Here is a 109662-nt window from a genome sequence, read left to right as displayed (position 1 = left end):
CGCGGCCTTATCGATCGCGGTGTCCTGGTGCGCGAGGGCCAGCAATGGCGCACTGTGGCAGGCGAAGCCGCAACCGGCATTCCCGCCACGATCCAGGCAATGTTGCTTGCCCGTGTCGACCGGCTGCCCCAGGAGGTGCGCCGGTTGGCCCAGGAAGCCGCGGTGATCGGCCCGCGCTTCGATGCCATACTTCTGAAAGCCGTGACAGCCGACCCCGGCCGGCTGGAATCCGGCTGCGAACTGCTTTGCGATGCGGAAATCATCGAGGAAGTTGCCGGATCAGGCTCGGTCTCGTCGCAAAGCTACCGTTTTACGCAAACTTTGCTGCAGGACGTGATCTACCAGAATCTGCTTCTGCAGCGCCGGACCGACATCCACGGGCGGGTCGGTGCTGCCTTGGAGCGACAGTGCGGCGACAGACCGGAACGGCTCGAGGATTTGACCGTGCTCGGTCATCATTTCGCACAGAGCGCCGAGCGGGAGAAGGGCGCGCAGTACCTGCAGGCCGCGGGCGATCGCGCTCGCATGATCTACGCCAACGACGACGCCCTTCGTTTCTACGAGCGGGCACTGACTGCGTTGGGTGCGGCCGGGCAAACACCGCTCAAACTGGCGATTGCAGAGCGCATTGCCGATCTGAGCGGCCCGGCAGGCCGCCGCGAGATCGCGCACCACCATTACGAGACGGTGTTGCAGGCATACCGCGAGTCAGCCGATCGTGTCGCTTCGGCGCGCGTTTTGCGTAAGATCGGTCGGCTGCTCTGGGACGTCGGCAAGCGCGACAACGCAGAATCGCGCTATGCCGAAGCGGCAGCGCTCCTCGATGGAGCGGATGCCCCGATCGAGCAGGCGCATCTGTGGCAAGAACGTGGCCGGCAGGCGTTCCGTAGCGGGGATCACGCTCTCGCGGCAAAATGGGCGGATGCGGCGCTGGATTGCGTGCGCACACTGACAAAGGAGCATGTCTCCGAGGCCGGGCGTGATGCCACTCTTGTGACCGCCGAGGCCCTCAATACCAAGGCAGTCGCGCTGGCTCGCCTTGGGCGAAACCGGGAAGCCGTGGGTCAGGTCGAGCGTAGCATTGAACTGGCCGAAGCCGCCGGTCTGCTGGGCGCGGCCTGCCGCGGCTACACCAATCTCGGCGTGCTTTACACGACCATCGATCCGACACAGGCGATGGCGGTCTGTCGGCGCGGTCTCGAAGTGGCGCGCCATATTGGTGACCTGGGTTTCCAGGCACGCCTCCTCGCCAATCTGGCGGTCGCTTGTTGTACTTTCACGGATCGCTGTCCAACGGAGGGCGTCCCTGCTGCCGAGAAGGCCATCGAGATTGACCGGGCGCTCGACCAGCGCGAGCACCTGCCGGTGCCGTTGATCGTGCTTGGGCAGATCCACCAGTGCAACGGCCGTCCGGAACTGGCGGTCGGCTTGTTCCACGAAGCCCTGGACGTAGCCCGCGAAACGGGCGAACCCCAACTGCTGTTTCCGTGCTATGATGGTCTCGCAACGCTTAATCTCGACATCGACAATCTGGCCGAGGCCGAACGCTACTTTTCCCTGGCGCAGGGTATATGCGCCCAGCACGGGCTCGACCCGGAAGCGCTTGTGGTGCTGCCTTTTCTCGACTAGCCGGGTGGGAGGTTGAAATGTCCGCGCCTCGTGACTTGGTACCGCTTCAACCGGGCGACCGCGCGCCGAACGTGGTACTCGACGCCATTACCCAGGAAGGCAAGATCGCGCTAGACGACTTCCGCGGACAAAAACCGGTGCTGGTCGGCTTGTTTCGAGGTCTGCATTGTGCGTTTTGCCGGCGCCATATCGCCGCCCAGGCGCGGCTTGATCCGGAGCTGCGCGAGAAGGGCGTGGAGAGCCTGACGGTGGTCAACACGCCGATCGAACGGGCGCGCCTCTACTTCCGCTACCACCCGATGCCGAATCTGCTTGCGGCCTCCGACCCTGAACGCGCTTCACATCGTGCTTTTGGACTGCCCAATCTCGAATTCACCCAAAACGAGACGAACTGGCCGTACAAGGTCTCGATGGCAGCGGTAAAGGATATGCGGATTGAGATGCCAGGCGAGTTGCCTGGTCCTTTGGATCCTTTGGCGGCCGGCGAAATCCTCGACAAGAGGGACCATTACGAACTGACCGAAGCCGACGAGCAGATGTTGGCAACCGGGCACGGACAACTGGTCGGTCAGTTCCTTTTGGACCGGCAGGGGATCGTGCGCTGGAGCTTCACCGAGGTTCCGGAGGGTGGGCGATACATGTTTGGGGCGCCAAGCCCGCAGGAGCTCATGTCAGCCGTGTCCCAAGTCGCCCAATAGGCTTGCACCGCTACATCACTGGTTGGCAAGGCCATGTAAGCAAAAGGCGCCCCGAAGGGCGCCTTTTAGTCGCTTGATTTCCAGAAGGAAACTGGAGCGGGTGAAGCGATTCGAACGCTCGACCCCAACCTTGGCAAGGTTGTGCTCTACCCCTGAGCTACACCCGCTCACACGGCGTCTTGGCCGCAAGCCGGGCCTATATGGCTGAAGAGCGCGGCGATTGCAACAGGGAAATGTCACGCATTTTGTTATGCGGCGGGCGCGCTCGCCGCGATGTCGTATGACGGTCTTGTGTCGGCTGCCCCATTGGCCGTAAACGGCTTGGCAGGAAACGGGACGAAGACAAAACCGATGCCGAAGACCGAAGCTGAGCTGATGGAATTTCTTGCCGAACTCGGGATCGCCGCCTCGACGCGGCGCCATCCGCCGCTGTTCACGGTTGCCGATTCGCAGGCGCTGCGCGGCGAAATCGCCGGTGGCCACACCAAGAACCTGTTCCTGAAGGACAAGAAGGACAATTTCTTCCTGGTCAGCGTCGGCGAGGACGCGGTCGTCGACCTGAAGCAGATCCACCAGGTCATCGGCGCCGCCGGCCGCGTGTCCTTCGGCAAGCCGGAGATGCTGATGGAGCTGCTCGGCGTGACGCCGGGGGCGGTCACGGTCTTCGGCCTGATCAACGACATTGCGGGCCGGGTCAAGGTGGTTCTCGACAAGGCGTTGATGGACCATGCGGTGATCAACGCTCATCCGCTGACCAATGAGGCAACGACGTCGGTCGCAGCGGCGGACCTGATCAGATTCGTCGAGGCAACCGGCCACGATGCTGCTATCTTGAAAGTCTCCGCGTGATCGCCACATGGATGGCCTAAGTCAGATTGTCTGAAAGCGCCTGGCCGCCGGCGGCCGCGCCACGGAAGGGTAAAGAGATGAGCGACAACAATCCGTTTGGAAGCCATGGCGGCCAATATTCCACCACCGTGCAATATGGTGGAACCGAGGCTCCGCGCGCGAAAGCCGCGCTTGGCGAGGCGCCGCCGGCCGCCGCCCCAGGGGCCGCCGATGTGATCAAGGACACGACGACCGCCGCCTTTGCCGCCGACGTCATCCAGGAATCGCGCCGCCAGCCGGTGCTGGTTGATTTCTGGGCACCCTGGTGCGGGCCGTGCAAGCAGCTGACACCGCTGCTGGAGAAGGCCGTCAAGGCCGCGGGCGGCAGGGTCAAGCTGGTCAAGATGAACATCGACGACCATCCCTCGATCGCCGGCCAGCTCGGCATCCAGTCGATCCCGGCGGTCATCGCCTTCAAAGACGGCCAGCCGGTCGACGGCTTCATGGGCGCGATCCCGGAGAGCCAGATCGCCGAATTCATCACCAAGGTCGGTGGCAAGGGCAATGGTGCGCCGCCGGTGGCCGAGGCCCTGGCCGCGGCAGCCGAGGCGCGCGAGGCCGGCGACATGCAGACCGCGGCCGATATCTACGACGCCATCCTGGCGCAGGCGCCGGAGACGGTCGAGGCGATTGGCGGGCTGGGCGACCTGTTGTTCGAGGCCGGTGACATCGTGGGCGCCGAAGCGTTGCTGGCAACGGCGCCCGAGGCCAAGAAGGATGCGCCGCCGCTGGCCGCCCTGCGCGCCAAGATGGCGCTGGCGGCGCAAGCGGCAGCACTTGGCAACCCGGCCGAGTTCGAACGGCGCTTGGCCGAGAACCCCGGCGATCATCAGGCGCGTTTCGATCTGGCCATGATCCAGAACGCCAATGGCGATCGCACGGCGGCGGCCGACAATCTGCTGGCCATCATCAAAGCCGACCGCGCCTGGAACGAGGACGGCGCCAAGACGCAATTGCTGCAGTTGTTCGAGGCCTGGGGCATGACCGACGAGGCGACGCTTGCGGCGCGCCGCAAATTGTCGTCGCTGCTGTTTTCCTGAGCCGGTTAGCGATTGTTTTGGTCGCGCAGGCTTGCGGCCGGCGGCCATAGCGCCACATTACCAGTGACCCATGCATGTCGCGCAAAAGTGGCCCCGGCTCTGCGAAAGGGATATGCATAGAAGCAACACCCGCTTCCCTATGGAAGCGATCGGAGGATTGAGGTGCAAGCGGGAAACGCGCATTACCGGCTCGCCAAGAATTTGCCGTCGACGATCCCGATCTTTCCGCTCGAGGGTGCGCTTTTGCTGCCGGGAGGCCGCATGCCGCTCAACGTCTTCGAGCCGCGCTACCTGCAGATGGTGGACGAGGCGATCGCCGGCTCGCGGCTCATCGGCATCATCCAGCCCAGCCTCGACGGCGCCTTGCGCGACGACGGCGAGCCGGAGCTCTGCAATGTCGGCTGCGCCGGGCGCATCATCGCCTTTTCCGAAACCGGCGACGGCCGCTATCTGATTTCGCTGCAGGGCGTTTGCCGGTTCCGCATCGCCCACGAGCTGACGGTCAAGACGCCGTTTCGCCAGTGCAAGCTGGCGCCCTTCCTGGCCGATCTCGACGAGGACCAGGCGGCGAACGAGATCGACCGGCCATCGCTGCTCAAGGCGTTTCGCGCCTATCTGCAGGCCAATGACCTCGAAGCCGATTGGGAAAGCGTCAGCCGGGCCGAAAACGCCATGTTGGTCAACGCGCTGTCGATGATGGCGCCCTATGGGCCGGCCGAGAAACAGGCGCTGCTCGAGGCGGCGGATCTGAAGACACGGGCCGAAACGCTTATCGCCATCACCGAAATGGCGCTGGCGCGCGAGAATGAGGATTTTGGTTCGAGCCTGCAATGAGATGCGTCGATACCTAGCCGACCTGCAAACAGCGAATTTCCTGCGCTGGCGGGTTGACCTTGCTCTCGACGCATCTTGGACCCGACACTTAAGAAGAGGACACGATGGCGGCGGATGGGCGTGACGGGAAGAAGGTCAGTGTCGACCCCAAGCTGCTGGAGCTGCTGGCTTGCCCGCTGACCAAGGGGCCGCTGACCTGGGATCCAGAGCGTGGCGAACTGATCTCCCGGGTCGCCAAGCTCGCCTATCCGGTTCGCGACGGCATCCCGATCATGCTGCCTTCGGAAGCGCGGACGCTCTCCGTGGAGGATGTGTTGTCGCCGCCGCGTTTGAGTGGGCCGTCTTGAGGGGTGGCGAGATTGGCAGCGGCTGGCGGGACAGCGCCCTCCTCTGCTACTGAAAATTGCGTCCCTTGGGCATGACACTTTCCGCCTCTTCCGACAGCGTTGCGAGGTCCGGTCGGATCGCCGCGTTGCGTGGCGCGGGGTCGCGATCCGTACCGCTGACGGGGTGTTCAGCAGGGCCGGCGACTGTCAGGTTGGCCTGGCTGACCTTTTCCAGGAGCACAGTCAGCCAGGGGGTCAAATCCTCGATCTTCTCGGCGACGATATGGATGACATCCGATTCCGACTGCAATTTGCCGGTGACGCGGACGAACCTGGCGCCCATGATGACGGGCCGGTAGCGGTCGAAGGTTCTCTGCCAGATGATGATGTTGGCGACGGCCTTGTCGTCCTCCAGCGTCAGGAAGATCGCGTTACCCTTGCCGGGGCGCTGCCGCACCAGCACGAGGCCGGCGACCGAGACACGCCTGCCATCGCGCACGGATGGCAATCCGGCATTGGGCGTGACGCCGGCCCGGTCGAGTCGCTCGCGGAGGAAGGCGACCGGATGCGCCTTCAGCGACAGGCCGAGCGAACGGTAGTCATGGATGACATGCTCGCCGAGCGGCATTTTGGGCAGCTTCGTCTCCGGCTCCAGCTCGCGCAGGCGGATCGCCGGCTGGTCGAACAGCGGCAGCTTTTCGGCAGCACTCCTGCCGTCGAGCGCGCGCACCGCCCACAGTGCTTCACGACGATCAAGGCCAAGCGAACGGAAGGCGTCGGCCTGCGCCAGCTTTTCGATCTCGTCGACATCGAGGCCGGAGCGCAGCCAGACATCCCTGACCGACTCGTAGCCTGAACCGCGCCGCTTGACGAAAGCGTCCATGCGCTCCTCCGACAGGCCCTTGATCTGGCGGAAGCCGAGCCGCAGCGCATGATTTGTCTTGATGACACCACGCATTTCGGCATGGCGTGGGAGGATGCGGTCCGGATCGAAAGATGCTTTCTCCAGAGTGGAGTCCCAGACCGAGAAATTGACGTCGACGTCGCGGATGTCGACGCCATGGTCGCGCGCGTCGCGGACGAGCTGGGCCGGCTGGTAAAATCCCATCGGCTGCGAATTCAGGATCGCGGCGCAGAACACGTCGGGGTAGAAGGTCTTGAACCAGCAGGAGGCATAGACGAGCAGGGCGAAGGACGCGGCGTGGCTTTCGGGAAAGCCGTATTCGCCAAAACCCTCGATCTGCTTGAAACAGCGCTCGGCGAAGTCCTTCGTGTAGCCCTTACCAATCATGCCGTCGATCATCCGCTGGCGGTAATTGCCGATGGTGCCGGTGCGCTTGAAGGTTGCCATGGCGCGGCGCAGTTCGTCGGCCTCCCCCGGCTTGAAACCGCCCGCGACGATGGCGATCTTCATCGCCTGTTCCTGAAACAGGGGCACACCAAGTGTCTTGCTGAGGATCGCCTCCAGCTCCGGCTTTTGATACTCGGCCTTTTCCTTGCCTTGCCGTCGGCGCAGGTAAGGATGAACCATGTCGCCCTGGATCGGACCCGGCCGCACGATCGCCACCTCGATGACAAGGTCATAGAAATCCCTTGGCTTGAGACGCGGCAGCATCGACATCTGGGCGCGGGATTCGATCTGGAAAACGCCGAGCGTGTCGGCGCGGCAGATCATGTCGTAGACCTGCTTATCCTCCGGCGGCAGGGTGGCCAGCACATAGGGTTGGCCATATTTATCCCGCGCGTTTGGATAGTGATCCTTAAGCAGGGCGAAAGCACGCTGCAGGCAGGTCAGCATGCCGAGCGCCAGCACATCCACTTTCAGGATCTTCACCGCGTCGAGATCGTCCTTGTCCCATTCGACCATCTTGCGCTCGTCCATCGCCGTCTTGACGATGGGCACGATCTCGTCCAGCCGGTCCCTGGTGATGACGAAGCCGCCGACATGCTGCGACAAATGACGGGGAAAGCCCATGATCTCGTTGGAGCGCTCAATCACCAGTCTTGCCAGCGGGTCGGCGCGGTTGATGCCGCCAGCGTGCGCTTCCTTCTCGCCAAGTTCCGAGGTCGACCAGCCCCAGATCGTGCTCGACAATGCGCTTCTGACATCCTCGGAGAGGCCCATGGCCTTCGCCACTTCGCGCAAGGCCGAGCGGCCGCGATAGCTGATGACGGCGGCGGCGAGTGCGGTGCGCTTGGCGCTGTATTTCGTATAGATGTACTGGATGATGGTCTCGCGTTTCTCATGCTCGAAGTCGACGTCGATGTCGGGCGGCTCGTTCCTCTCCTCGGAAATGAAGCGCTCGAACAGCGTGTCGATCCTGTCCGGCCCGACTTCGGTGATGCCGATGCAGAAACAGACGATCGAATTGGCGGCCGAACCGCGCCCCTGGCAGAGGATGTCCTGGTTGCGGGCGAACTTGACGATGTCGTAGACCGTCAGGAAATAGCGGGCGTAGTTCAGCCGCTCGATCAGAGCGAGCTCTTCCTCTATGCGCTTGGTCACGGACGCAGGCACCCCCGCCGGATAACGATTGGCTGCCCCCTCCCGCGCCAGCCGCTCCAGCTCGGCCTGCGGTCCGAGACCGGACTCCGTCGGCTCGTCGGGGTAGTTGTACTGGAGGTCGCTGAGCGAGAAGGTCAGCTCCTGCGCAAAGCGCAAGGTCTCGGCCAGCGCCTGCGAATGCCTGCGGAACAGGCGCGCCATCTCCATCGGCGGCTTCAGATGGCGCTCGGCATTGGCGGCCAGCTGCAGCCCCACCTCGGCGACGGGCGTGTTGAGGCGGATCGCGGTCAGCACATCCTGCAGCGGGCGCCGCTCAGTCGTGTGATAGAGAACGTCGTTGGTCGCCATCAGCGGAATGCCGGCATTTTCGGCAAACGCCGCTGCCTGCTCGATCCGGAAACGGTCATTGCCCGCATAGTCCGGCGAAACGGCCAGACGGAGATTTCTTCCGAAACGATCCTTGAGCTGGCGAAGCAAGGCGAGACTGTCTTCCGCCCCTGCCGTCAGATCGGGCAGGACCGCCAGCGACATCAGATCCCCCCATTCAAGCAAGTCGCTGCGCTGGAGAAGGGTGGCGCCCTTTTCGTTCTCGTCGCGCAGATTGGCTTGCGTCAGCATACGGCAGAGATGCCCCCAGCCCTTGCGGTCCTGCGGATAGGCGAGAATGTCAGGGGTGCCGTCACCGAAAACCAGCCGGCAGCCGGGATGGTAGGAGAGCGTCTCGACCTTGGCCTGTTGCCAGGCGCGCACCACGCCGGCCACCGTGTTGCGGTCGGCAAGTCCGATCGCGGAAAAGCCGAAAAGCTTGGCGGCGACCACCAGTTCCTCCGGCTTGGAGGCGCCGCGCAGGAAGGAGAAATTCGACTGGATGCCGAATTCTGCATAGGGAATGACGGTCAGCGCATTCATGCGAAGACCCCATGCAGGAACCAGCGTGGCGGCACCTGGGAGCCGCCATAGAGGCCTTGCCGGTAGAGCCAGTAGCGGCGGCCGTCGGCATCCTCGATGCGAAAATAGTCGCGTGTCGATGCCGCCTCGTCGCTCGCGGCCTCGCGCCACCATTCCGCCGCGATGCGTTCCGGTCCCTCGGCACGCGTCACCCTGTAGAGCGCACGCCGCCAGCGGAAGTTCAGCGGCGGGCCCTCCGGCATTTCGGTGGCCGGCACCTCGATGGGCTCGGGCGAGCGGAACAGCCGGATCGGCCGTTCCGGCGGGAAGATGGTCATCGGCGCCTGCATCCGGTCCGGCTTCTTCGGCGGCGTGGTCCGGCGCGGGGCCTCGGTGAAGGGGATCGTGGCGACGGCGCGCTCCGGCAGATGGCTTTCCACGGTGACCGGTTGCATGACCGCGCCCTCGCCGAGCCGGGCGCGGATGCGGTCGGCGAACAGCGCGATATCGGCGCCGTCATCGGTCACTTCGCCGGCAAGGTCGGCCTGCTGCATGTCGAAGCTGGCGGCCGACAGCACCGAGAGCCGGACGAGATCGAAGCCATAGCCGGCATCGATATCCTGTTCGAGCGCGGCCAGCCTTTCATGGAACAATTTCTGGATCAGCGGGGGTTCGCGCATCGGTCGCGAGGTGCCGATGGCGATACGGCTGACGGCGCCGTCGACGCGAAACAAAAGCAGCGCCAGCATCCTGGCGCCCTCGCCACGGCGCTCGAGGTCGGTCTTCAATGCCGCCGCCAGCATGCCCACCAGCTGCTCGATGTCCTCGGTCAGGGTGACGGGCTCGCTGAGGTGACGTTCGACCGAAAGCGGCGCGACGGGAAGGCGCGGCGACACCGCTTCGTCGAGACGGCCAAGCGCCTGGTCGAGGCGCAAAAGCAACGAGGCGCCGAAGCGGCGGGCAAGCGGCGCGCGTGGTGCCGCCATGACGGCGCCCGCCGTGCGCAGGCCGACGCTTTCCAGGCTGGTGCGGGTCGCCGGCTCGATGCGCAGGGCTGCCAGCGGCAAGGGTGCGAGCAAGGCTTCCTCCTCGCCGCCTGCGACGATGCGGTCACTGGCAAAGCGTGCCGCCGCCCAGGCCGCCCCTGGTGTCGCGGCAAGCCCGGCGCGGACATCGAAACCCTGATGGAAGAAGCGCGACAGGATGTCGTCCAGCATGGCGCGTTCGCCGCCGAAAAGATGGGTGCAGCCGGTGACGTCGAGAAACAGGCCGTCCGTTGCGTCCAGCGCCACCAGCGGGGTGTAGCGGTCGCACCAGTCGGCAAGGCCTTCGAGCAGGCGGCGGTCGCCCTGCGGATCGGCCTCGACGATGTCGATCGACGGATGCATGGCGCGCGCATCGGCGATGCCCATGTCGCGCTTCAGGTGCAGCGCCTCAGCCCGCTCGTCGAGGGCCGAGATACGCTGCGCGTTGCCCTTGCGGTGGCTGATCACCAGCGGCAGGTGATCCGACGGCCGGGAACGCCAGGACCGCCCCAGACGCTGCCGGAGGATCCTTTCGACCGCGAGATAGGGAAACCACAGCGACAGGATTCTTTGCTCTTTCCTCGCCCCTTCTTTCGTCGCCCCATCTTTCATCGAATGCGCGTTCATCGGGGTTCCACTCCAGTGTGAATTGTCCAGGCAGAGCCGTGCGGCTCTTGCCGATGGTGAGGGTGAAGGCCGGGCGGCCGATCGAGCCGGCGAGCGGCCCGACGATGGTGTCGCGCGGCACCGCCGATGCCGACGCGACGATGAGACGAACGGGTGCGGCCGTCGGTTCGGGCTCGGCAGCCTGCCGCAGCAGGAACACCGGCCGGCCGGCACTCTGTGCCCGGGCATGCAGCCGGCGCGTCGCGGTCAGGTCGAGCCGCTGCGGATTGCCGCGGATCTCGAGGATGACGGCGGCGAGCGCCGTCATCCGGGCGGCCTCCTCGGCGACCCACAGCGCATCGACAAGTTTTGGCGCCTCGGAAAACAGCAATTGCTCGGGTTCGATGCCGAACGAGGCATGAAGCCCCCTGGCATAGGGAAAGCCGGCCTCGCGAAAAATCTCCGATGTGCCGATCCAGAGCACCGGCAACCCTTGCGTCTGCTTGAGGATCAGGCTTGCGAGCGACAGAGCGAAGCCGGCGACGGCTCCGGCATCGCGGGTTTCAATGCCATGGATTTCGCTCAAGGCGGCTTTCGGCAGGCCGCCGCTCAGGGCGGCATCGAGCCGCTCGACGCCGGTGGACAGGAACGCATCCGGCAGCGCCGTGGCAACGCCTCGGCGGACAATCGTCACATCGATGCTGGGGCCGGCGTCGACGCGAACATCGGGAGCCGCGGCGGCCGGCGCCTGCAGGCGCTCGGGCAGCGTTCCCTCGATCTTCGCGATCTGGCGGCGCAGGGCAAAAACAGTCTCCCGCGCCACGGCGGTCATCGCCATGACGGTCAGCTTTCACTCACAATTGTTCCTGTTATGTTCCTATAGATTCCAGAGGGTGCTGGAAGAGTCAAGCGGAGTCATGGGGAATTTATTCCTGCCCGGGGCTTGTCGGAGGCGTGGGCCACCCCCGCCATTTGCCGATTGCGGCGCGAAAGCCTATATGCCGGGATCAAAGGACACAGCATGGCCCGCATCTACAAGACCCGCAGCTGGCACGACGAACTTTCGCCGTCGATGGAGGAAATGGAGTTCCTGGCACTGGAGGCTTACGCCCATCTGCCGGAGGATTTTCGCAAGCTGACCGGCGAGATCGTCATCCAGATCGCCGAGTTCCCGACCGACGAGATCATGGACGATCTGTCGCTGGAAACGCCCTTCGACCTGCTCGGCCTGTTCGAGGGACGCGGCATCGCCGAGCGCTGGAATCCGCAGACCGGCGAAGGCCCGAACCGTATCACGCTCTACCGCCGCGCCATCCTCGACTACTGGGCCGAAAACGAGGAAACGCTGGGCGACATCGTCACCCACGTGCTGATCCACGAGATCGGCCACCATTTCGGCCTGTCGGACGATGATATGGAGAAGATCGAAGAGGCGGCTGAGTAGAACGTCAGAGGCTTGCGCACAGCGGTAAGGAACTGGCGTCTCATTCCTTCGCGCCCCCTTCTGGCCTGCCGGCCATCTCCCCCTCAAGTGGGGAGATTGGCAGTTTCAACCTCCGCTCCTTTTCTTCCACGCTGAAAATTAGCGAAAGCCGTCCACGACATCCGATCTCCCCCCTTGAGGGGGAGATGTCCGACAGGACAGAGGGGGGCGCTGTCCCGCCAGCGTGGGGGCTAGCCGTATACCAATCGCCAAGCCTACCAATCACTCAGCTTGGTATCCGGCCCATATTCCTGACCGTCGATATCCTTGACCACGGCCTGGCCGCAGCGCATCGTCTTGGCCTCCTTGTCGAAGGCATAGGTCGGCGAGCCGAACAGGTGCCAGCCCTTGTTCAGCGCCCCAGTCACCTTGTGGCAGAAGCTGGCATCGTCAGGGCCAGTGAGAAAGCGGTAGAGTTTCATCCGTCAATTCCTGTCGTGAGTGCCCAAAGCCCGCGAGCATCAGGCTGGTATCATGCGCCGATGGCCGCCGCCTTCGCCAGCAATTTTTCAGCTTGCGCCAGGTGCAGCCTCTCGACCATTTTTCCATTCAGCGCAATCACGCCCTTGCCGGCATTTTCCGGAAGCGCAAAGGCATCCTTCACCAGGCGTGCCTCGGCCACGGCTTTTGTGGACGGCGCGAAGGCCAGGTTCGCCGCTTCGATCTGGGCCGGATGGATGAGGCTCTTGCCGTCGAACCCCATGGCCGCCGCTTCCGTGCATTCATGGGCGAAGGCGTCGAGGTCGCGGAAATCGTTGGAGACGCCGTCGAGAATGTCGAGGCGGCCGGCGCGCGCGGCCAGCACCATCTGCATCAGCCACGGCACGAGGTAGCGCCGGTCAGGCGTCGCCGACACGCCGGTGCCGTTGAGCAGGTCGTTCGTTCCGGCAACGAAACAAGCCAAACGCGAAGCCGGATCGCGGCCAAGTTCGGCAATGGCGCCGATGTTGAGCAGCGCCTTGGGCGTCTCGATCATCGCCCACAGTTTCACGCTGTCGGGAGCAAAATTGTCGTCGAGCACATCGCCGGCCTCAAGCAGGTCGCGCGGCGTGTCGACCTTGGGCAACAGGATGCCGTCGGGCTCGCAGCTAGCGACAGCCAGCAGGTCGTCGGCGCCCCATTCGCTGGCCAGCGCATTGACGCGCACCACCATCTCGCAGCGGCGGCCAAGGTGGTTGGCAACTGGGCGGTTGGCGAAGATGTCGGCCAGCTTTTCACGCACGGCGATCTTGTCGGCCGGGGCGACGCCATCTTCGAGGTCGATGATGACGGCATCGCAGGCAAGCTGCGCGATCTTGGCCAGCGCCCTGTCGTTGGAGGCCGGGATGTAGAGCACCGAACGGCGCGGACGATAGGTTTCCATGGCTGATCTATGCCGTCTGTGGATGGTCGAGGCAAGTCGTCTCCAGCCATGCACGAAAACTGCACACGCCTGCGGAAAACCTCCTCGGATCCGCCCCGCAGTCTCCCTGCCGGCCTGCGAAACAGGCGGCATGCAAAACCGAGCAAAACCCCGTTGGTCCCTTCCTTACCGGCTGCGTAGCGAGGGCTGGTGGCTGGTCGATCCGCCACGCGCGAATCCCGTGGCGATCCTCATCCCTTTTGCCCGCAAGTGCCCGCCGACCGTCTGGCTGGAAGCCGTCAGGAGGGCCAGGTCATGACAGCATTCTTCTCCGCGGCACCGAGCTATTGCGCCCGCTTCGGTGTTGCAGTGCTGCTGGTCGCGCAGGCGGATTTTCTCTTTTACGGCCAGCCAGCCGGCATCACGGTTTTCCTGTTCGCGATCCTGATTGCCGCCGCCGTGGTGGCCCTGCATCCCGCCGCCTTCAGCGACGGCAGGCTGTGGATCAAGCCCACCGCGCTGCTTGTCGCGCTGCTGCCGCTCGCTGAAAATGTCAGCACGCTGTCGGTATCGATCGCGCTTGCGGCCCTGGTCGTCTTTGCGCTTTCGCTGAGCGGTCGGTTGCGCCATCGCATCGCCCGCATTGCCGGCCAGATCGCACTGTTCGGGCTGGCGGCGCCGTTCCGGTTCGCCAACGACTTCATCCGCTGGCGCAGGACGGCGCGTCGCTTAGGACGGCGCCGCGTCCGGATGGCAGCGATCGCCGTCTGGATCATGCCGCTGACGCTGGGCGCCGTCTTCCTGGCGCTGTTCGGCGCCGCCAATCCGGTCATCGACTACTGGCTGTCGCTGGTCGACCTTCTTAAGCTGCTCGATCTCATCCAGCTCACGAGGATTGCCTTCTGGCTGTTCGTGCTGGTCTGTGTCTGGGCCTTTCTGCGGCCACGCCTGCCGCGTCTGGTTCGTCGCATCCCTCGCGCGACGCCGGCGGTGGTCAGCACTCAAGCTGAGAAAATCACTACCATCGAGGATATCCTGTTCGGCAAACCCGCCATCCTGCGCGCGCTTGTTGTCTTCAACATCCTGTTTGCGCTGCAGACCGGGCTCGACGCCACCTATCTGTGGGGCGGGGTGGCGCTGCCCGATGGGCTGAGCTATGCGGCTTACGCGCATCGCGGCGCCTATCCCTTGATCGTCACCGCGCTGCTTGCCGCCGGCTTCGTGCTGGCGGCGCTCAGGCCGGGAAGCGAAACATCGGGGGATCCGCTCATCTGCCGGCTGGTCTATGCCTGGGTGGCGCAGAATATCATGCTGGTCATCTCGTCGATCCTGCGGCTCGATCTCTATGTCGGCATCTACGCGCTGACCTACTGGCGCATCGCGGCTTTCGTCTGGATGGGGCTGGTGGCATCAGGTCTTGCGCTGATCATAGCCCGCATCGCGCTCGGAAAATCCAATGAATGGCTGTTGTCCGCCAATCTTCTGACGTTATCTCTGACGCTTTATGCCGGCTGTTTCATCAATTTCGCCGCGCTGATCGCCAATTACAATGTCGACCACTCCCTCGAAATGACCGGCCAGGGCATCTCCCTCGACGCCTGGTATCTGCGCTCGCTCGGCCCGGGTGCGTTTCCGGCAATGGATCGCTTCCTCGATCATCAGAGTCGAGCCGCCAACAATTCGGTCTTCCGCGAACTGGCAGGGCGGCGCGGCAACGACGAAGACTGGTATCGAACCGTTCAGGAAAACTGGCGGGCCTGGAGCTTTCGCGACTGGCGCCTGCTTCGCTATCTCGACAGCAAGGGGTCGCTCGTGCTTCCTCAGCCTTCGCAACCTTCCTTGCCGGGCCGCTGACCGATGCCGCATCACATCCTCGTCGCCGACGATGACCCGCATATCCGCGAGGTGATCTGCTTCGCGCTGGAAAAGGCCGGCATGAAAACGCTTGGGGTGGCCGACGGCGCCGCCGCCTTGCAGGAGATCGGACGCCGGGCGCCGGATCTCGTCGTGCTCGACATCGGCATGCCGGAGATGGACGGGCTGGAGGTCTGCCGGCGGCTGCGGCACACATCCGACGTGCCGGTGCTGTTCCTGTCCGCGCGCGACGAGGAGATCGACCGCATCCTCGGGCTCGAAATGGGCGGCGACGACTATGTGACAAAACCGTTCAGCCCGCGCGAGCTGGTCGCCCGCGTCAACGTCATCCTGCGGCGCGCCCGCCCGGTGCTGCCCGAACTGGCCGACGACAGGCAGTTCGCGCATGGCAAGCTCGCTTTGGCGCCGGCCAGCCATGCCGCCAGTTTCGACGGCAAGCCGCTTGCCCTGACCGGGATCGAGTTCTCCATCCTGAAAGGATTTTTGGCGCGGCCGACGCATGTACTCGACCGCGACGCGGTGATGGCAAACGCCTATGCCGCCAACATCCATGTCGCCGGCCGCACCGTCGACAGCCATATCCGCAACATCCGCGCCAAGCTGGCGGCGGCGGGTTGCCTGGATGCCATCGAGACCGTGCATGGCGTCGGCTTCCGGCTCGGCCGATGCGGCTGACGGCCTCCCGCAAATGGATCGGTCGCAAATGGCGGCCGCGCCTTGCCACGGTCGTCGTTGCCATCCTGATCCTGGTGATGGCACTGCCGCTGGTCGGCCTGTTCTTCTTCCGGCTCTACGAGAACCAGTTGATCCGCCAGACCGAAGCGGAGTTGATCGCGCAAGGTGCCGCCATCGCCGCCATCTATGCGCAGGACGTGCGCGATGCCGGCATCCCGCCGGAAAAACTCGGCGCGCCAATGCCGCGGGCAAACGCGGATGCGAGCCGCAGCGTCGATCCCGACCCTCTGTACAGGCCGATCGAGCCGCAGCTCGATCTCGCTTCCGACACCGTGCTGCCGACGCGGCCGGCGGCGATGCCTGCCACCATCGATCCCGCCTTCGCCGCCATCGGCGCGCGCCTGTCCGGTGTTCTCGATGCCACGCAGAAAACCACGCTGGCCGGCTTCCGGCTGCTCGACCCCACCGGCGTCGTCATTGCCGGACGTGGCGAGGTCGGGCAATCGCTTGACGGGGTTGAAGAGGTGCGCGAGGCCCTTGCCGGCCGCTATGCCAGTGCGCTGCGGCTGCGCATTCCCAACCAGCCGGCGCCACCGCTCTATTCGGTCAGCCGAGGCACCAAGGTGCGTGTCTTTGTCGCCCTGCCTGTGGCCATAGACGGTAAGGTCGCCGGCGTGGTCTATGTGTCGCGGACGCCCAACAACATCGTCAAGCATCTCTATGGCGAGCGCGGCAAGGTGACCCTGGCGGCAATCACCATCCTCGGCGGCACGCTGCTCATCGGCCTGGTCTTCCTGCGTACCGTCAGTCGGCCGATCTATGCGCTGATCGACCGCACCCAGCGCATCGCCGCCGGCGACCGCCAGGCCATCAAGCCGCTCGACCACCACGGCACCTATGAAATGGCGGAGCTCTCCGCCGCCTTCCTCGACATGGCGGAAAAGCTGCAGGCGCGATCGGACTCGATCCAGACCTTTGCCACCCATGTCTCGCATGAGCTCAAATCGCCGCTGACGGCGATCCAGGGTGCGGCCGAGCTGCTGCGCGATTCCGGTTCGGCGATGGACCAGGCCGAGCGGCAGCGCTTCTCCAACAACATCGTCACCGATGCGGGGCGGCTCAATCTGCTGGTGCGCCGGCTGCTCGACCTGGCGCGGGCCGAGAATCTGGCGCCGAGCGGTGAAAGTACCTCGATCGGCGCAGCGCTGGCACTGCTTCCTGTAGACAACAGGCTGGCGGTTCGTGTCGAGGCCGGCGGCGAGATCGGTTTGCGCATATCGGCTGAGAACGCGGCAATCGTGCTTGCCAATCTCATCGACAATTCGGCCAGGCACGGCGCGACGCAGGTGTCGGTCACGGCGGGGAGTGCCGGCGGCAAGGCGACCATCCTGGTCAGCGACGACGGCGCCGGCATTTCGCCGAGCAACCGGGCGCGCATCTTCGAACCATTCTTCACCACGCGCCGCGATTCCGGTGGCACCGGCATGGGCCTCGGCATCGTGCTGGCCCTCCTGAAAGCGCATGATGGTATGATCCGGCTGGTTGACTCCGAACGCGGCACGCGCTTCGAGATTATTTTGCCTGCCGCGTGACTCCCCAATCAGCGGCTCGAACCGGAAAGGGCATAAAAGCGTGCGCTACGACATCGTCATCATCGGCGGGGCCATCGTCGGCTCCTCGATCGCTTATTATCTGCGCGAAGAAGGATTTTCCGGTTCGATCGCGCTGATCGAGCGCGATCCGCAATTCGCGCACGCGGCAACGACATTGTCCTGCGCGTCCATTCGCCAGCAGTTCTCCATCCCGGAAAACATTCGCCTGTCGCAGTTCACCCTAAAACTGTTCCGGCGGCTGAAGGAAGAGTTCGGCACTGACGCCGATATCGGCTTTCGCGAGGGCGGCTATCTCATCCTGGCCGGCGAGAACGGCTTGCCGATCCTGAAAGCCAATCACGAGGCGCAGATGGCCGAAGGCGCCGATATCGTGCTTGAGGACGCAGATGCGCTGGTGCGCCGGTTTGCCTGGCTGTCGGCCGAAGGTATCACCGCAGGCGCCTATGGTCGAACTGGCGAAGGCTGGTTCGATGCGCATGCGATGCTGATGCTGTTTCGTAAGGCCCTGCGCAGCAAGAAGATCGATTTCATCACCGCCGATGTCACCGGCATCGAGCGGCAGGGCGATCGCGTCACCGGGGTCAGCCTCGACAATGGCGAGACGGTCGAAGCCGGCATCGTCATCAACGCCGCCGGGCCGAATGCGGGCAAGGTGGCCGATATGGCGGGGCTGGCGCTGCCGGTCGAGCCGCGCAAGCGCAATGTCTTTGTCTTCGAGGCGCGCGAGAAATATGCCGACATGCCGCTGCTGGTCGATCCCTCGGGCATCTATGTGCGGCCGGAAGGCTCGGTCTACATCACCGGCGGCGCCGAGCCGGAAGAGGGCGACGGGCCGGCCGATCCCGCCGATTTCGAGCCCGACTGGCCGCTGTTCGAAGAGGTCATCTGGCCGGTGCTGGCGACCCGTATTCCGGCCTTCGAGGCGATCAAGCCGACGCGCGCCTGGGCCGGCCACTACGACTACAACACGCTCGACCAGAACGCGGTGATCGGCCCGCATCCGCAGGTGACGAATTTCCTGTTCGCCAACGGCTTTTCCGGCCACGGCCTGCAGCAGGCGCCGGCCGTCGGCAAGGCGCTGGCCGAGCTGATCGTGCATGGCGGCTACCGCACGGTGGATTGCTCGGCGTTTGGCTATGGCCGGGTTGCGGAAGGGCGGGCGTTCAGGGAATTGAATGTGATTTGAGGTGTTAGGCGTTGGGAACATGCCGTTCCCGCCGAGTTCCCGCCCACCCCCCTCTGGCCTGCCGGCCATCTCCCCCGCAAGTGGGGAGATCGACAGCTTCGACGCCGCGTCACCCCTGTCACGTTTCGAGATTGGTGACAGCGATTGAGCGTGTAATCCCCCTCCTTGCGGGGGAGATGGCCGGCAGGCCCGAGGGGGTGCTGTCCCGCCGACATCAAATGCACCGCCACCAGTCGGCTAAGCCGCGGCCAATCTCCCAGCGTCAAAATACGCCTGCAGCCAGCTCAGCACCCTGCCCCAACCCTCGGCATGCTCGGCCGCCGCGTCGCTCAAGCCGGCAAAACCGCCATGACAGATGGTGACGCGCGTGCCGGTGGCGATCGGCTGCAGCAGCCAGGCGACCGTGGTTTGCCGCCGGCCAAGCGTGGGATGGTCCCACTCATAGGCCCGCGTCTGCACGATCCGGCGCGGCGCCTCGATGTCGAGAAAGTCGCCGCTCGCTGGCAGGTCCCGGCCGTCAGCCGTTCGAACTGTGACCTTCCAACGGCCGCCGATGCGAAGATCGGCCGACCAATCGACCATCCGGTAGGTGTCGGCGGACCCCCACCAGCGCTCGACCTCGTCCGTGACCAGGGCGCGGAAGATCCGCTCGGCGGGTGCGCCGATGTCGGCGCTTGCCATGACGGTCTCGCCATTGGTCATGCTGTGGACGACAGGGACATGCAGCATAGGTGCCTCCAAAAGTTTGTTTCGCTGCCGAAACCAAGCTTCACCCCTTTGATGGCGGGCGCTCGAAACCCTTGCCGGTCTCGAGCAGGCTCTTGAGGCTCGCCAGCACCAGCGGCCAGCCCTTGGAGACATTCGGGATCAGCCGGTGCGGGCCGTCGGCCTCGTGGGTGACGGCAAGCTTCATCAACTCGCCGTCCTGTTCGATGGCGAAGGTGCAGCGCGTGTAGCCGTCTTCCTTGACCTCCGGCATCCATTCATTGCGCCATTTGATGACCAGGCGTCGCGGCGGGTCGATTTCGAGGATCTCGCCGCTGTCGGCGACGCTCCCGTCGGGGAAGATCAGTTTCCAGCTGGAGCCGACCTTCCACTCGCTCTCCTGATAGGAGCAGAGGAAGAACTGCCGGTTGAACTCCGGATCGGTCAGCGCCTCCCAGAGTTTTTCGGGCGTGGTGCGGATGTAGGTCACGTAAACGAAGCTGTTGCTCATCAGTCTTCCCTTTCGAGGCGTTTCTTCAGGTCACTCAATGCATCCAGCCGATGGCGCTCGAACTTGCCGATCCAGCGTTCGGCGATCTCGTTGATCGGAACCGGGTTGAGGTAGTGCTGCTTCTCGCGTCCCTTGCGGAGCGTGGTGACGAGATTGGCTTCCTCCAGGATCGCCAGGTGCTTGGTCACCGCCTGGCGTGTCATGTCCATCTCCGCGCACAGCGCGTTCAGCGTCTGCCCGTTCCGGGCATGGAGGTTGTCCAGCAATTGCCGGCGTGTCGGGTCGGCCAGGGCGCGAAAGACGGCATCCATGCTCATGATCTTAATATGCAACCATTTGGTTGCATGTCAAGAGGCAAGATTTCGCGCCGTTGGCCGCTGGATGCGATCACAGGGGAAAAAATGTCAGCGCTTGCGGGAGAACCAGAAGGCGTCAGGCATGCGCGTCATGCCGATGCGCTCATAGAAGCCGACGGCGTCGGGCATGGAGATCAGGCTGATGGCGACGGACGGTCCGAGCTGCCGGCGCGCCTCGTCCATCAGGCCTTTGCCGATGCCGAGCCCTTGCGCCGATTGGGAAACGGCGAGCTCGGAGATGTAGCAGACCCAGGAGAAGTCGGTGAGGGCGCGGGCAACGCCGATCAGCGGCTTGCCCTCCACATTGAGACGCGCCGTCAGCACCAGGTTGGCGCCCGACAGCATCGCCTGCAGGCGGGTGTCGTCATCGACAGGCCGTGTCTCGCCGAGGCCTGAGTCGACCAGCACACGGCGGAATTCGGCGATGTCGAGCGCGGGCTCGCAGGCATAGAGGACATGGGAGTTTTCTGCCATGACAACCAGACTGCACCATCGGGCGGTGAATTCGAAGCCGTTTTGCGCAGCCGGCCATCCTGCACAAACAGTTGCCTTTTATTTGCCCGCGGCTTTGTGTAAACCGTGCCTCAGCAATCCCCCCGAAACAAGAACACGGGCAAAAGCCATGGAAAAATTCACCAAGCTCACCGGCGTCGCCGCTCCCATGCCGATCGTCAATGTCGACACCGACATGATCATCCCCAAGGATTATCTCAAGACGATCAAGCGCACCGGGCTTGGCACCGGCCTGTTCGCCGAAATGCGCTACAATGACGACGGTTCGGAAAATCCGGATTTCGTGCTCAACAAGCCGGCCTACCGCAAGGCGCAGATCCTGGTCGCCGGCGACAATTTCGGCTGCGGTTCGAGCCGCGAGCACGCGCCGTGGGCGCTGCTCGATTTCGGCATTCGCTGCGTCATCTCGACCTCGTTCGCCGACATCTTTTACAACAACTGTTTCAAGAACGGCGTGCTGCCGATCACGGTCAGCCCCGAGGATCTCGAAAAGCTGATGGATGACGCCTCGCGCGGCTCCAACGCCACCTTGTCGATCGACCTCGAGGCTAAGGAAATCCGCGGTCCCGATGGCGGCGTGGTCGCGTTCGACCTCGACGATTTCAAGCGGCACTGCATGCTCAACGGGCTCGACGATATCGGCCTGACCATGGAAAAGGCCGGCGCCATCGCTTCGTTCGAGAAGAAAAACGCCGAACAGCGCCCCTGGGCCTGAAATACGCGGCCTGACCGCAAGGCCGCGCCGACGGCGAGTCTTCGGATAAGACGAGGACTTGTCATGACACGTTCGCTTGTTGCCGGCGCCTGCGGGCTGATGATGTCGATCCTGCTTCCGGCAACGAGCCTGTTCGCCCAGGCGCCTGTCATCGACCAGCAGGCGCCGATCCCGTTCGAGGGCGGTCAATTTACCATCACCCAGCAGGAGCCGGACGGCGAAAAGGTGCTCGCTTACGACGGCCAGAAGCTGGCGAGCAATTATGACGTCTTCTTCGACAGGATCGTCAACATCGCCGGCGCTGAAGTGGCGCTGGTCGATGTCGGCGACGGCAATATCGACCATCTCTGCGGTCCCCCGGTGATGATTGTGTGGAAGCCGAAAGGCGGAACGATCCAGGGCATCACGGTCGAGCAGGATGAGTGCGGCGCGCCGGCGTCGGTGACCGACAATGTCATCTATTTCGTCCCTTATCTGCTGCCGGGCGCCTCCAAGCGGGCGATGCAATGGTCGCCCACCGACGGGCTGACGATTGCGGGCAATCTCACCTACATGCCGGATCCCGGCACGGGCTGGAAAGATGTCGACGTGTCGAAATACGAGGACATGATCGACGCCTTCCACAACGAGGCGGTCTACAGGGACGCCGCGGCCCTGCTTGGCAACGACATGACCGTTCTGGCCGCCAGTTTTCTGGCCGCCGGCGGTACGAAAAGAACTGCGTCTGGCATCGTCTATTTCGACGGCTGCGCGCCGCACAATTGCGGCGGCAATCACGGTTTCATGGCGGTCGACGCGGCCAACCAAAAGCTCTATTTCGCCCGCAGCAGTGGCAAGCCCGTGATGGATGCATGGCCTCCGGTGCAGAGCTGGCCGGCCGAGGTCAAGGCGGCGCTGGACGAGGCGTTTGGCACGCTGCATTAGGTATATTGATATTCAGGTGATGCCGGCCTGCAAATGGCTGATACCTGCGCTTCCGGTGCTCACGTACCCAAACGTACGCTTATGGGAAGCCACCTTGTTTGGTCGCTTCGCGCCCGTCTTCGACTCCGGCTCGGCCTGACCTGAATCTCAACACACCTGACTCGTTCGAGAACACGGTTGGCCATCCACCTGGTGTGACTCAAAGCAACTGGTGTTTTGTTTCCGGAGCGATTGGCTATGATCCGACGAAATGGAGGATGTCATGACTCGTTCGCTTCTTGCCGGCGCTTGCGGGCTGGCGCTTCTTCTGCTGACCGGCGCTCATGCCCAGGCCCAGACGCAGACGCCCGCAGCGCAGCTGGCGCCCTCCGCCGAGAAACCGGCCACCGACCAAGGTACAGGCGCCGCCGATGCTTCCGACGACGACAAGCAGGCGCCTGTGCCATTCGAAGGCGGCCAGCTGACCATCACCCAGCCGGAACAGGACGGCGAGAAAGTGCTTGCCTATGACGGCCAACAGCTGGCGAGCAATTATGACGTCTTCTTCGACAAAATCGTCGAGGTCGGCGGTGTCAAGGTGGCGCTGTTCGATGTCGGCGATGGCGGCAATCAATGCGGCCCGGCCACGGTGATCGTCTGGAAGCCGGAAGGCGGCACCATCCAGAGCACGACGGTCGAGCAGGACGAGTGCGGCGCGCCGCCGTCGGCGGTGTCCGACAACGCCATCTATTTCGTGCCCTATCTGTTGCCGGGCGATGAGAAGCCGGCTTTGCAATGGTCGCCGACCGAGGGGCTGACGACTTCAGGCAACCTGACCTACATGCCGGAACCGGGCACCGACTGGAAGGACATCAATCCGGAGAAGTACCAGAACATCATCGACGTCTTCCACAACGAGGCTGTCTACAAGGAAGCGCAAAAGCTGCTCGGCAAGGACATGCCCGACATGGCGACCAGCCTGCTGGTCGGCGGCGGCACGGAAAAGACCGCATCAGGCGCCTTCTACGCCAGCGGCTGCGTGCCGCATGACTGCGGCGGCAATGACGGCTTCATGGCGGTCGACCCGGCCCAGCACAAGCTCTATTTCGCCCGCCGCGGCGACAATGGCCAGCCAAACGCCTGGCCGGCGGTAACGACATGGCCGGCCGATGTGAAGGAGGCGCTCGACAAGGCGCTGGGGTCGGCGAATTAGGATATATTGATATTCAGGTGATGCCGGCCTGCAAACGGCTGATACCTGCGCTTCCGGTGCTCACGTACCCAAAAGTACGCTCCGCTCCGGTTCTCGGAGCCCACCATTTTCGGCGCGGCCTGACCTGAATCTCAACATATCCTCCATCGTCGCGACAACAGCCAATCCCGTCTGGCCTATGGCAGGCCCGACCTGTTCCCGGCAAAATGATCGCCACAATGCTGCGAGGCACCCCATGCGAAAACTGATTTCCACCGGCTCGCCGTTCGAAAAGACCGCCGGCTATTCGCGCGCGGTGGTGCAGGGCGACTGGTGTTTCGTGTCCGGAACGACCGGCTATGACTATGCGACAATGACGATGCCGGACAGGGTCGAGGCGCAGACGCGCAACTGCCTGGCGACCATCGGCAGGGCCTTGCAGGACGGCGGCTTCGAGATGGCCGACGTGGTGCGGGCGCATTACTACATCACCGATGCCGCCTTCGTGGACATCGTCTTCCCGATCCTGGGTGAGATATTCGGCGACGTCAGGCCGGCGGCGACGATGATCGTTTGCCAACTCAACAAGCCGGAAATGAAGATCGAGATCGAAGTGACGGCGCTGCGGCGCACGGCATGAAGGGCGGGCAGGCGATGAAAGTCCTGCGTATCGTTGCCAACATCGAGACATCCGACATCGCGGCGGCGAAGCGCTTCTACCAGGACGTGCTCGGCCTCGACGTGGTCATGGACCATGGCTGGAGGACCTTGGGCTCGCAAGACAAAATGAACGTTCAGATCAGCTTCGCCGCCGAAGGCGGCTCCGGTTCCCCGGTGCCGGATCTCTCGATCGAGGTCGACGATGTCGATGCGGCGCTCGACGCCATGAAGGCGGCCGGCCTTGCCATCGAATACGGCCCGGCCGACGAGCCCTGGGGTGTGCGGCGCTTTTATGTGCGCGATCCGTTCGGCCGGCTGGTCAACATTCTCTCGCATCGGTGATCGCCGTTGTAACGCGCAGGCTTGCGCACCGGGCGCTTGGCGTTTAGCAAGGCCGCGGTTCAATTCTTTCCAGGACGGTTCTCCATGGCAACGAAGCATCTTTTCCTGCTCGCCGGCGACGGCATCGGTCCGGAGGCGATGGCCGAGGTCAAGAAGCTGATCGCCGTCATGAACGACAAGCTCGGCAGCGGCTTTGCCACCGAGGACGGTCTGGTCGGCGGCTGCGCCTACGATGCGCATGGCGCGGCGATTTCCGATGCCGACATGGCAAAAGCAATGGCGGCCGACGCAGTGCTGTTCGGCGCGGTCGGCGGGCCGAAATGGGATGCGGTGCCTTACGAGGTGCGCCCCGAAGCCGGCCTGCTGCGGCTGCGCAAGGACATGGAGCTGTTCGCCAATCTGCGCCCCGCCATCTGCTATCCGGCGCTCGCCGCATCCTCGTCGCTCAAGCAGGAGGTGGTCGAAGGCCTCGACATATTGATCGTGCGCGAGCTGACCGGCGGCGTCTATTTCGGCGAACCCAAGCAGATCATCGATCTCGGCAATGGCCAGAAGCGCGGCATCGACACGCAGGTCTACGATACGTTCGAGATCGAGCGCATTTCGGGCGTCGCGTTCGAGCTGGCGCGCACGCGCAAGAACCATGTCACCTCGATGGAAAAGCGCAACGTCATGAAGTCGGGCGTGTTGTGGAACGAGGTCGTCACCCAGACCCACAAGGCGCGTTACTCCGACGTCAAGCTCGACCACATGCTGGCCGATGCCGGCGGCATGCAACTGGTGCGCTGGCCCAAGCAATTCGACGTCATCGTCACCGACAATCTGTTCGGCGACATGCTGTCCGACATCGCCGCCATGCTGACCGGCTCGATCGGCATGCTGCCGTCGGCCTCGCTCGGCGCACCGGACGTGAAGACCAAGAAGCGCAAGGCGCTGTACGAGCCGGTGCACGGTTCGGCGCCGGACATTGCCGGCAAGGGCATCGCCAACCCGATCGCCATGATCGCCTCTTTTGCCATGTGCCTGCGCTATTCCTTCGGCATGGTCGACGAAGCCGACCGTGTCGAAGCCGCGATCGCCGCCGTGCTCGACCAGGGCTTGCGCACCAAGGACATTCTGTCGGCGGGCATGACCGAGGTCGGCACCGTAGAGATGGGCGACGCGATCATCGCCAAATTCCTCGGCTGATCGCGTGACGGTCGACGTCCGCTGGGCGACGATCGAGGACGCGACCGCGCTCGCCACCATGCTGTGCGAGATGGCCGTGCACTACCGGCAGCCACCGCTCGACCATGAGCGGGCCTTGTTAGCGGCGCGGAAATGGCTCGGCGAGGAAAGTCCGGCCTATCCGCATTTCGCGCTAGCCTTCGTCGAGGGCGAGGTCAGCGGCCTGGCGTCGGTGGCGATCGCGCATCCCGGCATTGATCTCGAGCGGTTGCTGTTCCTCAAGGACCTGTTCGTGCGCGACAAGGCTCGCAACGCCGGCGTCGGCCGGGCGCTGATCGGCTTTCTCGCCGGCCATTGCCGGCGCCATGGCATCGGCCGTATCGACTTGACCACCGAGGACTGGAACGAGGGCGCGCTGCGGTTCTACGACAGGCTCGGCGCCGAGCGCCACGGCCAAAAGGTCTTTCTCAGGCTTTCGGGCGAGGCACTTAAGGCGGCTAAACCCTGATCCCTGCCGGCACCGGTCCCCACTGGTTTTCCCGGGCTTGTGTCGGAATCAGCGCGAAGACCAGGATGATCAGGCTGCCGATGGTGGGGATGAGGATCACCAGACTGAGCCAGCCCGACAGGCCGATGTCGTGCAGCCGGCGGACGATCATGCCGAGGCTGGGCAGAAATGTCGCAAGCAGGAAGGTGCCGCACAGGCCAACGGTCACCGCCGCCGATACGTCGCTGTCGAAATGGCCCATATCCGTATCGGTGAACAGACCGATGCCGCCGATGACCAGCAGGCAAACCGTCCAGAACAGGCAGTAGCCCCAATATTCCTTACGGCGGGCGCGGCCGGCGAAATTGAAGTAGTTCCGCGTCACGCCGCGCCAGAAATAGCCCCACAAATCGGTGGGTTCGGCAGGCCCGGAGGAGCGACCGAAATGCTGGGCCTGGGGTGCACCGGCCGCAGCTTTATTGCCGGCCTGAGGCTGCGCGGCGCTCATGTTGGCGTCGACGGCAGGGGGTGCGGTCTGGGCTGCGATCGAAAAGACGTCGCGCGCCTGCCCACCACCCGGCTGGAACTCGACGGACGTGCCCTTGGACATGGCGGTTTGCCGGCGCAGGTTCTCGCGGGTGAAGGTGTAGCGGTTGCCGTCCGCTCCAGTGATGAAGCCGAAGCCCTGCTCCTCGTCATAATGAAGCACTTCGCCGCGCATATCCTGCCCCCTCTCGCCACGTCCCGGCCAAGATGTGACACAGGGCCGCGCCTATGGGCAAGGCCGCGTTGGGATGCGGCCCGCGTCTTGCGGTCAGGTGAAGCCGCCCCCAGGCCCTACGAGGGCCGCTTCTTCGCCTTCTTGTTCTTCGACGCGCCGGTGTTTTCGAACTTCGGCTTGCCCGGCTTTTTGGCCCACGGCTTTGCCTCGAATGCGGCGGGGCGCTGATCAGCCGATGCTGGTGCCGGTGCACGCTTCTCGAATTTGCGCTTCGGCGCGTTCGGGTCGAAAGGCGCCTTGCCGCGATGCGGTTTCTTGTCGGGTCCCGGCTGCTGATAGCCGGCTCGTGACAGGTCGGGCGTGCCGTCCAGCCGCTTCACAGCGATGTTGTTCTGCAATTTGCGGTCGGGACCGATCGCCGCCAGGAAGCGGTCGGCCCAGTCGGCCGCGATCTGCACGAAGGTCTCTTCCGGCTGCATCTTGATGGCGCCGATCTCGCGCTTGCTGATGCTGCCGGCGCGGCACAGCATCGGGATCAGCCAGCGCGGCTCGGCATTCTGCCGGCGTCCGATCGACAGCGAGAACCAGACGCTGGCGCCGAAATCGTCGCGGCGGCTGGGCGCTTCATCGCGGCGTGCGAAGTTTTCGCCCGCCGGTCTTTCACGAGACGGCGTGAACGGCGCGATTTCCAGGAGATCTTCCGGCGCCGAGCGGCTTGAACGGCACAGGCGCACGAAGGCCGCCGCCACCTGTTCGGCGCCATGCTTTTCGAGAAGCTCACCGATGAAGCCGCGTTCCTCATCCTTCACAGGCTCGCTGAAGGCGGGGTCGGCAAGGATGCGCTCATCGTCACGGCGCAGCACGTCGTCAGCCGAGGGCGGGCTGGCCCATGTCGCCTTGAGGCCGGCGTTCTGCAACAGCCGTTCGGTGCGCTTGCGGGCGCTGTTGGGGACGATCAGCGCGCTGACGCCCTTGCGGCCGGCGCGTCCGGTCCGGCCGCTGCGGTGCAGCAGCGTCTCCGGGTTGGTCGGCAGGTCGGCGTGGATCACCAGCTCGAGATTGGGCAGGTCGATGCCGCGCGCCGCGACGTCGGTGGCGATGCAGACCTTGGCGCGGCCGTCGCGCATTGCCTGCAGCGCATGGCTGCGCTCGTTCTGGCTGAGTTCGCCCGACAGCGCGACGACGGAAAAGTTGCGGTTGTTGAAGCGCGCGGTGAGATGGTTGACGGCGGCACGCGTGTTGCAGAACACCAGCGCGTTCTTGGCCTCATAAAAGCGCAGCACGTTGATGATGGCGTTCTCGCGGTCGGCCTGGGCAACGCTCAGCGCCCGGTATTCGATGTCGAGATGCTGCTTTTCCTCGCCGGCGGCCGAGATGCGCACGGCATCGCGCTGATAGCCCTGGGCGAGCGTGGCGATGGAGCGCGGCACGGTGGCCGAGAACATCAGCGTCCGGCGCTCGGCTGGTGCGGCGTCGAGGATGAATTCGAGGTCCTCGCGAAAGCCGAGATCGAGCATTTCGTCGGCTTCGTCCAGCACCACGGCCTTGAGCGCCGACATGTCGAGCGAGTGCCGCGTGATGTGGTCGCGCAGGCGGCCGGGCGTGCCGACGACGATGTGGGCGCCGCGCTCCAGCGCGCGCCGCTCGGTGCGCATGTCCATACCGCCGACGCAGGACGCCACCGTGGCGCCGGTCAGCTCGTAGAGCCATTCCAGCTCGCGCGTCACCTGCAGCGCCAGCTCGCGTGTCGGCGCCACCGCCAGCGCCAGCGGCGCCGCGGCCTGGGCAAAGCGCTCCGCGTCGCCCAGCAGGGTCGGCGCCAGGGCGAGGCCGAAGGCCACCGTCTTGCCGGAGCCGGTCTGCGCCGACACCAGCGCATCGGCCTGCTCCAGTTCGGGCGCCAGGACCGCCTTTTGCACCGGCGTCAGTTCGGAATAGCCGCGCTTTTCCAGCGCCCTGGCAAGCGCTGGGACAATAGCTTCGAAGTTGGACATCTCACTCTTTCGGAATTCGGGGTCTGCGCTCGTCATCGAGCACGTGCCGGGGCTGACGCAGCGCCAGCCAAACAATCTTGGCTGTTCGTACTTCTTGCCGCCACCATTGTACAGGGCACGTGGCCGGACGGCAGGGCAATTGACTCTTGACGCAAACCGCGTAAAAGCCGGCACCGAACAGGACGGTTTCGATGCGCGGCCTTTTGATGGCTCCTCTTGCATTCGATTTCCTTGGCCACAATGCAAATCATTGGGCCGGGCGCGTTGTCGCGTCTTCTCGTTCCAGCAAAACCACGTTCTTGGCCAAAACCGGCAAAACCACCACCAAAACGGTGTGATTCCCTTGGCCTAACCACCCTCTCCCGGGTCCGGCCCGGGGGACGGAACCCGCTTCGGCCGGCGGGTTTTCTCCAAAAACCGAGCGGAGAGGGACAGGAGATCTTTATGAGTTTCAAGGTTGCGATCGTCGGCGCCACGGGCAATGTGGGCCGGGAAATGCTCAACATACTGGAAGAGCGCGGCTTTCCAGTAAGCGAAGTTGTGGCGCTGGCCTCGCGGCGCAGCCAGGGCACGGAAGTGTCGTTCGGCGACCGCACGCTGAAGGTCAGGGCGCTCGACCAGTATGATTTTTCCGACACCGACATCTGCATCATGTCGGCCGGCGGCAACGTCTCCAAGGAATGGTCGCCGAAGATCGGCAAGCAGGGCTGCGTCGTCATCGATAATTCGTCGGCCTTCCGCTATGACCAGGATGTGCCGCTGATCGTGCCGGAAGTGAACCCGGACGCGATCTCGCTGTTCACGCGCAAGAACATCATCGCCAACCCGAACTGCTCGACGGCGCAGCTGGTGGTGGCGCTGAAGCCGCTGCACGATGTCGCCACCATCAAGCGCGTCGTCGTCGCCACCTACCAGTCGGTGTCGGGCGCCGGCAAGGAAGGCATGGACGAGCTGTTCACGCAGACCCGCGCCGTGTTCGTCGCCGACCAGGTCGACGTCAAGAAGTTCACCAAGCGCATCGCCTTCAACGTCATCCCGCATATCGACGTCTTCCTCGACGACGGCTTCACCAAGGAAGAATGGAAGATGGTGGCCGAGACCAAGAAGATGCTCGACCCCAAGATCAAGCTGACGGCGACCTGCGTGCGCGTGCCGGTGTTCATCGGCCACTCGGAAGCGGTCAACATCGAGTTCGAAAAGCCGATCACGGCCGACGAGGCGCGCGATATCCTGCGCGAGGCGCCTGGCTGCCAGGTCTTGGACAAGCGCGAGGACGGCGGCTACATCACGCCGCTGGAATCGGCCGGCGAGGACGCCACCTTCATCTCGCGCATCCGCGAGGATTCGACCATCGACAACGGCCTGTCGATGTGGATCGTCGCGGACAATCTGCGCAAGGGCGCGGCGCTCAACGCGGTGCAGATCGCCGAGCTGCTGGTCGAGCGCGGCCTGATCCAGCCGAAGAAGAAGGCGGCATAGTTTTCGCCTACGGGCCGTATCGCCGCAGCTGCGGCGGGCCCTCCGCGAGGGCGCCGGAAAGCCGGCGGCCCGCGGTCAAGGCCTCGGCCTTGGGCCGGGGCGTTTCTTCCTTCTCCCCTTGTGGGAGAAGGTGGATCGGCGCGTAGCGCCGAGACGGATGAGGGGTGTTCCAGCGGAGTGAGACGTTGGCGTTCCCTTCATGACTAACACTCAGCCCTTAGATATCATCCTGCGTCCGGCCATCGGTTCGGACGCAGCCATCGCGAAGATTATGCGGGCGGCGCTTGGGTCGTTCGACTGGATGCCGGTCATCCATACGCCGGACGAGGACCTTGGCTTCATCCGCGATATCGTGCTGCCACGGCAGCAGTTGACGGTCGCCGAGGCCGGCAAAGCCATTGTCGGCTTCATTGCCGTCAGCGGCGAATGGGTGGAGCAGCTCTATCTCGATCCGGCTTGGACGGGACAAGGCATCGGCAGCCGGTTGCTGATCGACACGACTGCTGCTTTGCCGGTCGTCAGGCTGCATTGCTTCCAAGCCAATACCGGCGCCCGGCGCTTCTATGAGCGCCATGGCTTCATTGCCGAGGGTTTTGGCGACGGCACCAACAACGAGGAATGCCTGCCTGACATCCTCTTTGTCCGCAGGCGTTGATTCAGCCGGCGCTGTCCTTGGCCAGCTGGCGCAGCAGCCCCAGGGCCTCCTCCGCCCGGTCGGCGGGGACGAACAGATGGTCGTGGTAGAAAGCCGAGACCGGGTTGACGCCAATGCCGGCGGCGGCCAGCCGCGTGGTGATGGCGGCGAGGAAGCCGACGGCTTCCAGCGACGAATGGATGTTCAGCGTCACCATCCGGCAGCGGAATGAAGCGGTCAGCCCCGTAGTGCTGGCCGCATCCTCGGTCACGATCAGCGTCACGCCCTCGCGCTCGCGAAAGATCATCATCGGTGCGAGGCCTTCCGGCTGGGCAATGCCGGGCGCCAGCGTGGCGAAGACATAGGTGCCGGCCAGCAGTTCCGGCGTCATCGATGCCAGCAGTGTCTTCAGATCGGTCTCGCCGGCCATTTTTTCCTCTCGACTGATGCAGGGCGCAGGCTCTTCAATATCTGCCGCCGAAGCATACCGATAGTCCGCACACTGCACGCACGACATGGCGATGTCGCTGACGGCTGAGCTTGCCCGCCTGTTGCCTCGCACAATAGCGAAGCTCAGGGCCGATGCCGGTCCGTGAAAAGGTCTTTCGATGATCGTTCGCCCGCGCCCCACCTTCCTGCAGTTGTTCTTCGTCATGCGCGGCTCGGTGGTGCCACGCATCCTGCCGCAGATCCTGGGTTTCGCGCTTTATTCCGCGGTCATCCTCGCCGTGGCGCGCCAGTTCCATCTCGATTTCAGCGTCTTCAACATCACGCCTTTCGGGTTGGTTGGCGTGACGTTGTCGATCTATCTGTCGTTTCGCAACAACGCCGCCTACGACCGCTGGTGGGAGGCGCGCAAATTGTGGGGCACGCTGGTCTTCGAAATCCGCAATCTGGCGCGCGCCACCACCAGTCTCATCGCCGATCCGGCCGAACAGCGCGCGCTGCTGATGGAGGCGCTCGCCTTCTGTCATTTCCTGCGCGGCCAGTTGCGCAAGATCGACAGCATGAAGGACGCCCGCGCCTTCATTGCTACCGAGGCCGACACGGCCGCGAACTTCGCCAACCCGGCGGACGAGATGGTCAGGCGCATGGGCCGGCGCGCCAACGCGCAGCGTCGGGCTGTTCAGCTCGATCCGATCGGGTTCCGCATCCTCGATGAAAGGCTGGCATCGATCACCGCCATCCAGGCGGGCTGCGAGCGCATCGCCGGCACGCCCTTGCCCTTCGCCTATACGCTTTTGGTGCATCGCACGGCCTACATCGTCTGTATGCTTCTGCCCATCGGGCTGATCGCGACCACCGGCTGGGCAACGCCGCTGTTCACGGCGCTGATCGCCTACACCTTCTTCGGCCTCGACGCGCTTTCCGAAGAACTCGAGGATCCGTTCGGCACCGAGGCCAACGACCTCGCCCTCGACGGTCTCTGCCGCGTCTGCGAAATCTCGGTATTCGAAGCGCTGGGCGAAACGCCGCCGAAGATGCTGCCGGCCGAGAAGTTCTATTTTTCTTAGGTGCTCGACACAGGGTTCTGTCGGCCGCCGCGATGTGGAAGCGCGAACGCTGGCGAAGGATCGCAGCAGAACGGCTTTGCTGCCACCGGCGCCAAAAAGAATCCTACCCGTGTCGGATCGCCGACGCATACCGCGTCCTTGGCTTGACCCCAGTGTATAGGGCTCGAAACTTGGAGGAAACACTATGAGCATTTCCGAAACCGCGCCCGTCTCGGCGGGCGCCCTGTGGACCGGCCGCGCACTCAGCGGCGTCATCGTGCTGTTCATGGTCTTCGACGGCGTCATCAAACTGCCGCCGCTCGACATCGTCACGCAGACGATGGTGCCGCTCGGCTGGCCGGCCGACGTCAATGTCGCGCGCATGCTCGGCATCGTCGGTTTGATCTCGACCGCGCTCTACGCCCTGCCGCGCACCTCGGTGCTCGGCGCCATCCTGCTCACCGCCTATATGGGCGGCGCCATCGCCACCAATGTGCGTGTCGACAACCCGCTGTTCTCGCACACGCTGTTCGGCGTCTATCTCGGCGTCATCCTGTGGGGCGGCCTGTACCTGCGCGACCCCCGGGTGCGCGCACTGATCCCGTTCAGCCGATAGATACGAAGGAGAGAGAAATGTTCGGCACCATCCTCATCATCCTGGTCGTCATCATCGCCGCCGTGCTTATCTATGCGGCAACACGGCCAAACGATTTCGTCACCACCCGCACGGCCAGCATCAAGGCCCCGCCGGAAGCGATCTTTCCGCTGATCAATGATTTCAGCCGCTGGCCGACATGGTCGCCTTACGAAAAGCTCGACCCTCAGATGAAGCGCACGCTCCCCGGCCCGACAAGCGGCAAGGGCGCGGCCTATGCCTGGGAAGGCAATGCCAAGGCCGGCAAGGGACGTATGGAGATCACGAATTCGGTGCCGTCCTCGCTGGTGTCGCTCAAGCTCGACTTCGAGAAGCCGTTCAGGGCCAACAACAGTGTCGACTTCACTCTGAAGCCTTCGGGCGACAACACCGCCGTCACCTGGGCGATGCGCGGCAGTCGGCCCTTCATCGCAAAGCTGATGGGCCTGTTCATGAACTTCGACACTTTGATAGGCAAGGATTTCGAGGCCGGCCTCGCCAATCTGAAGCGCCTCGGCGAAAAATAGACTTGGGCGGGCGGCGTTCAAACAAAAACGGCGGGCACAGGCCCGCCGTTTTCGTGAATGCGATACGGCAATACTTATTCGGCGGTGGCGGCTTCCGCCTCGGCCGGCGCAGCTGCAGCGGCCGCGACAGCGGCGGCAGCGTCTTCCTGCGCCTTCTTCAGCAGAGCAGCCCGTTCCTGCGCCTTCTTGCCCGGCTCGGCCTTCTTCGGGTTGGAGCGGGCGTCGCGCTTGGCAAGGCCGGCCTCGTCGAGGAAGCGCAGCACGCGGTCGGTCGGCTGGGCGCCATGCGACAGCCAATGCTTGACGCGGTCGGCGTCGACCTTGACGCGCTCGCCGTCCTTGGGCAGCAGCGGGTTCCACGAGCCGAGCGACTCGATGAAACGGCCATCGCGTGGGGAACGGGCGTCGGCAACGACAACGTGGTAGTAAGGACGCTTCTTCGAGCCCGCACGGGCCAGTCGGATCTTCAAGGGCATTTCTTTTCTCCTAAAAACTCTGATTTCGTTAGTTGGTTTGTGGTTTTCGTTATCCCAAAGCCGCTGCGCAGTTTTGGGCGATATGCACTGGTTTCTCAGCCGGCTTTCGTCACACCGTTGGAAGCGGCGATCTGTTCGTGGTGGCGGATCACTTCGCGGACGACGAAGTTGAGGAATTTCTCCGCGAAATCCGGGTCGAGATGCGCATCCTTAGCTAGCTGGCGAAGGCGGGCGATCTGCTGCTGCTCGCGCGCCGGGTCGGCCGGCGGCAAGCCATGCGTCGCCTTCAGCACGCCTACCGCCTTGGTGCAGCGGAAGCGCTCGGCCAGCATGTGGATGAGGGCGGCATCGATGTTGTCGATCGAGGCGCGATAGTCGGCCAGGATGATGCGTGCGTCAGCCATGTCCTTTTCTTCGTTCATCGCGTCCTCACTTCTTCTTGCCAAGGCCGGGCAGGCCGCCACCGCCCATGCCGGGAAGCCCCGGAAGCTTCATGCCGCCGGGCAGACCAGGCAGGCCACCGCCGCCGGGAAGACCGCCGGGCAGGCCCTTCATGCCGCCGAGGCCGGCCGCCTGTGCCTGCTTCTGCAAGGCTTCGAGCTGCTTGGGATCCATCTTCGACAGGTCGGGCATGCCGCCGCCCATGCCGCCCATGCCCGGCATCATGCCGCCGAGGCCCATCTTGGAGGCAAGGCCGCCCATCATGCCGCGCATCAGGCCGCCGCCTTTGCCCTTGCCGCCCATAGCCTTCATCATGTCGGCCATGCCGCGATGCATTTTTAGGAGCTTGTTGATCTCGGCGGCGTCGGTGCCGGAACCGGCGGCGATGCGCTTCTTGCGCGAGTGCTTGAGGATATCGGGGTTGGCGCGCTCGGCCTTGGTCATCGACGAGATGATGGCGAGCTGGCGGCCGAACATCTTGTCGTCGAGACCGGCAGCGGCCATCTGGTCCTTCATCTTGCCCATGCCGGGCATCATGCCCATGATGCCACCCATGCCGCCCATCTTCGACATCTGCTGAAGCTGGCCGGCGAGGTCGTTCAGGTCGAACTTGCCCGACTGCATCTTCTTGGCCATCGCCGCCGCCTGCTCAGCGTCGATGTTCTCGGCTGCTTTTTCGACAAGCGAAACAATGTCGCCCATGCCGAGAATGCGGTCGGCGATGCGCTTGGGGTGGAATTCCTCCAGCCCGTCCATCTTTTCGCCGGTGCCGATCAGCTTGATCGGCTTGCCGGTGACGGCGCGCATGGAAAGGGCAGCACCGCCACGGCCGTCGCCGTCCATGCGGGTCAGCACCAGGCCGGTGATGCCGACGCGTTCGTCGAAGCTCTTGGCCAGATTGACGGCGTCCTGGCCGGTCAGCGAGTCGGCGACCAGCAGGATTTCGTGCGGGCTCGACACCTTCTTGATGTCGGCCATCTCGACCATCAGCGGCTCGTCAATATGGGTGCGGCCGGCGGTGTCGAGAATGACGATGTCGTGGCCGCCGAGCTTGGCCGCCTGGACGGCACGCCGCGCGATGTCGACCGGCGACTGGCCATCGATGATCGGAAGCGTCGCCACCTTCACCTGCTCGCCGAGCTGGCGCAGCTGCTCCTGCGCGGCCGGGCGGCGCGTGTCGAGCGAGGCCATCAGAACCTTCTTGTTCTGACGCTCGGAAAGGCGCTTGGCGATCTTGGCCGAAGTGGTCGTCTTGCCGGAGCCCTGCAGGCCGACCATCATGATGACGACCGGGGCCGGCGCGTTGAGGTCGATGGCGACGCCCTCGGCGCCGAGCATCTCGACCAGCTCGTCATGGACGATCTTGACGACCATCTGGCCAGGCTTGATCGACTTGACCACGGCGGCGCCGACGGCCTTCTCGCGCACCTTGTCGGTGAAGGAGCGCACCACTTCCAGCGCCACGTCGGCTTCGAGCAACGCACGGCGCACTTCACGCAGCGCGGCCGAGACATCAGCCTCCGACAGCGCGCCGCGGCCGGTCAGGCCGTTCAGGATGGAGCCAAGGCGCTCCTGAAGCGATTCAAACATCTTGCGTCCTTTGATCCCGGTTCATTCGACCCGAGAGGTAATGCGTTCGCGCCAGGTCGCCAAGCAAAAGCCAAAACCAAAAAGCACCCGGGGGCGCTCAGCGCTGCCGGGTGTTGGCCTCCAGGATCGATTTACAGCGCTTCACCTCAAAGAGGCTTCGGCGTCCTGGTCGGCTTGCTCGGAGGGATACTCGTCGCGGAATTCGTGGGGTGTAGACAGGAAATCGGTGGCAGAGTCAAGACAAGGGCCGTGCCGGTAGGGGTCTCAGTGCAAAATGTGACGCGATTGGACATGGCTCAGCAGCGAATTGACATAGGGCTCCATCTCCAGCCTTCGCGCAGTGGACAAGACGCTTGCCCAGATATCTTTCGGGTCGTGGCCGGATGCAATCATGCCCGGCGCATTATGAAACGCGTCCGCAAGCATACAGGCCTTTTCCAGCTTATCGGTCGCGCGAATTTCGATGAGAACAAGGTGCAAAATCCTCAGGATAGTTTCGCTGGTGACGGGCCGAGGATCAATCAATTGAAGTAGCTTCCTTTTTTGCAAGGGCTCGCGCGTTCCGGGCTTTGGTGCAACGGCGTCTATCAGCTCGCCTTCGGGAGCTCGGCGGCTACCCTCAGCGGCGAGCGTGGATGCAGCAGCAACGCAACCGTCAGCATGCTGCAGGCGATGCCGATCAGGGCAATGAGAATTGCATCCGACACCATCCAGCCCGGCCCTTCGAGCGGCTTGGCGCTGAACAAGGCGAAGGAATTGTAACTCTGCTGGTGTGAGATCAGCAGGAATCCGCTCAGATTGTTGCCGAGATGGGCGCCGAACGCAGCCCCGAGATTGCCGGTCGCATAGACCACAAGCGTCAAAAGCAGCGCGAAAGCGGCGACCGAAGCCAGCACGCAGGCGTTGATGGCGGCCGACGAGTTATTGCTCCAATGCAGCGAGGTGAACAGCAGGGCCGGCAGCAACCCCCAGATGAACGGGCTCTTGAACCGGCTTGCGAGACCGCGCAGCAGATAGCCGCGAAACAGCACCTCTTCCGAAGATGTCTGCAGCAAGGTGAGCGCGACGATCGGGATCATGAACAGCAGCCAGGACGACAGGCTGATCGGGCCGCGCGCAATCTCGGGCTGCAGCAGATAAAGCAGGATTTCGGACAGAAACGAGGTGATCAGCACCGCGATCAGCCCCTTGAGGAAGCCCGAACGCGAAACACGACGGCTGACGCTGAAGAGCGCCGACAGCTTCTCGCCATGAACCCAGCGCATGGCGATCCACAGGCCGATCCAGATGCCGGCAAAAGAGGTGAGCGCGGTGAGAATGCCGATCGGCGAGGCGAGGAAGTCCTGCATCGCTCCATCGGCTGACGGAGCCGCAGATGCCTGCCAGGTGAAGAACAGATAGGCGCCGCCGAACAGCACGGCCACGGTCGTTGCGGCCCAGAACAGGATGACGATCGCCGTTCCCACGAACAGGCGCGGCAAGGTCGTCCTGGCATTCGGCGAATGCCGGTAGCGTTCGAAGGCGGCAGGGTCGATCACGCGAATTCCTTGGGCAAGTGCTTCGGGGGCAAGTGCTTCAGGTCGCATGATCTAGGAGATCGCCGTCTCGCGCGCAATCATATCTGCCTCGCGGACTTCGACGGTTCGCACGCACCGATCCGACGTGGCGACACGCCATAAGGCGACCGCCGCTGCACTTCGCAGCGGTCACCCCGTTAACGTCAACGCACCACGTACATGATGCGCCGTGTCGACGGATCGACCAGTGCCGGCTGGCCGTTCACATAGACATAGCGATAGCTGTAGTCCGGAATTTCGCGCAGCTCGACCGTGTCGGGCAAGGTCGCGCCGGTCACCACCTCGCCATCTAGATAGACGGGGTCGAGGCGATGCGCGCCGACATAGGTTCTGACCTCGGTCGGAGGCGGGGGAAAGGCATCGTTGAGCGGATCGCTGGCGATGATCGCTCCGGTGTAGTCGGTCGAGTAGCCCTCCGGCGGCGAGACGATCGCGACTCTGGAGCCGTGCGGCCGCTGCGTCAGCACCACCCGGCTGCCGCCGAAATCAGCCGTCACATAGTCGGAATAGACCCAGCCCTGACCGCCGGCTTCGGCGATGGTGCACCACTTGCTGTTTTCGATGCAGCCATTGAGTGTCGCCGACTGGCCGGCGGCGAGCACGCCAATCACCGGATATTGCGGACCGGGGCCGGCGCGCACGTTAAGATCGGTGACGGCGGATACAGCGGTGTCGGCAAACGCGGCGCCCGACATGATCGTCAGCATTCCAGCGACTGCGGGAAACAATACGGATCTCATGGTTTTCTCTCCGTTTTCATGGTCCCTCGCCAGCGAAAACGGGGCAGTGGCGCATGCGTTCCAGCTAAAACGCCTGCGCCAACTCACGATTTGTTCCGGCTTCCCTTGGCAAATCAGTCAGAAGTTCGTGAACGAAGGCCAATTTCCGCGCCGTGACATCTGAAATGACGAAGGGGTAGAGGTCGGGCAGGCCCATGCAGCGGTTGATCGAATTGGAGGCTTCCGACAGCACCAGCCAGCGGGCGAGGATCTTTTCAAAAGGGTCAGGTGCTGCGGCAGGCTCCGAGGGCGCCGCCTGCAATCCACCGCCGGTGTCGCCTTGCGGCAAGTCGTTGGCCTCCACGGTCTCAAGCCGGCCGAGCGGGAAGTTCAGCGCATGGACCATTTCCAGCGTGTCGGTGATGTGCAGGTGGTGGGCCCAGGTTTCCGCCCAGTCCTCCCACGGATGCGAAGTGGCATAGGCCGAGATGTGGCTCTGCTGCCAGTCGGGTGGCGCGCCGCTCGCATAATAGGTCTTCAGCGCCTGTTCGTAATCGGCGCGTTCGTCGCCGAACAGCGCGCGAAAAGCCTCCAGCCTCTGGGGATCGTCGCGGATCAGGCGATCCCAGTAGTAATGGCCGAGTTCGTGGCGGAAATGGCCAAGCAAGGTGCGATAGATCTCGCCCATCTCGATGCGCCGCCTTTCGCGCTCGGCCGAGTCGGCTTCGGCGACGTTGAGCGTGATCAGGCCATTGTCGTGGCCGGTCAGGATGCGCTCGCCGCCGGGACCGCCGCCGATCGGATCGGCTAGCAAGTCGAAGGCAAGGCCGACCTCGTCGGCAGGGTTCTGCTTGGGCGCGACCGGCAGTCCGACCGCGAGCAGCGAATAGATGGCACGCTTCTTCGCCGCCTCGACGCGGATCCAGCGGCGGCGATTGCCGTCGACCGACAGATCCGGGATCAGCTGGTTCAGCACGCAGGCGCGGCAAAAAGCCTGTCCCGGCTCGGCCATCCAGTTGCAGGCGCATTCATCCGCATTGGTGCACTGGAAGATGCCGTCGACACCCGACAGCGCAAAACGCGCATGCTCGGGATCGTAGAGCACGAAGCTCGAGCAGTTCAGGCACTGGGCGTTCTCGAAATAGAGGCGGTGGCCGCAATGCGGGCAGTCGAAGAGTTTCATGTTGGTGTCAAACCTTCAGAGCCAGCATATAGGTGCACGGCGGCCCGTGCCCAACGCGAACCGCCGGTCGGTGTTCCGATCGAGGCTATTTTGCCGCAAGCTGGGCGGCGACCTGTCTTGCCACCGCTTCGCCCGACAGCCTTGCCCCACCGCAGGTCTGGATGAGCGGACCGGCGAGGTGCTCGCCGGCGAAGAAGATTTTTTCTGCCACCGGCTGCATCAGCGTCGCACGGGCCAGCGACCGGCCGGGTCGGGCGGCAGCGTATGCGCCGCGAACGAAGCGCTCGCCGCCCCAATTGGTCATCATGGCGCGCGCCACGTGCTTGCGGGTGTCGCTGCCGAAAATGCCGCACAGCCGGTCGACGACGAAGTCGATGCCCGCAGCCTCGCCCGCTGCCGACATCTCCCATGCGAAGTCGCCGCCGACGAAACCGACCATCAGGTCGAGGTCGAAGGGGAAACACAGGAAATAGATGTCGTGCCGGGCCATGCGCTCGATCAAAAGGTCGTCGAAGGGCTGCAGGCCAAGCCTCGTGCCCCGGATCTCGACCGGCAATTTGGTCAGCATGCCCATCGGTAGGTCGAAGAAGGCGCCAAAATGCGTGTCGGGAAGTGCCGGCGTGAATTCGATCTCCTCAAAGGCGAGCACCGAAGGCGAGGCCGTGACGATGACCGCTTTGGCGCGGATGGTGCCTCGATCGGTGACGCAGGCGACATCAGGTCCGTCCCAGAGAATCCTGCGTACCGGCGTCGACAATTCGACCGGCAGGTCGGCGCCGAAACGGGCGACCAGCGCACCAAAACCTTCCTTGCTGAAATAGTTGGGGTCGAGATCGGCGGCTGCCTGAAAGTCGAGGATCGAAATCTCGTCCTCGTCGGCGCCGAAATCCATCGGTCCGGCGAAGGTTGCGGCGGCGCGCGGCGCGTGGCCCTTGGCGAGCAGCGCCGAAAGCCTATCGTCGGCGCCCTGCTTCACCTCATGCTTGGCCAGCAATTCGAATAGCCGCGCGTCGGCCGCCTTCATCTCGGCTTCCTCGGCCTCGCTTGCCTTGCGCTTGCGATAATAGAGATGGTCGACATTCATGTCGTGGTGATGCAGCGTCCAGCCGGCCGCCTGGGCTTCTGGAAAATAGGGGTTGCGGTCAGCGGCGTGCAGCCAGGCGCAGCCGATGTCGAAGGGGATGCCGAAATGCTGGTCGCTGGTCCATGCGCGGCCGCCGATGCGGCCCATCGCTTCGAGCAGCTTGAAGGAGAGGCCGGCTGCCTGCAAGGTCCTGGCCGCGGCCAGACCCGCCGAGCCGGCGCCGATGATCACGACATCAACGTCTTCCATGGCTATTTCGCCCCCGCCACAATATTCACTTGATCGTAGGCAAATTCCCCGGCATTCGCCAGCACTGCAGCAGAGACAGTGACAAGTGCGGGTTTCGCTGGCAAATTCGCAAGCGGGACGTGATTCAGGCAATCAGGAGAGAAAAGCATGGCATTACTTGCCAAGGGTAGGATTTTTGTGACCGCGGTGGTGGCGGTGCTTGCGCTGGCGACGGGCGCGCAGGCGGCGGCCAGCTGTGGCAAGACTGGCGCCGGCTTCGAAGCCTGGAAGCCGGAGTTCGCCGCGGAGGCCAGGGCCGAAGGTGTGGGTCCCAAGGGTCTGGCCGCTCTGGCCGGCGCGACCTACGCAACAAAGACCATCTCCGTCGACCGCGGCATTCACAAGGCTTTCAGCGGCTCAGTGGAAGATTTCATGAAGCGCCGTGGCGGCGCTGCGATCATTTCCAAAGGCCGTGCGCTGAAGAAGTCGAACGCGGCGCTGTTCGACAAAATCGAAAGCAACTATGGCGTGTCGCCAGGCGTGCTGCTCGCCATCTGGGGAATGGAGACTGGCTTCGGTTCGGCGATGGGCAACCAGAATACGGTCTCTGCAATTTTGACGCTGGCCTATGATTGCCGCCGCCCGGAATTCTTTTACCCACATGCCATTGCGGCCTTGAAGCTGGTTGATCGCGGTGCGTTGACCTCCTCGTCGGTCGGCGCTGCGCATGGCGAGATCGGCCACACGCAGTTCCTGCCCGGAAATGTCTTGAAGTACGGCGTCGGCAGCGGAAACCTGCGCGACAAGGCCACTGCATTGGCTTCCACCGCCAACTTCCTCAAGGGCCATGGCTGGCGGGCCGGTGCGAGCGCGGAGTCGAATATCGGCGCCATTGCCGGCTGGAATTCCGCCAGCGTCTATCAACAGGCCATCGCCCGCATCGCCACGGCGATCGATGGCGATTGAAGAGACGTCTCTGTAAAAGATCTCCGTATTGCAGAAGGCCCGGCCATGCGCCGGGCTTTTCTATTGATGCTGACGTGTTGGCGTCGACCGCAACTTTCCTGCGCGGCCACGGCTGGAGCGCCGATGCCGGTGCCGGTTACGGTCTGGGTGAGACCGAGCTATGACTGAATGAGCAGGCTTTCGCATCAAAGCCAGGGAATGGGAAGAATCGGGGGCGCAAGATGTCGAGGGTCGTTCAGAAGGTCGGCCAGCGCGGCAGCTTGAAATGGATCCAGCGCGCGGTGAATAGAACTCCACGCGCGCTCAGCGAGCCCCTTGGTGAATTTGTTGCTACTGCAGCGTCGACGGTTTGGCTGTCACCGATAGCGAATGATGACTACGCAGAATATCGTGATCGCGATTTTCTTGATCTGGTCGGTGTTGGTGAGTTGTCCGGTCGTCTCTCGGAGTATTGGCCCCAACGCGGACCCCAGTGGGACGCGCTTGGCAGGACGAGTGCGGGAGATATTCTGCTGGTCGAGGCGAAGGCGCATATTGCCGAGTTGTGTTCGCCAGCCTCATCGGCCGGTCCGAGATCGCGCATGGTCATCGAGAAAGCGCTGGCTCAGACTATCGAATATCTCGGAGCAAGACCGCGCGCGCCATGGGTCGATGTATTTTATCAATTGGCAAACCGGCTTTCCCATTTGCACTTCCTTCGTCGCGAGGGGTGCAAAGCTTGGCTCGTGCTGGCGAATTTCGTCGGAGACCGGGATATCGGAGGACCCGAAACAAAAGCGGAGTGGGAGGCCGCGTACAAGGTCGTCCACCATATCATGGGACTTTCCGAACGACACGCTCTCAGTCGCTATGTGGTCCACATCTATCCGCATGTGTCGGACTTGGATATTTAGCCGGCAGATTATGACTCGCGTCGAGGTAGCAGTCCAAAACCGGCCAAAGCCGGGTTTGGACATGCCATATGATGGTCAACTCTTGCGGCTGCGTGCTGCCAGCGTGCGCAGCCTCAGTGCATTCAGGCGGATGAAGCCGGCGGCGTCCTTCTGGTCGTAGGCGCCGCGGTCGTCCTCGAAGGTGACCAGTGCATCGGAATAAAGCGTCTTCTTCGACTTGCGGCCGGTGACCATGACGTTGCCCTTGTAGAGCTTGAGGCGCACCGTGCCCTCGACGTCTTCCTGGCTCTTGTCGATCATCGCCTGCAACATCAGCCGTTCGGGCGCGAACCAGAAGCCGTTGTAGATCAGCTCGGCGTAGCGCGACATGAACTCGTCCTTCAGGTGCGCGGCACCACGGTCGAGCGTGATCGATTCGATGGCGCGGTGGGCCGATATCAGGATGGTGCCGCCGGGCGTCTCGTAGACGCCGCGCGACTTCATGCCGACGAAGCGGTTCTCGACCAGGTCGAGCCGGCCGATGCCGTTGTCGCGGCCGAGATCGTTGAGCGCTGCCAGCATGGTGGCCGGCGACAGCTTCTTGCCGTTGAGCGAGATCGGGTCGCCCTTGAGGAATTCGATCTCGATCTCGGTGACCTTGTCCGGCGCATCCATTGGCGAAACGGTACGCTGGTGGACGAATTCCGGCGGCTCGCTCCACGGGTCTTCCAGCACCTTGCCCTCAGAGGACGAATGCAGAAGGTTGGCGTCGACCGAGAACGGCGCGTCGCCCTTCTTGTCCTTCGGCACCGGTATCTGGTGCTGCTCGGCGAAATTGATCAGGTCGGTGCGCGACTTGAACGACCAGTCGCGCCATGGCGCGATGACCTTGATGTCGGGGTTCAGCGCGTAAGCCGAAAGCTCGAAGCGAACCTGGTCGTTGCCCTTGCCGGTGGCGCCATGCGCAATCGCGTCGGCGCCGGTCTCCCTGGCGATCTCGACCAGATGCTTGGAGATCAGCGGCCGGGCGATCGAGGTGCCGAGCAGGTAGGTGCCTTCATAGACGGCGTTGGCGCGGAACATCGGGAAGACGAAATCGGAGACGAACTCCTCGCGCACGTCGACGACGCGGATGTCCTTGATGCCCATCATCTCGGCCTTGCGGCGAGCCGGCTCGAGTTCGCCGCCCTGGCCGAGATCGGCGGTGAAGGTGACGACTTCGGCACCGAGTTCGGTCTGCAGCCATTTCAGGATGATCGATGTGTCGAGGCCGCCGGAATAGGCGAGCACGACTTTCTTGACGTCTTTTGCTTTTGACATTTGGCGGTTCCGCGATCACGAGTTCTCGGCGGGCGAGGTATCACGCCGTTTCCGGGCTGCGCAAGAGATGAACGCCGCGGACCGTTGGGTCAAACGGGATACGACCCGGGGCGCTGGATCAGCCTTTCAGCAGTCCAGTTGCTGGCAGCGATGGTTCGTATCCATTATAGGCTTGCCTGTTCCCGAGCCAAAGGGCCGTCCATGTCGTTCATTCCAGACACCGCCACGCTGATCCAGTTCGCCATCGCCACCGTGATCCTGGCGATCACGCCCGGACCGGACATGACCTTGTTCGTCTCGCGCACGCTGAGCCAGGGCCGCGCTACCGGCTTTGCCTCGATGGCGGGCGCGCTGTGCGGCACGCTGATCCACACCACGCTGGTTGTGGTCGGTGTCTCGGCGCTGATCGTCGCCTCGCCGATGGCCTTCTTCGTGCTGAAGATCTTTGGCGCCGGCTATCTGGTCTTCCTCGCCTGGCAGGCGATCACCCGGGGCTCGGCATTTTCGCCGGAAAAGAAGACGGGGCCTCAGATTTCGCTGTTGCGCAGCTGGGCCGCGGGGCTCGGCGTCAATCTGCTCAACCCGAAGATCATCCTGTTCTTCATGACCTTCCTGCCGCAGTTCGTCTCCGCGCATGATCCGAATGCGCCGGGAAAGCTGTTTTTCCTCGGCGCGATGTTCATCGTGCTGTCGATACCGGTGACCGCGCCGATGGTGCTGGCGGCGGAAAAATTCTCGGCGGCGATGAAGGCCAGCCCGCGCGTCACCCGGGTGGTCGACTATCTCTTTGCCGGCGTGTTTTCCGCCTTCGCTCTCAAGATCCTGACGGCCCAGGCGAAGTAGGCGCCTTCTCATCCTTCAACCACCAGCTTCCGGCCCAGCGCCCGGCGCTGAGCCAGTAGAAGATGCCGCCGACCATGCCGCCGCCGACCACTGCCATGATGGCGCTGGTCTCCCTGACCGCGAAAGCCGAGTCACGGGCATTGTCGACCAGGCCGAGGAAAACGGCCGCGACCACCGCGCCCGCCAGCGCATAGAACAACCAGTCGCGCCGACCAAGGATCTCGGCAAGCAGGATGACGATCGCCGCCGGCATGAAGGCGAAATAGGCGACGAACAGGGCGACGAACGGAATTGAGAAATACAGCGAGGCGGTTGCCGTCGGGTGCGCGTGCTCCGGCATGTAGCCGAGCGAAGCCAGGAACAGGATGTTGAGGAAGGCGCTCGCCGCCAGCGACGCTACCGCATAGCCGAACAGGATGACGGCGAAACGGACGAGGTAAGCAATGAGGCGGCTCATCCCGGATCCCGGCGTGTGAGGTGACCGGACTTACGCCCGGCCAGAAGCCAGTAGACCGAACCGGCAGCAATGCCGGCAGTGGCCAGAAAACCGAGATAGCCCGGATTGAAAACAAAGCTTCCGGCCGAGCGCGGGATGGAAACACCAAAGGCGGTGGAGGTCACCGCACCCGTGGCTGCAAAATAGAACCATCCTCGAAGCGACAGCCGTTCGGCGACGAGGATCGCCGGGCCGACAATCAGCAGCGCGCCGACCATCACGGTCAACACGGCGAGCGGGAAGGAGCCCAGCCAGTCGAATGCGAAAATGATCGACCAGTTGCCGTCTTCTATCCCTTCCAGAAGAGCGATCAGCAGCACCGGCACCAGGATCGAGGTCAGCACTCCGGCAAAATAGCCGACTGCTATCGTGGCGAAGCGTTTCAGCCAGGCTAAGCGGCGGCTCACGCCTCGCCGTGCCCCGCAATCATCATTGCTTCCAGGGCCAGCCGGTCGACCTTGCGCATGCGCTCGGAGTCGGACTTCAGCTGGCCGCAGGCGGCCAGAATGTCGCGGCCGCGCGGCGTGCGGATCGGCGAGGCATAGCCGGCATTGTTGATGTAGTCGGCGAATTTCTCGATCGTCTCCCAGTCCGAGCACTGGTAGTTGGTGCCCGGCCACGGGTTGAACGGGATCAAATTGATCTTGGCCGGAATGCCCTTGAGCAGCTTGATCAGGCCCTTGGCGTCCTCGATGGAATCGTTGACGTCCTTCAGCATCACATATTCGAAGGTGATGCGCTTGGCGTTGGATAGGCCGGGATAGGCGCGGCAGGCGGCGATCAGCTCCTTCAGCGGGTACTTCTTGTTGATCGGCACCAACAGGTCGCGCAAATCGTCGTTGGTGGCGTGCAGCGAAATCGCCAGCATGACGCCGATCTCCTCGCCGGTGCGCAAGATTTCCGGCACGACGCCCGAGGTCGAGAGCGTGATGCGGCGCTTCGACAAGGACAGGCCGTCGCCATCGGAGGCGATCAGCAGCGCCTTCTTCACAGCCTCGAAATTATAGAGCGGCTCGCCCATGCCCATCATGACGATGTTGGACACTTTGCGGCCCTCGGCCGGCACGATGGCGCCGTCCGGTGTATCACGATCGGGAAAGTCGCCGAGCCGGTCGCGGGCAGTGAGCAACTGTGCGAGGATCTCCTCCGCCGTCAGATTGCGCACCAGCTTCTGCGTGCCGGTATGGCAGAACGAGCAGGTCAGCGTGCAACCGACCTGCGAGGAGATGCAGAGCGTGCCGCGGCCTTCCTCTGGGATATAGACGGTTTCGATCTCGACTGGCCGGCCGGCGCCGCGCGGCGGAAAGCGGAACAGCCATTTGCGGGTGCCGTCGGAGGAAATCTGCTCCTCGACGATCTCCGGCCTGGCAACCGTAAAATGCTTGTCGAGTTCGGCGCGCAAATCCTTGGAGATGTTGAACATGCCGGCAAAGTCGGAAACGCCCCGCACATACATCCAATGCCAGAGCTGCTGGGCGCGCATCTTCGCCTGGCGCTCCGGCACGGCGCCGGACGCCACCAGGGCCTCGCCGAGCTCGGCCCGCGTCAGGCCGATCAGCGATTGCTTTTCCGGCTGTGCGGCGCGGGTGCGCAATGCGTCACGGGCGCCATCGGCGGTGAGATCGAATGAAAGGGTCATGGTTGCACTGATATAAGCGGTTTGCGGCCGATTTCACTTATCGGACCGGACATGAAGCGCGGCGCATAGCACAGGTTGGGGGCGGAGTCATGCGGGGAGAATGGAACCCGATGCGCGCTGGCTGACAGCCCGTTGCGATCATCCAGCGACCTTGCCCCATCTTCCAGCTGCAAAAGAACCGATCACATGGTCGTGTTTGCGTAACGTTTCCCATCGCGCCTTCGAATTCCGAAAGGGGCAACCATGCCCCTACAAAATGGGAGTATGCAGAATGAACTCTATCAAGCTTGCCGTTATTGCCGGCCTCGTCGGCCTAACCGCCTCGCAGGCACTTGCCGAAGACGCGATGGGCACGATGACCATGATGAAGGGTGGAGAAGTAATGGCGATCATGCCGGACGGGCATATGGGCACCATGATGCCGGATGCAAAGATGGGCGCCGAGATGATGAAGATGGCAAAGCCAATCAAGCACTGCATGATGATGATGACCGACGCCAAGGGCAAAGCCTTCATGATCGATACGTCGACCAAGAAGGCTCAGGCCGAATGTGAAAAAATGGCCATGTAAGACTGAACCGTCGGCACACAGGCCGGCCCGAAAATGCAAAAGGCCGGGCTCTGCGGCCCGGCCTTTCATGCAAAACAACGCTTTGGCAAATCGAAGCTTCGCCTATTTGCCTATTTGCATTTGGCGATCGAGGACAGCGCCGCCGAAATACCCTTCAGCGAGAAGACATAGGAGGTTGGATTGCCGCGGCCGGACTTCGCCGTCACCTTCATGTCGGTGCCTGTCTTCATGGCGGCGATCAGCACCGGTTCCTCGGCGGCGTTCTCGACCCAGGCCGACTTGCCCCGCGTGAACATCGAGAACGACTTCTTGTCGATGGTGACGGTGGCCTTGGAGCCTTCCTGGAAGGTGTAGCCGGCGATGAATTGCGGCTCGTAGGACACTTGCTGGCCGGGCCGCTGGCTGACGAAGAAGAACATGTCGCCATGGTCGAGCGTCGGCGGTTGCTTGTCGGTCGGCACGGTCAGGACATAGCAGACCTTGCCGCCCGATGCCTGGTAGCTGTAGGTGCCCCACGCATTGTGCTGACCGATCTTGGTCGCCGACTGCGCCAGTGCCGGCGCTGCCACGGCCACCAGGACCAGGCTCGAAACTGTAGCAATCAATCCGCGCATCGTTTTTCCCGTATTCCAAAGGTGCGGCGGCAGGCCGGCTTGGCGTCCTGCCCGTCGCTTCATTTTGATTTAATCTGGGTTACCAAACGGTGAATTTCCTTTGAGAAAAGGACCCGCACCCGAGGAAACCGCCGCCATTCCCGCGCCGCCGCCTTGCGAGCGGGTGGCGCGACGTCCCTTTCGCGACTTGGAGGCCACGAAAGCGGCAAGAGTTTGACTTTTTGCTTTGCCGTCAAACGCAGGCTCCAAAGGCGTTTGCGCGGGCGCCGGCCTGCTCAGCCCTTGTCGGCGATGGCGTCCTTGGCAGCCTGCCGGTGCGCCGGCGTGATGTGGGCGCTGACAGCAGTGATCGCGGCGGTGAGCACGGCGATGTCGTCGGTGAAGCCAAGCCCGAGGACGAAGTCGGGGATGACGTCCACCGGCAGCACGAAATAGCCGAGCGCGGCGAGCAGAATGCCCTTGGCGCGCAGCGGCGTGTTCTTGTCCATGGCGCAGTAATAGGCGGCCACGACCTCTTCCATGAAGGGGATCTGCCGCGCGGCCTTTTTCGCCGTGCGCCAGAATTTCTCGCGCACCTCGTTCTCGTCGCCGAGCTTGCCGCTGAAGCCGAAGAAGTCAAAACCGGATTGTTGCGCCATCAATTTCTCCTTGCGAGCGTCCATGCGCATTCCAGCGCATGCCCCGCGAGCGAAAATGTGGTGAAACCCGACCCGGGCTGCAAGATGCCGGCGCCGATTTGGCAAACCGCTGCGCGTTCAGCCACCGAAAAAGCGGTTCATCTTCTTCGCCAGATCGATATCGAGCGCCGTCACGCCACCGGCATCGTGGGTGTTCAGCGTCACGTCGACGGTCTTGTAGACATTCGACCAGTCGGGATGATGGTCCATCTTCTCGGCGGCCAGTGCTACGCGGGTCATGAAGGCGAAAGCTTCGGAGAAATTCGCGAAGGTGAACGTGCGCTTGATCGAGGCGCCATCGGCGGCCAGCGCCCAGCCGTCGAGACCGGTCAACGCCGCTTCAGCGGCTTCCCGGCCCAGTTTCTCTCTCGTCATGTCAGCTTCCCATGCTATTTCGACTGAAGTCGTCACCATAGCGTTGGATCGATGAGCGCGAAGCCCATAAATTCCATTCTTTTCGTCTGTCTCGGCAACATCTGCCGATCGCCGCTGGCTGAGGGCGTTGTTCGCGCCATGCTGGCGGAGCGCGGATGGGGCGGACAAATGCTGCTCGATTCAGCCGCAACCAGCGGCTGGGAGGTCGGCTCGCCTCCCGATCCACGCTCGATCGCGGTTGCTGTGCGTCACGGCATCGACATTTCCCGGCAGAGGGCGCGCAAGGTCACGCCGGAGGATTTTCATCGCTTCGACCTGATCCTCGGCATGGACCGGTCGAATGTTCGCGACCTGAAAGCCTTGGCGCCGGCAGCCATGCACGACCGGGTGCACCTGTTCCTGGAGTTCGCCAAGGGCAATGCGCGCGACGTGCCGGACCCCTATAATGACGGGGCGGAAGCCTTCGCCTTGGTCTACCGCATGATCCGCGAGGCGTCGGAGGCGCTGGCGACAAGGCTGGAAGCACGGGCGTCCTTGCCCGACAGCGGCCAGGCTTCCTCGACGATGTAGGGGCCGCCGCCGACCGAATCGCGCGATGACATAAGCACGAAACGGCCGATGCGAAACGGCAGTGTCGAGAAATTGCCGCGTGCTGAGAGATACTGGGCAACGTCGAGCGGGGTCGAATTGCGCAAGCGCGCCAGCGTCACGTGCGGCATGAACTTGCGCGGATCGGCGGGAATACCGAGCCGCTGGCAGATGCGGTCGATCTCGCCCTGAAGGGCGGCAAGATCGGGCGAGGCGGAGGCACCCGCCCACACCGCGTGCGGCTTCTTCTGGCCGAAAGCGCCGACGCCGGACAGGGTCAGCGGGAAGGAGGGGCGGTGGACGCGGTCGAGTGCGTTGGCGATCTCGTCGGCGACATGACCCGGTACATCGCCGATGAAGCGCAGCGTCAGATGATAGTTTTCGACGTCGATCCAACGGGCCCCGGGCAGGCCGCCCCGCAGCAGGGACAGCGAAAGGGCGGCGTCACGCGGTATTTCGAGGGCGGTGAAAAGACGCGGCATGAAGAGCCTCCCTTCCTCGAATCGAATATTAGCCCTAGCGAATCATCGAAAATCAAACGGAGCAAGAGGTTTGTTGGTCACAGGCTTTGTTAAAAGTTTCCCCAACGGAAGCAATTAGTCCGATTTCACGAACCTCCCATCGCCGCCGCGATCGCCTTTTCGACCGTCGGCAAGATGCGTTCGACCATCTGGTCAACGCCCTGAGGGCTCGGATGCAGGCCGTCCTCGAGTTGCATGCCGGGCTGACCGGCGACGCCGTCGAGAAAGAACGGGTAGAGCGCAACGTCGTATTTCCTGGCAAGGTCGGGAAAGATGGCGTCGAAGGCGTTCTGGTAGTCGGCGCCGAGATTGGGCGCGGCGCGCATGCCGGCCAGCAGCACGGCAATCCTGCGGTCCTTGAGCTTGCCCATCATCTCATCCAGGTTCTTTCTGGCGATGTCGGGCGAGACGCCGCGCAGCATGTCGTTGGCGCCGAGTTCGAGAATGACCAGCTGCGTGCCGTCGGGCACGGACCAGTCAAGCCGAGCCAGGCCGCCGCTCGTCGTGTCGCCGGAGACGCCAGCATTGGCGACCGTCACGTCGTGACCCTCGGCGCGAAGGGCGGCCTGCAGTTTTTCGGTAAAACCCTGGTCCGGCCCAAGGCCAAAGCCTGCCATCAGGCTGTCACCGAAGCCGACGATCTTGAACGGCTCCGCACGCGCCGACGAACTGGCGCCGCAAAAGGCGGAGAAAACGATGAAGCCTGCGGCAATCAGGCGTTTGAAAGACATGCGGCAGGCCCCATATGACCAAGGAATTCTTCCGACGGCATCCGGCAAGCAGAGCCTTCATCCCTTGATATAGGACGCTTTCATTTTGACAGAAGCCGTCATCGCGCTGAAAGACGTATCGCTGACACTTGGCGAAGGGGCGTCGTCCGTGCATGTGCTGAAGGGTGTCAGCCTGGATGTGGCGGCTGGCGAGGCGACCGGCATCGTCGGCCCTTCGGGCTCGGGCAAGTCGACATTGCTGATGGTTCTGGCAGGCCTGGAAAGGGTCGATTCGGGTACGGTCCGAATCGCTGGCGAACTGCTCAATGGCAAAACCGAGGATCAGATAGCTTCGTTTCGTGGCCGTAACATTGGCATCGTATTCCAGTCCTTTCATCTCATTCCCAACATGACGGCGCTCGAAAATGTCGCGGTGCCGCTGGAACTCGCCGGCCATGCCGATCCGTTTTCTGTCGCGGCGCGCGAACTTGCGGCCGTGGGCCTAAGCGATCGCGTCACCCACTATCCCGGCGAATTGTCGGGCGGCGAGCAGCAACGCGTGGCGATCGCCCGGGCGCTGGCGCCGTCGCCGCGCATTCTCATTGCCGACGAGCCGACTGGCAACCTCGACCAGGCGACGGGGCGGCAGGTCGCCGACCTCTTGTTTGCCAAGGCGGCCGAGCGCGGCATGACGCTGGTGCTGGTCACCCACGATCCGGCATTGGCGGCACGCTGCTCGCGCCAGGTTTCGATGCGGTCGGGCCGGATCGAGGCGCCGGCGCCCGTCAAGGTGACGGCTTGATGCCGTTGTCGCGGACGCTGAAGCTTGCGGTCCGCTTCTCGCTGCGCGAAATGCGCGGCGGTTTGTCCGGCTTCCTGATCTTCCTTGCCTGCATCGCGCTCGGCGTCGCGGCCATCGGCGGCGTCAACTCGGTGGCGCGTTCGATCACCGCCGGTGTCGCCAATCAGGGCCAGACGCTGCTCGGCGGCGATCTCCGCTTCCAGATCAACCAGCGCGACGCCAGCCAGGCCGAGCGTGGCTTCCTTGACGGGCTGGGGGTCGTTTCGCGCACCGCCAGCATGCGTTCGATGGCGCGTCTTGCCGACGGAACCGACCAGGCGCTGGTCGAGGCCAAGGCGGTCGACCACGCCTATCCGCTCTATGGCGCGCTGGAGACCGAGCCGGCGCTGTCGAAGCAGGAACTGTTCGGCGAAGAGTTCGGCGTTTTCGGCGCTGCCGCACCCGATCTGCTGTTCGAACGGCTGCATCTGCAGATCGGCGACCGGCTGAAGCTCGGCACCGCGACCTTCGAACTGCGCGCCAGGCTGGTCACCGAACCGGATGCGGTGTCCGACGGTTTCGGCTTTGCGCCGCGACTGATGATCTCGACCGACGGGCTGGCGGCCACTGGGCTGATCCAGCCAGGCAGCCTGGTCGAGAACGCCTACAAGATCCGGCTGCCCGCCGATGCCGATGAGGCGCGGCTCAAGGCCATCCAGGATCAGGCGGCTAAGGATTTTCCGCAGGCCGGCTGGTCGATCCGCACGCGCAGCAATGCGGCGCCGGCGCTGTCGTCCAACATCGAACGCTTCTCGCAATTCCTGACGCTGGTCGGGCTGACGGCGCTGGTGGTCGGCGGTGTCGGCGTCGCCAATGCGGTGCGCGCCTATCTTGACGGCAAGCGCGGTGTCATCGCCACCTTCAAGAGCCTGGGCGCTTCGGGCGGCTTCGTCTTTGCCGTCTATCTGGTGCAGATTCTGATCATCGCCGCCCTGGGCATCGTGCTTGGCCTCGTGCTCGGGGCGCTGATGCCGTTCGCGGCCGGTGCCGCCCTCCATCAGGTCATTCCGGTGCCGGCGGAAGGCGGCTTTTATCCCGGCGCGCTCGGCATGGCGGCGCTGTTCGGCCTTTTGGTGACGCTGGCCTTCGCGCTGCTGCCGCTCGGCCGCGCCCGCGATGTGCCGGCGACCGCGCTGTTTCGCGAGATGGGGCTCGAAGGCCGCGGCTTTCCGCGCCCTGCCTATGTTGCGGCGGCCGTCGGTATCGCGCTGCTGCTGGCGGCGCTGGCCATCCTATTTTCAGGCGACCGCCGCATCGCCTCGATCTTCGTCGGCGCCACCATCTTCGCTTTCCTGGTGCTGCGCCTGGTCGGCGCACTGGTGCAGTGGGCGGCCAGGAAGAGCCCACGTGTGCGCTTCGTGGCGCTGCGGCTCGCCGTCGGCAACATCCACCGACCCGGCGCCTTGACGCCATCGGTGGTGCTGTCGCTGGGGCTCGGCCTGACGCTGCTGGTGACGCTGGCGCTGATCGACGGCAATCTCAGGCAACAAATATCGAGCAGCCTGCCGGAGCGGGCGCCGAACTTCTTCTTCGTCGACATCCAGAGCAGCGATGTCGATGCGTTTTCCACGCTGATCGGCAAGCAGGCGCCACAGGGGACGCTGGCCAAAGTGCCGATGCTGCGCGGCCGGGTGATGGCGCTCAACGGCGTCGATGTCGACAAGGTCACGGTGCCGGCGGAAGGCGCCTGGGTGCTGAAAGGCGATCGCGGCCTGACCTATGACGCCAGCCAGCCGGACAACACGACGCTGACCGAGGGCAGCTGGTGGCCGGACAATTATGCCGGCGAGCCGCTGGTCTCGTTCTCTGCCGTGGAGGGCAAGGAGATCGGGCTGAAGCTTGGGGATACGATCACCGTCAATGTGCTCGGCCGCAACGTGACGGCGAAGATCGCCAATTTTCGTCAGGTCGAATGGGAGACGATGGGCATCAATTTCGTCATGGTGTTCTCGCCCAACACATTCGCAGGGGCGCCGCATGGCTGGATGGCGACGCTGACCGAAAAGACCGCCTCGACGGCCGACGACGCGCGGATCCTCAATGCCGTCACCCGCGCCTTCCCGGCGGTGACGACAGTCCGGGTCAAGGATGCGCTCGACGTCGTCAACCGGCTGGTCGGGCAGCTCGGCACGGCGATCCGGGCTGCCGCCGGCGTGGCGCTGATCGCCTCGGTGCTGGTGCTTGCCGGTGCGCTTGCCGCCGGCAACCGGGCGCGCATCCATGACGCGGTGGTGCTGAAGACACTGGGCGCCACACGCACGACCCTGATTGCCGCCTTCTCGCTCGAATACATGCTGATCGGGCTTGCCACCGCGATCTTCGCCCTGGCGGCAGGTGGTGCGGCCGCCTGGTTCGTCGTCGCACGCATCATGACCTTGCCTTCGCATTTCATGCCCGAGGTGGCGGTGGCGACCATTGTGTTTTCGCTTGTCATCACGGTCGGCATCGGTCTTGCCGGCACCTGGCGGGTGCTCGGCCACAAGGCCGCGCCGGTGCTGCGCAACCTCTGACTATTCACCTACCGCAAGTCCGACGCAAAACCGCTGCACGCTTTGGAATTGCTCTGAATTCCGCCCGCCGGGACCGAGATTTGGTTAAATCGGAGTAATGTTGGGCCGCCAAAGGCCGGAAAACCGCATCGTGGATGCCTCACGAAGCATTACACCCGGTTACGGTCTTGTTCTTGACGCGAATTACCATCATATTTCGCCACAGGCATGCTGGAGCCCCGCCAGCGGCGCCTGGGTCCGGTGGACCTGACACCCGACGGGGCAGAAGCAATAGAGGACTCCCATGGCTGAACCCATTCGCAACTATCAGACGCGCGCCGTGCCCGGCGCCGGCGTTGATGCAGGCATCGATCAGGGCCTGCGCGCCTATATGATCAAGGTCTACAATCTGATGGGGCTTGGCCTCCTCATCACCGGTCTTGCCGCCGTCGGCACGATCATGCTGGCCACCACCACCGATCCGGCTTCGGCTGTCGCAACGCTGCCAAGCGGCGAGATGCTGACCTCGTTCGGCTACGCGATCTTCGGTTCGCCGCTGCGCTGGGTGGTGATGCTGGCGCCGCTGGCCGCCGTGCTGTTCCTGTCGTTCCGCGTCCAGTCGATGAGCGTTTCGGCGGCGCAGACGACGTTCTGGGTCTATGCCGGCCTCGTCGGCCTGTCGCTGTCGTCGATCTTCCTGGTCTACACCACGGCCAGCATTTCGCAGACCTTCTTCGCCACCGCCGCGGCCTTCGGTGCGCTGTCGCTCTACGGCTACACCACCAAGCGCGACCTGACCGCCTTCGGCTCGTTCCTGATCATGGGCGTGTTCGGCATCATCATAGCGTCGGTGATCAACATCTTCCTGCACTCGTCGGCACTTTCCTTCGCCGTCTCGGCGCTTGGCGTGCTGATCTTCTCGGGCCTGACCGCCTATGACACGCAGAAGATCAAGGAGATGTATTTCGAGGGCGACGCTTCGGATGTCGCCGGCCGCAAGGCCATCATGGGCGCGCTGACGCTCTACCTCGACTTCATCAACCTGTTCATGTTCCTGCTGCAGTTCATGGGCGACCGCCGCTAGTAGCAGCGACGCTTGGACCATTGAGTTCCAAAGGGCGGCCTAATGGGCCGCCCTTTTCTTTTGTGTCGGGTTTTGCTGTTATTGCGGCAGAATAACGGCGTGCATAAATAATGAGCAGTATCATCATGCGGCCCGCAACGGCGGCTGACCTCGACCGGATCACGGAAATCTATGCCGACGCGGTCAGCCAGGGCACGGCGAGTTATGAGCTGGAGCCGCCCAGCCGCGCCGAGATGGGCGAGCGATTCGACACTTTGATGGCTGGCGGCTTTCCCTATCTGGTGGCGGAAAAGGACGGCGCCGTGCTCGGCTATGCCTATGCCGGCGCTTTCCGGCCGCGCCCGGCCTACCGCTTCATCGTCGAGGATTCGGTCTATGTGGCGCCCGAGGCCAAGGGCCAGGGAGTCGGGCTGTTGCTCATGCAAAGCCTGATCGGGTCCTGCCGGGCGGCGGGCTTCCGTCAGGTCATCGCGGTGATCGGCGACGGGCGGCCGGAGAGCGCCTCGGTGCGGCTCCACGAAAAGCTCGGCTTTCGCCATTCGGGATGCCTCGAAGGCTCCGGCTACAAGCACGGGCGCTGGCTGGACACGGTGTTCATGCAGCTCCCGCTGAACGGCGGGGCGCTCGCTCCACCCGATCCCGATTCGCTGCCGGAGCGAAAATTCCGCCAGCAAAAATAAGTGGTTAGGCCTCGACGAGCTTCAGCTTGCTGTCGAAGATGCCAAGCACGCGGCCGAGCTCCTGGCCGCGCTTGAGGATGCGGCCGCCGGCGGCAATGACGGCAAAGGCGCCCTGCTTGCGTGCCAGTTTCGGGTCCTTGACGATCTGGAACAGCGGCACTTCGCTGGTGCGGCGGAACACGGAAAACACCGCCCTGTCGGTGAGATGATCGATGGCGTAGTCGCGCCATTCGTTGGCGGCGACCATGCGGCCGTAGAGCCTCAGGATCTGGTCCAGTTCACGCCGGTCGAACCGCACCGGCTGATCGAGGCGCTCAGGTCGCGCCTCGTGCAGCGGGATCAATATTGCGGATGCGTCAACATCCCCCGTCCCGCCGCTGTCGTCAGTCATGCCTCGATCCTTCAAAATGAATCTTTGCCAACCAAAGTTGGCGCGTTCGCAGCTGAATTGCAAGACCCGGCGAAGCAGGGCGGAGGCGCGCTGTTTCTGCAACGTCCAGTCACTTTTATGAAACGCCTTGTTGGAATTGGTGATGCTTCGCCATATTCTCGCCATTTTTTATCCGCGCTCCTGCCCCAATGTCCGACGAGTTTACCCGCGTTGCCTGAGACGGTTCGGTCCGGCACCGGCTCGTAAACCCCAAGCCCCCCGCCCACGGGTCTGCGTCGGATCGAACCAACCTCGGTCTTTCTTCGGAAGGATCGGGTGCGACGATCCCAAAACCTAAATGACCGACGTCAGAAGCAAGCTGACGTCGGTTTTTTGTTTTTGGGGCGGAGCGCGGGGCAATGCGGCGAGGCAGAGCATGATCGTTGTTCCGTAGCGAGCCTTCCCACCCCCTCTGTCCTGCCGGACATCTCCCCCGCAAGGGGAGATCGGATTTCACTTCTGCTTTCGCCAATCTCCAATGTCGAACAAGATGGCGAACACGACAAAGCTGCCAATCTCCCTCCTTGCGGGGGAGATGGCCGGCAGGCCAGAGGGGGGCTGTCCCGCCGACATCAAGGTCCTGTAAAGCTGTGGCGTCAGCGCATCGTTGCCTTGCCCCTGCCCTGCCTCAGGATGACGAAATGACGATCGTCTCGCTATCGGCGAAACGGAACGCGCCAATCGAGATGTGAAAGCTTCAAGGCTTGTGAATGAAGGCGGCGCCGAGAATGGGGCCGGGCAAGCCATCCCTGCCGACCGACTGCAGCAGCACGGCGCAGCCGCCCTTCTTGGAGATCTCGCTCATCGGCAATTCATAGCGCTGCGCCTTGCCGTGCCACATGCCGGCGGTCTGAATGCCCGAGACCGCGTTCCAGTAGGTCAGCTTGCGGCCGGTGTTCTCACCCTGGCCGATCTTGACCGTCTGCGGCGGGTCGAAATAGACGATGACGACATGGGCATCGCTGGGACCGTTTCCGGCATCGCCGGCGTCGATCATCACGCGGTCGCTGGTCCGGCTGACCTTGACGGCGACCCGCATGCCCTGGCCGCTCTTGGCCATCCGCGCCAGCGCGCCATCGACATCGACGCGACTGGCGCCGTTGACATGGACGCGGCCGTTGATGACGGCCTGCGGCGTGTAGACCGAGCGGCTGCCGAAGGCGCGCATATAGTCATTTTGCCGCTCGGTGTTCTCCTTGCGGCTCAGCGTGTCCTGCCAGCCGAGATAATCCCAGTAGTCGACATGGTAGGCGAGCGCGACGATGTCTTCCTTGGCGGCCAGTTCGGCGAACAACGCATCGGCCGGCGGACAGGAGTTGCAGCCCTGGCTGGTGAACAGCTCGACCACGCCCAGGGGCCCGTCAATCTGAGGTTTGTCGGCCTGCGTCTTGGCGGGCTCGGCGGTTTGGCCGATGCCGGCAGCCGCTGAGAAGGCCAGCGCAAGGGCCGCCAGCCATAATGTTTTTCGCGAGGCCATGGTCATTCCGATTCCCGCCGGTGGCGCCGGCTTTATTGTCGTTGCTGGAATATGTGGCAGAAGCGGAAGTCAACGGGAAGTCACGTTGCGGTGAAATTTTTGCCGTTGCAACCGACCGCAGCGGCGCAATAGGAGAAGGGCTCGCAGTTCAGGGTAGAAACCGATTCGGGCGGCAATCACGATGTGGCAAACTCTTTCGGCACCGATCGATCTCTATTGCGAGCGAACCGGGCCGGAACTCTGGTCCGAGCCGGTCAATGCCCTGACAAACCTTGCCTTCATCGCGGCCGGCCTGTGGGGTGTGCGCGAGGTGCGAAGGCTGCGCACCGGCACCTTCGCCGAGGTGCTGGCCTGGTGGGTGGTGGCAATCGGCATCGGCTCGACGATCTTCCACACCTTCGCCACCAGGGGCACGGTCTGGGCCGATGTGCTGCCGATCGCCGGCTTTACGCTGGCCTATACGCTGTTCAACCTGCGCCGCTTCCTCGGTATGCAATGGGGCAAGGCGATCGCCATCTTCGTCGCCTTTTACGTGGTTGCCGGGCTGCTGACGCTGGCGGTGCCGGACTGGCTTCGCCAGGCCTCGAATGGCACGACGGGCTACCTGCCGCCGTTCCTGGCGCTCGCCTTCTTCGGCATACTGGTGGCGGCCAGCGGCAATCGCGCCGGCTGGTACAATCTGGTGGGATCGGCGATCTTCGTCGTGTCCGTCATCTGCCGGATGGTCGACCCGCTGGTCTGCGCCGGCTTCCCGCTCGGCACGCATTTCCTCTGGCACATCCTCAACGGACTGATGCTCGGCGTGCTGCTGGCCGCAGCGGCGCGCTTCGGAGCGCCGAAAAATATGGGAGTAAGGGAATATGGGAGTAAGGCAGTAGGGGAATAGGTTAGCCTGTTCTTGCTTGCCCTACTCCCCTACTCCCCTACTCCCCTACTCCCTTACTGCCCTATTCCCTTATTACTATGCTGCCAGATCGCGCAGCACGTATTGCAGGATGCCGCCGTTCTTGAAGTAGTCGAGCTCGTCCAGCGTATCGATGCGGCAGATGATCGGCACGTTCTTCACCGTGCCGTCGCCATAGGTGACCTTGGCGGTCATCGTCTGGCGCGGCTTTATGGTGCTCAGCCCGTCGATCTCGACCAGCTCGTCACCCTTCAGGTTGAGCGACGCCCAGGATGTGCCGTCCTCGAAGACAAAGGGGATGACACCCATACCGACCAGGTTCGAGCGATGGATGCGCTCGAAGGACTGGGCGATGACGGCGCGCACGCCGAGCAGATTGGTGCCCTTGGCCGCCCAGTCGCGCGACGAGCCGTTGCCGTATTCGACACCGGCAAAGATCACCAGCGGCACGCCTTCCTTCTTGTATCCCATCGCCGCGTCGTAGATCGATTCCTCTTCCTTCGACGGGTAGTGGATGGTGTAGCCGCCTTCCCGGCCATTCTCGCCCAGCATGTGGTTGCGGATGCGGATGTTGGCGAAGGTGCCGCGCATCATCACCTCATGGTTGCCGCGACGCGTGCCGTACTGGTTGAAGTCGGCGACGCCGACGCCATGGTCGGTGAGATATTTGCCCGCCGGCGAGGCCGCCTTGATCGAACCGGCCGGGGAGATGTGGTCGGTGGTGATCTTGTCGCCGAACAGGCCGAGCACGCGGGCGCCCTTGATGTCGCCGATCTTGCCGAAACCAGCGGTCATGCCGGCGAAATAGGGCGGGTTCTGCACATAGGTCGAGTTGTCGTCCCAGGTGTAGGTCTGGCCTACCGGCGCCTCGACGTTCTGCCAGTATTCGTCGCCCTTGAAGACGTCGGCATATTTGCGGGCGAACAGCTCGCGGGTGACGTTCTTCTCGATGAACTCCTGGATCTCTGCCGAGCTCGGCCAGATATCCTTGAGGTAGACCGGATTGCCGTTCTTGTCGTCGCCGAGCGGCTCGGTGGTGAGGTCCTTGGTGACGGTTCCAGCCAACGCGTGCGCGACGACCAGCGGCGGCGAGGCGAGATAGTTCGCCTGCACGTCGGGCGAGACGCGGCCTTCGAAGTTGCGGTTGCCGGACAGGACCGCGGCGGCGATCAAGCCTTTTTCATTGATGGTTTTCGAGATCGGCGCCGGCAGCGGGCCGGAATTGCCGATGCAGGTGGTGCAGCCGAAGCCGACCAGGTTGAAGCCGATCTGGTCGAGCTCCTTCTGCAGTCCTGACTTTTCCAGATATTCTGCGACCACCTGGCTGCCCGGCGCCAGCGAGGTCTTGACCCATGGCTTCTGCTTCAAACCGAGGCGGTTGGCGTTGCGGGCCAGCAAGCCGGCGCCGATCAGCACGCTCGGGTTCGAGGTGTTGGTGCAGGAGGTGATGGCGGCGATGACGACATCGCCATGGCCGAGATCGTGGTCGGTGCCGTCGACGGCGTAGCGTTTGTGGATCTCGGCGGCCTTCTTGTACTCGGTCTCCATCGCCTTGGTGAAGCCTTCCGGAATGCCTTCCAGCGCGACGCGGCCTTCGGGCCGCTTGGGGCCGGCCATCGACGGCACGACGGAACCAAGTTCCAACTCGAGCAGGTCGGTGAACACCGGGTCGGCCGAGCCGGTGTCGCGCCACAGGCCTTGCGCCTTTGAATAGGCCTCGACCAGCGCGATGCGATCCTCGCTGCGGCCGGACATTGTGAGGTAGCGGATGGTTTCGCTGTCGACCGGAAAGAAGCCGCAGGTGGCGCCGTATTCGGGCGCCATGTTGCCGATGGTGGCGCGGTCGGCCAGCGTCATGTTTGAGAGGCCCGGGCCGAAGAACTCGACGAACTTGCCGACGACGCCCTTCTTGCGCAGCATCTGGGTGACGGTGAGCACGAGGTCGGTGGCGGTGACGCCTTCTTTCAGCTTGCCGGTGAGGCGGAAGCCGATGACCTCGGGCAGCAGCATGGAGACAGGCTGGCCAAGCATGGCCGCCTCGGCCTCGATGCCGCCGACGCCCCAGCCGAGCACGCCAAGGCCGTTGATCATCGTGGTGTGCGAATCGGTGCCGACGCAGGTATCGGGATAGGCGGTGGTTTCGCCGTCCTCAGTGTTGGTCCACACCACCTGGCCGAGATATTCGAGGTTGACCTGATGGCAGATGCCGGTGCCGGGCGGCACGACACGGAAGTTGCGGAACGCCTGCTGGCCCCATTTCAGGAACTTGTAGCGCTCTTCGTTGCGCTCGTATTCGAGCTCGACATTGCGGGCGAAGGCCAGCGGCGTGCCGAATTCATCGACGATGACGGAATGGTCGATGACGAGGTCGACGGGAACCAGCGGGTTGATCTTCTGCGGATCACCGCCGAGCGAGGCCATGGCGTCGCGCATGGCGGCAAGGTCGACCACGGCCGGAACGCCGGTGAAATCCTGCATCAGCACACGAGCTGGGCGATAGGCGATCTCGACGCCGGCGGTGCCCTTGTCGGTCAGCCAGCCGGCGACCGCCTGGATCGATTCCTTGGTGACGGAGCGACCGTCCTCGTTGCGCAGCAGGTTCTCCAGCAGCACCTTCATCGAATAGGGCAGCTGGGCAATGCCCGTGAGGCCGTTCTTCTCGGCCTCGATGAGATCGAAATAGACATACTCCGTACCGCTTGCGGTCAGCGTGCGGCGGCAATTGAAACTGTCTAGGGATTTTGACACGTGCGATCCTTGTCTGTTCAGCCTGAAAGGGAACGGACGCCGATGGCATGCAATCACGCGCAAAGGTGCGGGTACGGCCATTTCCGCTGTCCGTTCCCAAGCAACCCGAGCCGTTCAAGGCGGCGCGTGCGCTGGTTCGGCGCTAATTCTGTTCCCGCGCCGACCGCTGGCACGGATGCACCGCATATAGAGAATTTTCTGGAATAGTTCTAGACAGTTGCAAAGCAAATTTGTGCGATGCGGCAGCTGCCGCGACACATGGTTTTCAGGGCAGGCGAGGGATGCGGCTGATCGCCGAAAATCTGGGCGGCGAACGCGGCGGCGACACGGTGTTTTCCGGCATCGGCTTTGCCCTGGAGGACGGGCAGGCGCTGGTTGTCACCGGGCCCAATGGTGCCGGCAAATCGACCTTGCTGCGGGTCATCGCCGGGTTGCTGCCGGTGGCCGAAGGCAGTGTGCGGATCGAAGGCGTTGTGAAGATCGAAGACGTTGTGGAGATTGAAGACGGGGGCGAGGCATTTCCGTCGATCGCTGCGGCCTGTCATTACCTTGGTCACCAGAACGCCATGAAGCCTGCGCTCAGCGTGGCGGAAAATCTGCGCTTCTGGCGCGACTTCAACGGCGATGGACATGCCGGCGTCGAAGAGGCGCTGGAAACGGTCGGGCTGGGCGGCATCGGCCACCTGCCCTTCGGCTATCTCTCGACCGGGCAACGGCGGCGCGCGGCGATCGCCAAGCTTCTGGTCAGCCACCGTCCGCTGTGGCTGCTTGATGAGCCGACGGCGGGGCTGGACAAGGCTTCGGAGCGGCGATTTGCGCAGTTGATGGGGAAGCATTGTGGGGAGGGTGGGATCATCGTTGCGGCGACGCATTTGCCGCTGGGATTGGATGAGGCGAAGGAATTGAGGATGGGGCAGTGATGTCGGCGTTCCTCCCTGGGCAAAGGCACCTCAAAGCATGCTAGCCCTCTTCCTGCGCGACATCCGTCTCAACATCCGTGCCGGCGGCGGGGCCTTGACTGGGGTCATCTTCTTCCTCGCCGTCATCGCCACCATCCCTTTCGGCGTCGGGCCGGACCTCAAGCTGCTTGCCCGCATCGGGCCGGCGATCCTGTGGATTGGCGCGCTGCTCTCCTGCCTGCTTGGCCTTGACCGGCTGTTCCAGGCCGACCGCGAGGACGGCTCGCTCGATCTGCTGGTGCTCGGCAACGATCGGCACATGCTGGCCTTGACGGTGTTGACCAAATGTCTGGCGCATTGGGCGGGCAGCGTGCTGCCGTTGGTGGTCGCCGCTCCCTTGCTCGGCCTGTTCATGAACATGGAGCCGATCAGCATCGGTGCCACGGCGCTGACGCTGCTCGTCGGCACGCCGGCGATCACCTTTATCGGGGCGGCCGGTGCGGCGGTGGCGGTGGCGCTGCCGCGTGGCGGGCTGCTGATCTCGGTGCTGGTGCTGCCGCTGACCATCCCAGTGCTGATCTTCGGCGTTTCGGCGAGCTACGGCGCGACGGCCAATCCCGATCCGTTTCTGCAGCCCTTCCTCATTCTTGCCGCGCTGACCTTGTTTCTTGCGGTGCTGGGCCCGGTCTCGGCGGCGCTGGCGCTTCGTCATGGAACGGATTGAGGTGACATCAAAGGCTGCGGCGCGGCGCCCGATTGCGAAGCCGATGGTGCGGGGATAAGGGAAGGCATGTTCGAATTGGGCGACATGACCGGTTTGGAAAGCGGCACCTTGGCGGGGCCTGGCGTATGAGCGCGCACGCCCTCTACGTGACCGCCGCCTATACGATCACCGCCGTGGTGCTGGCCGGGCTGGTCGGCTGGATCCTGCTCGACCAGCGGGCGCGCAAGCGCGAACTCGCTGAACTCGAAGCGTCAGGCGTGCGGCGGCGTTCCGACAAGGGCGCCAAGCCATGAGCATGGAAACGGAAACGCCACCACCCAGTCGCCGCCTATTCGTGCTTTTGCCGCTGTTGATCTTCCTCGGCCTGGCCGGACTGTTCCTGTCGCAGCTGTTGTCGGGGCGCGATGTTTCGGAAGTGCCGTCGGCCCTGATCGGCCTGCCGGCGCCGCAGACGAACCTGCCGGCGCTGGAGGGCATCAACCTGCCCGGGCTCGATACGAAATCCTTCGCTGGCAAGGTGACGCTGGTCAACGTGTTTGCGTCGTGGTGCGCGCCGTGCCGCGAAGAGCACCCGGTGCTGCTGGCGCTGGCGCAGGACAAGCGTTTCGTGATGGCGGCGCTGAACTATAAGGACCAACCGGAAAACGCCCGCCGGTTCCTCGGCGATCTCGGCAATCCGTTCCAGGCGATAGGGGTCGACGAAGCCGGGCGCACGGCGATCGACTGGGGCGTCTACGGCGTGCCGGAAACCTTCGTCATCGGCAAGGACGGCAGGATCGCCTACAAGTATGTCGGGCCGCTGACGGCCGAGGCGGCGCGGATGGTGTTGTTGCCGCAGATCGACAGGGCACTGGCGGCGCATTGATATTCAGGTGTTGCCGGCCTGCAAACGGCGGCTTCCTTTGCTTCCGGTGCTCACGTACTCAAAAGTACGCTCTGCTCCGGTTCTCGGAATCCACCGTTTTCGGCTCAGCCTGACCTCAATCTCAACGCGCCTGGGCGGCGCCGAGCAATAGTCCGAGATCAGCCGTAGATCTGCTTGTGGACCTGGTAGAGCATTTCTGAACGGTCAGCGCGCATGTCGGCCAGATCGCGGCTGGAAAAGCTGTCGATTTCGGCGACGAGGCGGTTGTAGTGCTTGCGCTTGGCAATGCTGGTGCGAGCGCGGGTCATGAGATCGTTGAAGATCATAGCAAGGTTCCTTCTGTGCCGCGTTTCTGGCGGCCGGTTGTTCCTCCCTTGATCGATACGAAGCATGACATAGTAGTGATGCATTGCAAAAAGAAGATGTTGCAATGCACCATTGCACGCAGCGCATAGCCGGTTAATCGGTCCTTACTGGCAGTTCTGATGAGTTGGCGTTGCTTCCCATCTGCCTTGAGAGGTCAAGATGCGGTGAAGCGCTCATCATCGATCTTGCCAGATCGATTTCCGGCTGGCTTGATCGCGCCTGTAGCGTTGCGTCCTTCCGGACGTGCAAAGAACGCTGTAGCACTTTCATTTTGCGCATGATCCTTTCCGAAGATCGGAATCGATTTTTCGGGATCATGCGCCCGACCTAAATGCCGGGAGAAAAAGCATGGCCGCCGCAGATTATTACGAAATTCTTGATCCGCGTTTCGCGCGGCTGTTCAGTTCCAACGCGCAAGTGGAAAAGCTGTTCACTGGATGCCAATGGGCGGAAGGGCCAGCCTGGTTCGCCGCCGGCCGTTACGTCGTCTGGTCGGATATCCCCAACAACCGCATGCTGCGCTACGACGAGACGGACGGCAATGTCAGCGTCTTCCGTCAGCCCTCCGGCAATTCCAACGGCAACACCGTCGACCGGCAGGGCCGGCTGGTGACCTGCGAGCATTCGGGCCGCCGCGTCAGCCGCACCGAGTTCGATGGCTCGGTCACCACCATTGCCACCAAATGGCGCGGCAAGCGGCTGAACTCGCCCAATGATGCGGTGGTCAAGTCGGATGGCTCGATCTGGTTCACCGATCCGAGCTACGGCATCGACACCGACTATGAGGGCGACAAGGCCGAAAGCGAGATCGGCGCCTGCTACGTCTACCGGGTCGACCCCGGCACCGGCGAGGTCGAGGCCGTCATCACGGACATGGTCAGGCCCAACGGCCTTGCCTTCTCGCTCGACGAGAGCAAGCTCTATGTCGCCGACACCGGCCGCACGCATGGCGCGCAGGATCCTGCCCATATACGGGTGTTCAATGTCGGCAAGGGCGGCAAGAAGGTGTCGGGCGAAAAGGTCTTCGCCGATTGCACGGCCGGCCTGTTCGACGGCTTCAGGCTCGATGAGGACGGCCGCATCTGGACCAGTGCCGCCGACGGCATCCACTGCTACGATCCGGATGGGACGCTGATCGGCAAGGTCAAGGTGCCGGAAGTGACGGCCAATTGCGTGTTCGGCGGCAACAAGCGGAATTGCCTCTATATAGCCGGCACCACCTCACTCTACATGGTGCGGCTGATGGTCAACGGCGCCAAAACGTACTGAGCTGCCGTTAACAAAATCGAAGGGGAGGAAATCATGCCATTCGTCAACATCCGCATCGTCAAGGAAGTGATCGCCGCCGATCCGGCGGGCAAGAAGGCGGACATAGCCAAGAAAGTCACGGCCGCCATCGTGGACGCCACCGGCCTCAGCAATGACGATGTCTGGGTGGTCTTCGAGGAGGTCAACGCCCGCGACTGGTACGTCGGCAAGACCGATGTGGAGACACTGAGAAGCAAGAAGTAGCCTCAGCGGCTGGCGATGAAGTCCGCGAAAGCGGACAGCGCATTGTGCATCGCCAGCCGGTTTTCCGGCTTAGACAGGATGGTCTCCACCTCCGGCGGCTCCTTGCCGAGCAGGGCGATCTCCAGCACATCTTCGCAAAGCGCAAACGACATCGTGCGCATGATCTCGGTCAGCGCGGCGCGGGCAAACAGCGAACGCGGCGAGGCGTGCACCAGCATCGCAGGTTTCTCGACAGCGGCGTCGCGTGACACCAGCCAGTCGAGGGCGTTCTTCAGCCCCCCCGGCACTCCATGGGCATATTCCGGACAGGAGACGATGACGTCGTCGGCTTGAGTGACTGCGTCGATCAGTTCGGATGCCGCGAGCGGCGTCCGCTCGCCCTCATCGTCGGGATTGAAGATCGGCAGACGACCAAGCCGGTCATAGACTGTGACCCGACAGCCGGGCGAAGCATTCCGCGCCAGGGCCGCGACCAGCGCGGAATTGGTGGAGGCCGCCCGCAGGCTGCCGGAAATGGCAAGGAAGTTCAGCAAGGATTGGAACCAGTCAGGACGAATCGTCGTCCCGAAAGCCTACCACATGGTCTGCTTGTAGGCGTCGTCCAGCCAGCGGTCGGTCGCCTCGGCCGAATCGGCCACCGCCAGCTGGTCGTGTAGAATCTGTCCGAGCGTTGGCAGTGTCGCGCGATCGTACCAGGTTTCCGGCTTCCACAGATCCGAGCGCATGAAGGCCTTGGCGCAATGCATGTAGGCGGCCTTGACGGAGACCACGACGACGCTTTGCGGTTGCTTGCCGTCAACGGCGAGCTGTTCGCGCAAGGTCGCGTCGACGGTGATGCGCGCGTCGCCGTTGACGCGCAGCGTCTCGTTCATGCCGGGAATGAGGAACAGCAGCCCGACCGACGGGTTGAGGAGGATGTTTTCCAGCGTGTCCAGCCGGTTGTTGCCGGGCCGGTCGGGGATGGCGATGGTCCTGTCGTCGAGAACGGCAGCGAAGCCGGGCCTGTCGCCCTTCGGCGTCACATCGGCATTGCCGGCGCCATCGGACGAGCCAATCAGCACGAAGGGGCTCTTGCCGATGAAGGAGCGGCAATGGCCGTCGAGCGTCTTCAATTCCTTGCGGATCGAGCCATCGGTCGGTCGCGGCGTCTTGTAGATCGTCCTCAGTTCATCGCGCGTGGTGACGAATTCCATGGCCCTCTCCCCAGAGCTTTGTTTGACGCAATTGCCTGAGGGAAAGCGCTATGCGCTTTTCCTGGAATTGCGCTATTTGCCCGCCTTCTCTTCCTTCCCGGCCTTGTCCTCGAGCGAATGGCGCAGGATCAGCGGCATCTGGCTGAAGGTAAACAGAAGCGTGATCGGCATGATGCCCCAGACCTTGAAGGTAACCCAGGCGTCGGTGGAGAAATTCCGCCACACCACTTCATTGGCAAGGGCCAGGAACAGGAAGAACAGACCCCAGCGGAAGGTCAATTTCCTCCAGCCCTCGGCGTCGAGGCTGAAGGCCGAATCGAAGACATAGCCGAGCAGCGACTTGCCGAAGTAGAGGCCGCCGAGCAGCACGCCGCCGAACAGCGTGTTGACGATGGTCGGCTTCATCTTGATGAAGATGTCGTCCTGCAGATAGAGCGTCAGCGCGCCGAAGATGAAGACGACGACGCCGGACACCATCGGCATGATCGGCAAGGTGTGCATCAGCAGCCATGAGGCGATCAGCGCGATTGCCGTGGCGGCCATGAACAGGCCGGTGGCGACGAAGATCGGGCCGCCGAATTCGGCCAGGACAGGGAATTTCCCCACCAGCCACTCGCCGCGCGCATTGGCGAAGAAGAACACCATCAACGGCCCCAGCTCCAGCACCAGCTTGAGCAGCGGATTGACGCCTTCCTTCTTCTGCTTTTGCGGATCGGACGGATCGCGTTCGAGAATGGGTGGGTTCATAGGTTTTCTTTCTTACGCACAATCTGATCCAAAAAGCCTGCAACTTTTTGGGACATGCTTGTCAGGCAACTCCAGCGATCGCCCTGGCGAATTCGCTTGCCGAAAAAGGTTCGAGGTCGTCGACTTGTTCGCCGACGCCGATGAAATAGACCGGCAATTTGTGCTTTGCCGCGATCGCCACCAGAATACCGCCACGCGCCGTGCCGTCCAGCTTGGTCATCACCAGGCCGTTGACGCCGGCGATATTGCGGAAGATCTCGACCTGGTTGAGCGCGTTCTGGCCGGTGGTGGCGTCGACCGTCTGCAACACGGTGTGCGGGGCTTCCGGGTCTAGCTTGCCCAGCACGCGGACGATCTTTTCGAGCTCGGCCATCAGTTCGGTCTTGTTCTGCAGGCGGCCGGCGGTGTCGATGATCAGCACGTCGGAGCCGGCTTCCCTGGCCTTCTCGAAGGCGTCATAGGCCAGCCCCGCGGCGTCGGCGCCGAGCTTGGAGGCGATGACCGGCGATTTCGTCCGCTCGCCCCATATCTTCAATTGCTCGATCGCGGCGGCGCGGAACGTGTCGCCGGCAGCCAACATCACCGACAGGCCGCCATCGGTCAGCTTGGCCGCCAGCTTGCCGATGGTGGTGGTCTTGCCGGTGCCGTTGACGCCGACCACCAGGATGACATGCGGCTTGTGCGAGAGATCGAGCTCCAGCGGCATGGCGACGTGGGCCAGCACCTTTTCCACCTCGGCCGCCATGATGGCGCGAACCTCGGTGTCCGAGACATCCTTGCCGTAGCGGCTGGAAGCCAGCGCGTCGGTGACGCGCAGGGCGGTCTCCATGCCGAGGTCGGCGCGGATCAGCACGTCCTCCAGGTCCTGCAAGGTCTCTTCGTCCAGCTTGCGCTTGGTGAAGACGCCAGCGATGTTGCCGGTGAGTTCGCGCGACGAACGCGCAAGCCCGTCCCTCATACGCTGGAACCACGAGCGCCTCGGTGCCGGTTCCGGTGCCTTCTGCGGCTCGGCTTTCTGCTCGACCTTCTTGGTGACAGTCACCTTGCCGGGAGCTGGTTTTACCTCCCCCTCGATGGGGGAGGTCCCGAGCGCAGCTCGGGGGTGGGGGTGACCAGCGCCGGCGCTGCCATCCCGCCCCGCCGCTTCGCGGCGACCCTCCCCATCGAGGGGAGGGTGGGGCGCTGGCGCGGCTTGGATCTCCGGCGCGATCTCGGCGCGCACCGGTTGCTGCTCGATCGGAGCCGGCTGGCGAATGGGCGGCGAAATCTCGGCCGGAGGGATTTCGGGTGCCGGCGTTTCGGCCGGAGCCTCGACCGGTGGCGCCGGCACTTCAACAGGCACAGGCTCCGGCTGTATCTGCGGTTGCGGCGGGACGATTTCCGGCCGCTCTGGTTCGGGAATCGGCTCGGGCGCCACAGGCGCGGCCGGGATTTCCTCGGGCGCAGGCTCCTCGACGGGCGTTTCCGGTTCAACCGGCATAGGCTCTTCGACCGGGGCAGGCTCAGGCTGGATTTCCGGCTCGGGCGGAATGATCGGTGCCGGCTCGGGCGCCGGTTCCTCGACAGGCGCCGGTTCCGGCGCTGGAACTACCTCCGGCTCGACCGTCGGCGTCGGCGCAGTTTCCGCCTCGGGCTGCGGCTCATCGCGCTTCAGAAACTCCGGAACGACCTGTTCGGAGGCCGGCTTCAGCGCATCGAGTGCTTCCCATTTGATCGGCGGCAGCGGCGCGGTCTCGTCGACGCGCTCCTCGACCACTTCTTTCTTGCCGAACGAAAATATCTTCTTGAAAAAACCAGCCATGCTTTGCGTTTCTCAGGCGGCGCGGGCGGCAAGGGGCACGGCGATCAGCCTGGTACCATCGTGGCCGGTGATGTCAGCCTCGATGATCTCGCCCGGCACACCCGCGCCGAGCGCGGCAAGCGTAAAGCCTTCGGTGCGGCCAAGACCGTTGCGCTCGATCAGGATCGACTGGCGGGTTCCGGAAAGCGACGACAGATGGCGCCGATGCGCAGCTTCACCGGCGGCGCGCAGCCGGGCGGCGCGCTGCTTGACCAATTCGCGCCGCACCTGCGGCATGCGCGCGGCGGGCGTGCCTTCGCGGGGGCTGAACGGGAAGACATGGAGATGGGTCAGTCCGCATTCCTCGACGATCTTTTCCGAATTTTCGAACATGTCATCCGTTTCGGTCGGGAAACCGGCGATGATGTCGGCGCCGAAGACGATGCCGGGGCGCAGCTTGCGCACATCCTCGCAGAAGCGGATCGACTGATCGCGCAGATGCCGGCGCTTCATGCGCTTCAGGATCATGTCGTCGCCGGACTGCAGCGACAGATGCAAATGCGGCATCAGCCGCGGCTCGGTGGCGATGGCGTCGAGCAAATCGTCGTCGGCCTCGATCGAATCGATCGACGACAGCCTTAGGCGCTTCACATCGGGCACCTGCTTGAGGATGGTCTTCACAAGCTTGCCGAGCTTCGGGGCGCCCGGAAGGTCGGCGCCAAAACTGGTCATGTCGACGCCGGTCAGCACGATCTCGGCATAGCCATTGCCGGCGAGGCGCTTGACCTGCTCGACCACGGCGCCCATTGGCACCGAACGGGAATTGCCGCGGCCGTAAGGGATGATGCAGAAGGTGCAGCGGTGGTCGCAGCCATTCTGAACCTGGACGAAGGCGCGCGCCCTGCCCTCGATGGCGTCGACCATGTGGCCGGCAGTCTCGCGCACTGAAAAGATGTCGTTGACGCGTGCCTTCTCGGTGTCGTTGACACCGAAATCCGGCAGTGCGCGATAGGAGTTCGCCTTCAGCTTCTCCTCATTGCCAAGCACGAGGTCGACCTCGTCCATGGCGGTGAAATTCTGCGGTTCGGTCTGCGCGGCGCAGCCGGTGACGATGATGCGCGCTGCGGGATTGTCGCGGCGCGCCTTCCGGATCGCCTGCTTGGCCTGACGCACCGCCTCGCCGGTTACGGCGCAGGTGTTGAAGATCACGGCGCCGCCTTCCAGTGCGCCAAGGCCGGCGCTTTCCGCCTCGCGCCGCATAACCTCGGACTCATAGGTGTTCAGCCGGCAGCCGAAGGTGACGACATCGATACCCTGGGAGGCCATCAGGCCGCGCTTTCGGTGTCGCGGGCCCAGGCGCCGGTCGACGGATCGAAGCTGCCGGAAAACTCCCATTCGGCGGCACCCGTGAGGATGACGTGGTCATTTTCAAGCCATTCGACATGGAGCGAGCCGCCGCCTGGAGTCATCAGGCTGACGCTGCGGCCGGTCCGGTTGGTGCGGGCCGCCGCGACCACCGATGCGCATGCGGCGGAGCCGCAGGCCTTGGTCAGGCCGGCGCCGCGCTCCCAGGTGCGGATGACCATGGTGTCGTGCGAGGTGACCTCGGCGATGGTGATGTTGGCGCGTTCGGGAAACATCGGATGGTTCTCGAGCAGCGGCCCGAAGCGGTCGAGCTCATAGGACCAGACGTCGCGGTCGACCCAGAAGATGGCGTGCGGGTTGCCCATCGAGACGACCGAGGGCGAATGCAGAACCGGCGCGTCGATCGGGCCGATCTGCAGCTCGATCATGCGGGTGTCGTGGAATTCCTCGGCCAGCGGAATATCCTGCCAGCCGAAACGCGGTGTGCCCATGTCGACCGAGATCGACCCATCGGCATGTTCGCGCGCGTTGAGGATGCCGGCGATGGTCTCGAAGGTGAAATTCTTCTGGCCGGTCTCGGCGGCCAGCGCCTGGACGACGCAGCGCATGCCGTTGCCGCAGGCCTGCGCCTTGGAGCCGTCGGAATTCAAGATGTCGATGAAAAAGGCGGTGCCTGGCGTCCTGGCGTCGTGGATCGCCATGATCTGGTCGAACCTGGTCGCGGTATCGGCGTTCAGCGCGATTGCCGCGGCCGCTGTCACCCGATCGGCACGGCTACGCATATCGGCAACGATGATCTCGTTGCCGATGCCGTTCATCTTGGCGAAAGGGGCAGTGCTGGCCATTGCTCCGCGAATTCCGTGTCCGTTTGGCGCTATATGGCGGAAACGAGTAGGAATTACCAGTGCGCAGCAGGGCTACGTCACCGCGAAGATGCCGAGCACCACCAGCAGGAAGATGACCAGAACAATGCCGATGAGGATGCGCGCGCCGGTGGCAGCGGCTCCTGCCAGGGCCGGCATGCCGAGCAGGCTCGCCGCCGCGGCGACGATCAGCAGAATGATGATCCATTTGATCATGGAGAGGCTCCCAGCCAAATTGCGTTGGGGAAGCAACGCGTTCTAGCAATTTGGGTTCCTTGGCGGGCTGCTCGGCTAGATGGCTGGCACGTCCCAGACCTCGCCGGGCCGCAAGGCGCGAAAGTGCTGCCGCGGGATGCCTTGATCGTCGAGCGCCTCGGTCAATTTCCGGGCCGGCTCGTCGATCGGTTCGTCAGTGAGTTGGAAGGTGCCCCAGTGGCAGCCCGCGGCATAAGCGGCGTTGCACAGTTGCATGCCGTGCACGGCCTCTTCCGGATTCTGATGCTGCGGCGCCATGAACCAGCGCGGCTCATAGGCGCCGATCGGCAGGATGGCGAAACGGAAACCGCCATGCTTTTCAGCCATCAGCCGGTAGTTGATGCCATCGTGGAAGCCGGTGTCGCCGGCGAAATAGACGTTGCCATCCGGCGTCTCGATGACGAAGCCGGCCCACAGCGCCATGCGCCGGTCGCGGGCGCCACGCGCCGACCAGTGGTGCACCGGTTCGACATGGACGGCGACGCGGTCGCCTACCTCGACCCTGTCGCCCCAGTCATGCGCCGACAGCCGCATACCGGGAACTGCATCGCCAATCAGCGCATCGTTGCCGAGCGGGGTGATCACCAGCGGGTCGTGACTGGCCTTCAGCCGCTTCAGCGTGGCGAGGTCGAGATGGTCGTAATGGTTGTGACTGACCAGTACGAGGTCGATCGGCGGCAGGTCGGCGAAGGCGATGCCTGGCGGGTTGATCCGTTTCGGTCCGGCAAAGGAGAGTGGCGATACACGCGGCGACCAGACCGGATCGGTGAGGATGTTCAGGCCCGCGGTCTGGATCAGCAAGGTGGAATGACCGACCATGGTCACTTGCAGTGCTGCGCCTTCGATCCGTGTCGCCGGTTTTATCTGCAGAAAGGGGTTCGGTGTGGGCGTCGGCCATTTCGAGCGCTTGCCGCTGAACTGCCATTTCAGCAGGTCGGCGAAACGGCCGGGTGGCTGGCCGTCGGGATTGAAGAACAAGGTGCCGTCGAAATGATCGCTGGGCGGGCCGCTGTAGTAGCGGTTGGCGGCCCTCTTTCTCGCGGCCAATTTTGCAGCTCCAGCAGGTTTCGGTTTCCAAGAGATAGGACCAATGCCGGCCGGCGCAAGCATTTGGCTTGCCGGGCGCTTGGGCTGGGTACGGTGTGGCCAGATCCCGATGGCGGGACCGACAGCCGACCGGTGACGCCGGGATTGCGATAAATTTGCAACAAATTTTGCCGCAAACCGTATTTTAACCATATCGGGTTGAAATTTCGCCACCTTCTCCATCTTGGTGGGGGTGAGATTGTACGGACGGCGCCCCCCAGCCGAATCCGACGGAGGTTGGAATGATTTTTTCGAAAAGCGGCCTGGTGGCTGTATCGCTGGCGGCGCTCGTTGCGAGCGGCTGTTCGACCTCACGGTTCTCGTCGATGGACGACCAGCAGCCGGCACCGCTGCAGCCGGCACCGGCCGGCCAGGTGACCGCCAATCAGCTGCCGCCGCCGGCAGCACCGGGCGCCACCGACCCGTCGAAATTCCCGACCGCGCCTGGGAATACGCAGGTTGCGTCCTTGCCGCCGGACGGCTCGGCGCCCGCCGGTGCCGCGGACCTGACCGCGGCCAGCGTCGCCGGTGTCTGGAATGCCAGCGTTTCGGGCCAGAGCTGCAAGGTAGCGACCCCGCAGACCAAGTTCGGCGCCGGCTTCCGCGCCGGGCCGTTGCACTGCCCGGCACCGATCGACGGCATCAAGTCGTGGAATGTCGCCGGCAAGCAGCTGACGCTCTATGACGAAAATGGCGGCGCGCTGGCACGGCTCTATTCGTCGGGCGGATCGAAATTCGACGGCCAGACTTCCAACGGCCAGGCGATTTCGCTTACAAGGTAGGCGACCGCCCCTTATTTGTTCTTACGCAATTCCGGACGGAAAACGCTACACACCCTTCCTGGAATTGCTCGACAACGACGTGACCGATGCATCTGCGTGACGGCCTCCAGACCCATGCGACCGTCAGGCAGCGCTACGACCATCTGGTGGAAACCGGTGCGATCGAACGCGATCCGGCGCAGGAACGGATCGCCGCCGCGCTGGACCGGCTGACCGACGAGATTTCGGCCAAGCGGCTGGCGCACAAGTCCAGCGCGCTTGGCTGGCTTTTTGCCCGCAAGCGCGAGACACATGAGGCCGTCAAAGGCCTCTACATCCATGGCGGGGTCGGCCGCGGCAAGACCATGCTGATGGACATGTTCTTCGAATTGCTGCCGGTGCGGCGCAAGCGCCGCGTCCATTTCAACGACTTCATGGCCGATGTGCAGGACCGCATCCAGAAGCACCGGCAGGCGCGCAAGGATGGCTCGGTCAAGGAGGACGACCCGATTCCGCCGGTGGCCAAGGCGCTTGCCGAGCAGGCCTGGGTGCTGTGCTTCGACGAGTTCTCGGTCACCGACATTGCCGACGCGATGATCCTGTCGCGGCTGTTTTCGGCGCTGTTTGCCAGCGGCGTGGTGCTGGTCGCCACCTCGAACGTGGCGCCGGAGAATCTCTATGGTGACGGCCTGAACCGCCAGCTTTTCCTGCCTTTCATCGGTATCCTGGAGCGGCATGCGCGGGTGCTGTCGCTCGACGCCGACAAGGACTACCGGCTGGAAAAGCTCGTCCGCACGCCGGTCTATGTCACGCCGGCCGATGCGACGGCCGACGAGATGCTCGACGAGGCCTGGCAAACCATGACGCGCGGCGTGCCGACGGCCGAGACCTCGCTGACCCTCAAGGGACGGCAGGTGGTGGTGCCCGCTGCCGCCGGCGACGCGGCGCGGTTTTCCTTCGCCGATCTCTGCGAAAAGCCGCTTGGCGCCCGCGATTTCCTGGCAATCGCCGGCCGCTTCTCGACCATCTTCATCGATCGCGTCCCGGTGCTCGGCGAAGGCAAGCGCAACGAGGCCAAGCGCTTCATCCTGTTGATCGACACGCTCTACGATCATCATGCGCGGCTGGTGGTCAGCGCCGCGGCCCCGCCGCCGCAGCTCTATCAAGCCAAACGCGGGGTCGAGGTCTTCGAGTTCGAACGCACGGCATCACGCCTGATCGAGATGCAAAGCCGCGACTGGCTGGAGGATTGGGCGGAACGGCGCAAGGCGAGGGCAGCGCCAGAGGCAGAGCAGGCACGGGCCTGAGATAGTTCTTCGGAAGGTCGCGATCCCTGCCCCTCCTCTGTCTCGCCGGCGCCAAAGATCTAAAGCGCATACAGATACATCACGAAATCTTCCGCCGGCCCATGCGGCTCTTTGCGCGACTCATAGAGCGCCCGGGCAGGCACATTGCCCGGCTCGGTGCCGACCCAGGCCTCCTCGCAGCCATGGTCACGGCCAATCGCAAACATCGCGTCGAGCATGTCTCGCGCGATGCCCTGGCGCTGGAAGGCCGGCGAAACGCCGACCTCGTCTATGTAGAGCTCGCTGACCTTGTCGGGGTGGCGGTGGATGATTGCGGCGCATTGCCCGACGACCACGTCGCCGGCGAGCGCCACGATCATGAAATGGCCAGGTTCGTGGAGATAGGCTGCCAGCCGATCCGGCATGACCGGCTCGTCGAAGACGTCCTCGGCGACCTGCATCACAAGGGCGTCATCGCCCGGAAATAGCCTTCGGATTTCCATCTTCATTGTGTAAATTCCCTCAAGTCGGCTTACAAACTTTGACGTTTACGTAAATCCCAATCTATCTAACCGATTGAAAATGCTAGCTCCGAAATAATCGATTGAATTTATCTTGCACCAAGGCTATTTGGTGCGGCGAAAATCCGCGGGTTCCTCGCAGCATTCCGGCCTCTTCCTCGACGCCGCCAACCAAGTCGCCAAGGACTTGGGCGCCGTCACTGACAAAGGGAAAACATCCTGACATGGCACGCAACAAGATAGCGCTTATCGGCTCTGGCATGATCGGCGGCACGCTCGCCCACATGATCGGCCTCAAGGATCTCGGCGACGTGGTGCTGTTCGATATTGCCGAGGGTATCCCGCAAGGCAAGGGGCTGGATATCGCGCAGTCGTCGCCGGTCGATGGCTTCGACAGCCGTCTCACCGGCGTCAACGACTATGCCGGCATCGAGGGTGCCGACGTCTGCATCGTCACCGCCGGCGTGCCGCGCAAGCCGGGCATGAGCCGCGACGACCTGCTTGGCATCAATCTCAAAGTCATGGAACAGGTCGGCGCCGGCCTGAAGAAGTATGCGCCGAAGGCCTTCGTCATCTGCATCACCAACCCGCTCGACGCCATGGTCTGGGCGCTGCAGAAGTTCTCGGGCCTGCCCAAGAGCCATGTCGTCGGCATGGCCGGCGTGCTCGACAGTTCGCGCTTCCGCTATTTCCTGGCCGAGGAATTCAAGGTCTCGGTCGAGGACGTCACCGCCTTCGTGCTCGGCGGCCATGGCGATTCCATGGTGCCGATGATCCGCTATTCGACGGTTTCCGGCATCCCGCTGCCCGACCTGATCAAGATGGGCTGGACGTCGAAGGAAAAGCTCGACCAGATCGTCCAGCGCACCCGCGACGGCGGCGCCGAGATCGTCGGCCTGCTCAAGACCGGCTCGGCCTATTACGCGCCGGCCGCCTCGGCGATCTCGATGGCGGAAGCCTATCTCAAGGACAAGAAGCGCGTGCTGCCGTGCGCGGCGTATCTTTCCGGCCAGTATGGCGTCAAGAACACCTATGTCGGCGTGCCCGTGGTGATCGGCGCCGGCGGCGTCGAGCGCATTATCGAGATCGACCTCAACAAGAGCGAGCAGAAGATGTTCGACGCTTCGGTGGCGACGGTGCAGGGCCTGACCGAGGCCTGCGTCAAGATCGCGCCGCAGCTCGCCTCGAAGTAACCCCCAGCAGTCGACCCGGAGACATCGAAGATGAACATCCATGAGTATCAGGGCAAGGCGCTGCTGAAGAGCTTTGGCGCGCCGGTGGCCGAAGGCGTGCCGGTGTTCAAGGCGAGCGAAGCGGAAGCCGCCGCCAAGGCGCTGCCCGGCCCGCTCTATGTGGTGAAGAGCCAGATCCATGCCGGCGGCCGCGGCAAGGGCAAGTTCAAGGAACTCGGCCCTGATGCCAAGGGTGGCGTCAGGCTGGCGAAGTCGGTGGCCGACGTGGTCGCCAACGCCAACGAAATGCTCGGGCATACGCTGGTGACCAAGCAGACCGGTCCGGCCGGCAAGCAGGTCAACCGCCTCTATATCGAAGACGGCGCCGACATCGATCGCGAACTCTATCTGTCGATCCTGGTCGACCGCTCGGTCGGCCGCGTTGCCTTCGTCGTCTCGACCGAAGGCGGCATGGACATCGAGGCGGTCGCGCACGACACGCCGGAAAAGATCATCACCGTCGCCATCGACCCGGAAAAGGGCGTCACAGCGGCCGATCTAAAGGCGCTCAACGGCGCGCTGAAGCTCGACGGCGACGCCGGCCGGGATGGCGATACGCTGTTCCCGATCCTCTACGAGGCCTTTGTCGAGAAGGACATGAGCCTGCTCGAGGTCAACCCGCTGATCGTCATGAAGAATGGCCGGCTGCGCGTGCTCGACGCAAAAGTGTCGTTCGACAACAACGCGCTGTTCCGCCATCCCGACGTGCTCGAACTGCGCGACACCACCGAAGAGGACGAGAAGGAGATCGAGGCGTCGAAATACGACCTCGCCTATGTCGCGCTCGACGGCAATATCGGCTGCATGGTCAACGGCGCCGGCCTCGCCATGGCGACGATGGACATCATCAAGCTCTATGGCGCCGAACCGGCCAACTTCCTCGATGTCGGCGGCGGTGCGTCGAAGGAGAAGGTGACGGCGGCGTTCAAGATCATCACCAAGGATCCGGCGGTCAAGGGCATCCTGATCAACATCTTTGGCGGCATCATGAAGTGCGACATCATCGCCGAGGGCGTGATTGCCGCGGTCAAGGAAGTCGGCCTGGAAGTGCCGCTGGTGGTGCGCCTGGAAGGCACCAATGCCGAGCTCGGCAAGAAGATCATCAACGACAGCGGCCTCAACGTGGTGTCGGCAGATGATCTCGACGACGCGGCCAAGAAGATCGTGGCGGCGGTGAAGGGCTGATCCGGTGCCTCCGCGCAAGATAAACCTGGTCGAGGCGGCGGATCAAAAGATCAACAAGGTCTTCGATCCGCATATTGCCGGCGACGTCAACGACAGCCAGGCGAAAGTCGCCAAGTTCGGCGAGGTCTTCGACTGGCACGCGCATGACAATGAGGATGAAGCCTTCCTCGTGCTACGCGGCCGCATTGCCATCGATTTCCGCGACGGTCCGGTCGAGCTCGGCGAGGGCGACTTCATGGTCGTGCCGCGCGGCGTCGAGCACCGGCCGCGTTCGCTCAGCAAGGAACCGGTGGTGCTGATGTTCGAGCCGGCGACGACGCTCAACACGGGCAACGCCAAGAGCGACCTCACCGTCGCCGACCTGAAGCGGCTCTGACCATGAACGCGGCCTCCTTCTCTTCGCTCTCGTCCGACCACCAGCGCCTGCAAGCGCTGGTCGGCACTTGGCGTGGCGAGGAAGATGTGGCGGCCACGCAATGGACAGATGCCGCCACAGCGACGGCCGAAGCAGTTGCCGTGGCTGAATTTGGCGGCCTGTTCGTGGTGCAGCGCTATCGCCAGCGCCGCGACGGCACGGTGTCGTTCGGCGCGCACAGCGTGTTCGGCTTCGACCAGCAAAGCAGCGTCGTAACCATGCATCAATTCGACTCGATGGGCTTTGTGCCGACCGCACCGGCAACAGGCACCTGGGATGGCAATACGCTGACGCTGCTACGCTCGTCGCCGCGCGGGTCGGCCCGGGTGACCTACGATTTCGACAGCAATGACAGTTACCGCATGCGACTGCAGTTCCAACCGGCCGGCAGCGATGTCTGGCAAGACATGGTGAGCGGCGTCTACAGCCGTGTCTCACCTTCCTCGATCAACGATTTCTAAGAAAAAGGGCCACCATGTCCATTCTCGTCGACAAGAACACCAGGGTGCTGGTGCAAGGCCTGACCGGCAAGACCGGTACGTTCCACACAGAACAGGCGCTGGCCTATCACGGCACCAAGATGGTCGGCGGTATCCATCCCAAGAAGGGTGGCGAGACCTGGACCGGCTCGAAGGGCGAGAGCCTGCCGATCTTCGCCACCGTCGCCGAGGGCAAGGAAAAGACCGGCGCCAACGCTTCGGTCGTCTATGTGCCGCCGGCGGGCGCCGCCGAAGCGATCCTGGAAGCGATCGAGGCCGAGATCCCGCTGATCATCTGCATCACCGAAGGCATCCCAGTGATGGACATGATCAAGGTCAAGGCGCGGCTCGACCGTTCGACCTCGCGGCTGATCGGCCCGAACTGCCCGGGCGTGCTCACCCCCAACGAATGCAAGATCGGCATCATGCCGGGAAACATCTTCCGCAAGGGCTCGGTTGGCGTTGTTTCGCGCTCGGGAACACTTACCTATGAGGCTGTGTTCCAGACCACCAATGTCGGCCTCGGCCAGACCACCGCCGTCGGCATTGGCGGCGACCCTGTCAAGGGCACCGAATTCATCGACGTGCTCGAGATGTTCCTCGCCGATGACGAGACCAAGTCGATCATCATGATCGGCGAGATCGGCGGTTCGGCCGAGGAAGACGCCGCGCAGTTCCTCAAGGACGAAGCCAAGCGTGGCCGCAAGAAGCCGATGGCCGGCTTCATCGCCGGGCGCACGGCGCCGGCCGGCCGCACCATGGGTCATGCGGGCGCGGTGATCTCCGGCGGCAAGGGCGGCGCCGAGGACAAGATCGCGGCGATGGAATCGGCCGGGATAAGAGTTTCGCCCTCGCCGGCGCGGCTGGGCACGACGCTGGTCGAGGCGATCAAGGGTTAAGTGAGTAGCGAGTAGTGAATAGCGAATAGGAAACGGAGTAACGGCGCGACCTGGGGAAAATCCCTACTCGCTATTCGCTACTCACTATTCGCTCTGACAAGGAGACGAAGCCAAGGCTTCGATAGAGACATGGCAAGACAAGATCAGGCCAACGACCAATTTTCGCTCACCTCTTTCCTCTATGGCGGCAACGCCGACTATATCGACGCGCTCTACGCCGCCTATGAGGACGATCCAGCTTCGGTCAATCCCGAATGGCAGGAGTTCTTCGCCGGGCTGAAGGACGACGCGGGCGATGTGCGCAAGAACGCCAAGGGCGCCTCCTGGGCCAAGCCCTCCTGGCCGCTGCAGGCCAATGGCGAACTGGTGTCGGCGCTCGACGGCAACTGGGGCATCGTCGAGAAGCACCTGGAAAAGAAGGTCAAGGACAAGGCGGTCACCAACGGCATCATCCTTTCCGACGCCGATGTGCACCAGGCGACGCGCGATTCGGTGCGCGCCATCATGATGATCCGCGCCTACCGCATGCGCGGCCATCTGCACGCCAATCTCGACCCGCTCGGCATCGCCAAGCCGCTCGAGGACTACAACGAATTGTCGCCAGAGAATTACGGCTTCACCGCCGCCGACTACGACCGGCCGATCTTCCTCGACAATGTGCTCGGGCTCGAATTCGGCACCATCCGGCAGATGCTGGAGATCCTGACGCGCACCTATTGCTCGACGCTGGGCGTCGAGTTCATGCATATTTCCGATCCGGAGGAAAAGGCCTGGATCCAGGCGCGCATCGAGGGCGCCGACAAGGAGATTTCCTTCACCGCCACCGGCAAGAAGGCGATCCTGCAGAAGCTGGTCGAGGCCGAAGGCTTCGAGCAGTTCATCGACGTCAAGTACAAGGGCACCAAGCGCTTCGGCCTCGATGGCAGTGAATCGCTGATCCCGGCGCTGGAGCAGATCGTCAAGCGCGGCGGCCAGCTCGGCATGAAGGAGATCGTGCTCGGCATGGCGCATCGCGGCCGGCTGAACGTGCTCTCCCAGGTGATGGCCAAGCCGCATCGCGCCATCTTCCACGAGTTCAAGGGCGGTTCGGCCGCCCCCGACGAGGTCGAGGGCTCGGGCGACGTCAAGTACCATCTCGGCGCCTCGTCGGACCGCGAGTTCGACGGCAACAAGGTGCATCTGTCCTTGACCGCCAATCCCTCGCACCTGGAAATCGTCGATCCGGTGGTGATGGGCAAGGCGCGCGCCAAGCAGGACTATCTGTTCGGCCGCAGCCGCGAGGAAATCGTGCCGCTGGAAGAGCGCGCCAAGGTGCTGCCGCTGCTGCTGCATGGCGATGCCGCCTTCGCCGGCCAGGGCGTGATCGCCGAAATCCTCGGCCTGTCGGGCCTGCGCGGCCATCGCGTTGCCGGCACGCTGCATTTCATCATCAACAACCAGATCGGCTTCACTACCAATCCGCGTTTCTCGCGCTCGTCGCCCTATCCATCTGATGTGGCCAAGATGATCGAAGCGCCGATCTTCCACGTCAATGGCGATGATCCGGAAGCCGTGGTGCATGCCACCAAGGTGGCGATCGAATTCCGCATGAAGTTCCACAAGCCGGTCGTGGTCGACATGTTCTGCTACCGCCGCTTCGGCCACAATGAGGGCGACGAACCGGCCTTCACCCAGCCGATCATGTACCGCAACATCCGCACCCACAAGACGACGGTGCAGATCTATGGCGACCGGCTGATCGCCGAGGGCCACATCACCCAGGCCGAACTCGACCAGCTGAAGGCCGACTGGCGGGCGCATCTGGAATCCGAGTGGGAAGTCGGCCAGAGCTACAAGCCCAACAAGGCCGACTGGCTGGACGGCGCCTGGTCGGGCCTGCGCACGGCCGACAACCAGGACGAACAGCGGCGCGGCAAGACCGCTGTGCCGGTCAAGACGCTGAAGGAAATCGGCAAGAAGCTGACCGAGGTGCCGAAGGATTTCGAGGCGCACAAGACGATCATCCGCTTCCTCGAGAACCGCCGCCAGGCGATCGACTCCGGCGAAGGCATCGACTGGTCGACGGCCGAGGCGCTGGCCTTCGGCGCCATCCTGCTCGACGGCAATCCGATCCGCCTCTCGGGTCAGGATTCCGAACGCGGCACCTTCTCGCAGCGGCATTCCGTGCTCTACGACCAGCGCGACGAGACCCGCTACATCCCGCTCAACAATCTGTCGGCGGCGCAGGCCGGCTACGAAGTCATCAACTCGATGTTGTCGGAAGAGGCGGTGCTGGGCTTCGAATATGGCTACAGCCTGGCCGAACCGAAGGCGCTGACCTTGTGGGAGGCGCAGTTCGGCGATTTCGCCAACGGCGCCCAGGTGGTGTTCGACCAGTTCATCTCGTCGGGCGAGCGCAAGTGGCTCCGAATGTCGGGCCTCGTCTGCCTCTTGCCGCATGGCTACGAAGGCCAGGGACCGGAGCATTCCTCGGCCCGGCTCGAGCGCTTCCTGCAGCTTTGCGCCGAAGACAACATGCAAGTGGCGAACTGCACGACGCCGGCTAACTATTTCCACATCCTGCGCCGGCAGTTGAAGCGCGACTTCCGCAAGCCGCTGATCCTGATGACGCCGAAGTCGCTGCTGCGCCACAAGCGGGCGGTGTCGACGCTGCCGGAAATCTCGGGAGAAAGCTCGTTCCACCGGCTGTTGTGGGACGATGCCCAGCTGCTTCCCAACCAGGCGATCAAGCTCACCAAGGATTCGAAGATCCGCCGCGTCGTGCTGTGCTCGGGCAAGGTCTATTACGACCTCTACGAGGAGCGCGAGAAGCGCGGCATCAACGACATCTACCTGCTGCGCGTCGAACAGCTCTATCCGTTCCCGGCCAAGGCGCTGATTACGGAACTGTCGCGTTTCCGCAATGCGGAGATGGTGTGGTGCCAGGAAGAGCCCAAGAACATGGGCGCCTGGTCGTTCATCGACCCGTATCTGGAATGGGTGCTGGCGCATATCGATGCCAAGCATCAGCGGGTGCGCTACACCGGCCGCCCGGCGGCCGCCTCACCGGCGACCGGACTGATGTCGAAGCACCTTGCCCAGCTCGCCGCCTTGCTCGAAGACGCGCTCGGTGAATAGAAGAGACTCGGGTGAATAGAACAGATCTGGGCGAATAACTCAGGAAGAAACGGACAGGCACAATGGCTACCGAAATCCGCGTTCCCACTCTCGGCGAATCCGTCACCGAAGCGACCGTCGGCAAATGGTTCAAGAAGGTCGGCGACACGATCGCCGCCGATGAACCGCTGGTCGAGCTCGAGACCGACAAGGTGACGGTGGAGGTGCCTGCCGCCGCCGCCGGTACGCTGGGCGAGATCACCGTCAAGGAAGGTGAGACGGTCGGCGTCGGCGCCCTGCTGGGTTCGATTTCGGCGGGTGGCGATGCCGCCGCACCAGCAACCAAGCCACAGGCGGTGTCGCAGGCCTCGTCGCCGGACGCGGCATCGACCGGTAGGCAGGCCGCTGCCGAAACCGCCAAGATCGCCGGCGACGCCGGCGCGGTCGAGCCGCGCAACATGCCGCCGGCCCCAGCCGCGGCAAAACTGATCGCCGAGAAAAATCTCGCCGTCGACCAGCTCTCCGGCTCGGGCAGGCGCGGCCAGGTGCTGAAGGGCGACGTGCTCGACGCGATCTCGAAGGGCGCGCCGTCACAGCCGGCCGAGACCCCCAGGGCAGCGCCGGCGCCGGTTGCGGTGCGGGCGCCGTCCTCGGGCGACGATGCGTCGCGCGAAGAGCGCGTGCGCATGACCAAGCTGCGCCAGACCATCGCGCGCCGGCTCAAGGAAGCGCAGTCGACCGCCGCCATGCTGACCACCTTCAACGAGGTCGACATGAGCGCGGTGATGGCGCTCAGGACAAAGTACAAGGACGTGTTCGAGAAGAAGCACGGCGTGAAGCTTGGCTTCATGGGCTTCTTCACCAAGGCCGTCACCCACGCCTTGAAGGAAATCCCCTCGGTCAATGCCGAGATCGACAGCACCGACATCATCTTCAAGAACTATGCCCATATCGGCGTCGCCGTCGGCACCGAAAAGGGCCTGGTCGTGCCGGTCGTGCGCGATGCCGACCAGATGTCGATCGCCGAGATCGAGAAGGAGATTGGCCGCCTGGGCATCGCCGCGCGCGACGGCAAGCTGTCGGTCGCCGACATGCAGGGCGGCACGTTTACGATTTCCAACGGTGGCGTCTACGGGTCACTGATGTCGACGCCGATCCTCAACGCGCCGCAGTCGGGGATTTTGGGCATGCACAAGATCCAGGACCGGCCGGTGGTGGTCGGTGGCCAGATCGTGATCCGGCCGATGATGTATCTGGCGCTCAGCTACGATCACCGCATCGTCGACGGCAAGGAAGCGGTGACCTTCCTGGTCCGCGTCAAGGAAAGCCTGGAGGATCCGGAACGGCTGGTTCTGGATCTGTGAGCGGAGCTGATCCGCAATGAGCGGCTGGCTGGAGCAGTTGGGGTTCAAGCTGGGCCGTGGGCTACGGATCTTACGGCGTGAGCCGTGGACCTCCATGTCCACGCCGGCGGTGGTGTCGCCCGAATGGGAGCCGGCGCAGGCGAGCAGCAATCTCGGCCTCTTCGACCTGAGCGATGCGCAAATGGCGGAGCGCGAGATAACCGTCACGGTGATCGGCGAGCTGGATTTGCCGACAGGCGAAATTGTCGCCTGCGATCCCCTGACTACCGGAACCGACTGGCCAGCGTTAAGCCGCAAGGTCAGACCAGGGCGCTACCCGGTATCGTTGCTTGAGGCACAAGGCCGTGTTGCTGCAGCAGTCCTGCGCTTCCGGCCCGGCAGGCCGTTTCGCTGGGAGCTGGCAACCTTGCCCGATCAGGATGCATCGACCCTGAAGGGCAACGAGGTATTTGGATATCCCGTCGATGCCGGTCTTGGTTCGTTCATGGACAAGATGGCAATGGCGTTGATGTCTGAGCAGCAGGACAAGCTTGAAGCCAAGCAGAATTACTATGACGACGTCCTGGCGGCCGAGTTTGCGCCCAACCAGGATCGGTTCGCGATGCATCACCCCGTTGTCGGCAATCCCCTCAACATTGCGATGTTCTGGAGCGGCTGGGGTGACGGAATCTATCCATCGTTCTGGGGCCTCAGCGCGGCTGGCGAGCCGCTGCTGCTGATGACCGACTTTGAAGTGCTTGAAAACGCCGATGGCCGCGAGAGCCAGTAGGTCGCCGCGATGCAAAGCCCCTTGTCGTCCGCCATCGCATGCCTAGCGGGATCTCTGGCTGTTTTGTTCACCGGCTCCGCCACAATCGCAGCCTGCCCGATCGAACTCGCCGTCTATGGCGAGGCCCAAAGCGGCAGTGAGATCGATTTTAGCCCGACCGGCACCTCAGCGACCGTCACCAACAGCTTCCGGGTGATCCTCGACAACAATGTGGTGCTGAACGGCATCGTCATGTGGAACGAGGGCGTGTCGCGGCCGAACGGCGTGCTGATGTACAAATGCCCCGAGGGCGACGTCACCGGCGAGGAGCTCGCCGCCTGTACGGCTTGGCACGGCGTCATCTACACGTCGGATGACAAGGGCAGCATCGGCCTGCTGCCGGCCGAAGGCGTCGAGGCGCCGAAGACGCTGATCCTGCCGGATCTTGGGCAGTCGTTGCGTCAATCCTCGGCCTATGGCGGCAATGGATTTTCGAAAGTGCCGTGGGATGTGTTTGCCTTGAAGGGATGCCAGGAATGACCGATACGCAAAAGGTGCTGCTGGTCACCGGCGGCAGCCGCGGCATCGGCGCCGCGATCTGCCGGCTCGGCTCGAAGACCGGCTACCGCGTCGCGGTCAACTACGCTGCGAATAAGGACGCCGCCGATGCGCTGGTCGCAGAGATCCAGGCCGCCGGCGGCGACGCTCTTGCCGTCAAGGGCGATGTCGGCGTCGAGGCCGATATCGTTGCTATGTTCGGTGCCGTCGACCGCGCCTATGGCCGGCTCGATGCCTTCGTCAACAATGCCGGCATCGTCGACGCCAAGGCTCGCGTCGACGAGATGGATTTTTCGCGGCTGGAGCGCATGATGCGCATCAATGTCGTCGGTTCGTTCCTCTGCGCCCGCGAGGCGGTGAAGCGCATGTCGACCCGTCACGGCGGCAAGGGTGGCGCTATCGTCAACATCTCGTCGGCTGCGGCGGTGCTTGGCGCCGCGGACAACTATGTCGACTATGCCGCCTCCAAGGGCGCCATCGACACGTTCACCATCGGGCTCGCCCGCGAGGTGGCGCTGGAAGGCATCCGCGTCAATGCGGTGCGCCCGGGCATCATCGATACGGACATCCATGCCTCGGGCGGGCAGCCGGACCGGGTGGCATTGATCCAGGATACGCTTCCGATGAAAAGAGCCGGAACTGCTGATGAAGTCGCTGGTGCGGTTCTCTATCTTTTATCCGACGCCGCGTCCTATACGACGGGCGCGATCCTGAATGTAAGCGGCGGCCGCTGAGCCCCAATCAAGAAGGACAGTATCATGGCTTATGACGTCGTTATCATCGGATCGGGACCGGGCGGCTATGTCTGCGCCATCAAGGCGGCGCAGCTCGGGCTGAAGACGGCGGTGGTCGAGAAGAACGCGACCTTCGGCGGCACCTGCCTCAACATCGGCTGCATTCCGTCCAAGGCGCTGCTTTATGCCTCCGAGATGTTCGCCGAGGCGGGCCATTCCTTCGACACGCTCGGTGTTGAGATCGCCGCGCCGAAATTGAACCTGAAGAAGATGATGGCGCACAAGGACGCGACAGTGGCGTCGAACGTCAACGGCGTCGCCTTCCTGTTCAAGAAGAACAAGATCGACAGCTTCCGCGGCACCGGCAAGGTGATCGCCGCGGGAAAAGTCTCGGTGACCGGCGAGGACGGCAAGGTCGAGGAGATCGAGACCAAGAACATCGTCATCGCCACCGGTTCGGATGTCGCCGGCATTCCCGGCGTCAAGGTCGACTTCGACGAGAAGGTGATCGTGTCGTCGACCGGCGCGCTGTCGCTGGAGAAAGTGCCCGGTCATCTGGTGGTGGTCGGCGGCGGTGTCATCGGCCTCGAGCTCGGCTCGGTGTGGGCGCGGCTTGGCGCCAAGGTCACTGTCGTCGAATTTCTCGACACCATACTGGGCGGGATGGACGGCGAGGTCTCCAAGCAGTTCCAGCGAATGCTGTCGAAGCAGGGTTTCGAGTTCAAGCTCGGCGCCAAGGTCACCGGTGTCGCCAAGGCCAAGAAGGGCGCGACCGTCACCTTCGAGCCGGTCAAGGGTGGCGCTGCCGAGACCATCGAGGCCGACGCGGTGCTGATCGCCACCGGGCGCCGCGCCTATTCCGACACTCTCGGGCTCAAGGAAGCCGGCGTCGAGGTCGACGAGCGTGGCCGGGTCACGACCGATGGCCATCTCAGAACCAACGTGCCCGGCATCTACGCCATCGGCGATGTCATCGCCGGACCGATGCTGGCACACAAGGCCGAGGACGAGGGCGTGGCGGTGGCGGAAACCATCGCCGGCCAGGCCGGCCATGTGAACTATGACGTCATTCCGAGCGTCGTCTACACCAGCCCGGAAATCGCCTCGGTCGGCAAGACCGAGGAGGAATTGAAGAAGGCCGGCATCGAGTACAAGGCGGGAAAGTTTCCGTTCAGCGCCAATGGCCGGGCGCGCGCCATGCTGCACACCGACGGTTTCGTCAAGATCCTCGCCGACAAGGCAAGCGACCGCGTGCTCGGCGTCCATATTGTCGGCTTCGGCGCCGGCGAGATGATCCACGAGGCGGCGGTGCTGATGGAATTCGGCGGCTCGTCCGAGGATCTTGCCCGCACCTGCCATGCACACCCGACGATGTCGGAAGCGGTCAAGGAGGCGGCGCTGGCGACCTTCTTCAAGCCGATCCACATCTAGGAAACGCAGCCCTCGGTTCGACGCTTGGCATACCATTTTGCTGCCAGAAGAAGCTCCCCAAACAAAACGGCCCGCCTTTTGGCGGGCCGTTCGTATTTGATATCGAGCCTGATCAGTTGGCCGGTGCGGCAGGAGCCGGCGCAGGCGCTGGAGCCGGTGCGGGCGCGGGGGCAGGCGCCGCGGGAGCGGGCGCGGCCGGAGCCGGTTCGGCTGGCTTCATAGGTTCTGCAGGAGCCGGCGCAGGTGCCGGTGTGCTGGCCGCCGGCGCCTCGGCAGGTGCCGGATGCTCACCGCCGCTTCTTCCGAAAACATAATACGCGACAACCGCCAGAATAACGACGACCAGAACAATCAGCCAGGTGCTGCCACCGCCGCTTGGGCGAGGAGCGTTGGTGGACGAATTGAACGGGTCGTTTGGATTCGGTGTGTTCGCCATAAAAGTGTCCTCCGTGGATGAAAAACATCAAACAACAGCCATCAACGCGTTACCGTCGAATGGGTTTCACACTAGTCGAGGAAAACGCCGAAAACGCGACGCCCGGATCCTCCACCACCATGCGGCGACTCAGTTGACAGCGGTGACAGTATAGCCGGCTTTGCGGAAATCCTCGACCAGGCCTTCGGGACCGGGAAGGTGGAGGGCTCCGACCGCCATGAAGGCATTGCCCCTGGCCAGGATCGGCTGGGCATGATCGACCATAACCTTGTTGCGGCTGGTGATCATGGTTTCCTCGAACGCGGCATAGCCGGCGGGGTCGTCCTGCTCGTCAGGCATGGCCGCACGGAACAGTGGCCAGAACATGCCGGTGTCGCCGCGCTGGTAGAGAACGATCATGGTTTCGTTGATGTCGTTGACCTTGTCGCCCAGCTTCAGCGTGTCGACCAGCCCCTTCATGTGAAAGGCCAGTGGCAAAGAGGCCATGGCGCGCAATTGGCTGGCAGCCGTTTCCAATCCCTCAACCGGCTTGCCGGCGGCCTTGGCACCCTCCGCCAGCTTGACGTCGAGCACCGGGGCGCCGCCGGACTGGCGGGCGAGTTCGCAAGCCGGAAGCGCCATCATGGCCGAGAGCATCCATGGCTTCATCTTGGCGACGGTCGCCGGCGGGATGCCGCGCGCGTCTAGTGCGGCATTCATGGCCGCCGCATCGTCGGGCGACAGCAATGACGACAGCGTCGTGGAGTCGGTGAACATCATCAGGTCCGGCTCCTTGAGCATCGCCGCCATCATCTGCTGCTTGTCGAGCACGTCGGTGGTTTCGATGACGATGGTGGCGGCGGCGTCATAGGCCTTCTGCGCGGCTGGCGGCAGCGCGGTGACGCGCGGGTCGGTCATGTGCATGGTGCCGAACAGGAAGGACGGCTTTTCGCCCGGCTTCTCCAGCTTCCACAGCAGGCCCTTGCCGTTCGGCGTGGCGGCGGCTTCAGTCTCGATCTTCTGATAGGCCGACGGATCGCTCTTCTGCAAGGCAGACAGCATGTCGGCGCCGGTGCAGGTGGGGATCTCGGCATGCGCCCTGCCGGCCGCGAGCAGCAATACGGCAAGGAACGACAGGAAAAACAGGACATTGAGCGCGACAAGCAGCTTAAGCGACACGGAAGCTGCACGGTCGGCGATGGCGATGACGCGTTTCATGACGCTGTCTTCATGTTTGACCATGACCTTTTCCGAAAACCGGTCCCACTTTTCGGGATCATGGTCAGGTCTAGGCGCAAAAAGCGGCAAAACGGTTAATCGGCACTGCAAAATTGTCTTCGACCGGTCCTAGCTACTCGGCGCAGGCGTTTTGACGGGTCTATTTGCGTTGACCAAACCGCATGCCTTGGTGAATTGGCGAAAACGCCCATCGCTTTGTCATCCTGGGGCAGAGCAAGGAGCGCAGCGACGCGGCGCAGACCCCGGGATCCATGCCGCGACTTCAAAGCGCTGCCACGGTTCAGAATTCTGGTCCGCGGCATTCTTCGGCTGAGATCGCGGCATGGATCCCAGGGTCTTCGCGACGCCGCTGCGCGGCTGCTTCACCCAGGGATGACGAAATGATCATGCCCTTGGGTGAGCAGACTCATAAATTTCGAGCAGCCTGGCAGTGTCGACGCCGGTGTAGATCTGCGTCGTCGACAGGCTGGCGTGGCCTAGGAGCTCCTGGATGGTGCGCAAATCGCCACCGCGGCCGAGCAGATGCGTGGCGAAGGAATGGCGCAGCGCGTGCGGCGTCGCGGTATCGGGCAGGTTGAGCGCCGAGCGCAGCTTGGCCATGTCGCGCTGGACTATGGCCGGATTGAGCGGGCCGCCGCGCGCGCCCCGAAACAAAAGGCCCTTCGGGTCGAGATGATAGGGGCAGAGCCGGCGGTATTCGGCGATCGCCCGCAGCGCCACTGGCAGCACCGGCACCAGCCGCGTCTTGCCGCCCTTGCCGGTGACGCGCAGCACGGTGTCGGTCGCCAAGGCCAGATCGGCAGCTGCGAGGCCAAGCGCCTCGGAAATGCGCAGGCCGGAGCCGTAGAGCAGCGTCAGCACGGCGGCGTTGCGGGCTGCGATCCACGGCTCTTCCGCCAGTTGGCCTTCCACGGAAACGACATGCTTGGCATCGCTTGCCGTCAGTGGCTTGGGCAGCGATTTGGGCTGGCGCGGCGCGCGCAAGGCTGCCGCACCGGCCGCGTTGACGAGGCCGCGCCGTTCGAGGAACCGCAGCAGCGAACGTATGCCGGCCAGGCCGCGCCCAAGCGTGCGGGCGCCGGCGCCGGCGTTGCGGCGGGCGGCGAGGAAGCCGCGCAGATCCGCCGGGCGCAGATTGGCGATGTCCGAAATGCCGGGCGAGCCGCCACAATGGCCAGTGAGGAAATGCAGGAACTGCCGCGTGTCGCGCTCATAGGCCTCGACGGTTTCCGGCGACAGCCGGCGTTCGCGCGCCAGCATCTTCAGCCAGCTTTCACGCACCGCCTGGAGGTCGGGTTTTGCCGGGATGAGGAATTCCTGCATGGCGTGCTTCCAAACTTTGTTTCATGCATGCCGTTGTCCCAAAACCAGGAGCCACTTTTGGGCGACATGTATTTGTCCTTATGCATGTCGTCTTCCCAAAACCGGGCTCCACTTTTGGGCGACATGCATCAGCCGCCATTTTCCGGCAGCCGGGTTAGGAACCGGTGAAGAGCCATGTCATTGAAATGACAATCGGGGAGCGTTAGAGCAAAGCCAAAGGATATCGCGCCATGAGCAAGCCCCAAAACCCCGTCCAGATGGCCGTGATCGGCGCCGCCCACGGCATCAAGGGCGAATTGCGGGTCAAGACCTTCACCGGTGAGCCGCTGGCGCTGGCCGATTATGGGCCGCTCTATGCCAGGGACGGCCGCGCCTTCCAGATCATCGACATCAGGCCCGCCAACACCGTCGTCGTTGTCCGCTTCAAGGGTGTTGCCGACCGCAACGCAGCTGAGGCGCTCGCCGGCACCGAACTGTTTGTCGACCGCTCGATGCTGCCCGACGATGGCGAGGAGGACGAATTCTACCATGCCGACCTGGTCGGTCTGGAGGTCCGGGACGATGCCGGTGCTGCGATCGGCAAGGTCGTGGCCGTGCACAATTTCGGCGGTGGCGACATTCTCGATGTGACATTGGGCGGGCGCAAGGGCGTGCTGATCCCGTTCACGCAGGCGGCGGTGCCTGATGTGTCGATCGCCGAGGGCTTTGTCCGCGTCGACCCGGCGGCGGCCGGGCTGCTCGAGGACGAGGATGGCGATGCGCCGCGCGAGGAAGACTTCGATCCGAAGGGCAGACCGCGCGGACCGCGCGACGCCGGGGGCAACCGGTGACGTTCAAAGCATCGGTGCTGACGCTCTATCCCGAGATGTTTCCGGGCGCGCTCGGCCTGTCGCTGGCCGGCCGGGCGCTGGAAGGTGGCACATGGTCGCTGGAAGCGATCCAGATCCGCGACTTTGCCACCGACCGCCATCGCACCGTCGACGACACGCCGGCCGGCGGCGGTGCCGGCATGGTGATGCGTGCCGATGTTTTGGCCAGGGCTATCGACCATGCTTCGCCGGAAGGCGACGCGCGGCCACGGCTGCTGATGAGCCCGCGCGGCAAGCCGTTGACGCAGGCGCGCGTGCGCGAACTCGCCGCCGGGCCGGGCGCTGTGATCCTGTGCGGCCGCTTCGAGGGCGTCGACCAGCGGCTGATCGAGGCGCGCGGATTGGAAGAGGTTTCGATCGGCGATTTCATCCTCTCTGGCGGTGAGCCGGCGGCCCTTGTGCTGCTCGACGCGGTGGTGCGGCTGTTGCCCGGCGTCATGGGCAACGCGGTGTCGGGCGAAGAGGAGAGTTTCGAGAACGGCCTGCTCGAACACCCGCATTACACGCGGCCGCAGGAATTCGAGGGGCGCGAGATTCCCGAGGTGCTGATATCAGGCAATCACAAGAAGATCGCTGCCTGGCGGCGGGCGGAGTCCGAGGCGCTGACGAAAGAGCGGCGGCCCGACCTGCCCGGCGCTCAGCCTTTGCTAAAGTAGTAGAAGGCGAGGAACAGGCCGACGGCGACGACGAAGCCGCGCACTGCGTTCTGCGGCACGCGCTTGGCGATCCAGACGCCGGCATAGCCGCCCAGCGCGCCGCCCGGGATCATGATGATCGCCTGCGGCCAGGCGACAACGCCACCCGAGACGAAGACGACGATCGCCACCGCGGCGATGACAATGGCCAGCATGTTCTTCAGCGCGTTCAGCCGGTGATAGTCGCCGGCTTGCGTGAGGCCGAGCGTCGCCAGCATCATGACGCCCATGCCGGCGCCGAAGAAGCCGCCATAGACGGCGGTGATGAACTGCGCCAATGAACCGGTCAGTGAGCCCACCGCTGCTTCGTGCCCCGGCTTCGGCGCCGGTTTCAGCCACGGCCCGGCGGCAAACAGGGCTGTTGCGCCAAGGAGCAGCCACGGCACCAGGACGCGGAAGGACGGATTGTCGAGCGCCAGCAGGATCAGCGCGCCAGCCAGCGCGCCGACCGCCGAGATCAGGCAGAGCAGCAAGGCGCCACGCCAGAAATGGCGGATGTCATCCCAGTAGGCGAGCGTCGAGGTGATGTAGCCTGGAAACTGCGTCACCGAGGAGGTGGCGTTGGCGACGATCGGCGGCAGGCCGACCAATGTCATGGCGCCGAAGGTGATGAAGGTGCCGCCACCGGCGACCGCATTGGCGGCGCCTGACAGAAAGCCCGCCAGGAAAAGCAGGATGGCGTCGAAGATAGACATGTAAGGCCGCCGCGAAAAACTGTGCTGCGCCCGGCTTAGGAAGCCTGGCATACGGACGCAACCCGGCACCGGAAGGTTATGATGGTGCCATGCAGGCAAAAAAGACTCGGGGTCAGGCGTGACAAAGCGCTGAAATAGCTGTATGTGCCCGCCCGTACCGGCAAGAAAAATTCTGCCGGACCCGTCAACAATGACGGTGTAGTCGCCCCTGCCCGATGTCTTGGACACCGATGTCTTCGATAAAGGGCATAGCCGAGCGGTCATTGGAACTGCAAGGCGAGTGTCGGACGCTCTGGCTGTCGGAAGAACAAGAAGTGGATTTTTGAGATGGATCTTCTCCGTCAACTCGAGGCCGAGCAGGCCGCCAAGATCGAAGCCAAGCGCAAGCTTCCTGAATTCCAGCCCGGCGACACCGTGCGCGTCCAGGTCCGCGTGACCGAAGGCACCCGCACCCGCGTCCAGGCCTATGAGGGCGTCGTCATCGCCCGCGCCGGTTCCGGCTTCCAGGAAAATTTCACCGTCCGCAAGATCTCCTACGGCGAAGGCGTCGAGCGCGTGTTCCCGGTCTACTCGCCGATGGTCGAAGGCGTCGAGATCGTCCGCCGCGGCAAGGTGCGTCGCGCCAAGCTCTACTATCTGCGCGATCGTCGCGGCAAGTCGGCCCGTATTTCGGAAAACACCGGCGTGCGCGCCCGCAAGCTGAACGATGACGAGCGCGATGCGCTGAACGCCGAGAAGGCCCGTATAGAGGCCGAGAAGGTGGCAGCCGCCGAGGCTCTGGCCGCCGAGACGGCCGCCAAGGAAGCCGCCGAGGCTGAGGCAGCCAAGGCCGCGGAAGCCGAGACCGCCGAATAAGTTTTTCGCCAATCATGTTTGTAGAAAAGGCGGCTTCGGCCGCCTTTTTTTCGTTTGCAGGATCCATGCGTTGGCAGGATATCCGCGATTGACTCCAATTATATCGTGCACTAAACAATCGTGTGCTATATAAATGGAGAAACGAGATGACCGCATTGTATTCCACCCAGGCCCGCGCCGTCGGCGGCCGCGCCGGCCACGTCCAGAGCAGCGATGGCCTGCTCAGCCTCGACCTTGCCATGCCGAAGGAACTTGGCGGCAAGGGCGGCGCCACAAATCCCGAGCAGCTTTTCGCCGCCGGCTATGCCGCCTGCTTCGAAAGCGCCATGCGCTTCATCGCCGGCAAGCAGAAGCTGCCGCTGCAGGATGCCTCGGTGACGGCCAATGTCAGCCTGCATCCGAATGGCCAGGGCGGTTTCCTGCTCGGCGTTTCGCTGGCGGCCGAGACGAAAGGTCTTGATCAGGCGGCGGCGGAAGCGCTTGTATCGGCAGCGCATGAGGTTTGCCCCTATTCCAACGCCATCAAGGGCAACATCGAGGTGGCGCTTTCGGCAACGGCGCTTCCGGCAAAGGCAGCATGACCACCAGAACGATCCCTTCGCACCTGGACATCCCGGGGGATTTCGCCGGGATACCGAAGCTCGACCAGCATCTGTGCTTCGCGCTCTATTCGGCGAGCGGGCTGATGACACGGCTCTACCGGCCGCTGCTCGAGCCGCTCGGCCTGACCTACCCGCAATATCTGACCATGCTGGCGCTGTGGGAACATGCACCGCGCACGGTCGGCGAACTCGGCGACGCGCTGGGGCTCGATTCGGCAACGCTGACGCCACTGCTCAAGCGATTGGAAGCGAACGGCCTGGTCACGCGCCGGCGCGATGCCGCCGACGAACGCCGGGTGCTGGTCGAACCGACGCCTCAGGGCAAAGCACTGCGCGAGGGCGCCAAGGCGGTGTCGGCCGCGATGCGGTGCCATTCGCCGCTTGATAGCGACGAGCTGAAATCCCTGCATCGCTCCCTGACCCGGCTGATCGACGGTTTGCGTGAAGCGAGCGCCGATTGACGGGACACCACGGCGATCGTCCAGGAATCCCCGGATAGAAGGCAATGGAATCCGTTTTCACGTGCGCCGACGCAGTGGACCGTCTTGCATGACGCTTGCGGAAAGCTAAAGTCGGCGCCGGATTTTCCTGCAAGCCCGGCCGATGTCCGGGCGCTTTCACTTCCGGGGAGTGTGTCATGACCAAATCGAAACTGCTGCTGGCCGGCCTGCTTGCCCTCATGCTTACGCCCGTTGCCGCCTTGGCGCAGGCGCTGCCCGATCTCGGCGGCAAGAAGGTGGTGGTGGTGACCGAAAACGCCTATCCGCCGCTGCAGTTCATCGATGCCAAGACGGGAAAACAGATCGGCTGGGAATATGATGCGATGAACGAGATCGCCAAGCGGCTGAACTTCACCGTCGAGTACCAGAACACCTCCTGGGACGCGATGATCCAGGCAGTTTCCGACAACCAGTACAATATCGGCATGACCGGCATCACCATCAAGGACGACCGCAAGCAGAAGGTAGACTTCTCCGACCCCTATATGCGCTCGGAACAGTTCATGCTGGTGCGCGGCGACGAAAGCCGCTTCACGGACGCCAAGACCTTCGGCTCCTTCAAGGACGGGCTGGTCGGCGCCCAGGCCGGCACGACGCCCTTCTACACCGCCGTCTACAGCGTGCTCGACGGCAATGAGCAGAATCCGCGCATCAAACTGTTCGAGACTTTTGGTGCGACGGTGCAGGCGTTGAAGTCCGGCGACGTTGATGTCGTCCTGACCGACGGTACCGCGGGCAAGGGCTATGTCGATGCCTCCGACGGTAAGCTGAAGCTGATCGGCGGGCCGCTGGGCACCGAGGATTTCGGATTTATCTTTCCGAAGGGCTCCGATCTGGTGAAGCCAGTCAACGCGGCAATCGCGGCGCTCAAGGCCGACGGCACGTTCGACACGCTCAACAAGAAATGGTTCCTTGATTACAAGATGGGGCAGTAGTTCGTCTTGGCGCGGGTGTGGGGTGGTTCTAGCGCGCTGAAACTTGCACGAACATCGTTTCTTCCTACCCCCCTCTGTCCTGCCGGACATCTCCCCCGCAAGGGGGGAAATCAGATGTCGCCCCCGCTTTCGCCAATCGCCAATGTTGAATCACTGCCTCCGGAGCTGCCAATCTCCCCCCTTGCGGGGGAGATTGCCGGCAGGACAGAGGGGGGTGCCTTGGTGCAATCCTTCTGATGCAGGCCGCTTCTACCTCAAAATCCGACTTCCCCTGGTGGCTGGTCGTGGCCGTGGCCATCGCGATTGCGGTGGCCGTCTTCGTTGCCACCAGCAACCTCTACGCCCAGGTCTTCGCCACCGTCGCCAAGGGCATAGGCATCACCGTTTTCGTCACCGTGATTGCCTTCGTTTTGGCGTCTGGCATTGGCCTCGGCATCGCGCTGATGGGCCTGTCGGGCTCGCGCCTGATGCGCCAGATCGCCCGCTTCTATGTCGAGATCATCCGCGGCGTGCCGATCCTGGTGCTGTTGTTCTGGATCGCCTTCGTCGGTGCGCCGGCCTTCGTCGCGGGTTGGAATGCCCTGACCGCACCGCTGCAGGATGCCGGCCTCGTGGGCGAATTGCTGGTGCGCGACGTGTCGCTCTTGTGGCGCGCCATCATGGCGCTGACCATCGGCTATTCGGCGTTCATCTCGGAGGTCTTTCGCGCCGGCATCCAGGCCCTCGAGAAGGGCCAGATCGAGGCGGCGAAGGCGCTCGGCCTGACACGCGCTCAACGCTTCCGGCTGATCGTGTTTCCGCAGGCGATCCGCACCATCTTGCCGCCGCTCGGCAATGATTTCGTCGCCCTGGTCAAGGATTCCTCGCTGGTCTCGGTGCTCGGCGTCGCCGACATCACGCAGATGGGCAAGGTCTATGCCGCCGGCTCGTTCCGCTTCTTCGAGACCTATTCGATCGTCGCCTACATCTATCTCATCCTGACCGTTGGCCTATCGCTGGCCTTGCGGGCGCTGGAACGGCGGTTGCGCCGCCAGCACGAAGAATAGTTTTTGAGTGAAGACGGCGCTACGATCCTTGTCTCCATATCTCGAATGAGGAGGTCACATGATTGTCGACAAAGCCAATGCGGCGCTTGATACCGTCTACACGGCCGACACGCCGGAAGCGCTGGCCGAGGCCTATGCAGCATGGGCCGCGACCTATGACAGCGAGACGGCTTCGCTCGGTTATCTCCTGCCTTTCCTGATCACCGCCTGGGTGGCCCGCCACGTGCCGGCGGGCGACGGACCGCTGCTCGATGCCGGCTGCGGCACCGGCCTGTCGGGCCCGTCGCTGCAGGCGCTGGGCTACCGCGACATTGCCGGGCTCGACCTCTCCGACGACATGCTGAAAATCGCCGGCAGCCGCAATGCCTACAGCGAGCTGAAGCAAGCGATGCTGGGCGGGCCGTTGCCGTGGCCGGATGGCCATTTCCGCGCTTTCTTCTCAACCGGCGTTTTCACCATCAGCCATGCGCCGGCCTCGAGCCTGCATGAGCTGGTGCGCATCACCCGGAAGGGCGGCCACGCCGTCTTCACCGTGCGCGACCAAGTGTTCGACAGCGGCGGCTTCCAGGCCGTGTTCGACGAGTTGGAGCAGGCGAAGACATGGCGGCAGGTCGAGCAAAGCCCATGGTTTCGCTGCTATGCGATCGCCGAGCCCGATGCGCTGGTGAAGACCTTCGTTTTTGAGGTGATGTGAGGGGAGAGGAACCTACGTCCTGCGACGGCAGCTTCCAATTGCCGAAAAGCCAAAACATTGGTATGAGCCACGCCATGGAAGAGCTTTTTGGCGATCCGGCCTATAAGGGGTTCGTGCTGCAGGACAGAAAACGCCTGCCGTCGCGTTTCTCCGCGCGCGTCTCCGGCGCGCTGACCAGCCGACTACCCTAGGCCGACCTGTCCAGGTCGTTTCGCCGGACCGGTGATCCGGCATCTGCTCTTCCCCATTCTCATATCGACGGATTTATGCACATGAGCGCACCGCGCACCCTCTACGACAAGATTTTCGACGACCATGTCGTCGACCGCCAGGACGACGGCACCTGCCTGCTCTACATCGACCGCCACCTCGTCCATGAAGTGACCAGCCCGCAGGCCTTCGAAGGCTTGCGCCTGAGCGGCCGCAAGGTCCGGCATCCGGAAAAGACGCTGGCCGTGGTCGACCACAATGTCTCGACCTCGCCCGAGCGCAAGTTCGGCATCAAGAACGAGGAAAGCCGCATCCAGGTCGAGGCGCTGGCCAAGAATGCCAAGGATTTCGGCGTCGAGTATTATTCGGAAAACGATATCCGCCAGGGCATCGTCCATATCATCGGCCCGGAGCAGGGCTTTACGCTGCCCGGCATGACCATCGTCTGCGGTGATAGCCACACCTCGACCCACGGTGCCTTCGGCGCGCTGGCGCATGGCATCGGTACGTCCGAGGTCGAGCACGTGCTGGCGACGCAGACGCTGATCCAGCGCAAGGCCAAGAACATGCTGGTGCGTGTCGACGGCCAGTTGCCCGATGGCGTCACCGCCAAGGATATCATCCTCGCCATCATCGGCGAGATCGGCACCGCCGGCGGCACCGGCTATGTCATCGAATATGCCGGCGAGGCGATCCGTGCGCTGTCGATGGAAGGCCGCATGACGATCTGCAACATGTCGATCGAGGGCGGCGCGCGCGCCGGCCTGATCGCGGCAGACGAGACGACCTTCGCTTATGTCAAGGACAAGCCGCGCGCGCCGAAGGGCGCGGCGTGGGATGCGGCAATGGAATACTGGAAGACGCTGCAGTCCGACGAAGGCGCACATTTCGACAAGGTGATCGTGCTCGACGCGGCCAAGCTGCCGCCGATCGTTTCCTGGGGCTCCTCGCCCGAGGATGTCGTGTCGGTGCAAGGCATCGTGCCGAACCCGGACGATATCTCGGATGAAAACAAGCGCACCTCCAAGCAGCGCGCGCTCGACTATATGGGGCTGACGCCGGGCACCAGGATCACCGACATCACGCTCGATCGCGTCTTCATCGGTTCGTGCACCAATGGCCGCATCGAGGATCTGCGCGCCGTCGCCAAGGTGGTTGAAGGCAAGACTGTCAGCCCGCACGTCGATGCGATGATCGTGCCGGGCTCCGGCCTGGTCAAGGAACAGGCGGAAGCCGAAGGCCTCGACAAGATCTTCGTTGCCGCCGGCTTCGACTGGCGCGAGCCGGGCTGCTCGATGTGCCTTGCCATGAACGACGACCGGCTGAAGCCGCATGAACGCTGCGCCTCGACCTCGAACCGCAATTTCGAAGGCCGGCAAGGCTTCAAGGGCCGCACCCACCTGGTGTCACCGGCGATGGCGGCGGCGGCGGCGATCGCCGGCCACTTCGTCGATATCCGCGAGTGGAAATAACGCTGGAGCCTTCGGCTTCTAATGCATACCAGACCCCGGACCGCCTTGCGGCTCCGGGGTCTTTTTCATCCGCTCCGTTGCATATTCAGCTTTCGCTTAACTGCTTGTTTGGGCTTGCACCCTAAGGTCTTCCCTGACGTAAGCGAGGGGAAGTCACAGTCCTTTGGACACCGGCCTGTTGATAGCGCTGCTCAATCCGACGATCGCGCTGGCACTCGGCGCGGCCTTCCTCGTGCTATGGTCCTATCAACGCCACCGCCCGTATCTCGCCGTGCTGGCGATCAGCTACGGTCTCTCGGCGGTCGGCTTCCTGTTGCAGTATTTCACCTTGCCCTTCGGCATGCAGCTGACCAAGCTGACGTCGAATATCTGCTTCACCGTTGCCGGTTGCTGCCTGTCCAGCGCCATCATCCACCGTTATGGCCGCAAGGTGCCCTATGTCGGGATCGGCGTACTGGCCGGCGGTGGCCTGGCGTCGTTTTGCTGGCTCCTGTTCGTCGCGCCGGATCTCACCTGGCGCATCCTGGCGATGAATTTCGCTTTCGGCGGGATCAGTCTTCTGGTCGCCGCCGAACTGCGCCCGGTGCGCCGCAATGGCCCGACCGAAAACATCCTGTTCGTGCTGTCGCTCCTGTCGGGCCTGAACTTCTTCGTGCGCACCCTTGTCGTCGTCATCGCGCACGGACCCTTCACCAGCTATGACGGCTTCTATGCCTCGTCCTACTGGACGACCGCGCTGCTGTCGCATGCACTGCTGTCGCTGCTGATTGCGCTCTGCCTGTTCTCCGCCGCGGCACTTGACGTGATGAAGGCGCTGAAGACCGAGACCTACACCGACCCACTTTCGGGTCTTCTCAATCGCCGCGGCTTCGAGGAACGAGGCATGCAGCTGTTGCGCCACTGCGCCACGGCCCGCTTCCCGGTCGCGTTGGTGCTGGCCGACCTCGATCATTTCAAGGCGCTCAACGACGTACATGGGCATGCGGCGGGCGATCGCGTGATCGCCGACTTCGCTGCCAAGCTTCGGTTGGCCGCCGGGACGCGCGGCGTTGCCGGGCGTATCGGCGGCGAAGAGTTTGCCGTGCTGCTGCCGTTGAGCGATCTCGCTGCCGCGCGGCTGTTCGCCGAAGCCGTGCGCACGGTATATTCGGCCGGCCAGGTCGACGGGCTTCCTGCCGGCACCAAGGTGACAGCGAGTTTCGGCGTGGCGGCCCGCAGCGGCGACGAGGCGCTCGAGCCGCTGATGCGCCGTGCCGACGATGCGCTCTACAAGGCCAAGAAGAATGGCCGCGACAGCGTGCGCCTGTCCTACGAGCGCCCGGAAACGGTGTTCGTGCCGGAGCCGCTCAAGGTGGGCTGATCGCGCCCCGCCGGGCCAGCGTTAACGTCTTCTTCGCCGCTCGATGCTTAGCTGTCGGCGCGGGTTCGGGAAGACTATGAGCGGCGCCAATTTCATCCTGCTGATCAATGTGTCGGTCGCCGGCCTGTTGGCGGCGTCCTTCATCGCGGTCGCGTTGCATGAGGCCGGTCGCGCCGCGCCGCGCTGGCTGGCGTTCGGCTATCTGCTGGGCATGGTGTATTTCGCCATCGAATTCAGCATCCCCGCCTTCGACAACGCGCGGCCGGTGGTCGTCGCCGCCTTCGCGGTGTTCCTTGGCGCCACCATCGCCTTCAATGGGGGGCTGGCGCACAAATACGGCGTATCGCCACCGTGGAAGCAGATGCTGTTCTTCCTCGTCGCCACCTCTGTCGCGGTGTACTTCGTGCAGGACCTGCCGCGCCAGTCGCTGGCCCGCATGATGGCCTACCAGCTTCCCTATGCGGTCATGCAGTTCATCGGTCTCGTGATCGTCTGGTCGTCGAGGCAAAGGCACGCCCGTCTCGACCGCATCCTGATGGCGGTGCTGGCGGCCAGCGGGCTGCAGTTTGCCTCAAAGCCGTTCATCGCGCATGCGCTCGGCGGCTGGGGCGCCAACCCGCAGGCCTATCTGCAAAGCAACTACGCGCTGGTGTCTCAGTCGCTCGGCACCGTCTTTGGCTTGGCGCTGGCGCTGCTGATTCTGGCCATCCTGGTTCGCGATGTGCTCGCCGAGGTGACGTCGAGGTCGGAGACGGACACGCTTTCGCGCCTGCTCAACCGCGGCGGTTTCGCCCGCCACGCTGAGCAGGCAGTGCTGGGCGCCGTGCGGCAAGGCGTGCCGGTCGCGCTGGTCATCGCCGACCTCGATCATTTCAAGACCGTCAACGACAGCTTCGGCCATGCGTCCGGCGACCGGGTGATCGAGACCTTTGCCGGTTTCCTGCGCGAGGCCGCCGCCGGCCACCATGTCGCCGGCCGCATCGGCGGCGAGGAGTTCGCCATCATCCTGCCGGGAACCAACCTTGCCGCCGCCCGGCTGTTCGCCGAGGGCGCGCGCAGCGCTTTCAGCGCGCTGCCCATCGATGGACTGCCGGTGGACAATCGCTGCACGGCAAGCTTCGGCGTCGCCGAGCTTCATCCGAGCGAGGATTTTGCCGGTCTGATGCGGCGCGCCGACCAGGCACTTTACCAGGCGAAGAATGCCGGGCGCGATTGTGTGCGTGTCTCCGCCGGGCCGGCCGGCGGAAGAGAGATTACAGCCGGCGCTGGTTAGATCCGGATCACTGGCAGGGGCTGAGCTCGGGCATCTCGCCATCAGCAAGCCCGTACATATAGCTGCGCCCTTTCACGAACACCGGCGGCCGGTAACAATCGCCGAAGCCGGTGATTTCGTCCGATTCATTCTCGTAGATCACCTTGGGCTGGCCGGCGCTGGTGTAGTCGGACAGCTGCTTGGCCAATTTGCCTTCGCCGACCAGGATGCGCTTGTAGCCGGCGGCACTGTCGATGACGAGATTGCCGAGCGAATCGGCGTAGACGCGGTCGTGGTGGCGTGCGCCGGCGAGCGCTGGCGCCGCCAGGCCAACGACGGAAGCCGCCACGATGAGCGCCGCAAGGCGCATTCTTCCCGAGTTCGAACGCATGGCGTCCTCCTTGTTTAGAGGGGAAAGCCTCCTCGAATCAGAAATTAACCTTTTCTTAACCTTTGTTAAGAGGTCGGCGCGTTTCGCGGCGATGTCTCGGTGAACATGGTTAATATCCGACTGGGTGGAAAGCCTGGTGGCCATCTTTCGGCCATGCTTGGCCGCACCATCGCGGCCGGCGTCAAGCTCGGCGTCTGACGATCTTGACCTTGGCAACGCATCGTGGCCAGTTTGCCGCGCGGGAGGGACAGCATATGGCGCCAGGCCGGACGTTTCGGGTGACGCTTGTCCTGTCGACGCTTCTGGTCGCCATTGCCTGCGTACCGCAGAATGATCCTCCGAGAGCCGGCAACAGGACCGCCACGTCGGTCTCGCTGGCGCAAGCCGCCACGGCGGGCGGCCCCGTCACCGACATGACCTCGCCGCAGCCGCGCACCGCGACCTACAGTTGCGCCGATGGCGGCAGGATGACCATCGAGAATCTCGGCAGCTCGGTGCATGTTCTCGGGTCCGACGGTACCAGCGAAGACCTGCAGGCCTCGCCGGCCAATCAGAACAGCCGTTACCAGCAGGCGCATGACGCGATTGTGATCGATGGCCGCGAAGCGTTGGTCATGAAGGCTGGGTCGACGCCGGTGACCTGTAAGCGCTGACTTGGGGGCCATGTCGGACCGGTATGTTGCACTGCAGCGATAGCGAGCCGGCTTCGGCCCAATCACCGCTAATCGATTGAAGCCTGCGCCTGCCTTTTCGTCAGACTAAATTACGTTTTCGAAACGGTTTTCTGGCTTTGACGCGGTGCAAAAAGAGCATTAGAAACCGGCTGTCCGAAGTCGCATTCCACCTGAGGCTCCAGGGACGCCGATCTGGGGGAGCCATGAGCAAATCACCAGCCACCCGCGCAAGACCGCTTTCGCCGCACCTGACCGTGTACCGGCCGCCGATCACCATGACGATGTCGATCATCCATCGCATCACCGGCGGCGCGCTCTATTTCGGCACGCTGCTGGTCGCCATATGGCTGATGGCGGCGGCAAGCTCGCAGCCGACGTTCGACTGGGTCAACTGGGCCTTCGGCACCTGGCTCGGCCGGCTCATCCTGTTCGGCTACACCTGGGCGCTGATGCACCACATGCTGGGTGGCGTGCGTCACCTGGTCTGGGACACCGGCGCCGGCCTGGAGAAGCACACGGCCTCGAAGATCGCCTGGGCGACGCTGGTCGGCTCGGTCCTGCTCGCGCTGCTGATCTGGATCGCCGGCTATATGGCGCGGGGAGCCTGATCATGAGCACTGGCAAGACCGACATGCGCACGCCGCTGGCGAAAGTCCGCGGCCTGGGTTCCGCCCGCGAGGGCACCGGACATTTCTGGCGCCAGCGCCTCACCGCCATCGCCAACATCCCGCTGACGCTGTTCTTCGTCGGTTTCCTGATCGCGCTCAACGGCGCCGACTATGCGGACGTGCGGGCGGCGCTTGCCAATCCGTTCGTGGCGCTGGTGCTGGCCCTGGTGCTCATTTCCGGGCTCATCCATATGCGGCTCGGCATGCAGGTGATCATCGAGGACTACGTGCATGGCGAGGGCATGAAGCTGGCGCTTATCGCGCTCAATACGTTTTTCACCATAGCGGTCGGCGTCGCCTCGATCTTCGCCCTGCTCAAGCTGGCATTCGGAGGCTGAGTTGGCCAAGGACGCAAAAGGAGCCAACACCGGTTCCGCCTACACCTATGTCGATCACAAATTCGACGTGGTGGTCGTCGGCGCCGGTGGCGCCGGCCTGCGCGCCACGCTCGGCATGGCCGAACAGGGCCTGCGCACCGCCTGCATCACCAAGGTGTTCCCGACCCGCTCGCACACGGTGGCGGCGCAAGGCGGCATCGCCGCTTCGCTGTCCAACATGGGTCCCGATTCCTGGCAGTGGCATATGTACGACACCGTCAAGGGTTCGGACTGGCTGGGCGATGTCGACGCCATGGAATATCTGGTGCGCGAGGCGCCGGCGGCGGTCTACGAGCTCGAGCACTATGGCGTGCCGTTCTCGCGCACCGAGGAGGGCAAGATCTACCAGCGGCCGTTCGGCGGCCACATGATGAATTACGGCGAGGGCCCGCCGGTGCAGCGCACCTGCGCGGCCGCCGACCGCACCGGCCACGCCATCCTGCACACGCTCTACGGCCAGTCGCTGAAGAACAACGCCCAGTTCTTCATCGAGTATTTCGCGCTCGACCTGATCATGGAGCCGGACGGTACCTGCACCGGCGTCGTCGCCTGGAACCTCGACGACGGCACCATCCACCGCTTCTCGGCCAAGATGGTGGTGCTGGCGACCGGCGGCTATGGCCGCTCCTATTTCTCGGCGACTTCGGCACACACCTGCACCGGCGACGGCGGCGGCATGGCCGCACGCGCCGGCTTCCCGCTGCAGGACATGGAGTTCGTGCAGTTCCACCCGACCGGCATCTACGGCGCCGGCTGCCTGATCACCGAAGGCGCGCGCGGCGAGGGCGGCTATCTCGTCAACTCCGAGGGCGAGCGCTTCATGGAGCGTTACGCGCCGTCGGCCAAGGACCTTGCCTCGCGCGACGTCGTCTCGCGCTGCATGACGCTGGAGATCCGCGAAGGGCGCGGCGTCGGCCCGAAGAAGGACCACATCTTCCTGCACCTCGACCATCTCGATCCGGCCGTGCTGCACGAGCGGCTGCCGGGCATTTCGGAATCGGCAAAGATCTTTGCCGGCGTCGACCTGACCAAGGAGCCGATCCCGGTGCTGCCGACGGTGCACTACAATATGGGCGGCGTGCCGACCAACTACTGGGGCGAGGTGCTCAACCCGACGCCAAGGAGCCCGGACAAGGTGTCGCCCGGGCTGATGGCGGTCGGCGAGGCGGGCTGCGCCTCGGTGCATGGCGCCAACCGGCTGGGTTCGAACTCACTGATCGACCTTGTGGTGTTCGGCCGCGCTGCGGCGATCAGGGCCGGCCAGGTCATCGACCGCAAGTCGGCGATCCCCGCGCCCAACGAAGCCTCGGTCGAAAAGATCATGGACCGCTTCGACCGGCTCCGCCACGCCAACGGCTCGACGCCGACGGCAAGCTTGCGCGAAAAGATGCAGCGGGCGATGCAGGAAGACGCGGCGGTGTTCCGCACGCAGGAATCGCTGGAGAATGGCTGCAAGCGCATTTCGGAAATCTGGACCGAACTGAAGGACATCAAAGTGGTCGACCGTTCGATGATCTGGAACTCCGACCTTGTCGAGACGCTGGAACTGGAGAACCTGATGGCCAACGCCATCACCACGGTCTACAGCGCCGAGGCGCGCAAGGAGAGCCGCGGGGCGCATGCGCGGGAAGACTTCTCGGCACGCGACGACACGGCCTGGCGCAAGCATACGCTGGCCCGGCTCAGCGAAGACGGCAAGGTGACGCTGTCCTACCGGCCGGTGCATACCGAGCCGCTGCTGGCGGAAAAGGACGGCGGCATCAGCCTCGCCAAGATCGCGCCCAAGGCCAGGGTGTATTGACGATGGCGCCGGCGGCAGCAGGATATTCCGGTACGCCCCTTCCGGCCAAGCTCGGCCTGAAGGACGGCATGACCGCAGCCTTTATCGCGCTGCCCCACGACCTGGACGATCTCACGGATGCCGCGCGTTTCTCTTCGGTCGACCGGCTGGCCGATTGGTCGGAGATTTCGGGAACGACCCAGAAATACGATGCCGTCCATGCCTTCACCCGGCAGCGTGCCGAGATCGAGGATCGCCTCGGCGATGTCGAAGCGGCGATCAAGCGCGACGGCATGGTCTGGGTGTCCTGGCCGAAAAAGGCATCGAAGGTGCCGACCGACGTCACCGAGAGCGTCGTTCGCGCCGAGGCGCTGAAGCGCGACCTGGTCGATGTGAAAGTCGCCGCCGTCAATGAAATCTGGTCCGGGCTGAAGCTCGTCATCCGAAAAGACCGCAGGTAACGGTTGAACTGACGCTCCCCAAGAATTCGAAGATCCAGCAAGGCAAAACCTGACCGAAGCCGGATGGCGCACGGTCTCTATCGCGCTTTTCGATGACCTCTGCGATATGGCTGGCGCTGTCGACTTTGCACAGATCGACCGGCTGGCCCGTCCGATCGAGAATTTCGGCGCTCGCCTGAAATACGAGGCCGTCCATCTCTCACACAACAATGCGCTTAGAGCGGTTCACCGTTTCACGGAAACGTCGAACCGCTCATGCACGCCGTTCGCCCAAAACCGAGGTCACTTTTGAGCGACGTATATTAGCGATCTCGAAAGTAATTGGCCGTTTGATATTTGCGCTCATCAGCATTGCCTTAGTATAGCTTTAAGTGATTTTCGATATCCACTTCGGAAATCGTCGATCGAGTGCGAAGTATGCGCGGATTTCATGCTATTCGTTGCTGGCCAATTGGATCATTGGTCAGCGTCGCTACGGTGGGGTCGCTCACCTGGCTCGTGTCGCTGGTTTATCTTCAGGAGAAAAGGCTGCTGGCGGTCCTTGGCCTGGGCGCTCTGTGCTCGCTTCTCTTGCTGGATCGCCTCCAAGGGGTCAGGTCGGATCAGCCAACAAGCAGGTGGTTCAGCGCCTACTTGTCGCTTATTCCTTGTTTTCTCTTCCTTTTCTATGTCTACGTCGAAAGTGTTTTCGGCTATTTCGATTGGGGCGCGATGTTCATGCATGTCGACGCCGGAGTTCTCACGCCCGGTGTCGTTCTCGAATGTCTGTTGAATACGGGAAGCACGATACTGGTCATTTTGGTCGTTTTTTTCGGCCTTGGCGCACTGAAGGCGCGCGGCACGCTGACACGAAGATTGGACGTTGCCTTGATGGCGTTCTTCCTGGCGGCAAACCCGATGCTGACGCGCCCGATCGCGGCTGCGATCCATCTCAACCCGCTGCATGATTTCCTGTCCAAGCGGTTCGTCGATATCACCTCTTTGACAAAACCGGCCGGAACAGCGTCGGAGACCGTCGCGCCAAGGAACCTCATTCATATTTTCATCGAGAGTGCCGAGCGCACCTACATGAACGAGGCGGAGTTCGGCGACGTCATGGGCCCGCTGCGCGAATTCGACAGGCGTGGCGTTTCGGCGACCAACATGGTGCAACTTGCCTACACCAACAACTCCATCTCCGGGATGGTCGCCGCCAACTGTGGAACGCCGCTGCTAATAGCGTATTTCACAACGCGCCAGTACATGGAGGAGAATTCGCAATTCCTGCCAGGCCTGACCTGCCTGGGCGATGTTCTGAAGGCGCGAGGCTATCAGCAGAACTTCATTTCCGGTTGGCCGCTCGGCTTCACCGGTCAGGGAGAATTCTATTCCACCCATGGCTATTCATCGCTGTTTGGGGGATCCGAAGTGATGGCCGCCGTCGGTGGGCGTGGCAGCTCTTTTGGCGCCGATGACGCCCAGGTTCTGGACATGAGCTTCGACGTTTTGCGGCGCGCGAACCGAGACGGCAAACCGGTCTCGCTGACGATCGCCGTCAGTGGTGGGCATGCGCCGGATGGCTACCTGACTGACAAATGTATCGGCAAGACAGGACTTTCCCCACAAGCCCCCAATATTCTCCATGCCGTGAAATGCACCAACATGCTGGTCGCAGACTTCATCCACAAAGCCGAGGCCGAAGGTCTGATGAGGAACACCGTTCTGGCGTTGCAAAGTGACCACCTCAGCGCGCCGAGCACGGTGACGGATCGCCTGAACACGTTTGAACGGCGCAATTTTTTCTCCCTGTCGGGCGATGGCATTCCCTCCAAGGCGTATACCGGGCTTTCGGGCACGATTGACGTATTTCCCTCCATTCTGGAGGCGCTAGGCGTGCCGCTCCCAAATGACCAGGCTGCCCTTGGCGTTTCGCTGCTTGGGGATCGACCGACGCTGGTCCAGGCACTTGGACAGGGCCAGTTCGATGACGCGATCCATGCCGAGGATGTGCTCGTCAGATCATTCTGGCAGCTGAAACCGGCACGGACGGCCGCGGCGTCCGAGGCTGAGCCGCATTAATGCCAGGGTGCACACCGGCGGCAAGTGTTCGATGCCAGATAGCGCCTTGATTTGGCACCCAGAAGCCGATTAAAAGGTCACGTTCAGAGGCACGCCAATGGTCGAACTTACGCTCCCCAAGAACTCGAAGGTCCAGCAGGGCAAGACCTGGCCGAAGCCGGAAGGCGCGACCAATCTCAGGGAATACCGCATCTACCGCTGGTCGCCGGACGATGACGAGAACCCGCGCATCGACAGCTATTTCGTCGACATGGACGATTGCGGGCCGATGGTGCTCGATGCGCTGCTATGGATCAAGAACAAGATCGACCCGACGCTGACCTTGCGCCGCTCCTGCCGCGAGGGCATCTGCGGCTCCTGCGCCATGAACATCGACGGCTCCAACACGCTCGCATGCACGAAGGGCTGCGACGACATTTCCGGCGCCGTCAAGGTCTATCCGCTGCCGCATATGCAGGTGGTCAAGGACCTGGTGCCCGACCTCACCAATTTCTATGCCCAGCACGCCTCGATCCAGCCGTGGCTGAAGACGGTGTCGCCGGAGCCGGCCAAGGAATGGCTGCAGAGCCATGAGGAGCGCGAGAAGCTGGATGGCCTCTACGAGTGCATCCTGTGCGCCTGCTGCTCGACCTCCTGCCCGAGCTACTGGTGGAACGGCGACCGCTATCTGGGCCCGGCAACGCTGCTGCAGGCCTATCGCTGGCTGATCGATTCCCGCGATGAGGCCAAGGGCGAGCGGCTCGACAACCTCGAAGACCCGTTCCGGCTCTATCGCTGCCACACCATCATGAACTGCGCGCAGACCTGTCCCAAGGGCCTCAACCCGGCCAAGGCGATCGCCGAGATCAAGAAGATGATGGTGGAGAGAAGGGTGTAGTTTTAGTGGGGAAATCACCTCAGCCGTTGCGATCCTTCCCACCCCCCTCTGTCCTGCCGG

General features: G+C 63.5%; 117 protein-coding genes and 1 tRNA gene (1 of these 118 only partly in view). 70 read left to right on the top strand and 48 right to left on the bottom strand.

The features are described from left to right. Both AC1DYW_RS00590 and AC1DYW_RS00585 read left to right on the top strand, forming a co-directional pair. Positions 1 to 1629, top strand: the end of a protein-coding gene (locus AC1DYW_RS00590; RefSeq protein WP_477224752.1) for an ATP-binding protein. The gene continues 1671 nt to the left of window position 1, outside the view; 1629 of the gene's 3300 nt are visible here — the last part of the coding sequence; its start codon lies off the left edge, out of view; it ends in the stop codon at positions 1627 to 1629. A 17-nt stretch (positions 1630 to 1646) separates the two neighbouring features. Next, complete coding sequence (locus AC1DYW_RS00585) at positions 1647 to 2327, top strand: redoxin domain-containing protein (RefSeq protein ID WP_477224751.1); 681 nt, start codon at positions 1647 to 1649, stop codon at positions 2325 to 2327. 92 nt (positions 2328 to 2419) lie between these two features. On the opposite strand, the gene AC1DYW_RS00580 is transcribed toward AC1DYW_RS00585, so the two are convergent. Then, positions 2420 to 2494: transfer RNA gene (locus AC1DYW_RS00580), tRNA-Gly, on the bottom strand. Positions 2495 to 2678: 184 nt separating this feature from the next. Here AC1DYW_RS00580 and AC1DYW_RS00575 point away from each other — a divergent pair. From AC1DYW_RS00575 to AC1DYW_RS00560, 4 genes are all read left to right on the top strand, one after another. Further along, positions 2679 to 3176 carry a prolyl-tRNA synthetase associated domain-containing protein gene (locus tag AC1DYW_RS00575; protein WP_477224750.1) on the top strand — a complete coding sequence of 166 codons (498 nt, stop codon included), beginning with the start codon at positions 2679 to 2681 and terminating at the stop codon, positions 3174 to 3176. Positions 3177 to 3253: 77 nt separating this feature from the next. Further along, a complete protein-coding gene (trxA, locus tag AC1DYW_RS00570) occupies positions 3254 to 4255 on the top strand; it encodes a thioredoxin (RefSeq protein WP_477224749.1) in 1002 nt (333 codons plus the stop codon). A gap of 162 nt (positions 4256 to 4417) precedes the next feature. Continuing rightward, a complete protein-coding gene (locus AC1DYW_RS00565; RefSeq protein WP_095083949.1) occupies positions 4418 to 5089 on the top strand; it encodes an LON peptidase substrate-binding domain-containing protein in 672 nt (223 codons plus the stop codon). A gap of 104 nt (positions 5090 to 5193) precedes the next feature. Next, positions 5194 to 5436 carry a Trm112 family protein gene (locus AC1DYW_RS00560; RefSeq protein WP_477224748.1) on the top strand — a complete coding sequence of 81 codons (243 nt, stop codon included), beginning with the start codon at positions 5194 to 5196 and terminating at the stop codon, positions 5434 to 5436. A 46-nt stretch (positions 5437 to 5482) separates the two neighbouring features. Here the strand turns inward: AC1DYW_RS00560 and AC1DYW_RS00555 are convergent, their stop codons facing one another. The 3 genes from AC1DYW_RS00555 to AC1DYW_RS00545 are packed head-to-tail and all read right to left on the bottom strand — an operon-like array spanning position 5483 to position 11278. Beyond that, on the bottom strand, positions 5483 to 8830 hold the full coding sequence (locus AC1DYW_RS00555; protein WP_477224747.1) for an error-prone DNA polymerase: 3348 nt from the start codon (positions 8828 to 8830) through the stop codon (positions 5483 to 5485). Beyond that, entirely contained in the window at positions 8827 to 10302 is a 1476-nt protein-coding gene (locus AC1DYW_RS00550) for a DUF6504 family protein (protein WP_477224746.1), read from the bottom strand. Before AC1DYW_RS00550 ends, AC1DYW_RS00555 begins: the two co-directional genes overlap by 4 nt. Further along, positions 10244 to 11278 (bottom strand): ImuA family protein, encoded by a 1035-nt coding sequence (locus AC1DYW_RS00545; RefSeq protein WP_477224745.1) that lies wholly within the window; start codon positions 11276 to 11278, stop codon positions 10244 to 10246. Before AC1DYW_RS00545 ends, AC1DYW_RS00550 begins: the two co-directional genes overlap by 59 nt. Before the next feature lie 183 nt (positions 11279 to 11461). Here AC1DYW_RS00545 and AC1DYW_RS00540 point away from each other — a divergent pair, with 183 nt between their 5' ends. After that, positions 11462 to 11884: a metallopeptidase family protein gene (locus tag AC1DYW_RS00540; protein ID WP_095084388.1), complete on the top strand. Its 423-nt coding sequence runs from the start codon at positions 11462 to 11464 to the stop codon at positions 11882 to 11884. Positions 11885 to 12138: 254 nt separating this feature from the next. Here the strand turns inward: AC1DYW_RS00540 and AC1DYW_RS00535 are convergent, their stop codons facing one another. Then, positions 12139 to 12345, bottom strand: a complete 207-nt coding sequence (locus AC1DYW_RS00535; RefSeq protein WP_477224744.1) for a DUF1737 domain-containing protein — start codon at positions 12343 to 12345, stop codon at positions 12139 to 12141. A 50-nt stretch (positions 12346 to 12395) separates the two neighbouring features. Then, on the bottom strand, positions 12396 to 13286 hold the full coding sequence (locus AC1DYW_RS00530) for an HpcH/HpaI aldolase/citrate lyase family protein (RefSeq protein WP_477224743.1): 891 nt from the start codon (positions 13284 to 13286) through the stop codon (positions 12396 to 12398). Between the two features lie 294 nt (positions 13287 to 13580). Here AC1DYW_RS00530 and AC1DYW_RS00525 point away from each other — a divergent pair, with 294 nt between their 5' ends. The 4 genes from AC1DYW_RS00525 to AC1DYW_RS00510 are packed head-to-tail and all read left to right on the top strand — an operon-like array spanning position 13581 to position 18614. After that, positions 13581 to 15119, top strand: coding sequence for a DUF4153 domain-containing protein (locus AC1DYW_RS00525; RefSeq protein WP_477224742.1), 1539 nt, complete (start codon positions 13581 to 13583; stop codon positions 15117 to 15119). 3 nt (positions 15120 to 15122) lie between these two features. Next, complete coding sequence (locus AC1DYW_RS00520) at positions 15123 to 15815, top strand: response regulator transcription factor (protein WP_477224741.1); 693 nt, start codon at positions 15123 to 15125, stop codon at positions 15813 to 15815. Continuing rightward, positions 15806 to 17407, top strand: coding sequence for an ATP-binding protein (locus tag AC1DYW_RS00515; protein WP_477224740.1), 1602 nt, complete (start codon positions 15806 to 15808; stop codon positions 17405 to 17407). Before AC1DYW_RS00520 ends, AC1DYW_RS00515 begins: the two co-directional genes overlap by 10 nt. A 40-nt stretch (positions 17408 to 17447) precedes the next feature. Further along, on the top strand, positions 17448 to 18614 hold the full coding sequence (locus tag AC1DYW_RS00510) for an NAD(P)/FAD-dependent oxidoreductase (protein ID WP_477224739.1): 1167 nt from the start codon (positions 17448 to 17450) through the stop codon (positions 18612 to 18614). A gap of 237 nt (positions 18615 to 18851) precedes the next feature. Here AC1DYW_RS00510 and AC1DYW_RS00505 read toward each other — a convergent pair whose 3' ends face one another. The 4 genes from AC1DYW_RS00505 to AC1DYW_RS00490 all read right to left on the bottom strand — a co-directional run bounded on the left by AC1DYW_RS00505 (position 18852) and on the right by AC1DYW_RS00490 (position 20660). Then, a complete protein-coding gene (locus tag AC1DYW_RS00505) occupies positions 18852 to 19343 on the bottom strand; it encodes an SRPBCC family protein (protein ID WP_477224738.1) in 492 nt (163 codons plus the stop codon). A gap of 40 nt (positions 19344 to 19383) precedes the next feature. Further along, the gene (locus tag AC1DYW_RS00500; RefSeq protein WP_477224737.1) at positions 19384 to 19830 is read right to left on the bottom strand and encodes an SRPBCC family protein; all 447 of its coding nucleotides are present in this window, start codon (positions 19828 to 19830) and stop codon (positions 19384 to 19386) included. Next, on the bottom strand, positions 19830 to 20141 hold the full coding sequence (locus AC1DYW_RS00495) for an ArsR/SmtB family transcription factor (protein WP_064987727.1): 312 nt from the start codon (positions 20139 to 20141) through the stop codon (positions 19830 to 19832). The genes AC1DYW_RS00500 and AC1DYW_RS00495 overlap by 1 nt, the downstream gene beginning before the upstream one ends. A gap of 93 nt (positions 20142 to 20234) precedes the next feature. Beyond that, positions 20235 to 20660, bottom strand: a complete 426-nt coding sequence (locus tag AC1DYW_RS00490; RefSeq protein WP_457152364.1) for a GNAT family N-acetyltransferase — start codon at positions 20658 to 20660, stop codon at positions 20235 to 20237. Positions 20661 to 20808: 148 nt separating this feature from the next. Between AC1DYW_RS00490 and leuD the strand changes: the two genes are divergently transcribed. From leuD to AC1DYW_RS00455, 7 genes are all read left to right on the top strand, one after another. Next, the gene (leuD, locus tag AC1DYW_RS00485) at positions 20809 to 21414 is read left to right on the top strand and encodes a 3-isopropylmalate dehydratase small subunit (RefSeq protein ID WP_184872662.1); all 606 of its coding nucleotides are present in this window, start codon (positions 20809 to 20811) and stop codon (positions 21412 to 21414) included. A gap of 63 nt (positions 21415 to 21477) precedes the next feature. Continuing rightward, the gene (locus AC1DYW_RS00480; protein WP_477224736.1) at positions 21478 to 22338 is read left to right on the top strand and encodes a hypothetical protein; all 861 of its coding nucleotides are present in this window, start codon (positions 21478 to 21480) and stop codon (positions 22336 to 22338) included. Positions 22339 to 22600: 262 nt separating this feature from the next. Continuing rightward, entirely contained in the window at positions 22601 to 23530 is a 930-nt protein-coding gene (locus AC1DYW_RS00475) for a hypothetical protein (protein WP_457152367.1), read from the top strand. A 235-nt stretch (positions 23531 to 23765) separates the two neighbouring features. Continuing rightward, positions 23766 to 24149: a RidA family protein gene (locus tag AC1DYW_RS00470; RefSeq protein WP_457152368.1), complete on the top strand. Its 384-nt coding sequence runs from the start codon at positions 23766 to 23768 to the stop codon at positions 24147 to 24149. A 14-nt stretch (positions 24150 to 24163) separates the two neighbouring features. Continuing rightward, positions 24164 to 24511, top strand: a complete 348-nt coding sequence (locus tag AC1DYW_RS00465; RefSeq protein WP_477224735.1) for a VOC family protein — start codon at positions 24164 to 24166, stop codon at positions 24509 to 24511. Between the two features lie 84 nt (positions 24512 to 24595). Then, the gene (gene leuB / locus AC1DYW_RS00460) at positions 24596 to 25699 is read left to right on the top strand and encodes a 3-isopropylmalate dehydrogenase (protein WP_477224734.1); all 1104 of its coding nucleotides are present in this window, start codon (positions 24596 to 24598) and stop codon (positions 25697 to 25699) included. Between the two features lie 4 nt (positions 25700 to 25703). Beyond that, a complete protein-coding gene (locus tag AC1DYW_RS00455; protein ID WP_457152370.1) occupies positions 25704 to 26186 on the top strand; it encodes a GNAT family N-acetyltransferase in 483 nt (160 codons plus the stop codon). On the opposite strand, the gene AC1DYW_RS00450 is transcribed toward AC1DYW_RS00455, so the two are convergent. Together AC1DYW_RS00450 and AC1DYW_RS00445 are read right to left on the bottom strand one after the other, a co-directional pair. Next, the gene (locus tag AC1DYW_RS00450) at positions 26176 to 26886 is read right to left on the bottom strand and encodes a DUF805 domain-containing protein (RefSeq protein WP_457152371.1); all 711 of its coding nucleotides are present in this window, start codon (positions 26884 to 26886) and stop codon (positions 26176 to 26178) included. The genes AC1DYW_RS00455 and AC1DYW_RS00450 overlap by 11 nt on opposite strands. A 116-nt stretch (positions 26887 to 27002) precedes the next feature. Beyond that, entirely contained in the window at positions 27003 to 28880 is a 1878-nt protein-coding gene (locus AC1DYW_RS00445) for a DEAD/DEAH box helicase (RefSeq protein WP_477224733.1), read from the bottom strand. 444 nt (positions 28881 to 29324) lie between these two features. Between AC1DYW_RS00445 and AC1DYW_RS00440 the strand changes: the two genes are divergently transcribed. Together AC1DYW_RS00440 and AC1DYW_RS00435 are read left to right on the top strand one after the other, a co-directional pair. Then, complete coding sequence (locus tag AC1DYW_RS00440; RefSeq protein WP_477224732.1) at positions 29325 to 30359, top strand: aspartate-semialdehyde dehydrogenase; 1035 nt, start codon at positions 29325 to 29327, stop codon at positions 30357 to 30359. 199 nt (positions 30360 to 30558) lie between these two features. Beyond that, entirely contained in the window at positions 30559 to 31014 is a 456-nt protein-coding gene (locus tag AC1DYW_RS00435; RefSeq protein WP_457152337.1) for a GNAT family N-acetyltransferase, read from the top strand. A gap of 1 nt (position 31015) precedes the next feature. On the opposite strand, the gene AC1DYW_RS00430 is transcribed toward AC1DYW_RS00435, so the two are convergent. After that, entirely contained in the window at positions 31016 to 31423 is a 408-nt protein-coding gene (locus tag AC1DYW_RS00430; protein ID WP_457152338.1) for an ACT domain-containing protein, read from the bottom strand. Between the two features lie 178 nt (positions 31424 to 31601). On the opposite strand from AC1DYW_RS00430, the gene AC1DYW_RS00425 reads away from it, so the two are divergent. From AC1DYW_RS00425 to AC1DYW_RS00415, 3 genes are all read left to right on the top strand, one after another. Then, positions 31602 to 32507, top strand: a complete 906-nt coding sequence (locus tag AC1DYW_RS00425; RefSeq protein ID WP_457152339.1) for a bestrophin family protein — start codon at positions 31602 to 31604, stop codon at positions 32505 to 32507. A 184-nt stretch (positions 32508 to 32691) separates the two neighbouring features. Beyond that, on the top strand, positions 32692 to 33102 hold the full coding sequence (locus AC1DYW_RS00420; RefSeq protein ID WP_457152340.1) for a DoxX family protein: 411 nt from the start codon (positions 32692 to 32694) through the stop codon (positions 33100 to 33102). A 17-nt stretch (positions 33103 to 33119) separates the two neighbouring features. Beyond that, a complete protein-coding gene (locus AC1DYW_RS00415; protein ID WP_477224731.1) occupies positions 33120 to 33647 on the top strand; it encodes an SRPBCC family protein in 528 nt (175 codons plus the stop codon). 74 nt (positions 33648 to 33721) lie between these two features. Here the strand turns inward: AC1DYW_RS00415 and rpsP are convergent, their stop codons facing one another. The 8 genes from rpsP to AC1DYW_RS00375 all read right to left on the bottom strand — a co-directional run bounded on the left by rpsP (position 33722) and on the right by AC1DYW_RS00375 (position 40966). Next, complete coding sequence (gene rpsP / locus AC1DYW_RS00410; protein WP_107651942.1) at positions 33722 to 34123, bottom strand: 30S ribosomal protein S16; 402 nt, start codon at positions 34121 to 34123, stop codon at positions 33722 to 33724. 95 nt (positions 34124 to 34218) lie between these two features. Further along, complete coding sequence (locus AC1DYW_RS00405; RefSeq protein WP_477224730.1) at positions 34219 to 34545, bottom strand: chorismate mutase; 327 nt, start codon at positions 34543 to 34545, stop codon at positions 34219 to 34221. A 7-nt stretch (positions 34546 to 34552) separates the two neighbouring features. Then, positions 34553 to 36154 (bottom strand): signal recognition particle protein, encoded by a 1602-nt coding sequence (gene ffh / locus AC1DYW_RS00400; protein ID WP_457152344.1) that lies wholly within the window; start codon positions 36152 to 36154, stop codon positions 34553 to 34555. Positions 36155 to 36418: 264 nt separating this feature from the next. After that, entirely contained in the window at positions 36419 to 36679 is a 261-nt protein-coding gene (locus AC1DYW_RS00395; protein WP_477224729.1) for a hypothetical protein, read from the bottom strand. A gap of 62 nt (positions 36680 to 36741) precedes the next feature. Then, the gene (locus tag AC1DYW_RS00390) at positions 36742 to 37740 is read right to left on the bottom strand and encodes a lysostaphin resistance A-like protein (protein WP_477224728.1); all 999 of its coding nucleotides are present in this window, start codon (positions 37738 to 37740) and stop codon (positions 36742 to 36744) included. 134 nt (positions 37741 to 37874) lie between these two features. After that, entirely contained in the window at positions 37875 to 38471 is a 597-nt protein-coding gene (locus AC1DYW_RS00385; RefSeq protein WP_095083978.1) for a DUF1236 domain-containing protein, read from the bottom strand. Between the two features lie 64 nt (positions 38472 to 38535). Continuing rightward, positions 38536 to 39633 carry a zinc-binding metallopeptidase family protein gene (locus tag AC1DYW_RS00380; protein WP_457152346.1) on the bottom strand — a complete coding sequence of 366 codons (1098 nt, stop codon included), beginning with the start codon at positions 39631 to 39633 and terminating at the stop codon, positions 38536 to 38538. A gap of 85 nt (positions 39634 to 39718) precedes the next feature. After that, positions 39719 to 40966 (bottom strand): flavin monoamine oxidase family protein, encoded by a 1248-nt coding sequence (locus AC1DYW_RS00375; protein WP_477224727.1) that lies wholly within the window; start codon positions 40964 to 40966, stop codon positions 39719 to 39721. 147 nt (positions 40967 to 41113) lie between these two features. On the opposite strand from AC1DYW_RS00375, the gene AC1DYW_RS00370 reads away from it, so the two are divergent. Further along, positions 41114 to 41911 carry a lytic murein transglycosylase gene (locus AC1DYW_RS00370; RefSeq protein ID WP_477224726.1) on the top strand — a complete coding sequence of 266 codons (798 nt, stop codon included), beginning with the start codon at positions 41114 to 41116 and terminating at the stop codon, positions 41909 to 41911. Between the two features lie 221 nt (positions 41912 to 42132). Further along, positions 42133 to 42804 carry a hypothetical protein gene (locus tag AC1DYW_RS00365; RefSeq protein ID WP_477224725.1) on the top strand — a complete coding sequence of 224 codons (672 nt, stop codon included), beginning with the start codon at positions 42133 to 42135 and terminating at the stop codon, positions 42802 to 42804. 75 nt (positions 42805 to 42879) lie between these two features. Here AC1DYW_RS00365 and AC1DYW_RS00360 read toward each other — a convergent pair whose 3' ends face one another. Next, complete coding sequence (locus AC1DYW_RS00360) at positions 42880 to 44103, bottom strand: argininosuccinate synthase (RefSeq protein WP_477224724.1); 1224 nt, start codon at positions 44101 to 44103, stop codon at positions 42880 to 42882. 201 nt (positions 44104 to 44304) lie between these two features. Here AC1DYW_RS00360 and AC1DYW_RS00355 point away from each other — a divergent pair, with 201 nt between their 5' ends. Continuing rightward, positions 44305 to 44946, top strand: a complete 642-nt coding sequence (locus AC1DYW_RS00355) for a LysE family translocator (protein WP_457152054.1) — start codon at positions 44305 to 44307, stop codon at positions 44944 to 44946. Here the strand turns inward: AC1DYW_RS00355 and AC1DYW_RS00350 are convergent. Genes AC1DYW_RS00350 through rlmN form a run of 3 tightly spaced genes read right to left on the bottom strand, consistent with a single transcriptional unit; the run spans position 44918 to position 47081 of the window. Then, positions 44918 to 45403 (bottom strand): hypothetical protein, encoded by a 486-nt coding sequence (locus AC1DYW_RS00350; protein WP_457152053.1) that lies wholly within the window; start codon positions 45401 to 45403, stop codon positions 44918 to 44920. The genes AC1DYW_RS00355 and AC1DYW_RS00350 overlap by 29 nt on opposite strands. Continuing rightward, positions 45400 to 45849, bottom strand: coding sequence for a hypothetical protein (locus tag AC1DYW_RS00345; protein ID WP_457152052.1), 450 nt, complete (start codon positions 45847 to 45849; stop codon positions 45400 to 45402). Before AC1DYW_RS00345 ends, AC1DYW_RS00350 begins: the two co-directional genes overlap by 4 nt. Further along, on the bottom strand, positions 45846 to 47081 hold the full coding sequence (gene rlmN, locus AC1DYW_RS00340) for a dual-specificity RNA methyltransferase RlmN (protein ID WP_477224723.1): 1236 nt from the start codon (positions 47079 to 47081) through the stop codon (positions 45846 to 45848). Before rlmN ends, AC1DYW_RS00345 begins: the two co-directional genes overlap by 4 nt. Before the next feature lie 271 nt (positions 47082 to 47352). Here rlmN and AC1DYW_RS00335 point away from each other — a divergent pair, with 271 nt between their 5' ends. Next, positions 47353 to 47652 carry a hypothetical protein gene (locus AC1DYW_RS00335; RefSeq protein ID WP_477224722.1) on the top strand — a complete coding sequence of 100 codons (300 nt, stop codon included), beginning with the start codon at positions 47353 to 47355 and terminating at the stop codon, positions 47650 to 47652. A gap of 110 nt (positions 47653 to 47762) precedes the next feature. Here AC1DYW_RS00335 and AC1DYW_RS00330 read toward each other — a convergent pair whose 3' ends face one another. The 3 genes from AC1DYW_RS00330 to AC1DYW_RS00320 all read right to left on the bottom strand — a co-directional run bounded on the left by AC1DYW_RS00330 (position 47763) and on the right by AC1DYW_RS00320 (position 49318). Then, the gene (locus AC1DYW_RS00330) at positions 47763 to 48266 is read right to left on the bottom strand and encodes an invasion associated locus B family protein (protein ID WP_457152049.1); all 504 of its coding nucleotides are present in this window, start codon (positions 48264 to 48266) and stop codon (positions 47763 to 47765) included. 275 nt (positions 48267 to 48541) lie between these two features. Further along, positions 48542 to 48904, bottom strand: coding sequence for a YkvA family protein (locus AC1DYW_RS00325; protein ID WP_457152056.1), 363 nt, complete (start codon positions 48902 to 48904; stop codon positions 48542 to 48544). Positions 48905 to 49021: 117 nt separating this feature from the next. Further along, complete coding sequence (locus AC1DYW_RS00320; protein WP_457152048.1) at positions 49022 to 49318, bottom strand: 4a-hydroxytetrahydrobiopterin dehydratase; 297 nt, start codon at positions 49316 to 49318, stop codon at positions 49022 to 49024. A 51-nt stretch (positions 49319 to 49369) separates the two neighbouring features. Here AC1DYW_RS00320 and AC1DYW_RS00315 point away from each other — a divergent pair, with 51 nt between their 5' ends. Further along, positions 49370 to 49888, top strand: a complete 519-nt coding sequence (locus AC1DYW_RS00315) for a low molecular weight protein-tyrosine-phosphatase (RefSeq protein ID WP_457152047.1) — start codon at positions 49370 to 49372, stop codon at positions 49886 to 49888. On the opposite strand, the gene thpR is transcribed toward AC1DYW_RS00315, so the two are convergent. Together thpR and AC1DYW_RS00305 are read right to left on the bottom strand one after the other, a co-directional pair. Next, complete coding sequence (thpR, locus tag AC1DYW_RS00310) at positions 49792 to 50388, bottom strand: RNA 2',3'-cyclic phosphodiesterase (RefSeq protein WP_095083984.1); 597 nt, start codon at positions 50386 to 50388, stop codon at positions 49792 to 49794. The two genes, AC1DYW_RS00315 and thpR, sit on opposite strands and share 97 nt — an antisense overlap. A 125-nt stretch (positions 50389 to 50513) precedes the next feature. Continuing rightward, positions 50514 to 51158 carry an arylesterase gene (locus AC1DYW_RS00305; protein WP_477224721.1) on the bottom strand — a complete coding sequence of 215 codons (645 nt, stop codon included), beginning with the start codon at positions 51156 to 51158 and terminating at the stop codon, positions 50514 to 50516. An 85-nt stretch (positions 51159 to 51243) separates the two neighbouring features. Here AC1DYW_RS00305 and AC1DYW_RS00300 point away from each other — a divergent pair, with 85 nt between their 5' ends. The 4 genes from AC1DYW_RS00300 to AC1DYW_RS00285 all read left to right on the top strand — a co-directional run bounded on the left by AC1DYW_RS00300 (position 51244) and on the right by AC1DYW_RS00285 (position 56231). After that, positions 51244 to 51939, top strand: a complete 696-nt coding sequence (locus AC1DYW_RS00300) for an ABC transporter ATP-binding protein (protein WP_457152045.1) — start codon at positions 51244 to 51246, stop codon at positions 51937 to 51939. Beyond that, a complete protein-coding gene (locus AC1DYW_RS00295; RefSeq protein WP_457152044.1) occupies positions 51939 to 54488 on the top strand; it encodes an ABC transporter permease in 2550 nt (849 codons plus the stop codon). The genes AC1DYW_RS00300 and AC1DYW_RS00295 overlap by 1 nt, the downstream gene beginning before the upstream one ends. A gap of 283 nt (positions 54489 to 54771) precedes the next feature. Beyond that, positions 54772 to 55551 (top strand): Bax inhibitor-1/YccA family protein, encoded by a 780-nt coding sequence (locus tag AC1DYW_RS00290; protein ID WP_095083988.1) that lies wholly within the window; start codon positions 54772 to 54774, stop codon positions 55549 to 55551. 110 nt (positions 55552 to 55661) lie between these two features. Beyond that, positions 55662 to 56231, top strand: a complete 570-nt coding sequence (locus tag AC1DYW_RS00285) for a GNAT family N-acetyltransferase (RefSeq protein ID WP_457152043.1) — start codon at positions 55662 to 55664, stop codon at positions 56229 to 56231. 4 nt (positions 56232 to 56235) lie between these two features. On the opposite strand, the gene AC1DYW_RS00280 is transcribed toward AC1DYW_RS00285, so the two are convergent. Further along, on the bottom strand, positions 56236 to 56622 hold the full coding sequence (locus AC1DYW_RS00280) for a DUF2794 domain-containing protein (RefSeq protein ID WP_095084393.1): 387 nt from the start codon (positions 56620 to 56622) through the stop codon (positions 56236 to 56238). 736 nt (positions 56623 to 57358) lie between these two features. After that, positions 57359 to 58144: a DUF1223 domain-containing protein gene (locus AC1DYW_RS00275; RefSeq protein ID WP_477224720.1), complete on the bottom strand. Its 786-nt coding sequence runs from the start codon at positions 58142 to 58144 to the stop codon at positions 57359 to 57361. Positions 58145 to 58319: 175 nt separating this feature from the next. Here AC1DYW_RS00275 and AC1DYW_RS00270 point away from each other — a divergent pair, with 175 nt between their 5' ends. Continuing rightward, positions 58320 to 59024, top strand: coding sequence for a ceramidase domain-containing protein (locus AC1DYW_RS00270; protein WP_477224719.1), 705 nt, complete (start codon positions 58320 to 58322; stop codon positions 59022 to 59024). 75 nt (positions 59025 to 59099) lie between these two features. Here AC1DYW_RS00270 and acnA read toward each other — a convergent pair whose 3' ends face one another. After that, positions 59100 to 61790, bottom strand: coding sequence for an aconitate hydratase AcnA (acnA, locus tag AC1DYW_RS00265; protein ID WP_457152947.1), 2691 nt, complete (start codon positions 61788 to 61790; stop codon positions 59100 to 59102). Positions 61791 to 62071: 281 nt separating this feature from the next. On the opposite strand from acnA, the gene ccmA reads away from it, so the two are divergent. From ccmA to AC1DYW_RS00245, 4 genes are all read left to right on the top strand, one after another. Then, on the top strand, positions 62072 to 62710 hold the full coding sequence (gene ccmA / locus AC1DYW_RS00260; RefSeq protein WP_457152946.1) for a heme ABC exporter ATP-binding protein CcmA: 639 nt from the start codon (positions 62072 to 62074) through the stop codon (positions 62708 to 62710). 37 nt (positions 62711 to 62747) lie between these two features. Further along, a complete protein-coding gene (gene ccmB / locus AC1DYW_RS00255; protein ID WP_095083994.1) occupies positions 62748 to 63413 on the top strand; it encodes a heme exporter protein CcmB in 666 nt (221 codons plus the stop codon). 125 nt (positions 63414 to 63538) lie between these two features. Further along, positions 63539 to 63706 (top strand): heme exporter protein CcmD, encoded by a 168-nt coding sequence (ccmD, locus tag AC1DYW_RS00250; protein ID WP_095083995.1) that lies wholly within the window; start codon positions 63539 to 63541, stop codon positions 63704 to 63706. After that, a complete protein-coding gene (locus AC1DYW_RS00245) occupies positions 63703 to 64278 on the top strand; it encodes a DsbE family thiol:disulfide interchange protein (RefSeq protein ID WP_095083996.1) in 576 nt (191 codons plus the stop codon). The genes ccmD and AC1DYW_RS00245 overlap by 4 nt, the downstream gene beginning before the upstream one ends. A 158-nt stretch (positions 64279 to 64436) precedes the next feature. Here AC1DYW_RS00245 and AC1DYW_RS00240 read toward each other — a convergent pair whose 3' ends face one another. After that, positions 64437 to 64604, bottom strand: a complete 168-nt coding sequence (locus AC1DYW_RS00240; protein WP_095083997.1) for a hypothetical protein — start codon at positions 64602 to 64604, stop codon at positions 64437 to 64439. Positions 64605 to 64992: 388 nt separating this feature from the next. Between AC1DYW_RS00240 and AC1DYW_RS00235 the strand changes: the two genes are divergently transcribed. Continuing rightward, entirely contained in the window at positions 64993 to 65913 is a 921-nt protein-coding gene (locus AC1DYW_RS00235; protein ID WP_457152945.1) for an SMP-30/gluconolactonase/LRE family protein, read from the top strand. 33 nt (positions 65914 to 65946) lie between these two features. Continuing rightward, on the top strand, positions 65947 to 66156 hold the full coding sequence (locus AC1DYW_RS00230) for a tautomerase family protein (RefSeq protein ID WP_477224718.1): 210 nt from the start codon (positions 65947 to 65949) through the stop codon (positions 66154 to 66156). 2 nt (positions 66157 to 66158) lie between these two features. Here AC1DYW_RS00230 and AC1DYW_RS00225 read toward each other — a convergent pair whose 3' ends face one another. From AC1DYW_RS00225 to AC1DYW_RS00190, 8 genes are all read right to left on the bottom strand, one after another. Beyond that, positions 66159 to 66689, bottom strand: a complete 531-nt coding sequence (locus AC1DYW_RS00225) for an NADPH-dependent FMN reductase (protein ID WP_477224717.1) — start codon at positions 66687 to 66689, stop codon at positions 66159 to 66161. A gap of 39 nt (positions 66690 to 66728) precedes the next feature. Continuing rightward, complete coding sequence (locus AC1DYW_RS00220; protein WP_457151662.1) at positions 66729 to 67349, bottom strand: pyridoxamine 5'-phosphate oxidase family protein; 621 nt, start codon at positions 67347 to 67349, stop codon at positions 66729 to 66731. 72 nt (positions 67350 to 67421) lie between these two features. Continuing rightward, positions 67422 to 68096 carry a septation protein A gene (locus tag AC1DYW_RS00215; protein WP_095084002.1) on the bottom strand — a complete coding sequence of 225 codons (675 nt, stop codon included), beginning with the start codon at positions 68094 to 68096 and terminating at the stop codon, positions 67422 to 67424. A gap of 61 nt (positions 68097 to 68157) precedes the next feature. Next, a complete protein-coding gene (gene ftsY, locus AC1DYW_RS00210) occupies positions 68158 to 69897 on the bottom strand; it encodes a signal recognition particle-docking protein FtsY (protein ID WP_457151661.1) in 1740 nt (579 codons plus the stop codon). Positions 69898 to 69909: 12 nt separating this feature from the next. Next, positions 69910 to 71202 (bottom strand): tRNA (N(6)-L-threonylcarbamoyladenosine(37)-C(2))-methylthiotransferase MtaB, encoded by a 1293-nt coding sequence (mtaB, locus tag AC1DYW_RS00205; RefSeq protein ID WP_457151660.1) that lies wholly within the window; start codon positions 71200 to 71202, stop codon positions 69910 to 69912. Further along, entirely contained in the window at positions 71202 to 72086 is an 885-nt protein-coding gene (gene dapF / locus AC1DYW_RS00200; RefSeq protein ID WP_457151659.1) for a diaminopimelate epimerase, read from the bottom strand. Before dapF ends, mtaB begins: the two co-directional genes overlap by 1 nt. A 72-nt stretch (positions 72087 to 72158) precedes the next feature. Further along, positions 72159 to 72320: a DUF1328 family protein gene (locus AC1DYW_RS00195; protein WP_010912345.1), complete on the bottom strand. Its 162-nt coding sequence runs from the start codon at positions 72318 to 72320 to the stop codon at positions 72159 to 72161. A gap of 75 nt (positions 72321 to 72395) precedes the next feature. Next, positions 72396 to 73406: an MBL fold metallo-hydrolase gene (locus AC1DYW_RS00190; RefSeq protein ID WP_457151658.1), complete on the bottom strand. Its 1011-nt coding sequence runs from the start codon at positions 73404 to 73406 to the stop codon at positions 72396 to 72398. Positions 73407 to 73687: 281 nt separating this feature from the next. On the opposite strand from AC1DYW_RS00190, the gene AC1DYW_RS00185 reads away from it, so the two are divergent. Both AC1DYW_RS00185 and zapE read left to right on the top strand, forming a co-directional pair. Further along, the gene (locus AC1DYW_RS00185; RefSeq protein WP_184872609.1) at positions 73688 to 74227 is read left to right on the top strand and encodes a protease inhibitor Inh/omp19 family protein; all 540 of its coding nucleotides are present in this window, start codon (positions 73688 to 73690) and stop codon (positions 74225 to 74227) included. 86 nt (positions 74228 to 74313) lie between these two features. Further along, positions 74314 to 75513: a cell division protein ZapE gene (zapE, locus tag AC1DYW_RS00180; protein WP_457151657.1), complete on the top strand. Its 1200-nt coding sequence runs from the start codon at positions 74314 to 74316 to the stop codon at positions 75511 to 75513. Positions 75514 to 75572: 59 nt separating this feature from the next. On the opposite strand, the gene AC1DYW_RS00175 is transcribed toward zapE, so the two are convergent. Then, the gene (locus tag AC1DYW_RS00175; protein WP_477224716.1) at positions 75573 to 76001 is read right to left on the bottom strand and encodes an N-acetyltransferase family protein; all 429 of its coding nucleotides are present in this window, start codon (positions 75999 to 76001) and stop codon (positions 75573 to 75575) included. A 236-nt stretch (positions 76002 to 76237) separates the two neighbouring features. Here AC1DYW_RS00175 and mdh point away from each other — a divergent pair, with 236 nt between their 5' ends. The 11 genes from mdh to lpdA all read left to right on the top strand — a co-directional run bounded on the left by mdh (position 76238) and on the right by lpdA (position 88154). Then, positions 76238 to 77206 (top strand): malate dehydrogenase, encoded by a 969-nt coding sequence (mdh, locus tag AC1DYW_RS00170; RefSeq protein WP_095084011.1) that lies wholly within the window; start codon positions 76238 to 76240, stop codon positions 77204 to 77206. Positions 77207 to 77236: 30 nt separating this feature from the next. Beyond that, entirely contained in the window at positions 77237 to 78430 is a 1194-nt protein-coding gene (sucC, locus tag AC1DYW_RS00165; protein WP_457151654.1) for an ADP-forming succinate--CoA ligase subunit beta, read from the top strand. Positions 78431 to 78434: 4 nt separating this feature from the next. Further along, positions 78435 to 78806: a cupin domain-containing protein gene (locus tag AC1DYW_RS00160; protein ID WP_457151653.1), complete on the top strand. Its 372-nt coding sequence runs from the start codon at positions 78435 to 78437 to the stop codon at positions 78804 to 78806. A 2-nt stretch (positions 78807 to 78808) separates the two neighbouring features. Continuing rightward, positions 78809 to 79306: a DUF1579 family protein gene (locus AC1DYW_RS00155; protein ID WP_457151652.1), complete on the top strand. Its 498-nt coding sequence runs from the start codon at positions 78809 to 78811 to the stop codon at positions 79304 to 79306. A 14-nt stretch (positions 79307 to 79320) separates the two neighbouring features. Next, complete coding sequence (gene sucD, locus AC1DYW_RS00150; protein WP_457151651.1) at positions 79321 to 80223, top strand: succinate--CoA ligase subunit alpha; 903 nt, start codon at positions 79321 to 79323, stop codon at positions 80221 to 80223. 129 nt (positions 80224 to 80352) lie between these two features. Continuing rightward, positions 80353 to 83340: a 2-oxoglutarate dehydrogenase E1 component gene (locus tag AC1DYW_RS00145; protein ID WP_477224715.1), complete on the top strand. Its 2988-nt coding sequence runs from the start codon at positions 80353 to 80355 to the stop codon at positions 83338 to 83340. Positions 83341 to 83402: 62 nt separating this feature from the next. Then, entirely contained in the window at positions 83403 to 84683 is a 1281-nt protein-coding gene (gene odhB, locus AC1DYW_RS00140) for a 2-oxoglutarate dehydrogenase complex dihydrolipoyllysine-residue succinyltransferase (RefSeq protein ID WP_457150733.1), read from the top strand. 16 nt (positions 84684 to 84699) lie between these two features. Next, a complete protein-coding gene (locus AC1DYW_RS00135) occupies positions 84700 to 85452 on the top strand; it encodes a DUF4241 domain-containing protein (protein ID WP_457150734.1) in 753 nt (250 codons plus the stop codon). A gap of 9 nt (positions 85453 to 85461) precedes the next feature. Beyond that, a complete protein-coding gene (locus tag AC1DYW_RS00130) occupies positions 85462 to 85971 on the top strand; it encodes a hypothetical protein (protein ID WP_477224714.1) in 510 nt (169 codons plus the stop codon). Beyond that, entirely contained in the window at positions 85968 to 86723 is a 756-nt protein-coding gene (locus tag AC1DYW_RS00125) for an SDR family oxidoreductase (protein WP_457150736.1), read from the top strand. Before AC1DYW_RS00130 ends, AC1DYW_RS00125 begins: the two co-directional genes overlap by 4 nt. 24 nt (positions 86724 to 86747) lie before the next feature. Then, positions 86748 to 88154 carry a dihydrolipoyl dehydrogenase gene (lpdA, locus tag AC1DYW_RS00120; protein ID WP_457150737.1) on the top strand — a complete coding sequence of 469 codons (1407 nt, stop codon included), beginning with the start codon at positions 86748 to 86750 and terminating at the stop codon, positions 88152 to 88154. Between the two features lie 565 nt (positions 88155 to 88719). Here the strand turns inward: lpdA and AC1DYW_RS00115 are convergent. Together AC1DYW_RS00115 and AC1DYW_RS00110 are read right to left on the bottom strand one after the other, a co-directional pair. Then, a complete protein-coding gene (locus AC1DYW_RS00115; RefSeq protein ID WP_457150756.1) occupies positions 88720 to 89787 on the bottom strand; it encodes a TraB/GumN family protein in 1068 nt (355 codons plus the stop codon). A 405-nt stretch (positions 89788 to 90192) separates the two neighbouring features. Continuing rightward, a complete protein-coding gene (locus tag AC1DYW_RS00110) occupies positions 90193 to 91131 on the bottom strand; it encodes a tyrosine recombinase XerC (RefSeq protein WP_477224713.1) in 939 nt (312 codons plus the stop codon). A 230-nt stretch (positions 91132 to 91361) separates the two neighbouring features. Between AC1DYW_RS00110 and rimM the strand changes: the two genes are divergently transcribed. Together rimM and trmD are read left to right on the top strand one after the other, a co-directional pair. After that, positions 91362 to 91961, top strand: coding sequence for a ribosome maturation factor RimM (rimM, locus tag AC1DYW_RS00105; protein WP_477224712.1), 600 nt, complete (start codon positions 91362 to 91364; stop codon positions 91959 to 91961). Continuing rightward, the gene (gene trmD / locus AC1DYW_RS00100; protein WP_457150740.1) at positions 91958 to 92656 is read left to right on the top strand and encodes a tRNA (guanosine(37)-N1)-methyltransferase TrmD; all 699 of its coding nucleotides are present in this window, start codon (positions 91958 to 91960) and stop codon (positions 92654 to 92656) included. Before rimM ends, trmD begins: the two co-directional genes overlap by 4 nt. On the opposite strand, the gene AC1DYW_RS00095 is transcribed toward trmD, so the two are convergent. Beyond that, complete coding sequence (locus tag AC1DYW_RS00095) at positions 92638 to 93390, bottom strand: sulfite exporter TauE/SafE family protein (protein ID WP_477224711.1); 753 nt, start codon at positions 93388 to 93390, stop codon at positions 92638 to 92640. The two genes, trmD and AC1DYW_RS00095, sit on opposite strands and share 19 nt — an antisense overlap. Before the next feature lie 327 nt (positions 93391 to 93717). Between AC1DYW_RS00095 and rplS the strand changes: the two genes are divergently transcribed. The 9 genes from rplS (at position 93718) to AC1DYW_RS00050 (ending at position 102337) form a co-directional block, all read left to right on the top strand. Next, positions 93718 to 94245 (top strand): 50S ribosomal protein L19, encoded by a 528-nt coding sequence (rplS, locus tag AC1DYW_RS00090; RefSeq protein ID WP_477224710.1) that lies wholly within the window; start codon positions 93718 to 93720, stop codon positions 94243 to 94245. A 146-nt stretch (positions 94246 to 94391) separates the two neighbouring features. Continuing rightward, positions 94392 to 94826 (top strand): organic hydroperoxide resistance protein, encoded by a 435-nt coding sequence (locus tag AC1DYW_RS00085; RefSeq protein ID WP_477224709.1) that lies wholly within the window; start codon positions 94392 to 94394, stop codon positions 94824 to 94826. Further along, a complete protein-coding gene (locus AC1DYW_RS00080; RefSeq protein ID WP_477224708.1) occupies positions 94823 to 95308 on the top strand; it encodes a MarR family winged helix-turn-helix transcriptional regulator in 486 nt (161 codons plus the stop codon). Before AC1DYW_RS00085 ends, AC1DYW_RS00080 begins: the two co-directional genes overlap by 4 nt. A 176-nt stretch (positions 95309 to 95484) precedes the next feature. Continuing rightward, a complete protein-coding gene (locus AC1DYW_RS00075) occupies positions 95485 to 96282 on the top strand; it encodes a transporter substrate-binding domain-containing protein (protein ID WP_477224707.1) in 798 nt (265 codons plus the stop codon). Between the two features lie 236 nt (positions 96283 to 96518). After that, positions 96519 to 97328 carry an amino acid ABC transporter permease gene (locus tag AC1DYW_RS00070; RefSeq protein WP_477224706.1) on the top strand — a complete coding sequence of 270 codons (810 nt, stop codon included), beginning with the start codon at positions 96519 to 96521 and terminating at the stop codon, positions 97326 to 97328. Positions 97329 to 97386: 58 nt separating this feature from the next. After that, positions 97387 to 98022, top strand: a complete 636-nt coding sequence (locus AC1DYW_RS00065) for a class I SAM-dependent DNA methyltransferase (protein ID WP_477224705.1) — start codon at positions 97387 to 97389, stop codon at positions 98020 to 98022. Between the two features lie 272 nt (positions 98023 to 98294). Next, positions 98295 to 99704: a 3-isopropylmalate dehydratase large subunit gene (gene leuC, locus AC1DYW_RS00060; RefSeq protein WP_457150746.1), complete on the top strand. Its 1410-nt coding sequence runs from the start codon at positions 98295 to 98297 to the stop codon at positions 99702 to 99704. Positions 99705 to 99867: 163 nt separating this feature from the next. Then, entirely contained in the window at positions 99868 to 101064 is a 1197-nt protein-coding gene (locus AC1DYW_RS00055; protein ID WP_477224704.1) for a GGDEF domain-containing protein, read from the top strand. A 76-nt stretch (positions 101065 to 101140) separates the two neighbouring features. Then, entirely contained in the window at positions 101141 to 102337 is a 1197-nt protein-coding gene (locus AC1DYW_RS00050) for a GGDEF domain-containing protein (RefSeq protein ID WP_477224703.1), read from the top strand. A gap of 7 nt (positions 102338 to 102344) precedes the next feature. On the opposite strand, the gene AC1DYW_RS00045 is transcribed toward AC1DYW_RS00050, so the two are convergent. Continuing rightward, complete coding sequence (locus AC1DYW_RS00045) at positions 102345 to 102707, bottom strand: hypothetical protein (protein ID WP_477224702.1); 363 nt, start codon at positions 102705 to 102707, stop codon at positions 102345 to 102347. A 254-nt stretch (positions 102708 to 102961) separates the two neighbouring features. On the opposite strand from AC1DYW_RS00045, the gene AC1DYW_RS00040 reads away from it, so the two are divergent. The 5 genes from AC1DYW_RS00040 (at position 102962) to AC1DYW_RS00020 (ending at position 106667) form a co-directional block, all read left to right on the top strand. Continuing rightward, positions 102962 to 103360: a hypothetical protein gene (locus tag AC1DYW_RS00040; protein WP_477224701.1), complete on the top strand. Its 399-nt coding sequence runs from the start codon at positions 102962 to 102964 to the stop codon at positions 103358 to 103360. 224 nt (positions 103361 to 103584) lie between these two features. Continuing rightward, positions 103585 to 103989, top strand: coding sequence for a succinate dehydrogenase, cytochrome b556 subunit (gene sdhC / locus AC1DYW_RS00035; protein WP_477224700.1), 405 nt, complete (start codon positions 103585 to 103587; stop codon positions 103987 to 103989). Positions 103990 to 103991: 2 nt separating this feature from the next. Beyond that, complete coding sequence (sdhD, locus tag AC1DYW_RS00030) at positions 103992 to 104387, top strand: succinate dehydrogenase, hydrophobic membrane anchor protein (RefSeq protein ID WP_477224699.1); 396 nt, start codon at positions 103992 to 103994, stop codon at positions 104385 to 104387. Position 104388: 1 nt separating this feature from the next. Then, the gene (gene sdhA / locus AC1DYW_RS00025; RefSeq protein ID WP_477224698.1) at positions 104389 to 106227 is read left to right on the top strand and encodes a succinate dehydrogenase flavoprotein subunit; all 1839 of its coding nucleotides are present in this window, start codon (positions 104389 to 104391) and stop codon (positions 106225 to 106227) included. 2 nt (positions 106228 to 106229) lie between these two features. Then, a complete protein-coding gene (locus AC1DYW_RS00020; protein ID WP_477224697.1) occupies positions 106230 to 106667 on the top strand; it encodes a DUF3052 family protein in 438 nt (145 codons plus the stop codon). Here AC1DYW_RS00020 and AC1DYW_RS00015 read toward each other — a convergent pair. Then, on the bottom strand, positions 106645 to 106863 hold the full coding sequence (locus AC1DYW_RS00015; RefSeq protein ID WP_477224696.1) for a hypothetical protein: 219 nt from the start codon (positions 106861 to 106863) through the stop codon (positions 106645 to 106647). The two genes, AC1DYW_RS00020 and AC1DYW_RS00015, sit on opposite strands and share 23 nt — an antisense overlap. 437 nt (positions 106864 to 107300) lie before the next feature. On the opposite strand from AC1DYW_RS00015, the gene AC1DYW_RS00010 reads away from it, so the two are divergent. Both AC1DYW_RS00010 and AC1DYW_RS00005 read left to right on the top strand, forming a co-directional pair. Beyond that, complete coding sequence (locus AC1DYW_RS00010) at positions 107301 to 108725, top strand: sulfatase-like hydrolase/transferase (protein ID WP_477224695.1); 1425 nt, start codon at positions 107301 to 107303, stop codon at positions 108723 to 108725. Between the two features lie 97 nt (positions 108726 to 108822). Then, on the top strand, positions 108823 to 109602 hold the full coding sequence (locus tag AC1DYW_RS00005; protein ID WP_379023766.1) for a succinate dehydrogenase iron-sulfur subunit: 780 nt from the start codon (positions 108823 to 108825) through the stop codon (positions 109600 to 109602). Positions 109603 to 109662 lie beyond the last annotated feature (60 nt).

The organism is Mesorhizobium sp. P2_D5 (assembly GCF_056404355.1).
This window is presented reverse-complemented; position numbering and strand designations above follow the sequence as displayed.

Excerpts from the sequence above, each read along its gene's own strand:
- AC1DYW_RS00585 (WP_477224751.1), top strand. The coding sequence starts at position 1,647 with ATGTCCGCGCCTCGTGACTTGGTACCGCTTCAACCGGGCGACCGCGCG.
- AC1DYW_RS00575 (WP_477224750.1), top strand. The coding sequence starts at position 2,679 with ATGCCGAAGACCGAAGCTGAGCTGATGGAATTTCTTGCCGAACTCGGG.
- trxA (WP_477224749.1), top strand. The coding sequence starts at position 3,254 with ATGAGCGACAACAATCCGTTTGGAAGCCATGGCGGCCAATATTCCACC.
- AC1DYW_RS00560 (WP_477224748.1), top strand. The coding sequence starts at position 5,194 with ATGGCGGCGGATGGGCGTGACGGGAAGAAGGTCAGTGTCGACCCCAAG.
- AC1DYW_RS00555 (WP_477224747.1), bottom strand. The coding sequence starts at position 8,830 with ATGAATGCGCTGACCGTCATTCCCTATGCAGAATTCGGCATCCAGTCG.
- AC1DYW_RS00545 (WP_477224745.1), bottom strand. The coding sequence starts at position 11,278 with ATGGCGATGACCGCCGTGGCGCGGGAGACTGTTTTTGCCCTGCGCCGC.
- AC1DYW_RS00540 (WP_095084388.1), top strand. The coding sequence starts at position 11,462 with ATGGCCCGCATCTACAAGACCCGCAGCTGGCACGACGAACTTTCGCCG.
- AC1DYW_RS00535 (WP_477224744.1), bottom strand. The coding sequence starts at position 12,345 with ATGAAACTCTACCGCTTTCTCACTGGCCCTGACGATGCCAGCTTCTGC.
- AC1DYW_RS00530 (WP_477224743.1), bottom strand. The coding sequence starts at position 13,286 with ATGGAAACCTATCGTCCGCGCCGTTCGGTGCTCTACATCCCGGCCTCC.
- AC1DYW_RS00525 (WP_477224742.1), top strand. The coding sequence starts at position 13,581 with ATGACAGCATTCTTCTCCGCGGCACCGAGCTATTGCGCCCGCTTCGGT.
- AC1DYW_RS00520 (WP_477224741.1), top strand. The coding sequence starts at position 15,123 with ATGCCGCATCACATCCTCGTCGCCGACGATGACCCGCATATCCGCGAG.
- AC1DYW_RS00515 (WP_477224740.1), top strand. The coding sequence starts at position 15,806 with ATGCGGCTGACGGCCTCCCGCAAATGGATCGGTCGCAAATGGCGGCCG.
- AC1DYW_RS00505 (WP_477224738.1), bottom strand. The coding sequence starts at position 19,343 with ATGCTGCATGTCCCTGTCGTCCACAGCATGACCAATGGCGAGACCGTC.
- AC1DYW_RS00500 (WP_477224737.1), bottom strand. The coding sequence starts at position 19,830 with ATGAGCAACAGCTTCGTTTACGTGACCTACATCCGCACCACGCCCGAA.
- AC1DYW_RS00495 (WP_064987727.1), bottom strand. The coding sequence starts at position 20,141 with ATGGATGCCGTCTTTCGCGCCCTGGCCGACCCGACACGCCGGCAATTG.
- AC1DYW_RS00490 (WP_457152364.1), bottom strand. The coding sequence starts at position 20,660 with ATGGCAGAAAACTCCCATGTCCTCTATGCCTGCGAGCCCGCGCTCGAC.
- leuD (WP_184872662.1), top strand. The coding sequence starts at position 20,809 with ATGGAAAAATTCACCAAGCTCACCGGCGTCGCCGCTCCCATGCCGATC.
- AC1DYW_RS00480 (WP_477224736.1), top strand. The coding sequence starts at position 21,478 with ATGACACGTTCGCTTGTTGCCGGCGCCTGCGGGCTGATGATGTCGATC.
- AC1DYW_RS00475 (WP_457152367.1), top strand. The coding sequence starts at position 22,601 with ATGACTCGTTCGCTTCTTGCCGGCGCTTGCGGGCTGGCGCTTCTTCTG.
- AC1DYW_RS00470 (WP_457152368.1), top strand. The coding sequence starts at position 23,766 with ATGCGAAAACTGATTTCCACCGGCTCGCCGTTCGAAAAGACCGCCGGC.
- AC1DYW_RS00465 (WP_477224735.1), top strand. The coding sequence starts at position 24,164 with ATGAAAGTCCTGCGTATCGTTGCCAACATCGAGACATCCGACATCGCG.
- leuB (WP_477224734.1), top strand. The coding sequence starts at position 24,596 with ATGGCAACGAAGCATCTTTTCCTGCTCGCCGGCGACGGCATCGGTCCG.
- AC1DYW_RS00450 (WP_457152371.1), bottom strand. The coding sequence starts at position 26,886 with ATGCGCGGCGAAGTGCTTCATTATGACGAGGAGCAGGGCTTCGGCTTC.
- AC1DYW_RS00445 (WP_477224733.1), bottom strand. The coding sequence starts at position 28,880 with ATGTCCAACTTCGAAGCTATTGTCCCAGCGCTTGCCAGGGCGCTGGAA.
- AC1DYW_RS00440 (WP_477224732.1), top strand. The coding sequence starts at position 29,325 with ATGAGTTTCAAGGTTGCGATCGTCGGCGCCACGGGCAATGTGGGCCGG.
- AC1DYW_RS00435 (WP_457152337.1), top strand. The coding sequence starts at position 30,559 with ATGACTAACACTCAGCCCTTAGATATCATCCTGCGTCCGGCCATCGGT.
- AC1DYW_RS00430 (WP_457152338.1), bottom strand. The coding sequence starts at position 31,423 with ATGGCCGGCGAGACCGATCTGAAGACACTGCTGGCATCGATGACGCCG.
- AC1DYW_RS00425 (WP_457152339.1), top strand. The coding sequence starts at position 31,602 with ATGATCGTTCGCCCGCGCCCCACCTTCCTGCAGTTGTTCTTCGTCATG.
- AC1DYW_RS00420 (WP_457152340.1), top strand. The coding sequence starts at position 32,692 with ATGAGCATTTCCGAAACCGCGCCCGTCTCGGCGGGCGCCCTGTGGACC.
- AC1DYW_RS00415 (WP_477224731.1), top strand. The coding sequence starts at position 33,120 with ATGTTCGGCACCATCCTCATCATCCTGGTCGTCATCATCGCCGCCGTG.
- rpsP (WP_107651942.1), bottom strand. The coding sequence starts at position 34,123 with ATGCCCTTGAAGATCCGACTGGCCCGTGCGGGCTCGAAGAAGCGTCCT.
- AC1DYW_RS00405 (WP_477224730.1), bottom strand. The coding sequence starts at position 34,545 with ATGAACGAAGAAAAGGACATGGCTGACGCACGCATCATCCTGGCCGAC.
- ffh (WP_457152344.1), bottom strand. The coding sequence starts at position 36,154 with ATGTTTGAATCGCTTCAGGAGCGCCTTGGCTCCATCCTGAACGGCCTG.
- AC1DYW_RS00390 (WP_477224728.1), bottom strand. The coding sequence starts at position 37,740 with ATGCGACCTGAAGCACTTGCCCCCGAAGCACTTGCCCAAGGAATTCGC.
- AC1DYW_RS00385 (WP_095083978.1), bottom strand. The coding sequence starts at position 38,471 with ATGAGATCCGTATTGTTTCCCGCAGTCGCTGGAATGCTGACGATCATG.
- AC1DYW_RS00380 (WP_457152346.1), bottom strand. The coding sequence starts at position 39,633 with ATGAAACTCTTCGACTGCCCGCATTGCGGCCACCGCCTCTATTTCGAG.
- AC1DYW_RS00375 (WP_477224727.1), bottom strand. The coding sequence starts at position 40,966 with ATGGAAGACGTTGATGTCGTGATCATCGGCGCCGGCTCGGCGGGTCTG.
- AC1DYW_RS00370 (WP_477224726.1), top strand. The coding sequence starts at position 41,114 with ATGGCATTACTTGCCAAGGGTAGGATTTTTGTGACCGCGGTGGTGGCG.
- AC1DYW_RS00365 (WP_477224725.1), top strand. The coding sequence starts at position 42,133 with ATGTCGAGGGTCGTTCAGAAGGTCGGCCAGCGCGGCAGCTTGAAATGG.
- AC1DYW_RS00360 (WP_477224724.1), bottom strand. The coding sequence starts at position 44,103 with ATGTCAAAAGCAAAAGACGTCAAGAAAGTCGTGCTCGCCTATTCCGGC.
- AC1DYW_RS00355 (WP_457152054.1), top strand. The coding sequence starts at position 44,305 with ATGTCGTTCATTCCAGACACCGCCACGCTGATCCAGTTCGCCATCGCC.
- AC1DYW_RS00350 (WP_457152053.1), bottom strand. The coding sequence starts at position 45,403 with ATGAGCCGCCTCATTGCTTACCTCGTCCGTTTCGCCGTCATCCTGTTC.
- rlmN (WP_477224723.1), bottom strand. The coding sequence starts at position 47,081 with ATGACCCTTTCATTCGATCTCACCGCCGATGGCGCCCGTGACGCATTG.
- AC1DYW_RS00335 (WP_477224722.1), top strand. The coding sequence starts at position 47,353 with ATGAACTCTATCAAGCTTGCCGTTATTGCCGGCCTCGTCGGCCTAACC.
- AC1DYW_RS00330 (WP_457152049.1), bottom strand. The coding sequence starts at position 48,266 with ATGCGCGGATTGATTGCTACAGTTTCGAGCCTGGTCCTGGTGGCCGTG.
- AC1DYW_RS00325 (WP_457152056.1), bottom strand. The coding sequence starts at position 48,904 with ATGGCGCAACAATCCGGTTTTGACTTCTTCGGCTTCAGCGGCAAGCTC.
- AC1DYW_RS00320 (WP_457152048.1), bottom strand. The coding sequence starts at position 49,318 with ATGACGAGAGAGAAACTGGGCCGGGAAGCCGCTGAAGCGGCGTTGACC.
- AC1DYW_RS00315 (WP_457152047.1), top strand. The coding sequence starts at position 49,370 with ATGAGCGCGAAGCCCATAAATTCCATTCTTTTCGTCTGTCTCGGCAAC.
- thpR (WP_095083984.1), bottom strand. The coding sequence starts at position 50,388 with ATGCCGCGTCTTTTCACCGCCCTCGAAATACCGCGTGACGCCGCCCTT.
- AC1DYW_RS00305 (WP_477224721.1), bottom strand. The coding sequence starts at position 51,158 with ATGTCTTTCAAACGCCTGATTGCCGCAGGCTTCATCGTTTTCTCCGCC.
- AC1DYW_RS00295 (WP_457152044.1), top strand. The coding sequence starts at position 51,939 with ATGCCGTTGTCGCGGACGCTGAAGCTTGCGGTCCGCTTCTCGCTGCGC.
- AC1DYW_RS00290 (WP_095083988.1), top strand. The coding sequence starts at position 54,772 with ATGGCTGAACCCATTCGCAACTATCAGACGCGCGCCGTGCCCGGCGCC.
- AC1DYW_RS00285 (WP_457152043.1), top strand. The coding sequence starts at position 55,662 with ATGAGCAGTATCATCATGCGGCCCGCAACGGCGGCTGACCTCGACCGG.
- AC1DYW_RS00280 (WP_095084393.1), bottom strand. The coding sequence starts at position 56,622 with ATGACTGACGACAGCGGCGGGACGGGGGATGTTGACGCATCCGCAATA.
- AC1DYW_RS00275 (WP_477224720.1), bottom strand. The coding sequence starts at position 58,144 with ATGACCATGGCCTCGCGAAAAACATTATGGCTGGCGGCCCTTGCGCTG.
- AC1DYW_RS00270 (WP_477224719.1), top strand. The coding sequence starts at position 58,320 with ATGTGGCAAACTCTTTCGGCACCGATCGATCTCTATTGCGAGCGAACC.
- ccmA (WP_457152946.1), top strand. The coding sequence starts at position 62,072 with ATGCGGCTGATCGCCGAAAATCTGGGCGGCGAACGCGGCGGCGACACG.
- ccmB (WP_095083994.1), top strand. The coding sequence starts at position 62,748 with ATGCTAGCCCTCTTCCTGCGCGACATCCGTCTCAACATCCGTGCCGGC.
- ccmD (WP_095083995.1), top strand. The coding sequence starts at position 63,539 with ATGAGCGCGCACGCCCTCTACGTGACCGCCGCCTATACGATCACCGCC.
- AC1DYW_RS00245 (WP_095083996.1), top strand. The coding sequence starts at position 63,703 with ATGAGCATGGAAACGGAAACGCCACCACCCAGTCGCCGCCTATTCGTG.
- AC1DYW_RS00240 (WP_095083997.1), bottom strand. The coding sequence starts at position 64,604 with ATGATCTTCAACGATCTCATGACCCGCGCTCGCACCAGCATTGCCAAG.
- AC1DYW_RS00235 (WP_457152945.1), top strand. The coding sequence starts at position 64,993 with ATGGCCGCCGCAGATTATTACGAAATTCTTGATCCGCGTTTCGCGCGG.
- AC1DYW_RS00230 (WP_477224718.1), top strand. The coding sequence starts at position 65,947 with ATGCCATTCGTCAACATCCGCATCGTCAAGGAAGTGATCGCCGCCGAT.
- AC1DYW_RS00220 (WP_457151662.1), bottom strand. The coding sequence starts at position 67,349 with ATGGAATTCGTCACCACGCGCGATGAACTGAGGACGATCTACAAGACG.
- AC1DYW_RS00215 (WP_095084002.1), bottom strand. The coding sequence starts at position 68,096 with ATGAACCCACCCATTCTCGAACGCGATCCGTCCGATCCGCAAAAGCAG.
- ftsY (WP_457151661.1), bottom strand. The coding sequence starts at position 69,897 with ATGGCTGGTTTTTTCAAGAAGATATTTTCGTTCGGCAAGAAAGAAGTG.
- mtaB (WP_457151660.1), bottom strand. The coding sequence starts at position 71,202 with ATGGCCTCCCAGGGTATCGATGTCGTCACCTTCGGCTGCCGGCTGAAC.
- dapF (WP_457151659.1), bottom strand. The coding sequence starts at position 72,086 with ATGGCCAGCACTGCCCCTTTCGCCAAGATGAACGGCATCGGCAACGAG.
- AC1DYW_RS00195 (WP_010912345.1), bottom strand. The coding sequence starts at position 72,320 with ATGATCAAATGGATCATCATTCTGCTGATCGTCGCCGCGGCGGCGAGC.
- AC1DYW_RS00185 (WP_184872609.1), top strand. The coding sequence starts at position 73,688 with ATGATTTTTTCGAAAAGCGGCCTGGTGGCTGTATCGCTGGCGGCGCTC.
- zapE (WP_457151657.1), top strand. The coding sequence starts at position 74,314 with ATGCATCTGCGTGACGGCCTCCAGACCCATGCGACCGTCAGGCAGCGC.
- AC1DYW_RS00175 (WP_477224716.1), bottom strand. The coding sequence starts at position 76,001 with ATGAAGATGGAAATCCGAAGGCTATTTCCGGGCGATGACGCCCTTGTG.
- mdh (WP_095084011.1), top strand. The coding sequence starts at position 76,238 with ATGGCACGCAACAAGATAGCGCTTATCGGCTCTGGCATGATCGGCGGC.
- sucC (WP_457151654.1), top strand. The coding sequence starts at position 77,237 with ATGAACATCCATGAGTATCAGGGCAAGGCGCTGCTGAAGAGCTTTGGC.
- AC1DYW_RS00155 (WP_457151652.1), top strand. The coding sequence starts at position 78,809 with ATGAACGCGGCCTCCTTCTCTTCGCTCTCGTCCGACCACCAGCGCCTG.
- sucD (WP_457151651.1), top strand. The coding sequence starts at position 79,321 with ATGTCCATTCTCGTCGACAAGAACACCAGGGTGCTGGTGCAAGGCCTG.
- AC1DYW_RS00145 (WP_477224715.1), top strand. The coding sequence starts at position 80,353 with ATGGCAAGACAAGATCAGGCCAACGACCAATTTTCGCTCACCTCTTTC.
- odhB (WP_457150733.1), top strand. The coding sequence starts at position 83,403 with ATGGCTACCGAAATCCGCGTTCCCACTCTCGGCGAATCCGTCACCGAA.
- AC1DYW_RS00135 (WP_457150734.1), top strand. The coding sequence starts at position 84,700 with ATGAGCGGCTGGCTGGAGCAGTTGGGGTTCAAGCTGGGCCGTGGGCTA.
- AC1DYW_RS00130 (WP_477224714.1), top strand. The coding sequence starts at position 85,462 with ATGCAAAGCCCCTTGTCGTCCGCCATCGCATGCCTAGCGGGATCTCTG.
- AC1DYW_RS00125 (WP_457150736.1), top strand. The coding sequence starts at position 85,968 with ATGACCGATACGCAAAAGGTGCTGCTGGTCACCGGCGGCAGCCGCGGC.
- lpdA (WP_457150737.1), top strand. The coding sequence starts at position 86,748 with ATGGCTTATGACGTCGTTATCATCGGATCGGGACCGGGCGGCTATGTC.
- AC1DYW_RS00115 (WP_457150756.1), bottom strand. The coding sequence starts at position 89,787 with ATGAAACGCGTCATCGCCATCGCCGACCGTGCAGCTTCCGTGTCGCTT.
- AC1DYW_RS00110 (WP_477224713.1), bottom strand. The coding sequence starts at position 91,131 with ATGCAGGAATTCCTCATCCCGGCAAAACCCGACCTCCAGGCGGTGCGT.
- rimM (WP_477224712.1), top strand. The coding sequence starts at position 91,362 with ATGAGCAAGCCCCAAAACCCCGTCCAGATGGCCGTGATCGGCGCCGCC.
- AC1DYW_RS00095 (WP_477224711.1), bottom strand. The coding sequence starts at position 93,390 with ATGTCTATCTTCGACGCCATCCTGCTTTTCCTGGCGGGCTTTCTGTCA.
- rplS (WP_477224710.1), top strand. The coding sequence starts at position 93,718 with ATGGATCTTCTCCGTCAACTCGAGGCCGAGCAGGCCGCCAAGATCGAA.
- AC1DYW_RS00085 (WP_477224709.1), top strand. The coding sequence starts at position 94,392 with ATGACCGCATTGTATTCCACCCAGGCCCGCGCCGTCGGCGGCCGCGCC.
- AC1DYW_RS00080 (WP_477224708.1), top strand. The coding sequence starts at position 94,823 with ATGACCACCAGAACGATCCCTTCGCACCTGGACATCCCGGGGGATTTC.
- AC1DYW_RS00075 (WP_477224707.1), top strand. The coding sequence starts at position 95,485 with ATGACCAAATCGAAACTGCTGCTGGCCGGCCTGCTTGCCCTCATGCTT.
- AC1DYW_RS00070 (WP_477224706.1), top strand. The coding sequence starts at position 96,519 with ATGCAGGCCGCTTCTACCTCAAAATCCGACTTCCCCTGGTGGCTGGTC.
- AC1DYW_RS00065 (WP_477224705.1), top strand. The coding sequence starts at position 97,387 with ATGATTGTCGACAAAGCCAATGCGGCGCTTGATACCGTCTACACGGCC.
- leuC (WP_457150746.1), top strand. The coding sequence starts at position 98,295 with ATGAGCGCACCGCGCACCCTCTACGACAAGATTTTCGACGACCATGTC.
- AC1DYW_RS00050 (WP_477224703.1), top strand. The coding sequence starts at position 101,141 with ATGAGCGGCGCCAATTTCATCCTGCTGATCAATGTGTCGGTCGCCGGC.
- AC1DYW_RS00045 (WP_477224702.1), bottom strand. The coding sequence starts at position 102,707 with ATGCGTTCGAACTCGGGAAGAATGCGCCTTGCGGCGCTCATCGTGGCG.
- AC1DYW_RS00040 (WP_477224701.1), top strand. The coding sequence starts at position 102,962 with ATGGCGCCAGGCCGGACGTTTCGGGTGACGCTTGTCCTGTCGACGCTT.
- sdhC (WP_477224700.1), top strand. The coding sequence starts at position 103,585 with ATGAGCAAATCACCAGCCACCCGCGCAAGACCGCTTTCGCCGCACCTG.
- sdhD (WP_477224699.1), top strand. The coding sequence starts at position 103,992 with ATGAGCACTGGCAAGACCGACATGCGCACGCCGCTGGCGAAAGTCCGC.
- AC1DYW_RS00020 (WP_477224697.1), top strand. The coding sequence starts at position 106,230 with ATGGCGCCGGCGGCAGCAGGATATTCCGGTACGCCCCTTCCGGCCAAG.
- AC1DYW_RS00015 (WP_477224696.1), bottom strand. The coding sequence starts at position 106,863 with ATGGACGGCCTCGTATTTCAGGCGAGCGCCGAAATTCTCGATCGGACG.
- AC1DYW_RS00005 (WP_379023766.1), top strand. The coding sequence starts at position 108,823 with ATGGTCGAACTTACGCTCCCCAAGAACTCGAAGGTCCAGCAGGGCAAG.